Genomic DNA, 107006 nt, shown 5'->3' on the forward strand with positions numbered 1-107006 from the left:
GAGATGTTCCGCAAACTGCTGGACCAAGGTCAAGCGGGCGACAACGTGGGAATTTTGTTGCGCGGCACCAAGCGCGAAGACGTGCAGCGCGGCCAGGTGCTGTGCAAGCCCGGTTCGATCAAGCCGCACACCCACTTCACGGCTGAGATTTATGTGTTGAGCAAAGACGAGGGTGGTCGCCACACGCCTTTCTTCAACAACTACCGCCCCCAGTTTTACTTCCGCACGACGGACGTGACGGGCGCCATCGAGTTGCCAGAGGGCAAAGAGATGGTGATGCCGGGTGACAACGTGTCGATCACGGTGAAGTTGATCCACCCGATTGCGATGGAAGAGGGCTTGCGCTTTGCCATCCGCGAGGGCGGTAAAACCGTCGGCGCCGGCGTTGTTGCCAAGATCATGGCCTAACCCATAAGCTCTTGGCCCTTGTGCACGCGCCGGTGCGGCGCGCCTCGGGCCTGAACTGACCAGGAATAAAAATGTCTGCCAAGCAAAAAATTCGCATCCGCCTCAAGGCGTTTGATTACAAATTGATCGACCAGTCTGCGGCCGAAATTGTTGACACTGCCAAGCGCACCGGCGCGATCGTCAAAGGCCCTGTGCCCTTGCCGACACGCATGAAGCGCTTTGACATCTTGCGTTCACCGCACGTCAACAAATCCAGCCGCGACCAACTCGAGATTCGCACGCACCAGCGATTGATGGACATCGTGGACCCCACTGACAAAACCGTGGATGCCTTGATGAAGCTCGACTTGCCCGCGGGCGTGGATGTCGAAATCAAGTTGCAGTGAGTGAGGGCCCCTTCGCGGGGGCCAATTTAAGCTTTGTGCCCAAGGCTTGTGCTGAACCCAAAGTTCAGATATAATCATGGGCTCACTGGCGCCAGTGAGAATTATCAACCTTCTTTCACGTCAAAACGTGGCTGCCAATTGAAGTGGTCGCGGTGAGAGTTTTGGAGAAAACAATGAGTCATAGCACCCTATTGGGACTGCTGGGCCGCAAGGTGGGCATGATGCGTCTGTTCACCGATGACGGGGATACTGTTCCTGTCACGGTGGTGGATGTGTCTGACAACCGCGTGTCTCAGGTGAAAACCCAAGAAAACGACGGCTATGTGGCCTTGCAGGTCACATTTGGTTCGCGCAAAGCTTCGCGTGTGTCCAAGCCCGCCGCTGGCCATTTGGCCAAGGCTGGCGTCAAAGCTGGCGAAATCACCCAAGAATTCCGCGTCACTGCTGAGACCGCTGCCCAATATGCGGCAGGCTCTGCTGTGCCGGTCAGCGCTGTGTTCAGCGTGGGCCAAAAAGTGGATGTGCAGGGCACCTCCATCGGCAAGGGTTTTGCGGGCACGATCAAGCGCCACAACTTTCATTCCCAGCGCGCATCGCACGGTAACAGCCGTTCGCACAATGTGCCGGGTTCGATCTCTATGGCGCAAGACCCAGGTCGTGTGTTCCCTGGTAAGCGCATGTCGGGTCATATGGGTGACGAAACGGTCACCACGCAAAACCTCGACGTGGTGCGCATCGATGAAGCGCGTCAGTTGTTGCTCATCCGTGGCGCAGTGCCTGGTTCGGCCGGTGGCTTCGTCACCGTGCGCCCTGCCATCAAAGCCAAGTCCAAAGGAGCGAACTGATGCAGCTCGAACTCCTCAATGACCAGGGTCAGGCTTCGTCCAAATACGATGCGCCTGAAACCGTGTTTGGTCGCGAATACAACGAAGACCTGGTGCACCAAATTGTGGTGGCTTACCAGGCCAACGCTCGCCAAGGCACGCGTGCTCAAAAAGACCGCCAAATGGTCAAGCACTCGACCAAAAAGCCGTTCAAACAAAAAGGCACCGGTCGCGCTCGCGCTGGTATGACGTCATCGCCCTTGTGGCGCGGCGGCGGTCGGATTTTCCCGAACAGCCCAGAAGAAAACTTCACCCAAAAAATCAACAAGAAGATGTACCGTGCCGGCATGGCCGCCATCTTCTCCCAGTTGGCGCGTGAAGGTCGTTTGGCTGTGGTGGATTCGCTCAAAATTGAAGCGCCCAAAACCAAATTGCTGGCGGCCAAATTCAAGGCCATGAACCTGCAATCGGTGCTGGTGATTTCGGATGTGGTCGACGACAACCTTTACTTGGCTTCTCGCAACCTGCCCAATGTGCTGGTGGTTGAGCCCCGTTACGCAGATCCTTTGTCGCTGGTGCATTACAAAAAAGTGCTGGTCACCAAGGCGGCCATCGATCAGCTCAAGGAGATGTTCGCATGAGCGCAGTGAAATATGACGAAGGTCGCCTGATGGCGGTTTTGGTGGCTCCCATCGTGTCTGAAAAAGCGACCATGGTGGCTGAGAAAAACAACTCTGTCACCTTCCGCGTGTTGCAAAACGCCACCAAGCCCGAGATCAAGGCAGCCGTTGAACTGATGTTCAAGGTCGAGGTCAAGGGCGTTTCCGTGGTCAATATCAAGGGCAAGAGCAAGCGCTTTGGTCGTTCCATGGGCCGCCGCGACAACATTCGCAAGGCTTATGTGACGCTGAAAGCCGGCCAAGAGCTCAACCTGTCTGGGGAGGCTGCGTAATCATGGCGGTCATCAAAATGAAACCGACCTCACCCGGCCGCCGTGCCGTGGTCAAGGTCACCCGCGACCACCTCTACAAAGGTGATCCTTATGCGCCTTTGTTGGAGCCGCAGTTCCAAAAAGCAGGTCGCAACAACAATGGTCACATCACCACCCGCCACAAAGGCGGTGGTCACAAGCACCATTACCGCGTGGTCGATTTCCGTCGCAACAAGGACGGCATTCCCGCCAAGGTTGAGCGCGTGGAGTACGACCCCAACCGCACAGCCCACATTGCTTTGTTGTGCTACGCCGATGGCGAGCGTCGCTACATCATTGCACCGCGTGGCTTGGAAGTGGGCGCCAGCCTGATGAGTGGTGCAGAAGCGCCCATTCGCGCCGGTAACGCACTGCCCATTCGCAACATTCCGGTGGGCTCGACCATTCATTGCATCGAGTTGCAACCTGGCAAAGGCGCTCAAATCGCGCGCTCTGCGGGCACCTCTGCCACTTTGTTGGCACGTGAAGGCACTTACGCCCAGGTGCGCATGCGCTCCGGTGAGGTTCGCAAGATCCACATCGAATGCCGCGCCACCATCGGCGAAGTCGCCAATGAAGAGCACAGCTTGCGCCAATTGGGCAAGGCCGGTGTCAAGCGCTGGATGGGTATTCGCCCCACCGTGCGTGGCGTCGCCATGAACCCGGTGGATCACCCGCACGGTGGTGGTGAAGGACGCACAGGCGAAGGCCGCGCTCCGGTTGACCCATGGGGCAACCTGACCAAAGGCTACCGCACCCGCAACAACAAGCGCACGCAAGTCATGATCGTCTCGCGTCGCAAGAAATAAGGGGTAGGCACAATGACTCGCTCGCTCAAAAAAGGTCCTTTCGTTGACCATCACTTGTTGGCCAAGGCTGATAAAGCCGTGACCAACAAAGACAAAAAACCGATCAAAACCTGGTCGCGTCGCTCCGTGATCCTGCCAGAGTTCATCGGCTTGACCATTGCTGTTCACAACGGCAAGCAACACGTCCCTGTGTATGTGACTGACCAAATGGTCGGGCACAAGCTGGGTGAATTCGCCCTGACCCGTAATTTCAAGGGTCATCCGGCGGACAAAAAAGTCCAGAAAAAGTAAGGAGCCATGATGGAAACACGTGCAGTCCTCAGAGGCGTTCGCCTGTCGGTCGACAAAGGCCGTTTGGTTGCCGACCTGATTCGGGGCAAAAAAGTGGATCAGGCGCTCAATATCCTGAACTTCACCCAGAAGAAGGCCGCTGGCATTGTCAAAAAAGTGCTGGAGTCAGCCATTGCCAACGCAGAACACAACGATGGTGCTGATATCGATGAGTTGAAGGTGAAAACCATTTACGTCGAACAAGGTGCCACTCTCAAGCGTTTCACCGCACGCGCCAAAGGCCGTGGCAACCGCATCAGCAAGCCCACATGCCACGTGTATGTGACGGTTGGCAACTGAAAGGTCTAGGAAGATATGGGACAAAAAATCCACCCCACCGGTTTCCGCCTGTCGGTGAGCCGCAATTGGGCCAGCCGTTGGTATGCCAGCAACCGCGACTTTGCTGGGATGTTGGCCGAAGACATCAAGGTGCGTGAGTACCTGAAGGTCAAGCTGAAAAATGCAGCGGTTTCGCGTGTGTTGATCGAGCGACCTGCCAAGAATGCCCGCATCACCATTTATTCCGCACGCCCCGGCGTGGTCATCGGTAAAAAAGGTGAGGACATTGAAAACCTCAAGCGCGACCTGGCCCAGCGCCTGGGCGTGCCGGTTGCTGTCAACATCGAAGAAGTGCGCAAGCCCGAAATCGATGCACAACTGATTGCCGACAGCATCACCCAGCAGCTCGAAAAACGCATCATGTTCCGCCGTGCCATGAAGCGCGCCATGCAAAACGCCATGCGTTTGGGCGCCCAAGGCATCAAGATCATGTCGGCTGGCCGCTTGAACGGCATCGAAATTGCTCGCACCGAGTGGTATCGCGAAGGCCGCGTGCCATTGCACACCTTGCGTGCAGACATCGACTACGGCTTTTCAGAGGCCAAGACCACCTATGGTGTGATTGGCGTCAAAGTGTGGGTCTACAAAGGCGACACCCTGGGCCGCAATGATGCCCCAGGCGTTCCCGAGCCCCGCAATGAAGATGATCGTCGCCCTCGCGGCCCGCGCCGTGATGCACGCCCCACGGGTGACCGTCCTGCCCGTGGCGGACGCCGACCTGAAGGAACCCAAGCCGCACCGGTGGATGGCAGCGACAAGCCAGCCGAAGCCACCGATGCACCGAAAACCACCGTTAAGCGCGTTCGTAAAGTGTCCGCGCCCGCATCCACTGGCACGGTTGCGGACGGAAAAGGAGAATAAGCATGCTGCAACCAGCGCGCCGCAAATACCGCAAAGAACAAAAAGGCCGCAACACCGGTATCGCCACCCGTGGCAATACCGTGGCCTTTGGTGACTTTGGCCTCAAATCAACCGACCGTGGTCGCTTGACAGCCCGCCAAATTGAATCTGCTCGCCGTGCGATCTCTCGCCACGTCAAACGGGGTGGACGCATTTGGATTCGGATCTTTCCTGACAAGCCCATCTCCCAAAAACCTGCCGAGGTTCGCATGGGCAACGGCAAGGGCAACCCCGAGTACTACGTGGCTGAAATCCAGCCCGGTAAGGTGTTGTACGAGATCGTTGGCGTGCCCGAGCAATTGGCGCGTGAAGCATTCCGTTTGGCCGCTGCCAAATTGCCTTTGCGGACCACGTTTGTGGCCCGCATGATGGGCCAATGAGCCAGGAGATATGACGATGAAAGCATCCGAATTGCGCCAAAAAGATGTGGCCGCCTTGCAAACCGAAGTCAAAGAGCTGCAAAAAGCCCACTTTGCCATGCGCATGCAAAAAGCCACCCAACAACTTAACAACACTGCCCAAATGCGCGTCACCCGCCGCAGCATTGCGCGGGCCAAAACTATTTTGGTCCAAAAGCAAGCGGCCAAATAAGGATCGAACATGACGGAACCGAAAAAATCCCTCAAGCGCACCTTGATTGGCAAGGTGGTCAGCGACAAACGCGCCAAAACCGTGACCGTGTTGGTAGAGCGCCGCGTCAAGCACGCCCTCTACGGCAAGATCGTGGGCAAATCGAGCAAATACCATGCGCACGACGAGCAAGGCGAGTACCACATGGGTGACGTGATCGAGATCACTGAAAGCCGCCCCATCTCCAAAACCAAAAGCTGGGTTGCCACCCGTTTGGTTGAGAAAGCAGCTGCAGTTTGAGTTGATCACCCTCAGCGCTGTCAGACTTTGAAAAACGACCCACAATAGGGTCGTTTTTCATTGGTACATTCCAATATCTTTATTTCAACCTTGCACAGGAGTTCACCATGATCAAAGTCGGAGACGCCCTCCCCACCGCCACCCTGATGGAATATTCAGAAGTCGAAGGCAATGGCTGCAGCATTGGCCCCAACCCGGTCGATGTGGCCAAAGCCTCGGCAGGTAAAACCATCGCATTGTTCGCCTTGCCAGGCGCTTTCACCCCCACTTGCTCGGCCAAACATGTGCCCGGTTATGTCACGCATTTCGACGACCTGAAAAAGGCTGGCGTGGATGAGATTTGGTGCGTCAGCGTCAATGATGCGTTTGTGATGGGTGCTTGGGCCCGTGAACAGCACACCACTGGCAAAGTGCGCATGCTCGGTGACGGCAGCGCAGACTTCACCAAAGCAACCGGATTGAGCTTGGATTTGACGGCGCGTGGCATGGGTTTGCGCAGCAACCGCTACTCCATGTTGATCAAAGACGGCAAGGTCGCCACTTTGAACGTGGAAGGCCCCGGCAAGTTCGAGGTCAGCGACGCCCAAACCATGTTGGCCCAAGCCAAAGCTTGAGCAAAGCTTGTGCGCCATTTGAGCGCATGATGCAAAAAGCCCCCGCCAGGGGGCTTTTGTTTTGGGCATGCCAAAGTTTGAGCAGTGTGGGCGCTTCAAAGATCGACTTTGAGGTAATGCGCTCCGGCAATGGGGTTGTGATAGTAAGGAGGGATTTCCTCAAAACCCAACTCCAAGTACAGCGAGCGGGCCGCTTCCATATCGTCCAAGGTGTCGAGCAATACATGGCTGTAGCCGGCTTGGCGGGCCAGGTCAAGGGTGCGTGAGGCCAGCTCTCGGCCCAAACCAAAACCGCGGAAGGCGCTTCGCACATATAAGCGCTTCATCTCGCTGGCATTGGCGTAATCGCAGCCGTCCAAGGGGCGCAAGGCACAGCAGCCGGCCACCAAACCATCTACGGTGGCCAATAGCAAGGCGCCGCGTGGGGCAGCGTAGTCGCCAGGCAGCAAGGCGAGCTCTTGCGCAAAGCCTTGAAAGCCCAGATCAATGGATAAAGACTGGGCGTATTCTCTGAAAATGGTGGCCGCCTGCGCCAGCAGGTCTGGTGTGTCGGGGCTGATGATCTGGGTATTGGCCATGCGCAGATGCATTCATGGGCTGCCAGGCATGGGCAGATTGACCAACCAAACAACCAAACCTGCGCAAACCACAAGCGTGAGCAAAGCCCGGAAACGGTGGACAGCGCGGTCTTGTGAGGCTGTGGCCTCAAAAGGGAAAACCTTGTCACCACTGAACATGGCTGTCACCAGGTTCTCGCCAAAACGCCAGCGATGAAACACCATGGCCAGCATGTGCAGGCCAAACCACAACAAGAGCAGCTTTTTGCCGACCGCCTTGTGGTACCAAGTGGCCCAAGTGACCGATTGACCGGAGACCCATTGGCTGAAGGGGCCAGTGAACGAAATTTCGTCATCAGCCACCATGCCCGAGGCGATTTGTAATGCCAACAAGACCAAGATACAACAGACCGACCAAGCACCCAAGGGGTTGTGACCGAGTTGCGGTGTGTGCTCGCCCCGTTGGATGGCGCGCACATAAGTGATGGCTGATTGGGGGTGCAACTGAAACCGCTGAAACCGAGACCAGTAACCTCCCCAAAAGCCCCAAGTCAACCGAAACAGCACCAAGGTCAAAACGGCGAAGCCAAAACGTGCGTGCCATGTCATCATGTCGCCGCCAATGTTGCCAGTCACGACCAGGCCTACCACGCAGACCACCAAAAGCCAATGAAACAAACGCGTGGGCAAATCCCAGACGCGGACAGTTGGGGGCGGGTCAGTGGCTGGGGTTGAATGCATGGGTCACAAGATACATGAAAAAACTTGCGTTATTCACAAAGCTTTAAAGTAAGCACTTTATACTGCAGTACTTCATTCCCGCATCCCCCTTACCCAGGAGAAACCCATGACATTCAAGCGCAACCTGTTGATCATTGCCGCAACCCTGACAGCATTGCCTGCCATGGCCCAATTTGCCAAGCCCGAAGATGCCATCAAGTACCGCAAAAGCAGCTTCTTTGTGATGGGCCAACACTTTGGGCGCATCGGCGCCATGGCCCAGGGACGTGTCCCTTTTGACGCCAAAGCCGCAGCTGATAACGCTGCGGTGGTGGAAGTCATGTCCAAACTGCATTGGGCCGCTTTCACAGAAGGCAGCGACAAGGGCGAGACACGCGCCAAGCCCGAAATTTGGAAAGATGCTGCCAAATTCAAAGAGGCAGGTGACAAACTCCAAGCCGAGGCCACCAAACTCAACGCCGCTGCCAAAACGGGCAACTTGGACAACCTCAAGACGGCATTTGCAGCCACCGGTGGCACCTGCAAGGGCTGCCATGACAACTTCCGCAAAGACTGATGGTTTTCCCAGCCACCCGCCCTTTTGATCAAGGGCTGGGTGGCAAATGGCACCTTGCAAAGAGGGCCATCAAAAAAGGGCCATCAGCATGGCAAGCCCAAGCACTGATGCATTCCAGCCAACAGCCCTGAGGCCAAGCGCACTTCAAATGATGTTTTGGTCGCGCAAGCGGGCCATATCTGCAGCACCATAACCCAGCACTTCGCTGAGCACAGCCTCGGTGTGCTCTCCCAACAGCGGTGGGGGATGGTCTTGGCGCACCGGTGTGCGGCTGAGCTTGAGCGGGCTGGCCACCAAATTCACCGGTCCAGCCAACGGGTGTTCCCAGCTTGACACCATGCCACGGGCTTGGATATGGGGGTCGCTGAAGACCTCGGCCAAATTGTTGATGGCCCCGCAAGGCACTTTGGCCGCTTCCAATGCGCTGAGCCAGTCTGCTTTGCGCCGGGACTTCATGGTCGTGGCCAACAGGGGCACCAACACCCCACGGTGTCGCACCCGGGCTTGGTTGGTGGCGTATTGGGGGTCCAAGGGCAAGTGGCCCAGGCCGGCCACAGCACAAAATTTCACAAACTGGCTGTCGTTGCCCACGGCCAAAATCAAATGGTCTTTTTCACCGGTTTCTGATGGCGCGGTTTCAAACACTTGGTAAGGCACGATGTTTTGGTGTGCGTTACCAGCGCGACCCGGCACCTTGCCGGTTTTTTGTCCAGAGACCAAATAGTTGGCACCTAAATTGGCGAGCATGGCCACTTGGGTGTCGAGCAAAGCCATGTCAATGTGTTGGCCCATGCCGGTGAGTGCAACATGGCGCAATGCGGCCAAGATGCCCACACTGGCGTACATGCCGGTGAACAAATCGGCCACGGCCACGCCCACTTTCTGCGGGCCACCACCCAAATCGTCACGTTCGCCAGTGACGCTCATCAAGCCGCCCATGCCTTGCACGGCGTAGTCATAGCCAGCACGGTCGCTGTATGGGCCGGTTTGGCCAAAACCAGTCACGCTGCAATAAACCAAGCGTGGGTTGATGGCCAACAGGCTGGGTGCGTCCAGACCATAGCGGGCCATATCGCCCACCTTGAAGTTTTCAATGAACACATCGCAATGGGCCACCAACTCGCGCATCAAAGCCTGACCTTCGGGCTTGGCTATGTCGCAGGTGATGGAGCGTTTGTTGCGGTTGGTGCTCAAGTAATAAGCCGCATCGGTGGTGTCCTTGCCCTGTGTGTCGGCCAAGAAGGGCGGGCCCCAGCCGCGGGTGTCGTCACCCAAGCCTGGTTTTTCAACCTTGATGACATCGGCTCCCAGGTCGGCCAAGGTCTGGGTGCACCAAGGCCCGGCCAGCACACGGGAGAGATCAAGAATGCGGATGCCGTCTAAAGAATTCATGACCGAATTGTGAACCAGAAAAGACCTGGGAGCGTGGCTCAGACAAGGCGGTTCAAGCGTCTGGTCTGGGCAGGGATAATCCAGCCCATGTGTAAACCCAGCCCCGTCGCCCGGGCCTTGATCCTTGGCCTGTGCGCCGGTATCGCCAGTTGCAGCCCCGCGCTGAATTGGCGCGAGGTGCGCCATGCATCTGCGCCGGTGCGGGTGCTGATGCCGTGCAAGCCCGATGTGGCTGAACGCAATATCGCCTTGCGCGAGCAAGCCACGGTGCTGCACATGCAGGCTTGTTCTGCCCAGGGGAAGGACTTCAGTTTTGCGGCAATGTCTTTGCCTGCAGGTTGGCAGGCTTCGGACGCCATCCAGGCCTGGCAACAGGCCAGTTTGGTCAGTTGGGGTGCTCGTGCAGACGCCGTACAAGCCCAGACGGTGACTGTGAGAGCCGTTGGTGGCGATGCCAACCCTTCTCAGTGGGCCGTCGATGGCCCCAGCCGACAGGTGCGCAGCTTGTGGTTTGCGCAAGGTGGCTGGGTATACCAAACTGCGGTGTATGCACCCATGCAAGACCGTTCCGTGGAGGCTGCGGCTGACACCTATTTTTCAGGAATCGCACAGCCATGAGCTCAGCCTTGTCCAGATCCATGGCGGTACGGGTGTTCCTGTGCTTTGCCTTCACCTATTACTTGTCGGCTTTGGTGCGTGCCATCACCGCCACGTTGTCTCCCACCTTGATCCCCGAGTTTGGCTTGCAATCGAGCGACTTGGGCCTGCTGGCCGGCGGTTACTTTTTGGGTTTTTCACTCATGCAATTGCCCATGGGCAATTGGCTCGACCGCCATGGCCCGAACAAAGTGATCTTGTCATTTTTGGTGGCGGCGGTATTGGGTTGTGTGGCGTTTGCTTGTGCCGACAGCTTCACGGGTTTATTTTTGGCTCGCATCCTCACCGGTGTGGGCGTGTCTTGCTGCCTGATGGCGCCGTTGACCGCGTATCGGCGCTGGTTTGACGCACCCACCCAAATGCGCGCCAACTCATGGATGTTGATGACCGGCTCCTTGGGCATGTTGTCTTCCACTTTGCCAGTGCAGTGGCTATTGCCTATGGTGGGCTGGCGGATTTTGTTTTGGGCCATGGCTGGCATGGTGTTGTTGTCCATGGTGTTCATCTGGTGGTGGGTGCCCAAGTGGGAGACCGTGCCTGCACCAGCGGCCGCCAAGGAAAAAGATCAGCCCTGGTGGCGTGTATACCTTGAGGTCTGGCGACACCCTTATTTTCGACGCATGTCGCCATTGGGCTTTTTCAGTTACGGGGGCTTGGTCGCGATGCAAACCCTGTGGGCGGGGCCATGGTTGAACAAAGTCTCGGGTTACACCGCATTGGAGGCTGCCACCGGTTTGTTTTGGATCAACGTTAGCATGCTGCTGGCTTTTTGGGGCTGGGGCATGGTCAACCCTTGGCTGACCCGCCATGGCTACACCGCCAACCGGCTGATTGGTTGGGGGGTACCGTTCAATTTGTTGGCCATGTTGGGCGTGGTGTGGGGTGGGGCAGACACCGGCACAGTGACCTGGATTGCCTTTTTCATCACCAACACGGTGGTCTCTTTGGCCCAACCAGCGGTGGGCATGGCGTTCCCATCGCACTTGGCGGGACGCGCCTTGTCGGCTTACAACCTGGTGGTTTTTGCCGGTGTATTTGTCATCCAATGGGGCATGGGTTTGTGGATAGATGCCTTATTGGCCGCCGGATGGAGCATTACCGCCGCTTACCAAGGCGCCCTGGGCTTTTTCATGCTGTGCAGCCTTGGCGGCTACGGCTATTTTTGGTGGGCGCGCGGAGATAATCAACAGCCCTCCGCTTGAGACCGTCCATCGCCCGCCATGAACAACCGCATCTTCATCGTTGCCCACGCCCCATTGGCCCAAGCGCTCAAGGCTTGTGCGATGCATGTGTATCCCGAATGTGCGGCCGAGGTGTTGGCCTTGGATGTGAAAGCCGACGACACACCAGAGCAAAGTTTGCAAGCCGCACAGCAATTGTGGGCTGGAGTTCCCAATGGTGATGTGCTGGTGCTCACCGATGTGCTGGGGGCCACCCCCGCCAACGTCGCACAGCAATGGGCGCGGGACCGCAAAGCCAAGATCATTGCTGGCGTCAATTTGCCCATGCTGCTGCGCAGCGTCTGTTATCGCCACGAACCCATCGAGGGCTTGGTGCAGCGTGCAATGACCGGCGGCGCCTTGGGGGTGGTGGAAATCTCACCCCCGGTCTGATTATTTATAAGCGATTGATACCCATGATTGAAAACACCACCATCGTCAACAAACTGGGCTTGCATGCGCGTGCCTCGGCCAAGCTCACCAAACTCGCAGGCAGTTTTCCATGCGAAGTTTGGCTCTCCAAGGGTGAGCGCCGCGTCAATGCCAAAAGCATCATGGGGGTGATGATGTTGGCCGCTGGGGTGGGCAGCCAAGTGACCCTGGAAACCGTGGGCGATCAAGAGCAAGAAGCCATGCAGGCTTTGTTGGCGCTGATGGCCGACAAGTTTGGCGAAGGCGAGTGATGACCAGGCTGGTTTTGCGTCGCACCCATGACCGTAAGGGCCTGAGATGACCTTTTCCATCCATGGATTGGCCGTCGCGCGGGGCATTGCCATTGGCCGCGCCGTGTTGGTCGCCTCCAGCCGTGTTGATGTGGCCCATTACTTCATCAAACCAGACCAAATTGATGGCGAAATTGATCGCTTGAAGCGCGCCAAAGAGGTGGTGTTCCAAGAGGTACAGCGATTGCAATTGGCCTTGCCCAAAGATGCGCCCGCCGAGTTGGCCGCCTTGCTCGATGTGCATTTGATGCTGCTGCAAGATGAGTTGCTGGCCGAGGGCGTGGCCCATTGGATCAGCGAGCGCCTCTACAACGCCGAATGGGCGTTGACCAGCCAACTCGATGTGGTGGCGCGCCAGTTTGACGAAATGGAAGACCTCTATCTGCGCGAGCGCAAGGCCGACTTGGAGCAAGTGGTCGAGCGCGTGTTGCGTCAACTCAAGGGGGCGCCCACGGGCATGCCGCAACCAGCGGTGCGCCGCCCGGGCAGCCAACGCCAGCAAGACCTGCTGTTGGAAGACACCGAAGACGTGCCCCTGGTGTTGGTGGCGCACGACCTGTCGCCCGCTGACATGCTGCAATTCAAACAAAGTGTGTTTGCAGGTTTTGTCACTGATGTGGGCGGCAAAACTTCGCACACCGCGATCGTGGCGCGCAGCCTAGACATCCCCGCGGTTGTGGGGGCCCGCAATGCCAGCCATTGGGTCAAGCAAGACGACTGGGTCATCATCGACGGCGATGCTGGCGTGATGATCGTTGACCCCTCGCCCATCGTGCTGGCCGAATATGGCTTCAAGCAACGCCAAGCCAGCTTGGAACGTGAGCGCCTTTCACGCCTGCGCTTGACGCCCGCCTTGACCTTGGACGGTCAAAAAATTGAATTGCTGGCCAACATTGAAATGCCCGAAGACGCCACCGCTGCATTGGCCGCTGGTGCGGTGGGGGTGGGCCTGTTTCGCAGTGAATTTTTGTTCATGGGGCGTGCGGGCAATTTGCCGGGTGAAGAAGAGCAATACCAGGCCTACCGTCGTGCCGTTGAGGGCATGCAGGGTTTGCCAGTGACCATTCGCACCGTCGACATTGGTGCCGATAAACCGTTGGACCGCAATGTGCGTGAAACCGCCCACCTCAATCCGGCGTTGGGATTGCGCGCCATCCGTTGGAGCTTGGCCGACCCGGCCATGTTCTTGACCCAGTTGCGGGCGATTTTGCGAGCGGCGGCGCATGGCCAAGTGAATTTGCTCATTCCCATGCTGGCCCACGGCAAAGAAATTCGCCAAACCCTGGCTTTGCTGGCGCGCGCTCGCACGCAACTCGATGCGCAAGGCGTGGCCTATGGTCCGCTCAAGGTCGGCGCGATGATTGAGATCCCAGCCGCCGCTTTGACCGTGCCCATGTTTTTGTCTTATTTTGACTTTCTGTCCATCGGCACCAACGACTTGATCCAATACACCTTGGCCATTGACCGTGCCGATGAGCAAGTGGCCGATTTGTACGATCCACTGCATCCGGCGATCTTGCATTTGGTGGCCAACACCATTGCCCAAGGTCAATCACAGGACAAGACGATCAGCGTGTGTGGCGAAATGGCGGGCGACCCCAGTCTCACCCGTTTGTTGCTGGGCATGGGCTTGCGCAGCTTTTCCATGCACCCGACCCAAATTTTGGCGGTCAAGCAAGTCGTGTTGCGCAGCGATACCTCACGCTTAAAACCTTGGGCACAAAAGGTTTTGGCCAGCGACAACCCAGCGGAGTTGATGGCCTCAGCTTGACCTCAGGCCTGGGGCCCAAGGCAGCTGTACGCGTGCCACTGTGCCTTAAATGGCGCGGCTTTCCGCCGCATGTGCCTGTTGATCGGCGTGGTAACTTGAGCGCACCATCGCTCCCACCGCCGCGTGTTGAAACCCCATCTCGTAGGCCTTGGCTTCAAACATTTTGAAGGTGTCGGGGTGGACGTAGCGGCGCACCGGTAAATGGCTGCTGCTGGGGGCCAGGTATTGGCCAATGGTGATGCGATCAATCAAATGATCGCGCATGTCTTGCATCACCGCCAAAATCTCTTCGTCGGTTTCGCCCAGGCCCACCATCAGCCCGCTTTTGGTGGGCACTTGGGGGAACAGTAACTTGAATTTTTTCAGCAGGTTCAGGCTGAATTGATAGTCGCTGCCGGGGCGGGCTTGGGCATATAAGCGCGGCACCGTTTCCAAGTTGTGGTTCATCACATCGGGGGGCGCGGCTTTGAGGATGTCCAGCGCGCGATCGTCACGGCCACGAAAGTCGGGTACCAGCACTTCAATTTGGGTGTCGGGTGAAAGTGCCCGCGTGTGCTCAATGCAGGCCACAAAATGGGCGGCACCGCCATCGCGCAGGTCATCGCGGTCAACACTGGTGATGACCACATACTTCAGCTTCAAGGCCGCAATCGTGTGGGCCAGGTTGCTGGGCTCTTGCGCGTCCAGCGGGTCTGGGCGGCCATGGCCCACGTCACAAAACGGGCAGCGGCGGGTGCACTTGTCGCCCATGATCATGAAGGTGGCTGTTCCCTTGCCAAAGCACTCACCGATGTTGGGGCAAGAGGCCTCCTCGCACACCGTGACCAAGTTGTTTTTGCGCAAGATGTCTTTGATTTCGTAAAAGCGCGTGCTCGGCGAGCCGGCTTTGACCCGAATCCAATCGGGCTTTTTCAGCACCGGCACGCCTTGCTCAACCTTGACGGGGATGCGCGACAACTTGGCAGCTGCTTTTTGCTTGGCCAGGGGGTTATAGGTATCTGTGTTTTGTGCGTCGCGCACGGCAGGGGTACGGGTTTGGCTCATGGCAGATCGCTCAGGTTCTGGGCGCAAGTTGGAGGGTGAGCTTTTGGCCCAAGACATGGGCCACATCAGTCGGGTCCACATGAACACCCATTGTAGAAAGATCGACGGTTTGCAAGCCGGCATGGCCACAAGGGTTGATGCGCAGGTAGGGGGAAAGGTCCATCGCCACGTTCAAGGCCACGCCGTGATAGCTGCAGTGGCGGCTGACTTTGATGCCCAGCGCAGCCACCTTGCCCATGCCTGCAAAGTCTGGCGCTGAAGCCACGCCATCGGCCAAGGTTTTTTGTGGCCGCTGGGGCAAGCGCGCATGACCGCTGGGGTCATCCAATCGCAAATAGACACCGGCGGCGCCGGCAACCCTGTGCCCGGTCAGGCCAAAGTGCAACAGCGTTTTGATCACCGCCTCTTCGATGCGATAGACCAGCTCTTTGACAAAAAAGCCCGCGCGCTTGAGGTCGATCAGCGTGTAAGCCACCACTTGGCCTGGGCCGTGGTACGTGACTTGTCCGCCCCGGTTGGTGCGCACCACTGGAATGTCGCCAGGCACCAGCAGGTGCTCGTCGCGCCCAGCCAAGCCTTGTGTGAATACGGGGGGATGCTCGCACAACCATATTTGATCGGTGGTGCCCGCATGGCGTTGTGCCGTGAAGTCTTGCATGGCCTGCCACGTGGGCAGGTATGCCACTTGGCCCATTTGGCGCACTTCAACGCCCAGTGGGGTGGTGGTTTGTTGCGCCATGGCCTTCAAGCCTGTGCCAACCCAGCAGTCACAGCACCACTTTGACCAAGGGGTGCTGGGTCAGGCAACGGTAAAGCCCATCCAACTGGGTTTGGTTGAGGGCGCGAACGGTCAAAGTGGCCCCTTGGTAGGTGCCGTTTCGGCTGGCCCGCAGCGTGATGCTGTCGGGATTGAACTGGGGGTCAAATTGCTTCGCCAATTCCACCAACGAAGGCACAAAGCCCGGGTCATGGATGCCCATGACCTTGATCGGGAAATCACATGGAAATTCGATCAAGGTGGTGCGCTCGCCTGTGGCGCTGGAGTGGCTGGGATCTGACATGGCTCAGGCCACTGCTTTTTTGGCGGCTTGATAGGCATGATAAATCTGTTGGTAAACCGGGCCGGGTTTGCCCGCTGTAGCGCCATGGCCCACCGCTTGACCGTCCAGCTTGGTGATGGCCAAGACCTCTTTGGTCGCAGAGCTCAACAACAACTCGTCGGCATCAAACACTTCGGCGCGGGTGATCGGGCGCAGGGCGAAAGAAATGCCTTGTTGGGCGCAAATTTCGTCCATCAAACCATAGCGGATGCCTTCAAGCACCAAATGGTTTTTTGGGGGGCCAAAAACCTGACCGTTTTTCACCACCCACACATTGCTGGCCGCAGCCTCGCTCAAAAAACCATGTCTAAACATGACGGTTTCCAGGGCACCCACATCGGCACTGATTTGGCGCGAAAACACGGCGCCCAGCAAACTGGTGCTTTTGATGTGGGCTTTTTCCCAGCGAAAGTCTTCGGCGCTGATACAGGCAACGCCGTTCTCACGGTCTTTGGCGGCGATGGGCTTCATTTCGTTGACCATCACAAACACTGTGGGGGTGAGCCCAGCCGGCATGGCATGGTCGCGGGGTGCCACACCACGGGTGATCTGGATATAAACAATTTGGTTTAACTCGTTGACCTCCTGCCCCAGGCTTTGGGCATGTTGTTGCAGCAGGTCTTGGATCAGCGCGCGCCAAGCCGGTTCGGTGTGCGGGTTGGGTATGCGCAATTCGTTCAAAGAACGCGCCATGCGCGCCATGTGTTGCTCAAAGCGGAATAATTGGCCGAGGTAAACCGGGGCCACCTCGTAAATGCCGTCACCAAAAATAAACCCCCGGTCGAGCACGCTGACTTTGGCCTCGTTCAGGGGCAGGGTGAGTCCGTTGAGGTGGCAGGGGATGTTGGGAATGGGGTTCACAGTGTTCATGCGTGAATTATCCGCCTCAATTCCTTAGATGGCAAAAGGTCAAAAACTTTTGCCCTAGAATGCGGGGCTTTGCGAAATTCGCTGGGCGTAACCTGGATGTCAACCAACAAGACCAGAATGCAGTCCGGCAAATCAAGCGATGCTGCAACACCTGAAGGCGACGAAGAGAGTTTTCAGCCCCTGACGGCAGAACAGGCCGCGCAGTGGCGCCAAAAAAACCCCGCTTTGTCTGTTTGGCGAGTGGTGTTTTGGCAAGTTGCTGTGGGCGTGGTCTTGGCTGCGCTGGTGGGTGGGTGGTCAGGTCGGGTCAGTTTGGCGGTGTCTGTTTTTTACGGATCCGCGGCGGTTTTTATCCCGGCTGCATTGTTTGCGAGGGGTTTGACCTCTCGCCTGACCACCGCCAGTCCACTGACAGCGGCAGCAGGGCTCTTGGTGTGGGAGGGCGTGAAAGTCGTCCTCACCGTGTTGGCTTTGTTGCTGGCGCCCCAGGTGGTTGAGGATTTGAGTTGGCCTGCCTTGTTGGCGGGCTTGGTGGTGACGATGAAAGTTTATTTGTTGGCGTTGGCTTGGAGGCCGACGCCTTTGACCCAGGATGTAAAGAGCTGAAAAATGTCTGTTGATCACGCCCCCACAGCCGGTGAATACATCGGCCACCATTTGGCCCATCTGCAAAACAAGCCGATGTCGGGGATCATTGATTTTTCTGTTTACAACTTGGATTCGATTTTTTGGTCCATTTTGTTGGGCGTTGTGGGTTGTTTCGTTTTGTGGCGTGCTGCTCGCGTGGCACACGCTGGCGTGCCGGGTCGGTTCCAGGCGGCGGTTGAAATGCTGCTGGAGATGGTGGACAACCAGGCCAAGGGCATCATTCACAACGCCGAAAGTCGCAAGTTGGTGGCGCCCTTGGCCCTGACCGTGTTCGTCTGGATCTTCTTGATGAACGCCATGGATTTATTGCCGGTGGATTTGTTGCCTTGGTTGTGGGCCAAGTATTACGAGATGGGTGGCCATGATCCCCATCATGCTTACCTCCGAGTTGTTCCCTCAGCTGATTTGTCGACCACATTGGGTTTGTCTTGTTCTGTGTTGCTGGTCTGCATTTACTACAACATCAAGATCAAAGGCGCTGGTGGTTGGTTGCACGAGCTTTTCACGGCACCATTTGGCAATCATTTCATTTTGTGGCCCATCAACTTTGTGATGCAAATGATTGAATTTGCCGCTAAAACCGTCAGCCACGGCATGCGACTGTTTGGCAACATGTACGCGGGCGAGTTGGTGTTCATGCTCATTGCCCTGATGGGTGGTGCAGCTGCGGCCTCTTTGTCCGGGGTGTTGCTGCCCGTGGGGCACATCATCGCGGGCTCCATCTGGGCCATCTTCCACATTCTGATCATCACTTTGCAAGCGTTCATTTTCATGATGCTGACACTGGTGTACATCGGGCAGGCGCACGACGCGCACTGATCACTTTTTTTCAACCTTCCATCACTTTTCCTTAGGAGCATCAAATGGAACACGTTCTTGGTTTTGTCGCACTGGCATCTGGCTTGATCATTGGCCTGGGCGCCATTGGTGCTTGTATTGGTATTGGCATCATGGGCAGCAAGTATTTGGAGGCGGCCGCTCGTCAACCTGAGTTGATGAACGAACTGCAAACCAAAATGTTCTTGTTGGCCGGTCTGATCGATGCTGCTTTCTTGATTGGCGTGGGTATCGCCATGATGTTTGCCTTCGCCAACCCCTTTGTCCTGAAGTAATTCCCGCTTTCACCCATAGAAAGGTGTTGTCGTGAGTATCAACGCAACCCTGTTTGTCCAGGCGATCGTGTTTGCGATCCTGGTGTGGTTCACGATGAAATTCGTGTGGCCGCCCATCGCCAACGCCTTGGACGAGCGAGCTGAAAAAATCGCGAGCGGTCTGAAGGCTGCTGAGCACGCCCAGCTTGAGCTGGCCAATGCACACAAGCATGTTGAAGTCGAGCTGGCCAAAAACCGCTCTGAAGCTGCTGCGCGCATGGCCGAAGCTGAGCACCGCGCCTTGGCCATCATTGACGAGGCCAAGTTGCGCGCCACCGAAGAAGCCAACAAAATCATCGCTGCAGCCAGAGCAGAAGCCGAACAGGCTGTCCTGCGCGGGCGTGATCAGTTGCGCGATCAAGTCGCGGTTTTGGCTGTTAAAGGTGCTGAGCAAATTTTGCGCAAAGAGGTGAACGCCGGTGTGCATGCTGATTTGCTCAATCAACTCAAGTCTGAGCTTTGAGGCGGTAACAACATGGCTGAAATCGCTACCTTAGCTCGCCCATACGCTGAAGCCCTGTTTCAGGTGGTCAAGGCCGATGTCACGCAAGCTACCCAGTGGCTGGATGGCTTGGCTGTGGTGGCCGCTGATGAAGGTTTGCAGCAGTATGCACATGACCCCAAGGTGGGCCATGACCAGGTGATGGCTTTGATCACTCAAGTGGGGCCGCAAAATCTACCCGCCGTGGCGGTGAATTTTTTGAGCACCTTGATTGACAACGGACGTTTGTCCGTTTTGCCCGAAATTGCCCGGCAATTTCACACCTTGGTCAATGCGATGCAAGGTGTTCGGCAAGCTGTGGTCTTCAGCCCTTTCCCGATTGAGCCCAAGGCCCTGGGAGAGTTGACCCAGGTCATCGAAAAGCGTTTTGGCGGCAAGCTCCAGGTGCAGGTGGCTCTCGAGCCTGAGCTCATTGGCGGTGTGCGCGTGGTGGTCGGCGACGAGGTGCTTGACACCTCAGTCAAAGCCCGTTTGGAACAAATGAAAGTCGCGCTGACCGCCTGAGCATCCCGCTCACAGGTTGGCCCATACATAGGAAGAAGGAAAGAGTCATGCAACTCAATCCCGCAGAAATCTCTGAACTGATCAAAACCCGCATCGAGGGCTCGACAGGCAATACCAATGTGCGCAACCAAGGCACAGTGATTTCGGTCACCGACGGTATTTGCCGCATCCACGGCTTGTCCGATGTGATGCAAGGCGAGATGCTGGAGTTCCCCAACAACACCTTCGGCTTGGCGCTGAACTTGGAGCGCGACTCTGTCGGCTCGGTGATCTTGGGTGAGTACGAACACATCTCCGAAGGCGATACCGTCAAATGCACGGGTCGTATTTTGGAAGTGCCCGTGGGCCCCGAGCTCATCGGCCGCGTGGTCAATGCCTTGGGTCAGCCCATCGATGGCAAAGGCCCGATCAACGCCAAAATGACCGACGTGATCGAAAAAGTCGCGCCTGGCGTGATTGCCCGCCAATCGGTGGACCAGCCCATGCAAACGGGTCTGAAGTCTATTGACTCCATGGTGCCTGTGGGCCGTGGCCAGCGCGAATTGATCATTGGCGACCGCCAGACCGGTAAAACCGCTGTCGCGATTGACGCCATCATCAACCAAAAGGGTCAGAACATGACCTGTATTTACGTGGCCATCGGACAGAAGGCTTCGTCGATCAAAAACGTGGTGCGTGCTCTCGAGCAAGCTGGCGCCATGGCCTACACCATTGTGGTGGCCGCTTCCGCTTCTGAGTCTGCAGCCATGCAGTATGTGTCGGCCTACTCAGGCTGCACCATGGGCGAGTACTTCCGCGACCGTGGCCAAGACGCCCTCATCGTGTATGACGATTTGTCCAAGCAAGCCGTGGCTTACCGCCAAGTGTCTTTGCTGCTGCGCCGCCCACCAGGTCGCGAAGCCTACCCCGGCGACGTGTTCTATTTGCACAGCCGTTTGCTCGAGCGTGCAGCCCGTGTCAACGCCGACTACGTCGAAGCCTTCACCAAAGGTGAAGTCAAAGGCAAAACCGGCTCACTCACTGCGCTGCCCATCATCGAAACCCAAGCGGGTGACGTGTCGGCTTTCGTGCCCACCAACGTGATCTCCATCACTGACGGTCAAATCTTTTTGGAAACCTCCTTGTTCAATGCGGGTGTTCGCCCAGCCATTAACGCCGGTATTTCCGTGTCGCGTGTGGGTGGTGCTGCTCAAACCAAATTGGTCAAGAGCTTGTCGGGCGGTATCCGTACCGACTTGGCCCAGTACCGCGAGTTGGCGGCTTTTGCGCAGTTTGCTTCTGATTTGGACGAAGCCACCCGCAAGCAGCTCGACCGCGGCGCCCGTGTGACCGAGTTGCTCAAGCAAGCCCAGTACAGCCCGCTGCCCATCAGCTTGATGGCCGCCACTTTGTACGCCGCCAACAAAGGCTTTTTGGACAACATTGAAGTCAACCAGGTGCTGCATTTTGAGAGTGGTTTGCACCACTACCTCAAAGACAAGTGCGCTGACTTGTTGGCCAAGCTTGAAAAAGACAAGGCCATGGACAAGGACGCAGAAGCCGAGTTGGTCAAAGCCATCGAAGCTTTCAAAAAGTCCTTCGTCTGATCGCCATTCAGTGGCAAGGAGCACTTCATGGCAGTAGGCAAGGAAATACGCGGCAAGATCAAATCGGTGGAGAACACCAAGAAGATCACCAAGGCCATGGAAATGGTGGCCGCGTCCAAAATGCGCAAGGCCCAGGACCGCATGCGTGCGGCCCGTCCTTACAGTGAAAAAGTGCGCAATATTGCTTCTCACCTGGGTCAAGCCAACCCCGAGTATGTGCATCCTTTCATGAAGGTTCACGCGGCCAAGTCAACAGGCTTTGTGGTGGTCACCACTGACAAAGGTTTGTGTGGTGGCATGAACACCAATATCTTGCGGGCCCTGACCCAAAAGTTCAAGGACGTACAGGTCCACGGTGGCACGCCGCAAACCATTGCGATTGGCAACAAGGGTTTGGGGTTTCTGAACCGAGTGGGCGCACCGGTGCTCGCCCATGTGACCCAACTGGGCGACACGCCGCATTTGGAAAAGTTGATTGGCCCGGTCAAAGTCATGCTCGATGCATATGCCGAGGGCAAATTGGACGCGGTGTACCTGTGCTACACCAAATTCATCAACACCATGAAGCAAGAGGCAGTGATCGAACAGCTGCTGCCCTTGTCGCAAGACAAGATGCGCGAAGAGACCAAGGCCTCTGGCAGTTACGCTTGGGACTACCTCTATGAGCCTGATGCCCCTGCTGTGATTGATGATCTGTTGGAGCTCTATATCGAGTCCTTGGTCTATCAAGCTGTGGCCGAAAACATGGCTTCAGAGCAATCTGCTCGCATGGTGGCCATGAAGGCCGCCACCGACAACGCCGGCAGTGTGATTGGCGAACTCAAACTCATCTACAACAAAACCCGTCAAGCAGCGATCACGAAGGAATTGTCCGAAATCGTGGCCGGCGCAGCGGCGGTGTAACGCAATTTATTTTTGGAGCGAATCAAAATGGCTCAGGCAATGACCAACGCAGGTATTCAAGGAAAAATCGTCCAATGTATTGGCGCGGTGGTGGACGTGGAGTTTCCGCGCGACCACATGCCACGCATTTACGATGCGCTCAAACTCGAGGGCACGGCCCTGACGCTGGAAGTGCAGCAGCAATTGGGCGACGGCATTGTGCGCACCATTGCGCTGGGCACCTCTGACGGCTTGCGCCGCGGTTTGATGGTCACCAACACCGGTGCAGCCATCACTGTGCCGGTGGGCAAAGCCACTTTGGGTCGCATCATGGACGTGCTGGGCTCGCCCATCGACGAGCGAGGTCCTGTGGACCAAACCCAAACCGCTTCGATTCACCGCAAAGCCCCTGCGTACGACGAACTCAGCCCTTCACAAGAACTGCTGGAAACCGGTATCAAGGTGATTGACTTGGTGTGTCCTTTCGCCAAGGGCGGTAAGGTCGGCTTGTTCGGTGGTGCCGGTGTGGGCAAAACCGTGAACATGATGGAACTCATCAACAACATCGCCAAAGCGCACAGCGGCTTGTCGGTGTTTGCTGGTGTGGGCGAGCGTACGCGCGAAGGCAACGACTTCTATCACGAGATGGCCGACTCAGGTGTCGTGAATTTGAAGAACTTGGAAGAGTCGAAAGTGGCCATGGTTTACGGTCAGATGAACGAGCCCCCTGGCAACCGTTTGCGCGTGGCTTTGACTGGCTTGACCATTGCCGAATCTTTCCGTGATGAAGGCAAAGACGTGCTGTTCTTCGTGGACAACATCTACCGCTACACCTTGGCCGGTACCGAAGTGTCAGCCTTGTTGGGCCGTATGCCTTCTGCCGTGGGTTACCAACCAACGCTGGCCGAAGAAATGGGCCGTTTGCAAGAGCGCATCACCTCCACCAAAGTAGGTTCCATCACGTCCATTCAAGCTGTGTATGTGCCAGCCGATGACTTGACCGACCCATCTCCTGCCACCACCTTTGCCCACTTGGACTCCACCGTGGTGTTGTCGCGTGACATCGCGTCGCTCGGTATCTATCCTGCTGTGGACCCTTTGGACTCCACCAGCCGCCAGCTCGACCCCTTGGTGGTCGGCAACGACCATTACGAAACCGCCCGTGCGGTGCAAGGCACTTTGCAGCGCTACAAAGAGCTGCGCGACATCATCGCGATTTTGGGCATGGACGAACTCGCACCCGAAGACAAGCTGGCCGTGGCCCGCGCTCGCAAAATCCAGCGTTTCCTGAGTCAGCCATTCCACGTGGCCGAGGTGTTCACCGGCTCACCTGGCAAGTACGTCACCTTGGCCGAAACCATTCGCGGTTTCAAAATGATCGTGGCCGGCGAGTGCGATCACATGCCCGAGCAAGCGTTCTACATGGTGGGCACGATCGACGAAGCCATCGAAAAAGCCAAGAAAATTTGATTTGGGCTGCAACCGCACCTGATAAGGAAGCCCAATGAAAACCATGCAAGTCGATGTGGTCAGTGCTGAAGAGCTGATTTACTCTGGCGAAGCCACCTTTGTGGCCTTGCCAGGGGAAGTGGGCGAGTTGGGCATTTATCCGCGTCACACACCATTGATCTCGCGCATCAAAGCCGGCTCGGTTCGCATTCACAAGCCCGATGGCGAACAGGAATTTGTGTTTGTCGCTGGCGGCATCTTAGAGGTGCAACCCGACTCAGTCACCGTGCTGTCAGACACAGCAGTGCGTGGCAAAGACCTGGACGAAGAGCGCGCCAATGCGGCTAAAAAAGCGGCTGAAGAAAGCCTTCGCAACGCCAAAACCGAAGTGGACATGGCTGCGGCCCAATCCGAGCTGATGATATTTGCGGCACAACTCGCTGCCTTGCGAAAGTACCGCGGTAAGAAGTGAAACTCAGCCTTCGCTTGCCCTACAACCCTGGCCGTGTGCCGGGGTTTTTTATGCGCTGGTTCAGCAAGGCACAATCGCACCATGCCCAAAGATAAATTGCGTGCCGCCGCTTTGGGCGGCAGTGCCGACGATGTGGAAATGGCCTTTTATGAGGCCATGCAAAACGGCGACATCGAGCGCTTGATGGCGTGTTGGTCCGACGAAGAGGACATTGTGTGTGTCCACCCTGGCGGTCCACGGGTGATGGGTGCTTTGGCCATTCGGGCCACCTTTGAGAGCATGTTCTCCAATGGCACCATCCAGGCCCACCCGCAACGTTTGCGCAAAGTCGAGTCGCTCACCAGTGCTGTGCACAGTGTGATTGAAACCATTCAAATACTCACGCCCGATGGTCCGCGCGAAGCCTATGTCACCGCCACCAATGTGTATCACCGCACCGCACAAGGGTGGCGCATGGTGGTACACCACGCCAGTCCAGGCACCGAAGGTGAGGCCCCAGAAATCGGAGAGGCGCCGCAGGTGTTGCATTGAAATGGGCCTACCGCGCACCCTTTTGGGCGCACGGGGGGCATGTGCAAACCATCGCCTCGGCGCTGTGGTCACACACTGGACCCCCCATCCCTTGGCAGCGTGAACGCTGGGACTGCCCAGATGGCGACTTCATCGATGTGGACTTTTGGCCCGGGCACACCGGGCAAGCTTGCTGGGTGATGTACCACGGCTTGGAGGGCTCCTCGCGCAGCCATTACATCCGTTCTTGCGCACATGCAGCGCACGCGGCAGGTTGGCATGTGGCGGTGCCGCATTTCAGGGGTTGCAGCGGTGAGCTCAACCGAATGCCACGCGCATACCACTCTGGCGACCATGCTGAAATCGATTGGATATTGCGTCGTTTGCGGCTAAGGCATGAACGACTTCATGTCTCGGGTGTTTCCTTGGGCGGCAACGCTTTGTTGCGTTGGGCGCAGGAAGCAGGACACCAAGCCGGTGAACTGGTGCGCTCACTGGCGGCCATTTGCGCACCCATTGATTTGGCCGCCAGTGGTCATGCGATGGGGCGGGGCGTGAATCGCTGGACCTATACGCCCATGTTCTTGCGCACCATGAAGCATCGAGCGGGGCAAATGTGGCAACGTCACCCGGGTTTGTTCGACTTGGGCAAGATGCAACGCGCGCGAACTTTGTACGACTTTGACAATGTGTTTACCGCGCCATTGCATGGCTTTGCCAACACTGAGGATTATTGGCAGCGGGCATCTGCCAAGCCAGGGATGCGCACCATCACCTGCCCCAGCCTGATCATCCACGCCCGCAATGACCCATTCGTGCCTGCCCACAGCTGGCCGCAGGCCGATCAGGTCAGCCCATCGGTGGTGCTGTGTCAAACTGACACTGGCGGGCATGTGGGTTTTCTGCAGGGATCGCCACCTGGACGCTTGCAAGATTTGCCAGAATATTTGATGCAGTGGTGGAGGCTCAATCCCTGATGGATGACATCGTCAAACAAGCCATGGCCAAATGGCCGAATGTGCCCGCTTGCCATGGTTGGTTGGGTTTGGATGCTCGCGGCCATTGGTATATGCGTGATGAAAGAGCGCAGGCGGGCGGTGCATTTGCCGTAAGCAAGGGCTCACAACTGAAGCACGATAAGCTGATCGACTTCATTGGCCGCAACTACATGGCTAATGGACATGGCTGCTGGTACTTTCAAAATGGACCACAGCAGGTCTTCGTCGAATTGGAGGCCACGCCATGGGTGTGGCGCATCGATCCGGATGGCACGGTGCGCACCCACACGGGCTTGCCAACCGTGGTACAGGAATGCTGGGTGGATGAAAACGGTAAGGTCTATTTGGCATGCCCAGTGGGCTTTGGCTTGTTGCAAAGCCAAGATGTGGCCTGGGCCGCCCAAGCCATCGAGCAAGGGCTTTGGAACGTGCAAGCATGCCAAAGCGCAGAATTACCGGCTCAATTTGGCTATGTCAAAAGCCCGCAAAGCTGGTCATTGAACTCACCAGATTGATGCTTGGGGGATGTTGGTTCAAGAACACTGAACGTAGGCCTTGTGGGCCCAGAAAAAAAGGCCCCAAGGGGGGCCTTTTTCAATGAGCGAACCAGCGAATTATTTGGCCGATTCGGGCTTTTTCGGTTCGGCAAATTTGGCGCCAGCAGAGTTTGCCAAATAAACAACGGCACGCCCGATTTCCAAATCTTCAAAATCGCCACCGCCTTGCGCACCCATCGCACCCTTGCCTTTAAGGGCCGAGTTGAGCAGACTTTCGTAGCCTGTTTTGATGCGCGCACCCCAAGCGCCAGCATCTGCAAATTTGGGTGCACCAGCCGCTCCCACCGCATGGCAGGCCGTGCATTGGGCTTTGTAGACTTCTTCACCGGATTTGAGCTCACGGCTGGCATCTCGAACCTCAACGCTGCCAACCTTTTGCAACCGAGCGGCCACCGCTTCGGGCGAGTTGTTGGCACCCGCTGCAGGCTTGTTTTGGGTGCTGACGTAATAGACCAGACCGATGATGATGAACACAGGTGCAATGAATGAAATGGCCACCGTCACCAGCAATTGAGTGGGTGTTTTAATGGGGCCGGTGTGGTCTTCTTCGTGCTTATCGCTCATGGGGCGTGTCCTGTGCTGAGGCGCTGAAATCAATCCAGAATTATACATTTGCCCTCGACGCGGGCTGACAGCGGGCTTGCATGAGACTTGGTCGGCGTCTGCGTCTGCGGCTTAGTGCACTCGCCATGCGCCGAGCGCACCTACAATGTCTGCTCACGCAATGCGGCTGTAGCTCAGTGGATAGAGTATTGGCCTCCGAAGCCAAGGGTCGTGGGTTCGATCCCCGCCAGCCGCACCAATTGCCCATCTGCCTCACCTTGCAGGCGATGCGAGGCCAAAGGCTCAATCCATCTCCCGATTCGGGTCGTCATTCTGCATTTCCAAGGCCAGGGGATACAGCAGGTTGCGGGCTTGTCCGGTGATGTCAGCGGTCAAGCGCACAGCGGTTTTGACCGGCACTTGGGCCAACAACAAACCCAGCACCCGGCGCGCTTGGGCCATTTCATCGGTGTGTTGTGGCGCATGGTGCACCACCAATGTGAATTCGCCGCGCAAGCGCTGCGGGCTGTGGGCCAACCAACCGGGCAATTGATGGGCTGGCAGGGTGGCGACCTCTTCAAACTGCTTGGTCAGCTCCCGACCCACGGTGACAGGTCGCTCACCCAGGGTGGACAAATCGCTGGCCAAGGTGTTCATGCGGTGGGGTGATTCGAGCAGCACTTGGGCCCGTGGTTCATTCGCCAAGGCTTGCAAAGCGCTGGCCCTTTCAGACCCTTTGGAGGGCAAAAAGCCCCAAAAAACGAAACCGGCGACTTGTGCCTTGGTGCTGCCGCAGGCACTCAGCAAAGTGGTGATGCTGCTGGCACCAGGGATGGGCATCACCCGCAGCCCTTGGGCAGCTACGGCGTGCGCCAAGCGGGCGCCTGGGTCGCTGATGCCGGGGGTGCCGGCATCGCTCACATAGGCCACCCGCTGGCCCTGGCGCAACAAGGCCAGCACTTGATCGCTGGCTTGGGCCTCGTTGTGTTGATGCACTGCCAGCCACTGGTGGGCTGCTTTGTCGATGCCATAGGCGCGCAACAGGCTTTGGCTGTGGCGCGTGTCCTCACAGGCAATCGTGTCGGCCAGTGTCAAAACGTGCAAAGCGCGCAAACTGATATCTGCCAAGTTGCCAATGGGGGTGCCCACCATGTACAAAGTGGCTTGCGGGTGGTCTTGCATGGCAGCGGCGGCATGCGCAGCGGCCAGTGCAGGTTCAAAAGAAGCACTCATGGGGGAGGCACTCAATGGGCAATCTCGATCCAAAGCGGGTCAGCACCAAACAGCAAGGTGATGCCGCGGAAGCGCGGGCATTGGCACACTTGCAAGACCAAGGCTTGCGTTTGATGACGCGCAATTATCGAACCCCAGGGCGCGGTGGCGGTGAAATCGACCTGGTCATGCGCGACCGGGATGGAACCCTGGTGTTTGTCGAAGTGCGCCAGCGCAGCCGCAGCGACCATGGGGGTGCGGCGGCCAGCATCGGTTTTGCCAAGCGGCGGCGAATTGTGTGGGCCGCGCGGCATTACTTGTCGCGTTTGGCCGTTGAGCCACCGTGTCGTTTTGACGTGATCGTGGTCGAGCCAGAGGGCCTGGCGTGGATTCAAGCGGCATTTGATGCGATGTAACAACACGGAGGCCACCAGAAGTTATGATCACCCCATGTTAGAGCAACGCATCGAACAGCATTTCATCGACAGCGCCGACCTCAAGTACCAGGCGGCGCAAATCTTGAGCAAACCCATTGCCGCCGCTGTGCAGGCCATCTTGGCCAGTGTCACCAATGGTGGCAAAGTGCTGGCTTGTGGCAATGGCGGCTCGGCCGGTGACGCACAACACTTTGCGGCAGAGTTTGTGGGGCGTTTTGAGCGCGAACGGCCTGAATTGGCAGCCATCTCGCTGGTGACCGACAGCTCCATCCTGACGGCCATTGCCAACGACTATCACTTCAACCAAATTTTTGCCAAACAAGTGCGGGCGCTGGGCCAGTCGGGGGATGTGCTGTTGGCCATCTCCACCAGTGGCAACTCGGCGAATGTGATTGCCGCCATCGAGTCGGCCCATGAACGCGAAATGACCGTCATTGCTTTGACCGGCAAAGGTGGCGGAAAGATGGGCACCATGTTGCGCGAAACCGATGTGCACATTTGTGTGCCGCACGAGCGCACTGCCCGCATCCAAGAGGTGCATTTGTTGGCCATTCACTGCATGTGTGATGGCGTTGATTCTCAACTTCTCGGTGACCAGGAAACCCCATGACATCATCCCTTCGTTTCCATCTTTCTCGCTTGGCCGGCTTGTCCGTGCTGACACTGCTATTGAGTGGCTGTGTGGCACCCTTGATGGTGGGTGGCTTTGTGGGCGGCACCATGGTGGCCTCAGACCGGCGCACGGCGGGCGCGCAACTCGAAGATCAAGGCATTGAGCTGCGTGCCGGCACACGGATTCGCGAGCAAATTGGCTCTGGCGTTCACATCAATGTCACCAGCTACAACCGCCAAGTGCTGCTCACGGGCGAAGTCTCCAAAGCCCAAGAAAAGCAATTGGCCGAGCAAATCCTCAATCGGGTGGAAAACGTTCGCAGCGTGGTCAACGAATTGGCGGTGGCACCCAATTCCAGTCTGTCAGAGCGCAGCAATGACGCCTTGATTTCTGGCAAGGTCAAGGCCTCGATGATCGACAGCCGAGACGTTTTTGCCAGTGCATTCAAGGTGGTGACCGAGCGTGGCACGGTTTATTTGATGGGGCGCGTCACCCAGCGTGAAGCCACCCGTGCGGTGGAGATCGCACGCGGCGTGAGTGGTGTGCAAAAAATCATTCGGGTGTTTGAGATCATCACCGAAGAAGAGCTGAAAACGCTTCAGCCCGACCCTGCGCCCGCAACACCCGCCGGCAAGTCCTGACCTCAGCGATCAAGGCACGGAGCGTTGTAACCGTTGCATTGAGCACAGGCAAAACCACTCCCAGGGCCATTGCAGGCCCCAGGTGTGATCACTTCAAACGCTTGATCAAGCTGGACGTGTCCCAGCGCGAACCGCCCAGGCCCTGCACATCGCCATAAAACTGGTCGACCAAGGCGGTCACGGGCACGCGGGCACCATTGCGCTTGGCTTCGTCCATCACCAGTCCGAGGTCTTTGCGCATCCAATCCACGGCAAAACCAAAGTCAAATTTGTCGGCCACCATGGTTTTGCCACGGTTGTCCATCTGCCAACTCTGGGCAGCGCCTTTGCCAATCACGTCCAGCACCAGGTTCACATCCAGCCCCGCACGTTGGCCAAAGGCGATGCCCTCCGACAGGCCTTGCACCAAACCGGCAATGCAAATTTGGTTGACCATCTTGGTCAATTGCCCCGCACCGCTGGCGCCCATCCAAGTGAAGGCGCGTGAAAACGCCATGGCCACCGGCTTGGCACGCTCAAAAGCCGCTTCATCGCCGCCGCACATCACGGTGAGCAATCCGTTTTGCGCGCCCCCTTGACCACCCGAGACCGGCGCATCCACAAAAGCCACGCCTTGCTTCTGCGCCAGGGCACACAACTCGCGCGCCACCATGGCCGATGCGGTGGTGTGGTCAATCAGCACCGTGCCGGCCTTCATGCCGGCCAAGGCGCCGTCTGGACCCAAAATGACAGAGCGCAAATCGTCGTCATTGCCGACACAGCAAAACACCAAATCGGCCCCTTGCGCGGCTTCGCGTGGGGTGGGTGCATGCAGGGGCTTTTGGGCAGCAAACTCTTGGCAAAACGCTTGCGACTTGGCCGCGTTGCGGTTGTAAACGGTCACGCGGTGACCAGCCAAGGCCAAATGGCCGGCCATGGGAAAACCCATCACGCCCAAGCCAATGAAGGCCACAGACATGGGGGGAGTGGTGTCGTAGGTTTTGGGGTTCAGGCTGCTCATGGGGGTGTCAAGGTTGTGTTGAAAAAACCGAATGATAGTGCCCCGCTCAAGCGGCGCACGCCATCGCGCCACCCAGAGCCTCAGTCCCCCGTGTTGCGCGTCAGGCCATGTCTTTGAGCTTCGTGTGCATCGATCACACCAGCTGCAGCCAAACGTTGCACATCTTGCGCCATGCATTGCATGCCCCAGCGGGCACCGGTTTGCATGGCGTGGGCGATTTGATTGATTTTTTGGTCGCGAATCATTTGTCCCACAGCGGGTGTGACGCGCAATATCTCAAAGGCCGCTACCCGTCCGGGTTGCTGAGCGCGGCGCAGCAACACCTGGGAGGCAATGCCCAGCAGGCTGGTGCTGAGTTGGCTTTGGACCCAGCCTTTTTCTGCCGGCTCAAACACATCCACCATGCGGGTGATGCTGCTGGCCGCACTGTTGGTGTGCAAGGTCGCCAGCACCAGGTGTCCCGTCTCGGCCGCGGTCAAGGCCAAGCGGATGCTTTCGGTGTCGCGCAACTCCCCCACCAAAATCACATCGGGGTCTTCGCGCAAAGCAGCGCGCAAGCCCACGGCAAAACTGGCCGTGTCGCGCCCCACCTCGCGTTGCGTCACCAAACCCTGGCCAGATCCATGAACAAACTCAATCGGGTCTTCCAGCGTGATGATGTGGCGGGCCTGGTGTTGGTGAATGTGCTGCACTATCGCCGCCAAGGTGCTCGACTTACCCGAGCCAGTTGGGCCCGTCACCAACACCAGCCCATGGGATTGGCTCGCCCAATGGGCCAAAGCGGTTGGGCATTGCAAGCCCTCCAAGGTCGGCACTTTAGTTGGGATGGGTCGGAGCACCACTCCCATCCCTTGGTCATGCCAAAACAGGTTGCAGCGAAAACGCCCTAAGCTCGGCAACACCAGGGCAGCGTCAAAATCCAGCGGGGCTTGCAAAGTGGGCGGCCTGCATGTGGGCGGCAAGGCTTGTAGCCAAGCCAATAAGTCTTCACGGGCCAAGATTTGTGGGGTCAGGGTGTGCAAGTCGCCATCCACGCGCATCATCGGCGGGGCACCTGATCGCAAGTGAATGTCCGAAGCGCGCTGCGCCATGGCTTGGCCAATCCATGTGTCGATGGTCATGCGTCCCCTCCCTGATCGTTATAGTTCCATTATGAACAGCCTCTCCTCCTCGTGGCAACGTGTGCATGACCGCATTGGTGCGGCCTGCCAGGCCAGTGGCCGCAGCCCGGGCAGCGTGCAACTCTTGGCCGTGTCCAAAACCTTCCCCGCCGATGCCGTCGCTGCTGTGGCCGCCTTGGGGCAGCGCGACTTTGGCGAAAACTATGTGCAAGAGGGCGTTGACAAAATCGTCGCGCTCAAAAGCGTGGCCGGTTTGGTGTGGCATTGCATCGGCCCCTTGCAAAGCAACAAAACCCGTTTGGTCGCCGAGCACTTTGACTGGGTGCACAGCGTGGACCGCCTGAAAATCGCCCAGCGCTTGAGCGAGCAACGCCCCGCACACCTGCCGCCATTGCAAGTGTGTTTGCAAGTCAACATCGATGGCGGCCCCACCAAAGCCGGTGTGGCACCTGCTGATGCATTGGCTTTGGCACAAGCGGTGGCGACATTACCTCGTTTGGTGCTGCGCGGCGTGATGACCATCCCCGATGCAGTGGAGGGCTTTGACGCGCAACTGGCGGTGCACACCCAAGCCAAGCACTTGTTCGATGAATTGCAAACCGCCTTGTGCTTGCCGCACTTTGACACCTTGTCCATGGGCATGAGCGCTGACTTGGAGGCCGCGATTCAAGCGGGCAGCACCCTGGTGCGCGTGGGGACTGCGGTGTTTGGGGCGAGGTAAAGGTGCCAGCATCGCCTCACGCAATGTCATAGGTAGCCTACTGATTGTCATTGCGAGCGAAGCGAAGCAATCCCCACAGTCGAAATATGTATTTTTAATACTCACTAATTGAATTAAATTGGTATATTGGTTTTCTTTTTGAAGGAGAAACCATGTCCACCTTTGACAACGCCCAACGCTTTTTTCATGCTTGCGAAACCCCTTTGGGCTGGGAGGGCTGCAAAGCCTATGTCGCCGAAGGCGCGAGCTTTGTGGCCCAAAGCGAGCCTTTGATCGAGGTCAAGACGGTGCAGGCTTACTGCGAGTGGATCAAAGGCTTTGGCACCGTCACCGCAGCCGGTGCCCACTATGAACTGCACGCCCAGGGCTACGACGAGGCCAAGCGCCAAGCGGTGTTTTTTGCGACCTACCATGCCACCCATGTGGGCGAAGGCGGCCCCGTGCCGCCCACCCACAAAACCACGCACTCCCACTATGTCTATATCTTGACCATGGACGCCAACGATCAGGTCGCACACATGGTCAAGGTGTGGAACGCCAGTTGGGCCATGCGTGAGTTGGGTTGGATAAGTTCTTAGAGATGGAATTGTCATTGCGAGGCCTGAATGGCTTAAGCAATCTTTACTGTCACTTTGCTTCGTCGCTACGCTCCTGGCAATGACGGCTCCTCGCAATGACAATACGAGTCATTGCGAGCGCAGCGAAGCAATCTAAAACCTCGGCAAATCCGGGTGGCTGATTTGCCCACCCCTCACCAACATCTTGCCGTACTCGGCGCAGCGTTGCAGGGTGGGAATCACCTTACCAGGGTTGAGCAAGCCTTGCGGGTCGAAGGCGCGTTTGACGCCAAACATTTGCTCGTTTTCAGCGGCTGAAAACTGCACGCACATGGAGTTGAGTTTTTCCACGCCCACGCCGTGCTCGCCGGTCACCGTGCCGCCCATGGCGACGCTGGTCTCCAAAATGTCTGCGCCAAAGAGTTCGCAGCGGTGCAATTGGTCAGGGTCGTTGGCATCAAACAAAATCAGCGGATGCAAGTTGCCATCCCCTGCATGGAACACATTCGCGCAGCGCAAGCCGTACTTTTTTTCCATCTCGGCAATCGCCAACAAAATGTCTGCCAAGCGTTTGCGCGGAATGGTCGAGTCCATGCACATGTAGTCGGGGCTGATGCGGCCGCTGGCGGGAAACGCGTTCTTGCGGCCACTCCAAAACCTCAGGCGCTCGGCCTCGTCGCGGCTCACCGCAATGGCGGTCGCGCCACAGCGTTGCAGCACCGCGCTCATGCGGCCAATTTCTTCTTCCACCTCTTCGGGCGTGCCGTCGCTCTCGCACAGCAATATCGCCTCGGCGCTCAGGTCGTAGCCGGCGTGAACAAAGTCTTCCACCGCAGCGGTCATGGGCTTGTCCATCATCTCCAAGCCTGCAGGGATGATGCCCGCCGCGATGACGGCAGCCACCGCGTCACCGGCTTTGCGCAAATCGTCAAAGCTCGCCATGATGCAGCGTGCCAACTGTGGTTTGGGCGTGAGCTTGACCGTCACCTCGGTGGTGATGGCCAACATGCCCTCCGAGCCCACCACCAACGGCAGCAGGTCCAAGCCTGGCGCGTCCAAAGCGTCGCCACCAAACTCGATGGGCTCGCCATCCATGGTGAAGCCCTTGACCTTCAACACGTTGTGCAGGGTCAGGCCGTATTTCAAGCAATGCACGCCGCCCGAGTTTTCCGCCACATTGCCACCAATGGTGCAAGCGATTTGACTCGATGGATCAGGCGCGTAGTACAGGCCCAAAGGTGCGGCGGCCTCGCTGATGGCCAAGTTGCGCACACCGCACTGCACCACGGCGGTTCGGCTGTGCACATCCATTTTCAAAATCTTGTTGAACTTGGCCAGCGACAAGGTGACGCCTTGCGCATGGGGCATGGCCCCGCCCGACAAACCGGTGCCCGCCCCGCGCGCCACCACCGGCACGCCCAAGCGCTGGCAAGTGCGCAACACGGCTTGCACTTGCGCTTCGGTTTCGGGCAGCACCACGCACATGGGGCGTTGACGGTAAGCGGTCAGCCCATCGCATTCATAAGGCGTGGTGTTTTCGCTGGAGGACAGCACCGCGTGGGCGGGCAGCACGGTACGCAAGGCCGACAACACCTCTGCCGGGGCAACCGCAGTGGCGGCCAGGGGTGTTTCTAAGGGTGGGGTTGCAACAGCGTTCATGATTAGGCTTGGTTTCAACAGGCCCCCAATGTAGGCCCAAATGGGGGTTTGTCGTGTGAAAAAAATGCAAAGCTTTGTGGATCAAATGGATGGCGGCTGGGTTTTGGCCCGTGCCAAACGCTGGATTTCTTGTTCCAGGGCTTCAAAACCAATCGGCTTGGAGACATAGCCATTGGCCCCAGCGGCCAAAAAACGTTCGCGGTCGCCGGTCATGGCATGGGCGGTCACCATGATCACCGGCATGCTCGTCAAAGGACTGTTGAGCCACTGGCGCAAGGCCTTGAGGGTGCTCATCCCGTCAAGCACGGGCATCATCACATCGAGCAAAACCATGTCAAAGGCTTGCTCGGTCAACAACTGCAAGGCCTCTTGGCCATTGGCAGCGGTTTGGTAGGTGTGGCCCATTCGGTCAAGCAACAGACAGGCCAATTTGAGGTTGATGGCATGGTCTTCAACCACCAAGATGTGTTGACGCAAAACGGGCAGGGCTGGGTCGGTCAATCCCGTGGATGCCTCCAGCATGTGGGTATCGCAAGCCGGTGCCAGGGGGGCTTTGATTTCAAAGCTGAAGGTGGCGCCTTGGTTGACTTTGCCGATGGCATGGATGTCACCGCCCATGAGCCGAACCAAGTTGCGGCTGATGGCCAAGCCCAAGCCGGTGCCACCAAATGAACGGGTGATGGAGCCATCGCCTTGGATGAAAGGGTCAAACAATCGGGTGGATTGTTCGGTTGCGAAACCAATGCCTGTGTCGCGCACAGAGAATGCCAAGCTGACAGCGGTATTGAGGCTGTTGGGCAGTGCGCGCATGGTCACTTGAACCTCGCCTTTGGCGGTGAATTTGATGGCGTTGCCAATCAGATTGGTCAACACCTGGCGCAAGCGAACTGGGTCCAGCATCACCGATGGCGGGTCGCTGCCATCACTCTCAATCGACAGCAGCAGGCCTTTCTCTTGGGCCTCACGCTGAAAACTGCGCACGGTTTGCACCGCAACATCCCAAGGGCTGCAAGCAATGGGCTGCAAGCTCAGATGCCCAGCTTCAATTTTTGAAAAATCCAAAATATCGTTGATCACCGCCATCAAATGTTTGGCCGACACATTGGCCAAGCTGATGTACTCGAGCTGTTGTGGGTCCAGCGAAGTCTGCAGGGCCATTTGGGTCATGCCCACCACGCCGTTCATGGGGGTGCGAATTTCGTGGCTCATATTGGCCAAAAACTGGCTTTTCAATTCATTGGCAGAGTCTGCCTTGGCTTTGGCTTCGATCAGGTCTTTTTGGCTGTCGCGCAGGCCTTGCTCCATGGCTTCACGTTGCATGACTTCTGCGCGCAAAGCGATGTTGCTTTCTTGGTACTTGGCCGCCAAACCCTCGGCCGTTTGCAAATGCAAGTCGGCTGAGCGCAACGCGCGCCAAAACAAAAACAAGCCCAGCATGGCCACGAAAGTCAGTATGCCCAAGGTGTAGTTGATCAGCTGATGGGTGTTGGTGCGCGTGGGCAAGATGGGCATTGACACTTCTAATGCGCCACGCACATCGCCCAATTTCCATTGGGTGAAGGGAGACTGGGGGTAAGTGTTGTGACAGCTCACGCAAGCCTCTTGCATGCGGTCGGCCAGGGCCAGGCGCACAAAGGTTTGGCCATTGCGTTGTTCCTCGCGGATGAAGGGGCGATCTGGGTTCTGGCGCAGCGCCACCAGGGCGTCTTTTTGAAAACCATCGAGTTGGCGCTGCAGCGCGCGCCAAGGAAACGGCATGTCGCTGTAGTAGGCCGTGCTGCTGCCTTTCTCTTCTTGGTTGAAAAAATGGCCCAGCTCAATCACCATGGTGGCCGGCAAGGGCAATGTGCCAGGCTTGTCTTTGAAATCATGTGAAACGCGAACCCCGCTGGATTGGGCTGGCGCCATGACTTCAGTGGTGTAGAAATTGCGAAACTTCAAGATGTCTTGCGCTTGGCGCAGCAAAGACCGCTCAAGCGCCTCTTGGGCTTGCTCTTGGGCCAAGTGCTGTGACATCAACACCACAAAGCTGCCCAGCGCCAGCATGATCAAGCCCATCAGCGTTCCCACCAGCGTGGTGCGCCAGCGCGCGCCAATGGGTGGGGTTGGGGGAAAATGATTGGGTGCTGTGGTGGTGGCTGTAGACGGATCAGGCAAGGTCATGGCATGCAGTCAAACACCCCATCAGGGTGCGCAGAGATGTTGTTCAGGCCTGGCGAACAGCAATGCAAAGCCGCATGTGTGGGTGCGGCCACAGCGGGCAAACTCAACGAACCGCTTGCTCCAACCACTGCGCGAATGCAGCACACTCCCACCTGTCCATGGTACCTGTTCGCCAGCACAAATAGTGGGCGTGGGGGCTTGGAATTTGGCTGTCAAACAACCTGACCAAACTGCCATTTTCAAGCCAAGGGGCTGCCAGTTTGAGGCGCACCAAGCCCACACCCAGGCCTTGCGCTGCCGCTTCACACACCAAGCCCACATCGTTCATGCAAGAGCCATCCAAGGGTTCGGGCCAGTCTTGTTCATGGGCTGCAAACCAGGTTCGCCATGGTTCTAATGGGCTGCGCAATAAAGTGACTTCTTTGAGATCTTCGGGTTCATCAAAAGGGCCAAATTCGCGGGCAAAAGCAGGAGAAGCCACAGGGGTGACCTCGTCCTTGAGGATGCACACATGTTCTAAATCTGAGTACCGTCCTGTGCCAAAGCGCACCGTCAAGTCGGCGTCCTCTGCCACCACATCCAGCAACGGTATGGTCACTTGCAAAGTCAGGTCTATCTCGGGATAGGCCTCGGTGAATTGGCGCAAGCGCGGCATCAAGATCGAGCGCGCAAAGGTGGGGGTCACAGCCAAACGCAATTTGCGTTTGCCGGTGTTCAGCCCTCCATCTTGACCGGGAAAGCGCTCCAGACTGGCCAAACCTTGGCGCACATGGGAGAGGTATTCATTGCCCTCAGAGGTCAAGGAGAAATCGGCGCGACCAAACAGCTTGACACCCAACAGCTGCTCGAGCTGCTTGACCCGGTGGCTGACCGCGCTGGGCGTGACAAACAGCTCTTCGGCAGTGAGCGTGACCGAGCGCAACCTGGCCAGCGCCTCAAAGGTGAGCAGGCACTGGATGGGTGGGATGCGTGAACTCATTTAAAGATCACGGTCTTGTGGCCATCGAGCAGCACACGGTGCTCGCTGTGCCACTTGACGGCGCGCGCCAGCACCTGGCTTTCGGTGTCGCGCCCCAAGGCGCTGAGGTCTTCGACGGTTTTGCTGTGGTCGACGCGCGCCACGTCTTGTTCAATGATGGGGCCTTCATCCAAGTCGGCGGTGACGTAATGGGCTGTCGCACCAATCAGCTTGACCCCACGGTGGTGGGCTTGGTGATAGGGTTTGGCGCCTTTGAAGCTGGGCAAAAAACTGTGGTGGATGTTGATGGCTTTGCCCGCCAGTTGCTCGCACATGGCATTGGACAAAATTTGCATGTAGCGCGCCAACACCACCAATTGCGCGCCTTCAGCGTGGATGATTTCAAGCTGGCGTGCTTCAGCCTGCGCCTTATTGGCGGCGTTGACTTCAATGTGGTGAAAGGGGACGTTGTAGCTGGCGGCCAGCTGATAAAAGTCACGGTGGTTGCTGATGATGGCGCGCACATCCACGCCCAGCAAACCGCTCTTGCAGCGAAACAGCAAATCGTTGAGGCAGTGGCCCTCTTTGCTGACCATGATCACGCAGGGCATGGCTTGGCCACTCGCGTGCAAGTCCCAGCGCATGTCAAAGCCGGGTGCCATCGTTGCCAGTTGCGCACGCAGCACCGCCTCGGTGGCTTGGTCACACACAAAGCGCACCCGCATGAAAAACAAGCCGGTCGCCAAGTCGCTGTATTGCGCGGCCTCTTCGATGTTGCCACCGCGCTCGAGTAAAAAACCTGAAACGGCGTGAACGATGCCCGGGCGGTCGGGGCACGACAAAGTGAGGATGTAAGAAGGAGTCATTCAGATATTTTCGCAGGACTTGTGGGCGAATAAAGCGGTTCTGACGTGAATGCACTTTTTCGTGCGCTGGGCTTTGTCTGTGTGTCAAAAAACCGTGCATCGCCATGAGTTCAAAGGTGCGCATTTATGGCGCCTTTTGCGAGTGAAGAAACCAAAAGTAGGAGGCTGTCAAAGGCACATTTTTTGCTGATTCATACCCATACCGACACCGGTGGAGGCGATATGAACAGCACACACATTTTTTCAAAAACACATACTTTCGTTGATGCCGAAAAATGCGGTTTGCGATTGCTCAGAAGAGTACTTTCGCATGTGTGGCGCCACTCGCACGCTGCGGGCTTGAAGTGGATCGCTCTGGGTTTTTTCTCATGCATGTGCGCTGCCAATGCCATGACGGTTCAGCGCGTGGGCAGCGATGTGTTTGTGTCGGGTGTGATTGAGCGCCACGATGACCGCCTGTTGCGTGCCGAGTTTGAGCGTGGCGAAGTCAAGCGCCTGATCTTGGTCAACTCACCCGGGGGCGATTTGCCCGCCGGCATGGCGATGGCGCGCTGGCTGCAAGGGCAAGGTTTGACGACTTTGGTGGTGGGCCAGTGTCTGTCGGCATGTTCTTTGTTGTTCATGGCGGGCCAAGAGCGCCAATACGCCACGGGTGTCGCGCCGCACCTCACTGTGGTGGGTATCCATGGGCCCAGCATGCCATTCACCGGTGCGCTGGTTCCAGAGCGCGCCCGAGAAATGTGGGACTTCTACCAAGAGCGCATGGGCGCTAAATTTGATGCGCAGCTGTTGAACATCGCCCTGTACCAAATGCAAGACGCCAGCGGCTTTGTTTTGATCCGAGAGATGGACCGCAACCGCCCCCGCGACCGCATCACCTTGCATTGCCCCACGGCACGCACGCCGCGTGAGCAGTGCGCCGAGTACGCACACAAAGACGCCCTCACCTTGGGCGTGGTCACCGCCAGCAGCAGCGTGGTGTTGGATTTGCCAGACAACTTGCAAATTAGAATGCCCTGAAGCTGGCGGGCACTTGAAGGCCAAGGCTGGCGCATTCAGGGAGACCCTCATGCAAAACCCACCGTCCCTTGGCAATCATTTGTGGTTGCCCTTCACGCCCAACCGCGACTTTCGCCAGTCGCCTCGGGTTTTGGTGGGTGCCGACGGCATGCACTTCACCACCCAAGAGGGTCAGCGGGTGCTCGACGGCATCTCCAGCCTGTGGTGTGTGGGTGCGGGTCATAACCGCGCGCCCATCAACGAGGCGATCAAAAAACAACTCGACACGCTGGATTACGCCACGGCCTTTCAGTTTGGCAACGACCGCGCTTTTGAAGCGGCCGATATGCTGGCCGCATTGGCGCCGGGCGACTTGAACCGGGTGTTTTTTTGTACCTCGGGGTCAGAGGCGGCCGACACCTCATTGAAGATGGCCTTGGCTTATCACCGCGCCTGCGGCCAAGCTCAGCGCACGGTGTTCATTGGCCGTGAGCGCGGCTACCACGGTGTGGGTTTTGGCGGCATGAGCGTGGGCGGTATCAGCGGCAACCGCAAGGCTTTTGGCGCGGCCATGCTGCCCCGCGTGGACCACATGGCTTTCATCCATGACCCACAACAACATGCCTACATCGAAGGCGAGTTGCCCGAGTTTTCCAACGACCTGCTCAACGAACTCGAGCAGCGCATCTTGCCTTTGCACGACCCCAGCAATGTGGCCGCCATCATCGTCGAGCCGGTGGCCGGCAGCGCGGGTTGGTACATCCCGCCCAAAGGCTATTTGCAACGCTTGCGGCAAATATGTGACAAGCACGGCATTTTGTTGATCTTCGACGAGGTGATCACTGGCTTGGGCCGCATGGGCGTGCCATTTGCGGCGGACTACTTTGGCGTGGTTCCCGACATGCTCAACTTTGCCAAATGCGTGACCAATGGCGTGGTGCCCATGGGTGGGGTGATTTGCCGCGAAGCCATTTACCAGGCCGTGACCGAAAAAGGGGGCCCGGCCCATGCCATCGAGTTTTTGCATGGATATACCTATTCGGGGCACCCGGTGGCTTGCGCGGCGGCGGTCGCCACTTTGACATTGATGGCCCAAGAGCGTTTGTTTGAGCGCGCAGGCCAAATGGGCCCTTTGCTTGGGCGGGCGATGCACCAAAACCTCAAGGGGCTGCCGCATGTGGTGGGCATTCGCTCCTTGGGCTTGGCTGCTGCGGTGGAGCTCAGCCCTTCTGCCCAAGGTGCGGGTCAACGTGGGTATGCTGTGTTTCAAGAATGCCTGCGCCGAGGGGTTTTGGTGCGCAGTGCGGGTGACAACCTGGTGTTTGCGCCACCCTTCATTGTGGAGCGTGAGCACATCGAGCACATGGTGGCCACATTGGCCGATGTCATTGCCGGTTTACCGGCATGAAAAAAGCCCGCAGCAGCGGGCTTTTTTCAAGTGAACTTCAAGTTCCTAACTCAGTGCATCACCACCGGGTTTTGGGCCAATTCGGCGTATTGGGCCAGCGTGTCTTCCACTTCGTCTTGGGTCGGTGTTTTGAGTTGCCACTGGGTGATGTGCTGTTGAAACAGCTCGGCCCAATAGCCATCGAGGTACACCTCTTTGCCGTTGCGTTTGTCGACAATTTCAAACCCCTGGCGCGACAGCATGGGTTGGGCCGTGGCTTGCGGTTTGTCGCCGGGCACATCGGCTGCCATGTGCACAACGGCAAATGACTCGGAGTCGTAAAGCGTATTCATGGTGCTGCCCGTGGTGTCGTTGACGATCATATTAACCTGATATCGGCGCTGCGGCGCCCATTTCAAGGCCAACGATGGCAGCCCAGGCAGAAATCAGCGCGAGGCGGGTGCGGTTTGGTGGGCAGGGCTCCAGTGCGCATCCAATACCGGTGCGCGTCCACCCAGGCCAATGGTGGCCACAAAAATGCCAAATACAAATGAAATCAGGTATCCCATGGCCGCATTCCTGCAAAAACGCAGCTGCACTGGTGCAGCCACCCACCCACCCCGTTCGGGGCAGACCTTGACGCCCCAAGGAGCGGTCAAGTTTGGAATCGACCCCAGCGCGCCAATCTTGAGCTTGCGTGGGGCATCAAAAGGGGTCAAGGGTTGGTGCTGGCGGATTCTTTGCTGCGCAACAACAAGTCCACCTGGTCACCGCTGGTTTGGGTGATGCGGATGCGAACCGGCAGGTGCTCCAAGCTGGGTGCCATCCACAATTCGACGCGCTGGTCATATTGTTTTTGCTCTTGTCGCACCAAACGCAGGGCCTCAAGGTTGCCATAGGGCATTTTGAGTTGCTCCATGCCCGCCACTTGAAACGCCCACGGCTCGCTGTCGCGCGCACCGGTGGTGTTGAAGTTCATCACAGCGCCGGTCCCCCAGCGTTGGGGTTCTGCCAGCAGCAGACCGGAAATTTGAATGAACACACTCAAGCGGTCCTGCGTGCCGGCCAGCAGCGGTGCGTCGGGGGTGTTGGCGCTGTAAGTGATCAGCCCCTTGTCACGTTGGAAATGCGCCGCTTGCTCGCTGCGCACTTTGTCACCAAACCGACGCGGGGCCAGCCCCTCGGCGGTGATCTGACCCTGGCTGGTTTGCACCCGAGAGCCGAGCAAAAAGTGCGACACCTCCAAGCGGGACTCGTATTGGCTGGCGTCGGGTTGCCACAGCAACTCGGCCTTGGCCGAATAACCAAAGCCTTTGGCAATGCCTTGCAGGTCATAGCGCAAACGTGCGCCCACCGGGGGGCGAAAGCCGCCCACAGCCGACGGGGCAGCTGCCGTGGTGCTGGGCGCAGAAGCTGCAGCCATGGCGGGCTTGGCCTGGGCCAGCAGGGTGTCCGTGTGCGGCTGCACTGCGACATCCGCCTCTGCTTCAGGGCTCGGCAGTGCCGGCGTGGGCGCTGTCGTTGGGGTGGTGAGGCTGGCGGGAGCGCGGCTGGCGTGCGACGCTGGGGGCGTGGCGGCAATGGGTTGGGGCAGGGCAGAGGGCTGGTTGGGCGGTGTGGGCAGCGCGGCGGTCGGCATGGGGGCCCAGCGCAGATCGGAAGCGGCTGTATCGGTCAGCACCTGCACTTGCCATCGCGGCGAGGGCGCTGCCTGAGCCTGCCAAGTGGGCCATTGAAACAGCACCCACATGTGCAAAACCGCGCTGATCAGCCAAACCCAAGGGCTGGGCCCGGCCCTGGTGCGCATCTGCGAAGCAATGGTTACAAACCGCATGCCCGAGTTACCCGTCCTGTAAAATTTTCAATCGAAGCATCCACCGGCGCCTTGCGCCCGGCACTTGAACACCTCCCCACATCGGAATCCCCACACCATGAAATTGGCCACTTATAAAGACGGATCGCGCGATGGGCAACTGGTGGTGGTGTCCCGTGACCTGACCACGGCGCATTATGCAACTGGCATTGCCCATCGGATGCAACAGGTGTTGGACGACTGGAACTTCATGTTGCCGCAGTTGCAAGACCTCTCGCACGACCTCAACCACGGCAAAGCCCGGCATGCGTTTGCGTTTGACCCACGCATGTGCATGGCCCCCTTGCCGCGTGCTTATCAGTGGGCCGACGGCTCTGCTTATATGAACCATGTGGAGTTGGTGCGCGCTTCCCGCCACAGCGAAGTGCCCGAAAACTATTACACCGAACCCCTGATGTACCAAGGCGGCAGCGATGATTTTTTGGGTCCGTGTGACGACGTGATCTGCCCCAGCGAGGATTTCGGTATCGACTTCGAAGCCGAGTTGGCCGTCATCACCGGGGATGTGCCCATGCAAGCCAAACCAGAGCAGGCTTTGGACGGTGTGCGCTTGGTGATGTTGGCCAACGATGTGTCATTGCGCCACCTGATCCCCGATGAGCTGGCCAAAGGCTTTGGCTTTTTTCAAGGCAAGCCAGCCACGGCATTCAGCCCGGTGGCGGTGACGCTGGACGAGTTGGGAGACGCATGGCAAGGTGGGCGTGTGCACCTGAGCATGCAGGTGAGCTGGAATGGCCGCAAAGTGGGTATGTGCGAAGCCGGCCCCGAGATGACCTATCACTTTGGTCAGTTGATAGCTCACATGGGCAAAACCCGCAACGTGCGCGCGGGCAGCATTGTGGGCAGCGGCACCGTGAGCAACAAAGCCATTGAGCGCGACGGCAAAAAAGACTGGCCCAAAGGCTACAGCTGCATCGCCGAAAAGCGCGCCATTGAAACCATTTTGGATGGCCAGCCCAGCACCGACTTCATGAAGTTTGGCGACACCGTGCGCATTGAAATGAAGGGCAAAGATGGCCAAAGCGTTTTTGGCGCCATCGACCAGCGCATCGCTCCGCTCAACGCTGGCTAGGGTCGCTGGCCATCTGGTCAAACTTTAAAAAGTACTGACGCCCCATCGCCACCAACTGCGGGTCTGTGGGGTGGTCGCTGGCCACGTTGTCGATGATGGCGTGGGCGCACCCCTTGGCATGCGCATCGCACCACGTCCGAAACTCTGTGCGCGCGGTGCCCGGCCCAGTCAACAACACTTCATGCACCCCCGCCAAGCCGTGGCTGATTTCGGCGAAATACGACTTGGTGTCCGCATGCTTGCCTTGGTGGCTGTGGGTGCTGCGTGACTGGATGCGCTCGGCCTGCACATGCTCGCGGTCAAACATCAGCACATGGGCGTTTTGGTGGTCTAGCCAAACGACGGCGTGAAAAGTAGACATGGGGTTCCTTGGTGGTTCAGTGGGCTGTGGCAGTTTCAAACGTGGTTTGGCACGCCACACAGCGCAGGGCTTGTGGCGCAGCGTGCAACCGCTCGTGCGGGATGGGTGCACCACACGACAGGCACAAACCATAAACACCCTCTTGGATGCGCTTCAACGCGTCTTCGATGGCTTGCAGCTCAACCAACTCGTGCTCGTTGAGCGCAAATTCAAGCTCGCGCTCGCTGCGGATTTGCGCCTGGTCGTCTTGGCTGTTGTCAAAGTGGGTGTGGGCCACCTCGGCCCGGCCCAGCTTGCCCCCACGCTGCTGGGCCACTTGCGCCAACAATTGGATGCGCTGGCGGGTCAGTTGATACAAATAAGGCTGAGCGGCCGTGGTGTCCATGCGAATTCCCGAAGATGTCAATGCTTTCATCATGCGCTCGCCGTGATGCGTTGGCCTTGACCTTGGTCAACAAAAGCGGTGCGCCATCGCGCTGAAGGCACAATAAAGAGCATCTTCATTGACCGCAAAGACCCCCATGAAACCCATCGACTACAGCGTTTACACCACCATGACCATCACCCGCCGAGGCCCCGCCGACAGCGTGCTCGACGTCCAAATGAAGGCGGGCGCAAATGGCAAACTGCCCACAGCCGGCCATGCCGGGCATGAGGAGTTGTCTGAAATTTGGCGCGATGTGGGCAAAGACGACAGCGTGCGCTGTGTGGTGCTGCGCGGCGAAGGCCTGGGCTTTTCGGGTGGCGGCGACCTGGCCTTGGTGCAAGACATGGCGCAAGACTTTGAGGTGCGCTCGCGGGTGTGGCGCGAAGCGCGCGACTTGGTCTACAACATCATCAACTGCGACAAGCCCATCGTGAGCGCCATGCACGGCCCGGCGGTGGGTGCGGGCTTGGTCGCCGGCTTATTAGCCGACATCTCCATCGCGGCCAAAAGCGCCAAGATTGTCGATGGCCACACCCGTTTGGGCGTGGCGGCAGGCGACCACGCGGCCATCATTTGGCCGCTGTTGTGTGGCATGGCCAAATCCAAATACCACTTGATGCTGTGCGAACCCCTCAGCGGCGAAGAGGCCGAGCGCATTGGCTTGGTGTCTTTGTGCGTGGAAGACAAAGACCTGTTGGACAAGGCCTATGAAGTGGCCGACAAGTTGGCCAACGGCAGCCAAAGCGCCATCCGCTGGACCAAATACGCCCTCAACAACTGGTTGCGCCAAGCGGGTCCCACCTTTGACACCTCGCTGGCCCTGGAGTTCATGGGTTTTGCGGGCCCCGATGTGCACGAAGGCGTGGCCTCGCTGCGCCAGCGACGCGCCCCCCACTTTGGGTGAGTTTCGGTTTCATTAGAATCGCGCCACGATGAACACCTGGGCCAAACGACTCAAGCTGTGGAACTGGATCGCCAGTGCCGCGCTGCTGTTCGCCGCCATCGCCCCGGCCTTGTCGCAAGCCGTGGTGTCGCCCAACCCGTCCATGGGCGATATGGCCATGGTCTGTACCAGCACGGGCATGAAGTCGGTGGCCAGCTTGGACGCGGGCAGCGAGGCCCCTGCCAACGCGGCCAACCCTGCTTGTGCTTTTTGTGTGCTGCATGCCCAACTGGCATGTGGCCTGCCCACCCCCCTGGTTCCCGCATGGGCACCTCTGACCTCGGCCCCGCCCGAGTTGCAAGCCGTCAGCCAGTACCTGCCGTCCGTGCAGTGGTCGCCTGGACTGGCCCGCGCCCCGCCCTCTCTGCTTTGACCCTGTGAACTGACAAAGTGCCAGTCCTTGGCGCTTTGCCTGCGTGGTGCATGGCTTGTTGCCCCTGCCCACATCCGTGTTGTCAATGCATTGAGGTGGACCATGAACGCATTTATCTTTTTTTCCAAGGCGTCTCGCGCTTGGCGCGCCCTGCGCGCTGGCTTGGTGATGGGTATTTTTGCGCTGTGCGCGACCGCCCAGGCCCATGGTTATGACGCCGGGGACGTGCGCATCGACCACCCCTATGCCACCCCCAGCCAGCCAGGCGAACTCAGCGCCCAGGTGTATTTCCGTGCCTTAAAAAATCGCGGCCATCGCCCCGACAAATTGCTGTCGGCGCGCACCTCCCTGACCACCGGCATGGCTTGGCAACACATCGACACCACCCAAGGCGCGGTGCGCAAAACCACCGTCGCTGCGATTGACATACCGGCCAACGCCGATGTGCCCATGCGCCACAACAGCCCGCAAGGGCACACCTTGACCCTCACCGGTTTGCCACGCCCCTTGGCCGTGGGCGACCGCTTCTCGCTGTGGCTGCGCTTTGAGCAGGCCGGTGAAGTCGAGGTCAAAGTGGTGGTGCAACAACCCAAAAACACACCCACAGCCACGCCGGCACATGCGCACTGAGCGCGGAAAAAAATTTCAAAATCATGAAACAAAATCAAAATCACATGGCTGAGCCAAGGCACAGTCCTCCGTCTTTCAACCCAACTCAATGGTTGATTGGCTGCGTTCTAATTTTTTTATTTATGGGTGCAGTGCACGCACAGTCCATCAGTGATAAGTCATTGGGCACTGTGGTCGTCACGGGAAAGACGGACTCTTTGACCCAAAACTCAATTGAGAGCGCCAAGGAAAGTGCCAGGGCCATTCCTGGTGGTGCCTCTATTGTTGATTTGAATCAAGTGCGAGAAGGTCGTCAGTCGACTTGGAGCGATAGCCTGGGCCTGGCCCCGGGCGTATTTATCCAAGATCGGTTTGGTTCAGAGGAGGCGAGGATTTCTATTCGTGGCTCAGCACTCAGTCGAACCTTTCACAGCTTTGGCACGAAAGTCATGCAGGACGGAGTACCCGTTAACTACGCGGATGGCTTCTTTGACATGCAAACTGTGGATCCGAATGCATCGAGTTATGTTGAGGTTTTGCGCGGCCCTAACGCAACAACGTATGGTGCGACAACATTGGGCGGTGCGATTAATTTCGCAGCACCAACCGGGTATAGCAATCCTGGTAGTTTGGTGAGGGTTGAAGGAGGAAGCTACGGATACAACAAGTTATTTGGCAGCGCTGCTGCGGTTTCAAAGCCAAACGCGACCAATGGAAACGTCTGGGATTACTACGTGGCGGGATCACAGACCAAGCAAAACGGCTTTCGAGATCACGCCAAAATGGAAAATCAAAAGCTTTTGAGCAACTTTGGCGTGAAAGTCAGCAAAGACATTGAATCGCGTTTTTATGTGGCCGCTGTCAACAGCAAATCTCAGCTTCCCGGATATTTGACAAAGGCGGAGTTGGACAGCAATCCAGCCATGGCGAACAGCTCGGTCAGCTCAGGGATCTATCCATTTCGTGAGGAAGCCAATCGCCGACGTGATGTTGAAGCTCAACGCATCGCCAACAAGACGACAGTGCGAGATGGCAACACCATCTACGAATTTGCCATTTACTCTATGAACTACAGCCTATGGCACCCGATTGATTCCATCATTGAGCAAAATGCGAAATCCATGGGCGGTCACATCAAGGCAACTCGCATTTATGACCAGCATCAAATCAGCGTCGCTTATCTACCCAGCATTGGTTCAACCAAAGGCACTTCAAAGCCCACAAATCATTTAGGCGTTGCCACGGGAGCGGCGACTTCAAATTACGACCAACAGTCTATAAATGACAATCTATACATTGAGGACAAATATAAGTCCTCTGACCGAACGACTTGGACGGCAGCCCTTCAGTACGACAGGGCATCACGAAAGGTTGTGGACGCTATTCTTTTAACCAATAACTACGATTACACATTCACTCAGTGGAGTCCGCGGGTAGGCGTGACCCATGAACTGACGCCATCCAATCAAGTGTTTGCCAGCATCAGTCGCAATTTCGAAGCGCCAATTTTTGGTCTTGCGGGAACAACAACTACGGCGAATATGGCGCAAACCGGCATCACATGGGAGGTCGGCACCCGTGGCGAAGCGCGCATAGATAAGCATCAGTACGATTGGGATATCACATACTACAGGGCTGGTTTGCAAAACGAATTTCTCTCCGTTTGCTCAAACGCGGCTTGTACGACCTCCTCAACGACCAACATTCCCTTGTCTTTGCATCAAGGCATTGAGTTTGGCTTGAGACATATTTATGACAAAAAATTGGATACCCGCTTGGCGCTTTTGTACAGTGACTTCAGATTCGTTAACAACGATACAGCTGGCAACAACGCACTGCCTGGCTTCCCACCTGTCATCGTTCGTGGTGAGGTTCTGTACCGATTTGGTGAGGAAATAGGTGGTAAGCCAGGTATGTATTTAGGGCCTAAGTTTGAGTGGGTGCCCAATCAAGCGCCAATGGATAACGCCAACACCGTTTACAACGACAGCTACACACTGTTAGGGTTCAAGGCAGGTCAAGCGATTGATAAAAAATGGTCGTGGTTTTTGGATGCACGTAATTTGGCAGATGTGAAATATGCTGCCACAACCAACATTGCAGCCAACTACACCACTGTTCCAGGAGATGGGCGCCGTTATTACCCAGGCGATGGCAGGTCTTTCTACGTGGGTCTTGAGGCTAAGTTTGATTAATTGATCGGCTTTCCATTGGCTGGATCTCAGTGCGTCCCCTTGGGGCTGCAGTGCGCGTCTGTCCAATGTCAAGGGCCAGAAAACTGACCATGTTTTTCCATCTAAACAAAGACAAGACACATTTGTGCGCCCAGCGCCGCAGCCTGATGTGGCGCATCCACTTTTGGGCCGCCTTGATCGCCAGCCCTTTTGCTGTGGCGGCGGCCATCACGGGCACTTTATATGTGTTCACCCCGCAAATCGAGTCGGCGCTGTATGTCCATTTGGACCAGGTGGAGGTGCTTGAAAAAGCCCGCCCCTTTGACGAGTTGGTTGACGCTGCGCGCAGCGCTGCACCGGATGGTTGGACACTGCATTCGGTGGTGCCCGCGCAAAGGGTCAACGAAAGTGCGCGCTTTGCCTGGATGGCACCCCGTGAGCATGCGGTCAAGCCCCACCCCGCACCTGCGGCAACCAGCCACAGTGGTCATGGCGAGCATGGCGCTGCCGAGCATGTGGCCAAGCCTGACAAGCCTGCCTTTTTGCGCCCCAGTTTTGGCCTGCCCAACAAATCTTTGGTGGTGTATGTCAACCCCTATAACGCGCAGGTGTTGGGCAGCTTGGAGCAGTCGCAGCGTTTCAGCGTTTGGGCGCGAAAACTCCATTCGAGTTGGTTACAAGGCGATGGATGGCGCTGGATCATTGAGCTGGCGGCCAGTTGGGTGATGGTGATGCTGGTTACGGGCGCTTATTTGTGGTGGCCCCAGCCCCATGCGACACCCGTGCGCGGCGCAGGTCGTGCCGCATGGCGGCGCTGGCATGCCTGGACTGGCGTGGGCTTGAGCGTGGTCACTGCTGCCATTTTGGCCACGGGTCTGACTTGGAGCAAAAACGCCGGCGAGCGGGTGCGTTGGCTGCGCGATGCGGCGGGGCAAGCGTCTCCGCGCATACCCGCCCACTTTCAGTCCAAACCTGTGGAGGGGCACGCTCCGATGAATTGGGAGCAAGCGGTACAAGCGATACGCCAACACGCCCCACAGGTGACTATGCAAATCATGCCGCCCCAAGGGCCCGCTGGCGTGTGGCGTGCCAACCATATTGAGCGGGGTCAGCCCATGGACCGCTTTGACCTGTTGGTGGACGCCTACAGCGGCGAGCGCTTGTTTTACAGCGGTTGGGATGCGCAAACCTTTTTTGGCAAAGCCACGGGGGTGGGCATTCCGTTTCATCGGGCCGAGCTGGGCTATTGGAACCAAGCTGTGCTGCTCATCTTTGGCTTGGGTTTGATCTTTTCGATGGTGTCCGGTTGGGTGATGTATTTCAAACGCCGCGCGATGGGGTCAGTGGGATTACCCGCTTTGTTGCCAGGCGCTTGGCGCAGCCCCTCGTGGGGTATGTGGTTGAGTGCCGCATTCATGTTGTGGGCGATGCCTTTGTTGACCATGACAGCGCCCATGGTCGCTTTGGTTGAAGTATTCAAGTCATGGCGTTCTAAGGCATTGGTCAAAGTAGGATGAATGAATGTGGACACCACATAAAATTCGATTCAACTCCTGCGTCAGCCAATTTGGTGATCTAAATGCTTTGCTCACGCCCGCTGCGAAAGGTAAATCCATTGGTTAAATGTGCGTTAGATCTTGGTGTTCCTGCTGGCGTTGTTGTCACATTCATTTTTTCTATAAGTCAGATTGCTTCGGCACATGAATTGGCACCCATCGAGGTCATCGGGCATTACGACAACGCCATTGGAACCAGCGATGCGGCCACGCAGGGTGTTGTGGGCGCTGAGTTGTTGAAAAATCGCCCCCTTTTGCGTCCAGCTGAGGTGCTTGAATACATTCCCGGCATGGTCGTTACCCAGCACTCTGGCGACGGTAAAGCCAATCAGTATTTTTTGCGTGGTGTGAATTTAGACCACGGGACAGACTTTTCTACAACGCTCAACGGTGTTCCTATCAACATGCCCACCCACGCACACGGGCATGGATACAGTGATTTAAACCTTCTGATTCCCGAGCTGGTCAGTCGCATTGATTACCGAAAAGGACCTTACTTTGCTTCTGAAGGAGATTTTTCATCAGCAGGCTCGGCCAGCATCACTTATCGAACCAAGTTTGATAAACCCTTCGCTTTTTTCACTGTTGGCGATCGAGGTTATTTGCGGGCAGTCGCTGGTGAGTCTCGCCATGTGGGTGAAGGTCTCACATTACTCAGCGCATTAGAACGCATGAATAACAATGGTCCCTGGACAGTTCCAGAAGGCATGCGCAAAACCAATGCGCAATTCATTCTCAGTTCGGGAAGCCCCAGGGAGGGATGGACGACCAGCCTTTCCGCATATTCAGCAAGTTGGAATTCCACTGATCAAATCCCTCAGCGATTGATTGACTCAGGCGTATTCATGGGCCGCCCATTTGGGCTATACGACTCATTGGATTCAACGGATGGTGCCAACACCAGCAGATACAGCTTGTCAGGGACTTGGCATTCGAACTCCGAAAATGAATTGACCAAGGTCGAGTGGTATGCCATTAAATATGATCTGAACCTCTTTTCCAATTTCACTTACAGCCTGGATCGGGCCAGCGATCAATTTGCTCAAACGGACAACAGAACTGTGTTGGGTGGCAAAGCCTACAAAACCTGGGTCAGTGAATTGGGCCCAAAGCGAATTGTTCAAAATACGCTGGGCGTTCAACTCAGGCAAGACAGCATTCGTGTGGGTTTGTTCGACGCCAATGCGGGGCAAATTTCGACCTCAGGCACAGTTCGCGATGATTCTGTCAAGCAAACCCAGGCCGGTCTATATGGATCGAGTGAAATCGGTTGGACTGGTTGGTTGCGTACCGTAGTGGGCGTGCGAGCCGATCAACTCCTTGCCAATGTAATCAGTCACACTTTGTCCGAAAACTCAGGATCGTCGAGTGACTTCAAGATCTCACCTAAATTTTCATTGATCTTGGGGCCTTGGCATAAAACGGAGTTTTTCTTCAACTCAGGCAGAGGCTTCCATAGCAATGACGCCCGAGGTACGACCGCTAAGACAGACCCGAAATCAGGACAGCCTATTGATCCCGTACCTGGCCTGGTGGGTTCGATGGGGCAGGAGATGGGTGTCAAGTCTCAAATCATCCCGGATCTTCAGACCACGCTGGCATATTGGCGTTTGAATTTTGATTCGGAATTGGTCTATGTCGGCGACGCAGGCACCACGCAACTAGGCCGACCCAGCCAGAGAACGGGCGTGGAGTGGAGTAATCATTGGACACCGAACAGCAAATTTCTCATGGATGTCAACCTGGCTTGGACCACGCCCAGGTACTCAGATGCCGATCCGGTTGGCAACTACATTCCTAACGCAGTTGAAGAGGTGGCAAATGTCTCGCTTGCCATGAGAAATATGGGGCCGTGGTCGGCCTCCTTGGGTATCAGGTACATAGGCGCAGCCGCCTTGATTGAAGATGCGTCTGTCAAATCCAAGTCCAGTCTCACATCCAATTTCAGGCTGAGCAGGAAAATGTCAGAAGACATTGATGTCACTTTGGATGTGCTGAACCTGACAGACCGAAAAAACAATGACATCAGCTACTACTATTCATCGCGTTTGCCTGGAGAACCATTGGCTGGTGTATCAGATGTTCATGTTCATCCCTCAGAGCCGCGTACATTGCGACTAACAACCAGGGTTCTATTTTGATGGATGCGGGCGATCTTTTTCAATGACTTTTTCTGCAAATTCACTGATGATGTAATGCCAGCTGTGCACCACCCCACATGGAACTCTTCGCAGCGCACTGCCGTATTGATCGGTGGTGTGGTGGTGCTGCACATGGCAGGTTTGTGGGCATTGCATTCGGGGTTGCTCAAGCGCGCGACCGAGTGGGTGATCCCCGTGGCCCTGGTGAGCGAAGTGCCGCCGCCACCGCCGCCACCTCAGATCAAGCCTCCACCGCCGCCGCCACCTGCGCTCCCGGTACGCCCCAGCCTGGCACCCACACCCTTGGCCTTGGCCCCGGAGCCTGTGCCGCAACCCACTCAGACACCCGCAGCCCCGCCCACCCTGGCGGCCACTGCGCCGGTGAATGCGCCGGTTTCGGCCACAGCCCCTGTGGCCCCTGCGCCCAGCGTGGTCGTGCCCGCCGCGCCTGCGGCGCCCACCAAAGTGGACCTGCCCACCACCGTGGCAGACTACCAAGCCAAATCGCCACCGGTATACCCCGCCATGAGCCGGCGCATGGGCGAGCAAGGGCGGGTGGTGATGCGGGTGCTCATTGGCGCAGACGGCGTGCCCCAGCAAGCTGAGGTGCAGCAATCCAGCGGCCATGGTCGATTGGATCGCGCCGCTGCCGATGCGGTGATGCGCTGGCGCTATGTGCCGGGCAAACGCGGTGGTGTGCCCGAGACCATGTGGTTTCAGGTGCCGATTGAATTTAAATTGGGAAACGAGTGACGCATGAACAATGAATTTGGTTTGGTCAACCTGTGGACCCAAGGCGACATGGTGACCCGCTTGGTGGCCTTGTTGCTGCTGGTCATGTCGATGTCTTCTTGGGTGGTGATTTTTCTCAAGGCCAGCCATTTGTGGCGGCACCAACGCCAAGCCCAGTTGGTGGACGCCTTTTGGCATTGCGATAGCTTGGCCGCAGGCGAGCAAGCCTTGGGCGAGGTTGCAGACAACCCGTTTCGACAACTCGCCCAACAAGCCCGCGAGGCGCTTGACCATGTGCAAAACCACGCTGCTCGCCCGGCTTTGGCGCAGCAACTCGATGTGAGCGACTGGGTCACCCGCTGCTTGCAACGGGCCATCGACGAGGCCACGGCGCACTTGCAGTCGGGCTTGGCGGTGCTGGCCTCGGTGGGGTCGACCGCGCCGTTTGTGGGCTTGTTTGGCACGGTCTGGGGCATTTACCACGCGCTGGTGCAAATTGGCGCGGCCGGTCAAGCCAGCATCGACCAAGTGGCCGGCCCCATTGGTGAGGCCTTGATCATGACCGCTTTGGGCCTGGCTGTGGCCATCCCTGCGGTGCTGGGCTACAACGCATTGGTGCGCGGCAACAAGCAAGTCATTGGGCGGCTCAATCGCTTTGCCCACGACTTGCATGCGCTGCAAATCACCGGCGCCCGCGTCCACGGTCAAGACCGTACCCACACACCCTGAGCCGGAGCGCGAACATGGCCTTTGGCACCCAAGACGACACCGACGAGGTGATGAACGAGATCAACATGACGCCCCTGGTGGACGTGATGTTGGTGCTGCTCATCATCTTCATCATCACCGTGCCGGTGATGAAGCACGCGGTCAATGTGCAATTGCCGCGTGCCACCAACCAAGCGCAAGACACGCCGCCGCAAACCATTCGGCTGAGTGTCGATGCGCAGGGCCGCTACTGGTGGAACGAAACCGCCATTGACGATGCAGCCCTGGTGACCTTGTTGCAATCCGAGGCCGCCAAACAACCCCAACCCAAGTTGCACATCCGTGGCGACCGAGATGTGCGCTACGAGCGCGTGGCCCAGGCCATGGCGGCCGCGCAACGCGCGGGCATTCAGGGCATTGGCTTCATCACCGAGCGCCAGCCCTGAACCTGCCTTGGGCTACCGTCGATTCCATTTTTTTTAAAGGAGTTTTCTCATGAAACGTTTGATATCTGTGGGTTTGATGCTGGGTGCATTTTGGGCACTGCCCACTTGGGCCCAGGTCAAGATCGAAGACCCATGGGCGCGCGCCACCGTGCCGGGACAAAAAGCCACCGGTGTATTCATGCAGCTCACCGCCACCCAAGGCAGCCAATTGGTGGGGGTGAGCAGCCCGGTGGCCGGTGTGGCCGAGGTGCACGAAATGAAGATGGACAACAACGTGATGAAGATGGCCGCTGTACCCGCCATCGACTTGCCTGCGGGCAAGCCCGTGGCATTGCAGCCCGGCGGCTACCACGTGATGTTGATGGACCTCAAAGGCCCCTTGGCCAAAGATACCAGCGTGACCATCACCTTGAAATTCAAGGACAGCAAAGGCGTGGTGTCGCAGCAAGAGGTCAAACTGCCGGTGAAAGAAATGACCCACGGCTTGGGCAAAGAGGGCGGTAAGGGTTCGGCGCACAAACACTGAAGAGCGAGTTCCCATTTGCCCCAGCTGTGCGCGGGGTTGATTCGGATAAGCTCGGGGCATAGGGCGGTCCATGGGGGACGGCCCGCCTGCAAGGATGTGCCGCATGAACCAAACCCCTGGTTTTGATTTCAGCCAATTTGTTCCGGGCTTTGATTTTTTAAAAAATCTGCAATCCCAAGGCGCTGCAGCGGGCATGGGCCCCAGTGCTTGGGTCGCGCCCACCTTGGACCCGCAAGAGTTGGAAAAGCGCATCCAAGAACTCAAGGCTGTGCAGTTTTGGCTGAACCAAAACACCCAAGCCATTGCGGCCACCATCCAGGCGCTGGAGGTGCAGCGCATGACGCTCAAAACCCTGCAAGACATGAACATGAGCATGGGCGACCTGGCCGAATCGCTCAAGGCCAAACCCAGTGCTTGGCCCACAGGGGCTTCTATGTTTGCCGCCAATGCCCCCAAAGCCGCTGAAGAAAAACCTGCGCCGTCACCCAAAAAAGCCACGGCGCCACGCGCCGCTGCCAAGGGCACCTCAGCCAGCAGCAAGCCCGCCGCTGGTGCCGCCATCGACCCTTCTCAATGGTGGGGCGCCTTGACCCAGCAGTTTCAAGACATCGCCCAAAAAACCATGAGCGACATGCAGCAACAGGCCAAAGCGGCGGGCATGGACATGGCGGGCAAAGCCGCGCCTGCCCATGCGGCCAAAGCCGCAGGCACCAAGCCCGCCAGCAAACGCCCAGCTGCCCGCAAACGAGCCACGACCAAACGCCCATGAAGTTGTTTCCCAGTGCCCACGCCACCCACCCGCAGTGGCCGATGGCAGCCGGCTTGGTGTTGGCCCAACTCAAAGCGCAATTGAGTTTGCCCACCCATGCAGCGCAGCCCACCCTGGGCTTGATTTACATCACCGACCACTATGCCGACCAAGCCCAAGACATCTTGGATTGGTTGAGCGCCGAATTGCCCACCGTCACCGATTGGGCGGGCACGGTGGGTGTGGGCATTGCAGGCAACAACGTCGAGTACTTTGACGAGCCCGCCTTGACGGTGATGCTGTGCGAGTTGCCGCACAACCAGTACCGGGTGTTCAGTGGCGTGGCCCCCTTGGGCCAGCACATGGGTTTTGAGCCCCACACCGCCTTGGTGCACGCGGATGGCCAAACCCCCGATGTGGGCGATTTGATTGCCGAGCTGGCCCAACGCACCCACGGCGATTACGTGTTTGGGGGCCTGGCCAGCAGCCGCCATGCTGCGGTGCAGTTTGCCGTCAGCTCGGGCGGCCACGTGCGCGGTCAAGGTGCGGCGGGCGGTGTTTACAGCGGTGGTTTGAGTGGCGTGGCCTTTGGCCCAGAGGTGGCCTTGATGTCGCGGGTCACCCAAGGCTGTGTGCCCGTCTCTGACCAGCACACCATCACCGAATGCGAGGGCCATTTGGTGTTGGCTTTGGATGGTGAGCCGGCGCTGGATGTGTTGATGCGCGATTTGAAAATTTCTTTGGACCAACCCCAGCCCGCGTTGGCCCGAGTCCGCGCCACTTTGGTGGGCTTGTCGTCAGCCAACGACCAGCCCATTCGGCCCCGACAAGAGTTTGGCGCTGAGGTCCTGGTGCGCCACATCGTGGGGTTAGACCCGGCGCGTAAAGCCGTGGCGGTGGCCGAGATGGTCACGCCCGGTATGGGCCTGAGTTTTTGCGAACGAAATGTCAACGCCGCGCGGGCCGACTTGATGCGCATTGGCTCTGAAATCCGCGAAGCCTTGGAAGCGACCGCTTTGATGGACGACGACACCATGCCATGGACAGCAGAGGACAGTGCAACACCCGGGCCCGGTTCCAAGCGCATCGTGGGGGCCATCTATGTCAGCTGTGCTGGCCGAGGTGGGCCGCACTTTGGCGGTCCCAGTGCGGAAATGCACATCGTGCGCCGTGCATTGGGCGATGTGCCCCTGGTCGGGTTTTTTGCCGGTGGCGAAATCGCCCACCGGCACCTGCATGGCTACACCGGTGTGTTGACGGTGTTCACCAGCCCATGAGCGCGCCATTGACCACCAACCAACCCCTGAGTGGTTTGCGGGTGGTTGAATTCACCCACATGGTGATGGGACCCACCTGCGGCATGGTGCTGGCCGATTTGGGGGCAGAGGTGATCAAGGTCGAGCCGATCGATGGCGACCGCACCCGCCATTTGCTGGGTTCAGGCGCGGGATTTTTCCCCATGTTCAATCGCAACAAAAAAAGCATCCGCATCAACCTGCATCAGCCCGAGGGGGCAGCGGTGGCGCGGCGCCTGTGTGAAAGCGCCGATGTGGTGGCCGAAAACTTCAAGCCCGGCACCTTGGCCAAATATGGCTTGGACCATGCCAGCCTGAACCAGGACAACCCGCGCTTGATTTACGCCAGCCTGAAAGGCTTTCTGCCTGGCCCATATGAGCACCGCACCGCGCTCGATGAGGTGGTGCAAATGATGGGCGGCTTGGCCTACATGACTGGGCGACCCGGCGACCCTTTGCGGGCCGGTACCAGTGTCAACGACATCATGGGCGGCATGTTTGGTGCCATTGGTGTGATGGGTGCGTTGATCCAGCGCGGCATCACCGGGCGTGGCCAAGAGGTGCAATCGGCCTTGTTTGAAAACAATGTGTTTTTGGTGGGGCAGCACATGCTGCAGTACGCCATCACCGGTCAAGCGGCGTCGCCCATGCCGGACCGCATTTCCGCTTGGGCGGTGTACGACGTGTTCACCGTCAAAGATGGCGAGCAAATCTTTTTGGCTGCGGTGAGTGATGCGCAGTGGAAGGTGTTTTGCGAGCGCCTGGGCTTTGCCGACTTGTTCGCTCGGCCCGAATACGCCACCAACAACGACCGGGTGCGTTTGCGCGCGCAACTGCTGCCGGAGTTGCGCAGGCGTTTGGCGGTGTGGAGCGCCAAAGATTTGTCCCAGTTGTTTGAAAGCGCTGGCTTGCCCTATGCGCCGATTGCCAAGCCAGAGGATTTGTTTGACGACCCGCATTTACAAGCCACCGGTGGCTTGGCTGATGTTCGCTTGACCGATGGCCCCCGGGCCGGGCAAATGGCGCGCGCCGCTTTGCTGCCTTTGACCCTGGATGGTCAACGCCTGGGTGTGCGCCAACACCCGCCCCAGCCAGGTGAGCACACCGACGAGGTGTTGGCCGCTTTGGGCTTGTCTTCCGCCGAAGTGGCGGCACTCAAAGCCCAAGGCGCGGTGGCCTGATCACTGGGTGGGCTTGATGCCGTTCTTGCCCACTTGCACCCGCACCGCCGTGAAGCCTTGCGCCTCATTGCGGCGCGAGGCTACATAAACGGCCTCGCCCACCACCAAGTCACTTCGCACACCCGGCACGGCCCGTGACATGGGCGTGCCAGGCGGCACCACCACTTTGACCGTGCCGGTTTTGTAGTTCAGCAGCAGTTCGTGTGCGTTGGCGCTGGCCACAGCCGCCTCGAGCACCGCATTGGTCATGGTGGACTGGGGTTGCAAATCGTAAGCCGACAAGCCTTGCGGTGCGGTGGCTGGGATGGGTCGCACATCGATGGCCACCGTGGTGCCATCGGCGCGTTGCAGCGTGGTCACCCCCAGCACCATGCCCGGCTTGACGTCTGCCAGTGTGAAAGCTGCGGTGGCTGAAATTGGCAAACTTTCCGGCACGTCGACCACCACGACAGAGCCGTCGCGCAAACTCACGCCCAAGGCCTTGCCATCAAAAGAGGCAATGGTGCCGCGCCAGTTGATGTTTTGTGCCACAGCAGGGGCGGCAAGGTTGCACAAGATCAGCGCGCAAAAGAGAGTGCGAAGGGAGTTCATGGGGTGCTTCTTTCCAGAGTGAGGCTCAGTGTAGATCGTCACCCTTTTGCGCGGGCCGATTGGCTCAAAAGCCGGTCAAAAGGGAAAGTGCCAGGCAGACTGTGCAGAAGCCCAGACAAATCCATGGCCTTTGAGCCAAATGACCAAATCAGGATTGCCTTGGCCGTGCCCTTGTTCGACATGGATCCACAAAAAGCCATTGGGCTGGCCGCGCAAGTCTTCAATCCGTGCATGGGAGAACTTGCGAATGGTCTCCACCAAATGTCGGTAGCTCAATTTGGCAGAGACATCATTGCCCGCTGTCGCCTCGGGCTTCACCGTGGGTGCGGGAGTGGGTGCCGTGGGGCGCGGCTCGGGTGAGGCAGGGACGCCACCCAGCACCTGCACCAACAAGTCAACCGCTTGGGGGCAAAAAAGCGTTCCGCGATTTTTGCTGATGCTGCGCATGGCCATGGCATGGCTGGCTGGTTTGCCGTCGTAATCGCCCGACATGAGTTCTTCATACACCTCGACCACGGCCAAATACCTGGCGCCCACGGGGATGGCTTCGCCCGACAAGCGATCGGGGTAGCCACTGCCGTCAAAATTTTCATGGTGCGCGCGAATCATGTGCGACACTGCGTCCATGCCCTCTAAGCCTTTGAGGCAGGTGGCGCCCATGGCTGCATGGGATTCGAACAACACAAAATCGCTTTGCGGCAGATTGTCGATGAAGGTGTTCAACACCCGGTCGCTCAGGCCGATCTTGCCCAAGTCGTGCAGCAAACCGGCAATGAAAATATCTTGCGCCATGGCATCGTCAAGGCCCGCCCGCTTGGCCATTTTCATGGCGGTGCTGGCCACGCGCGTGGAGTGCTCGAGCAGTTTTGGGTTGCGCAAACCCAGCAGCCCAGAAAAGGCCTTGATCGACGCCATATACGCTTGGCGCAGAGAAGCGGTGCGCGCCTGAACCTTTTCTTCCAAGGTCTCGACCATTTCTTCCAGGGCTTTGTTTTGGTCTTGCGTGAGTGCAAACAAACGGTCGCGCTCTTTGGCCAGGCTGGCAAATGCCACCGCCCCTTTCACCACGCCCAACAGCTCTTCGTCATTCCAGGGCTTGGCGATGTAGCGGTAAATCTCACCTTCATTGATGGCGGCCACGGCATTGGCCAAGTCGGCCGTGCCGGTCAGCAAAATGCGCATGGTGTGGGGCCATTGCTGACGCACTTGTTGCAGCAACTGCGCCCCATTCATCTCCGGCATTTGCATGTCAGAGATGATCACATCAAAGCGCTCGTCCGCCAGGGCTTGCAGGGCTGCGGCCCCGCTGTCGGCAACGCTGATGGTGCAGCCTTCGAGTGTGAACATGCGCCGCAGGGCCGACAACACATTGGGCTCGTCGTCGACGCACAAAATTTTCACGGCCGAAGGGTCCCAAGGCACTGACACAGCTGCTTCTTCGGTGTGTGGGGGGGTGCTGTCGTTCATGCGCTCACTCCAGAAGGGTTGGTCAATGCTTGCGGCTGGCGCAGGGGCAATTCGATTTTGAAAGTGGTCCCCACCCCAGGGGTGCTGTGGACCAGGATTTGGCCACCATGGCGTTTCACAATCCCCAATGAGACCGATAGGCCCAAGCCGGTGCCGGTGCCCACATCTTTGGTGGTGAAGAACGGGTCAAAAATGCGCGCAATGGTGGCTGCATCCATGCCAACGCCATTGTCTTCAAACTCAAACCAAACCGTGTCTTGTGCCACGCCGCAGCGGATGTTGATTTTGCCTTTGTGGTCCTTGGGCATGGCCTGGGCCGCGTTGACCACCATGTTCAAAAAAACCTGGTTGATTTGCGAGGGCACGCACTCCACATCGGGAAGTGGCGACAGTTGCAAGTCCAATTCGGCACGGGGCTTGACCTCGCCCGCCACGATGTTCAGGGTGGAGCGAAGCCCTTGCTGCAAATCGGCCAAGGTGAAGTTTTGCGCAGCATTCGAGCGCGAAAAATCCTTCAAGTCTTGGATGATGTTTTTAACCCGGGTGATGCCTTCTTGGGTCTCGCGCAGCAGGTCTTGAACATCTTGTCGAATGGCCTGGTGATTGGGTGTTTTGACGGGTGCCTGCTTGGCCGCCGTGGACGTTTGGCCTGCGGCGGGCTGCGCTTGGGTTTGGGCTTGCAACTGGTCGATCGTTTTGTCGTAAATGGCGATGTATTTGTTCAGCGTGTTCAAGTTGGACGAGACATAGCCAATCGGGTTGTTGATCTCATGCGCCACGCCCGCTGCCAGTTGGCCCAGTGAAGCCAGTTTTTCGGATTGGTGCAGCCGGGTCGACACGTCGTCCAATTGGTCGGCAATCACACTTTCACGTTTGACCAAGGAGAAATAAGCGCGCCACAAAAAAAGCCCCAGGATCACTGCGCCCGAAAGCAACGATGCGATGGACAACCAAAGCGTTTGCTGGCGCAAGCTGGTCAGCTCATCTTGGTCCAAGGCCACCAAAGTGGTGAGCTTCACCCAACCCAGGCCGGTGCCGACATCGATCTTGGTCCAGGTGGTGATGTGCACTTCATCCACCGTTTGCACCACAGGTTGGCCCAGAATTTGGGGCGACAAAACCTCGGCGGGCAAGTTGAAAACGAGTTTGGGTTTGCCGTTCTCCCGCTGCAAACCCGAGAGCACCTTGCCCTCCAGGTTGATGAGCGCGGCCTGCACCACCTCTGGGTTGGCCATGGTTTGCAGCATGCGCGACTCAATCGCCGCGTAGTCCTTGAGCACCACCAAATCCGCAATGGCCGCCACCAAGCCATTGGCCAAACTGGCGGCCGATGAAAACTTGGTGTCGCGCACCAGTTGGGTAGATTGCTGGTAGGTGATCCAACCGGTGGCGATTTGCAGCAAGGCCAGCGCCAACGCGATCAGCAGCGCGGGCCTGGCGTCTTTCCAATTTTGGCGATCCAGCATGGGCGCTTCAGGGGATGACCAAAAACTTTTCCAAGCCCAGGTCTTCCAGCACCTTGTAGTGCTTGGCGTAATTCACCTGCACGGGCTTGCTGATGCCCACCGCGTCCAGCATTTTTCGGCCGGAATCGTCAAGCGTCAGGGATTCAAAGGCCTTGAAAAAACGCTCGCGCACGGCGGGCGAAACACTGGGGTGCGTCACCACAGGGTGGGGCTGGTAGCTGGCGGTTTCGTGCAGCACCCGAAGTTGTTGGCGAACCTCGGGCAACTCGCTGTCCAAGGTGTTGTTCACACCACCGCCACCGGCCACCTCGCCTTGGATGACCGTGCGGTAAACGTTGCTGTGCGTTTTGACAAACTGGGTTTGGGTATCGATCTTTTTCTTGGCCAACTCGGCGCGGATCAACAAAGTGGCCGCAAACGCATTCGGTGCCGGAAACGCCAAGGTCTTGCCTTGCAGGTCTTGCAGTTGTCGGGTGGGGCTGTCTTGGCGCACCACCAAAATGCCTTTGAGCATTTCATCGCCATCCGAGAGCAACGGCGCATAGCGTTGCTTTTTGTGCGCCATCACCGCGTGGTATGGATTGACAAACGCAAACGCCGGCTCTCCCTGCAGCAGTTTTTGCTCAAACTCGGGGATGGAGGGCGAGACGCGCAACTCAAAACACAAGCCACTGGCGGCGCCCACCCGCTGCAACAGCGGCGACCAACTGCCGTAAATCCGCGCAGCGGTGAATTGCGGCACCACATCAAAAACATGAACCCGCACGGCCTTGGCGTCGCCCAGGCAAGCGGCGCTGACGCTGGCACTCACCAGGCCCCACAAAACACCCAACACCCAAGCCTTGTACGGCCCGCAGCAAATCCGCATGATCACTCCACAGTAAAGGCCGTGATTATTGGGTGCGCACCGCCAAATCGGTGTGTCAATTTGGTTTTTTTGGGTGTGGATGCCCCGAGCCCGTTGGCTTTTAGAACGTTTGGGTGCTTTCACACATTTCTGGGCGGTGAGGCATGCTGGAAAAGCGCACCGACATGTGCCCTTCTACGCTGCGCATCTACATTGAAACGGTCAGACACCATCGACAGCTTTGCTTTGATTTTGCGGGGTTACGAACGTCTGCATATAGAGCATGAGGGGGCCACTTTGGATAGGAAGCTCGAAGCCAATGGGATGAATATGAGCTATTTAGAGTTAAATTAATACAATTTTGACGCTATAGTGCTTACACCGTATTTGCTTGTGTACTTGATCGAGCAAGCCGGTGGACTTAAAAGCAGGAGTGCGGGTTACATGGGGAATTCCTACATGAAAAGAGCAAATTTAACTGCAAGCCATGGCTCAAGAGGCTTGCGGGAATATCGACAACAGGATGAATCGACCTTGCCTGGCTGTATCAACCGTGTTTTGCGGTCTACATTACGTTAGCCGTCACATGCCCACACTTTCGCAGCGCCTGGAACTTCGCTACCCCGGCTCAGGGCTTCGGAGTGACTATCGCGCGGAGATACAGAGAGTCTGCGCGGCATTCCTGGCCAGCGGTCTGGCTGACTCGAAGTACGAGATCGAACTCACCGGCGAGTCCGACAGAAAGTTCTGGTCGTGCGTCTCTGAAGCGCTCATCTACGATCGTATCAAGGATCTTCCTCGCCCCGCGAGAATGAAGGTCGGTAAAGGCCCAGACTTCCTTCTTGCTGATGGCTCCAGACGAGTGTGGGTTGAGGTAGTCTGCCCTGAACCGATCGGGCTTCCACACGACTGGCTTGAGATCCAAACGAACCACGCCGGCTCGGTGCCGCATGAGGCGATTCTGCTTCGCTGGACAAGCGTAATCAAAGACAAGACCGAACAGCTCATCGGCAGCGCCGACGGCAGAGTGAAGGGCTATCTGCGAAGCGGTCTAGTGACGGAGGATGATGTCTATGTCATCGCCGTGAACGGTTGCAGGTTGCGGCACGGCCCCATCTCGGCACTTCACGGCATCAGCCAGTTTCCGTACGCGGTCGAAGCCGTCTTTCCCGTCGGCCCATTTCAGATCTGCATTGATAGAACCTCTTTCAAGAGCGTGGGCACCGGCTATCAAGAGCGATATCACATCCCGAAGCCGAATGGCGCGTCCGTTCCAACCCATGCGTTCCTTGATCCCCGCTACCAGGGCGTGAGTGCCATCTGGGCTGTCGACTTCAATGGCGGCACAGTATTCGGAAACCATGAGCCTTCCGCGCTTGTACACAACCCCATTGCGGCGCAGCCGCTACCGAAGGGCTTCCTTCCGGCTGACTCGGAGTTCATTGCTTCGCCAACTGGGGAAGGTGAATTCACCCTATCCCGCCTCACGACCGGTTAACTCGAACGTTAGATGGCGTAAACACACCCTAGTTGCCGTGCCAGCAAACATTGACCTTGCAAAGTACACCGCGGTCATCGTCTGGTGCGAGACCTTTGGGCAGTTCATAACGGCTGCCAAGTACAGGTAACCAAGACGTTGATGTTCTCTATTCCAACGCAAAGGCGTTGGGTCTTGAGATTGTCCAAGAGCCGAAGAACTGGTTTTACCGTCAATGCCGCCTCTTCATGGTCGACTCGAATGGCCGCCTGTTGCGTGGTGCGCATCATGTTAGACTGACCGTCATGATCAAGTCCTTCCAGCACAAGGGCCTTCGCAAGCTCTATGAGACGGGAAGTCTAGCGGGGGTGCAGGCAAGTCACGGAAAGCGTCTTCGCATGCAGTTGGCAGCTTTGGACACCGCTCAGACCATTGAGGATATGGACATTCCGGGCTTCCGACTGCACCCACTGAAAGGCGAGCTTCAGGGGCGTTGGTCGATCACCGTGAACGCAAATTGGCGTATGACATTTGAGTTCAAGGACGGAAACGCATACGTTTTAGATTATGAGGACTATCACTGATGGCCATGCACAATCCGCCGCACCCAGGCGAGTTCATCACCGGCGTTTATCTTGAACCGAACGGTATTAGCGGTAGAGAACTCGCCGTTAAATTAGATGTATCGGCGTCAACGCTTAGCAGAGTTCTAAAGGGATCTAGTCGTGTGACGCCAGAAATGGCCCTGCGCCTGTCTAAATCGGTAGGTCGTTCGCCAGAGAGCTGGCTCGCCATGCAAGATGCCTACGATCTTTGGCTAGCGCGCCAGAGCGTTAATTTGAAACGGGTTGGCAAGCTTCAACTGGCGGCGGCCTAACCCCAATAGCGCTGACCAACATTTGCCCAGCGCAAGCACACCACGCCTTGACTTCGATCCTGGCTCGCCTCAAACCCCCCTCGCCCTGTCCCCCTTAAACCTCGCCACAAAACCTGCAAAATCCCCCGCGTCCAGCGCATCGCGCAACTCTTGCATCAGGTTCAGGTAGTAGTGCAGGTTGTGGATGGTGGCCAGCATGGGGCCGAGCATTTCGCCGCAGCGGTCCAAGTGGTGCATATAGGCGCGGCTGAAACCTTCGCGGCCACCGTCGTTCCAGCTCACACCCGAGGTGCCCGCACACGCATGGCAGGTGCAGCTGGGGTCTATGGGTTGCGGGTCGGCTTTGTGGCGGGCGTTGCGCAGTTTCAAGTCGCCATAGCGGGTGAACAGCGTGCCGTTGCGGGCATTGCGGGTGGGCATCACGCAGTCAAACATGTCCACGCCGCAGCGCACGCCTTCGACCAAATCTTCCGGTGTGCCCACGCCCATCAGGTAGCGCGGCTTGTGGGCGGGCAAGCGGTGCGGGGTGTGCGCCATGATGTGCAGCATCTCGTCCTTGGGCTCGCCCACGCTCACACCGCCCACCGCGTAGCCGGGGAAGTCCATGGCCACCAGTTGTTCCAGCGACGCTTCGCGCAAGTTCTCGAACATGCCGCCTTGCACAATGCCAAACAAGGCGTTGGGGTTGTTCAGCTTTGCAAACTCGTCTTGCGAGCGACGGGCCCAGCGCAAGCTCATCTCCATGCTTTTGGCGGCCTCGGCTTCGGTGGTCAATTTGCCGTTGGTTTCGTAAGGCGTGCATTCATCAAGCTGCATGACGATGTCGCTGTTCAAGATGGTTTGGATTTGCATGCTCACCTCGGGTGACATGAACAGCTTGTCGCCGTTCACCGGTGACGCGAAATGCACGCCCTCTTCGGTGATTTTGCGCATCGCGCCCAGGCTCCACACCTGAAAGCCGCCACTGTCGGTGAGGATGGGTTTGTCCCATTTCTCAAACCCATGCAAGCCGCCAAAGCTTTGCATGATGTCCAGCCCCGGGCGCATCCACAGGTGAAAGGTGTTGCCCAAAATGATTTGCGCACCCATCTCTTTAAGGCTGCGCGGCATCACACCTTTGACCGTGCCGTAAGTGCCCACCGGCATGAAGATGGGCGTTTGCACCACGCCGTGGTTGAGGGTGAGGCGGCCACGGCGGGCCAGGCCTTCGGTTTTGAGCAGGTCGAATGTCAGCATGGGGGCAGTTTAAGTGGCGGCACGTTGAAGGAGCATCGCATCCCCATAACTGAAAAACCGGTAAGTCTTGCCAATGGCATGCCGATACAAGGCCTGCATCCGCTCAAAGCCTGCAAACGCCGCCACCAACATCAACAAGCTGGATTTGGGCAGGTGGAAGTTGGTGATCAACACATCCACCACTTTGAAATCAAAGCCCGGCGTGATGAAGATGTCGGTGTCGCCCTCGGCCAAGCCACTGCGAGCCCAGCTCTCCAAGGTGCGAACCGTGGTCGTGCCCACCGCCACCACCCGACCGCCTCGGGCTTGGCAATCGGCGATGGCTTGCAAGGTGGCTGGGGGAATGCTGTACCACTCGCTGTGCATGCGGTGTTCAGCGATGTTTTCGGTTTTCACCGGTGAAAACGTCCCCGCACCCACATGCAAGGTGACGCTGGCGCTCTCAACGCCCATGTCTTGCAAAGCGGCCAGCAGCGGCGCATCAAAGTGCAGCGCCGCCGTTGGTGCGGCCGCTGCCCCTGGGTTTTTGGCGAACACGGTTTGGTAACGCTGGGCGTCCTGCGCGTTCTGGCTGTGCTTGTCCCGCGCTATGTAGGGCGGCAGGGGAATGTGGCCATGGGCTTGCATCAGGGGCAGCGGCTCATCGCTCAAGCTGAACCGAAACAAGGGCCCATCTGCATCCGGCCATCGACTCAACAGCGTGGCTTGAAAAGCAACGCCAGAACCATCGCGGTTGAACATGCGCAGCACCGTGCCCACCGCCGGTTTTTTGCTGACCTTCATGTGCGCCACCACTTGGTGGGGTGGCTCGCCCTCCACAAAAGGCAAGACCCGCTCTACCAAGAGTTCCAGTTGACCGCCGCTGGCCTTTTCACCAAATAAACGCGCAGGCACCACCTGGGTGTCGTTGAACACCAGCAAGTCGCCTTTTTGCAGCAAGGCGGGGAGGTCTTTGAAGATGCGATCCGCCGGCACAGCGCCTCGGCCGTCGAGCAAGCGCGATGCGCTGCGCTCGGGCGCAGGGGTTTGGGCGATCAGTTCGGGGGGGAGGTGAAAGTCAAAGTCGCTCAATACAAATGAGCGTGGCGGCGTGTCGTGCATGGTCTTGAGGGCTGAACAGGCCCGTTCCAAGTAAATGAGGAGACAAATTGTGGCATGGGTCACAATTCAGGCCATGTGGATGGAAATGCTTTCTCTCGTTTTGCAACTGGTCACCGGCTTGGTGGGCGGCGCGTGTTTGATGCGCTTGTACATGCAGTGGCACCGAATTCCCCTGGCGGCCAGGGCGGGCAACCCCTTGGGGCCGTTCATTTTTGCCCTCACCAATTGGTTGGTGCTGCCTTTGCGGCGCGTGATGCCGTCCATCGGGCGGCTCGACACCGCCAGTTTGGTGGCCGCTTATTTGGTGGTGTTGGCCAAGATCGGACTGATGATTTGGCTGGGCATGGGCGGCGGCCTGTGGTGGATGGTGCTGTGGGTGGCCTTTTTGGATTTGTTGGCGCTGTGCCTGTCCGGCCTGTTTGGGCTGGTTTTGGTGCATGTGGTGCTGTCGTGGGTGCGCACCGATTCGGCCATGGCCGATTGGGTGGACCGCATGGTGCTGCCCTTGTTGTGGCCGCTGCGGCGCATCCTGCCCACCTTGGGCGGGATTGATTTATCGCCCCTGGTGTTGCTGTTGTTGATTCAATTGTGCGAAGTGGCCTTGCGTCACCTGCGCTACAGCGGTGGCTTTTGAGGCCAGGGGATGCCCACCGCGCCAACGCCAGCTGCTAAACCCCTGAGCGCCCCTCAAAAGGCCTTGCGCAAAATGGGTCTGGTTCGCGATGTGGACCTGGCCTTGCACCTGCCCTACCGCTACGAAGACGAAACCCGATTGGTCAAACTGGCCGATGCCCGTGATGGCGAGGTGGTGCAGTTTGAAGCCACGGTTCGCTCTTGTGAGGTGACATTCAGGCCGCGTCGACAGCTGGTCGCCGTGGTGGAAGATGGCGAAGAAATTTGCACCCTGCGCTTTTTTAACTTCTACCCCAATATGCAAAAGGCATTGGAAGTGGGGCGCCATGTTCGCTTGCGTGGCGAGGTGCGCGGTGGCTTCATGGGGCGCAGCTGCATGCACCCCGCCGTGCAAGCCGCCGGTGGCGACTTATCGACCGCGTTGACGCCGGTGTACCCGAGCACCGCCACCATGCCCCAGGCGTATTTGCGCAAGGCGGTGCAAGGTGGTTTGGCCCATGCATTGCGGCAGGGCGCTTTCAGCGAGACGATCCCCACAGGACAGGCGCCGGCCCATACCTGGCCATTGGCCCAAGCCTTGCAGTTTTTGCACCACCCCGCGCCCAATGTGTCGCTGACCCAACTGGATGACCGCAGCCACCCAGCCTGGCAAAGGCTCAAAGCCGAAGAGTTGTTGGCCCAGCAGTTGTCGCAATGGCAATCCAAGCGCGAGCGCGCGGCCTTGCGTGCCCCGCGTTTGCCCAAGGCACTGAACCAGGCTGGCGTGTTGACGGCCTTGGAAGCCGCATTGCCGTTTGCTTTGACCCAAGCCCAACACAGGGTGGTGGCTGAAATCTCCCAAGATTTGGAGCGCCCACAACCCATGCACCGTTTGCTGCAAGGCGATGTGGGCTCGGGCAAAACCGTGGTGGCAGCTCTTGCTGCCGCCCAGTGCATTGACGCTGGCTGGCAATGCGCCTTGATGGCACCCACGGAAATTTTGGCCGAGCAGCATTTTCGAAAATTGATTGGCTGGCTAGAACCGGTGCTCACGCCGTTGGGCTTGCAAGTGGCATGGCTGACCGGCAGCCAAAAGAAAAAAGAACGCGACGCGATGCTGGCTTTGGTGGCCAGTGGCCAAGCCGCGCTGGTGGTGGGCACCCATGCCGTGATTCAAGACAAGGTGCAGTTCAAAGCGCTGGCCTTGGCCATCATCGACGAGCAGCACCGTTTTGGCGTGGCCCAGCGCTTGGCCCTGCGGCAAAAGCTGTCGGACGAACAAACCAACCCCAGTGACGTCAGCATCAGCGAACATTCCCATAGCGACCCCACCCGCTCGCTCGCCCCGCGCGAGCCGCATTTGCTGATGATGAGCGCCACGCCCATCCCGCGCACCTTGGCCATGAGCTATTACGCCGACCTGGATGTGTCCACCATCGACGAGTTGCCGCCAGGTCGCACGCCCATCGTCACCAAGCTGGTGGCCGACACCCGCCGCGACGAGGTGATTGAGCGCATCCGTGTGCAGCTCACCGAGGGACGGCAAATTTACTGGGTCTGCCCCCTGATTGAAGAAAGCGAAGCCCTCGATTTGCGCAACGCCACCGACACCCACCAAGCCCTGTGCGAGGCGCTGCCCGGTGTGATGGTCGGTTTGCTGCATTCACGCATGGCGCAAGCCGAAAAGAAAGCGGTGATGTCGCTGTTTGTGCAAGGGCAGATGGGCGTGTTGGTCAGCACCACGGTGATCGAGGTGGGGGTGGACGTGCCCAATGCCTCGCTGATGGTGATTGAACACGCCGAACGCTTTGGCCTGAGCCAGTTGCACCAGCTGCGCGGACGGGTGGGGCGTGGTGCTGCGGCCTCAGCTTGCGTGTTGTTGTACAGCTTGGGCGAGCATGGCCGATTGAGCGACACCGCGCGTGAGCGCCTTCGCGCCATGGCCGAGACCAATGATGGCTTCGAGATTGCGCGGCGCGACCTCGACATCCGTGGGCCGGGTGAGTTTTTGGGTTCGCGCCAGTCGGGTGCGGCCATGCTGCGCTTTGCTGATGTGGCCACCGATGGCGACTTGTTGGATTGGGCCCGTGCCCTGGCGCCCCGCATGTTGGATCAACACCCCGAGATGGCGGCCACCCATGTGGCTCGCTGGTTGGGTGGAAAATCAGACTTTCTGAAAGCCTGAACCATGACCCTCACCGAGCTCAAATACATCGTGGCCGTGGCGCGGGAAAAACACTTTGGCCGCGCCGCCGATGCGTGTTTTGTGTCGCAACCCACTTTGTCGGTGGCGATCAAAAAGCTCGAAGAAGAGCTGGAAGTGAAAATTTTTGAGCGCAACGCCAATGAAGTGAGCGTCACCTCTCTGGGCGAAGAAATCGTGCGCCAGTCCCAAAGCGTGTTGGAGCAGGCAGCACAAATCAAAGAAATTGCCAAGCGCGGCAAAGACCCGTTGTCGGGCGCATTGAAGCTGGGTGTGATCTACACCATCGCCCCTTATTTGCTGCCCGAGTTGGTGCGACACACGATTGAAATGTCGCCGCAAATGCCGCTCATGCTGCAAGAAAACTTCACGGTGAAGTTGCTGGAAATGCTGCGCACCGGAGAGATTGACTGCGCCATCATGGCTGAGCCTTTTCCGGATGCTGGTTTGGCGGTGGCGCCTTTGTATGACGAACCTTTCATGGCCGCCGTGCCCAGCAACCACCCTTTGGCACAACAAACTTCCATCACGGCGCAGGCCTTGAAGTCGGAGACCATGCTGCTGTTGGGCAACGGACATTGTTTCCGTGACCATGTGCTCGAGGTGTGCCCAGAGTTCGCGCGCTTTTCCAGCCAGGCCGAGGGCATTCGCAAAAGCTTTGAGGGCTCGTCCCTGGAGACCATCAAGCACATGGTGGCGGCCGGCATGGGCGTGACCTTGGTGCCTCGATTGAGCGTGCCCAAAGAGGCGCTGCAAGCCAGCGCCAAGCGCAAAAAAAGCGCCGACAGTTATGTGCGCTACCTGCCCGTGGTAGACGGGGACGACGCACCGCCCACCCGGCGTGTGGTGTTGGCCTGGCGGCGCAGCTTCACCCGTTACGAAGCCATTGCAGCGCTGCGCAACGCCATTTACGCCAGCGATTTGCCGGGCGTTCAGCGCCTGACCTGAGGCTGATTGCCCTCGCCATGAACGACGCCACACCGCTTGAACCGCTGCGCCCACCCACGAAACTGGCGCTCTACCTTGACCTGATTCGCTTCAACCGCCCGGCGGGTTGGCTGTTGTTGTTGTGGCCATCGCTGTCGGCCTTGTGGATCGCCGCTGGCGGTTGGCCCGGTTGGCATTTGTTGGTGGTCTTTGTGGCCGGCACCGTGCTCATGCGCAGCGCCGGTTGCTGCGTCAACGATGTGGCCGACCGCGACTTTGACAAACATGTGAAGCGCACCGCCCAACGCCCTGTGACACGGGGTGCTGTCTCGGTGCGCGAGGCCTTGGCCGTGGGCGTTGTGCTGGCTTTGTGTGCGTTTGCCCTGGTGTGCACCACCAATGGGGTGACCATGGCTTGGTCGGTGGTGGCGCTGGGTGTGACCTTGGTCTACCCCTATGCCAAGCGTTTTGTGTCCATGCCCCAGGCGGTGTTGGGGGTGGCTTTTAGCTTTGGCATACCCATGGCATTTGCCGCGGTGCGCGGTGGCGAGCACACGTTGGCCGGTGTGTGGCATGCCGTGCCGCCCATGGCTTGGGGTTTGCTGCTCAGCAATTTGTTTTGGGTGTTGGCGTATGACACCGAATACGCCATGGTCGACCGCGATGATGACTTGCGCATTGGCATGAAAACCTCGGCCATCACCTTGGGCGATCGCGATGTGCCCATGGTGATGGGCTTTTATGCGGTGTACCTGTTGACCTGGGGGGGGTGGCTGGGGTCCTTGGGGCTGCACCCTGTGTGGATGGTGTTTTGGGGCGCGGCGGCGGCCCAAGCGGTTTGGCATTACCGGCTGATTCGAGGGCGCGAGCGCGATGATTGCTTCAAGGCTTTCCGCCTCAACCACTGGATGGCGGCCACGCTGTTTGCGGGCCTGGCCCTGGGTTTGGCGCTGAGCCCCTGAGACGCAGCCCATCACCCTGCTTGGGGACCGCCCAAACAAAAAGCCCCCAGCGGGGGCTTTTTGTTCAAGAAGCAAATCTCATGCGGCTTTGGCTTTTTTGGCCTTTTTCTTTTTCGCTTTTTTGGCTTTCTTTTCAGCCTTGGGGGCAGCACTGGTGTTGTTTGGTGTGGCGGTGGCAGGTGCCACAGCAGGGGCAGGCGCGACGGCTGGGGCAGCAGGCGCTGCGGGAGCCGCTTGCTGGGCCCAGTTCAAACTGGGCAGGGTCAACAAAATGGCGCTGGCCAGTGTCAAGAGGGGTTTTTTCATAGTTGGATCCCTTGGTTAAAAAAGAAGAATGATTCTCGCACGCGTGGCTCAAGCGCCAAATTCATCTCCCAAGGTTTTGGCGCGTGCGCAAGCGGCGTGCATGGCGCGCTCAAAAGCTTGGGCCACTTGGTCTTGCTCCATCGCGCTCAAGGCCGCGTGGGTGGTGCCGCCTTTGGAGGTGACGCGTTCGCGCAAGACGGCGGGTGCGTCTTGGCTGGCGCGGGCCAGCTCGGAGGCGCCGACAAAAGTGCCAATGGCCAGTTGCTGCGACTGTTCAGCACTCAAGCCCATGGACTGCCCAGCGCGCACCATCGCCTCGATGAAATAAAACACATAAGCCGGTCCTGAGCCCGACAGGGCGGTGACCGCATCGAGTTGGGACTCTTGGGCCAGCCACAAAAACGCCCCGGTGGAGCCCAGCACCTGTTGCACCCACTGTCGGTCTGCCTTCGTGACAGCTGCGCGGGGATATAAGCCGGTTTGGCCTAGGCCCACCAAAGCGGGTGTGTTGGGCATGGCGCGCACGATGCGTTCGCTGCCCAGCCACTGGGCGATGCTGTCCGAGCGAATGCCTGCAGCCACGCTCAGGTGCAAAGCACCTTTTAAAAATGGGCCGGCTTGGGCCGCTGCGGTTTTGAAGTGCTGCGGCTTGATCGCCCAAATGACATGGGTGGCTGTGCCCAGCGTGGCGTCGGGCGCGGCCAACACCTGGACGCCCATGCCTTGCTGCAAGGATTCGCGGATTGCGGCGTCAGGGTCGACCACACAAATTTGCTGGGGTGGGTGACCCTCACGCAGCAAACCGCCCAAAATCGCACTGGCCATGTTGCCCCCGCCAATGAAAACCAGCAAATCAGTGGCCAGGGGGGTGGTGCTTGTCATGGGGTGCCTATCTAAGGGGGGCAATTTAAAGCGGTATCTTAATAAGGACAAGGGTCAGAAAGGCTGCTTCCTGTGCGGCGCCCATAAATAATTTGACGCCACGCCAAAAACCATGGCATAATCTGCGGCTTCGCTTGATTTTCAAGCAAAGTATCTACCCCAACTGAGGCGCGGCAAGTGGTTTGCCACGCGGATGACGGGACCAAGACTGATCAAAGCGCTCAAGGCTGGCAACAGCCCCAAGCTTTGATACAAGTTGGGAAATATTGAAATGATCCAGACTGAATCTCGGTTAGAGGTCGCCGACAACACCGGCGCGAAGTCCGTTTTGTGCATCAAGGTGCTCGGCGGATCCAAGCGTCGCTATGCGAGTGTTGGCGACATCATCAAAGTGAGCATCAAAGAAGCCGCACCGCGTGGCCGCGTCAAAAAAGGCGAGGTTTACAGCGCTGTGGTGGTTCGCACTGCCAAGGGCATTCGCCGCAGTGACGGCTCACTTGTCAAGTTCGATGGCAACGCAGCTGTGTTGCTCAATGCTAAGTTGGAGCCCATTGGCACCCGCATCTTTGGCCCGGTCACGCGCGAACTGCGCACCGAGCGGTTCATGAAGATCGTGTCTTTGGCGCCTGAAGTTCTCTAAGGACGGGCCATGAACAAAATTCGCAAAGGCGACGAGGTGATCGTCATCACCGGTCGTGACAAAGGCAAGCGCGGCAAAGTGTCGGTGCGCAAAGATGAAACGCACCTGTTGATCGATGGTATCAATCTGGTCAAAAAGCACACCAAGCCCAACCCCATGGCGGGCACAACGGGTGGCATTGTGGAGAAGTCCATGGCCATTCATCAGTCCAATGTGGCCATTTACAACGCCGCCACCGGCAAGGCCGATCGGGTGGGCATCAAGGTGTTGGCCGACGGCACCAAAGTGCGCGTCTTCAAGTCCAGCGGCGAAGAAATCAAGGCGGCATGACCATGGCACGTTTGCAACAACACTATAGAGAAAAGCTGGTTCCCGAGCTGATCGCTAAATTTGGCTACAAGTCACCCATGCAGGTGCCGCGTTTGACCAAGATCACCTTGAACATGGGTGTCAGCGAGGCGGTGGCCGATAAAAAGGTCATGGAGCACGCGGTTTCCGACTTGACCAAAATTGCTGGCCAAAAGCCTGTGGTCACCAAGGCCAAAAAAGCCATCGCCGGTTTCAAGATCCGCGAAGAGCAAGCCATTGGCTGCATGGTCACCTTGCGTGGCGTGCGCATGTTTGAATTTTTGGACCGCTTTGTCACCGTGGCTCTGCCCCGCGTGCGCGACTTTCGGGGTATCTCCGGTCGCGCATTTGATGGCCGTGGCAACTACAACATTGGCGTCAAAGAACAAATCATCTTCCCTGAAATTGAGTACGACAAGGTAGATGCCTTGCGCGGTCTCAACATCAGCATCACCACGACAGCCAAGACCGACGAAGAGTGCAAGGCGCTCCTCGCAGGTTTCCGCTTCCCGTTCAAGAACTGAGGTACAACGTGGCTAAAGTAGCATTGATCGAACGCGAACTCAAGCGCGACAAACTGGTCGCCAAGTACGCTCAAAAATACGCCGAACTCAAGGCCATTGCGGGCAGCGCCAAGCACACAGAGCAAGAGCGTGCTGACGCGCGCCAGGCTTTGCAAAAACTGCCCCGCAACGCCAACCCCACACGTCAACGCAACCGCTGCGAAATCACCGGTCGCCCGCGTGGCACGTTCCGCCAATTTGGTCTGGGACGCGCCAAGATCCGTGAAATGGCTTTTGCAGGCCAGATTCCCGGCATCACCAAAGCCAGCTGGTAAACGGGCAGGAGATATTCAATATGAGCATGAGTGACCCCATCGCCGACTTGCTGACCCGCATTCGCAATGCGCAAATGGTGGCCAAGCCCACTGTGAGCGTGCCCTCTTCCAAAGTGAAGGTGGCGATTGCCCAGGTTCTCAAGGACGAAGGCTACATCGACGGCTTCCACGTCAAAACCGAAACGGGTAAAACCGAATTGGAAATCGCCCTGAAATATTACGCCGGTCGCCCAGTGATCGAGCGCATCGAGCGTGTCAGCCGCCCTGGCTTGCGCGTGTACAAAGGCAGCGGCGCCATTCCCCAGGTCATGAACGGATTGGGCGTGGCGATTGTCACCACCTCCAAAGGCGTGATGACCGATCGCAAAGCACGCGCCACCGGCATCGGTGGTGAAGTGCTGTGCTACGTGGCCTAAGCCCAAGGAGAAACAGACATGTCTCGAGTAGGAAAAATGCCTGTGGTTGTCCCCGCTGGAGTGGACGTGACCATTGCGCCTGAACAAATCAGTGTCAAGGGCACGGGTGGTCATTTGCACATCGCCAACAATGCCTTGGTCACCATCCAAAAGGATGCGGCCAACATTACTTTTTTGCCCGCCAATGAGTCGCGCGAAGCCAATGCGATGAGCGGCACCATGCGCCAGTTGGTCAACAACATGGTCATAGGTGTCACCAAAGGCTTTGAGAAAAAACTCAACCTGGTGGGTGTGGGTTACAAAGCAGCAGCCCAGGGTAGCAAGCTCAACTTGACGGTGGGTTTTTCTCACCCTGTTGATAAAGAAATGCCCGCTGGCATCAAGGTGGAAACACCGGCCCCCACAGAAATCATCATCAAAGGTGCTGACCGCCAACGCGTGGGTCAAATCGCCGCTGAGATCCGTGCCATTCGTCCGCCCGAGCCCTACAAAGGCAAAGGCATCCGTTATTCGGACGAAAAAATCACGATCAAAGAGACCAAGAAGAAATAAGGAACGGCAGCATGTTGACCAAAAAAGAGCAACGACTCCGCAGGGCCCGTCAAACCCGCATCCGCATTGCCAAGCAAGGCGTGGCGCGTTTGACTGTCAACCGCACCAATTTGCACATCTACGCCAGCGTCATTTCTGGCGACGGTGCCAAAGTGATCGCCACCGCCTCGACCGCAGAAGTCGAAGTGCGCCAGTCCTTGGGTGCATCGGGCAAGGGCGCTACGGCGGCCGCAGCCCAAATCATTGGCAAGCGCATCGCCGAAAAAGCGAAAGCTGCTGGCATTGACAAAGTGGCATTCGACCGCGCTGGCTTTGCTTTTCATGGTCGCGTCAAAGCGTTGGCCGATGCCGCTCGCGAAGCTGGCCTGCAGTTCTAAAGATCGGAATTCAACATGGCAAAAGTTCAAGCAAAAGTGCAAGACAGCGCCCGTGATGACGGCATGCGCGAAAAAATGATCGCGGTCAACCGCGTGACCAAAGTGGTCAAGGGCGGTCGAATTTTGGGTTTCGCCGCACTGACCGTGGTGGGCGATGGCGATGGCCGCGTTGGCATGGGCAAGGGCAAATCCAAAGAAGTGCCTCTGGCTGTGCAAAAGGCCATGGAAGAGGCGCGCCGCAATATGAACAAGGTGTCGTTGAAGAACGGCACCATCCACCACTTTGTGACCGGCCACCACGGTGCTGCCAGCGTCATGATGAACCCAGCCCCCAAGGGCACGGGCATCATTGCCGGCGGTCCCATGCGCGCGGTGTTCGAAGTGATGGGCATCACCGACATCGTGGCCAAGAGCCACGGGTCTTCCAACCCCTACAACATGGTTCGCGCCACGTTGGACGCTCTGCAACGTTGCACCACGGCTTCTGAAGTCGCGGCCAAGCGTGGCAAGTCGGTTGAAGACATCTTCGCTTGATACGGAGTCTCACATGACCGCCACAACCACCGTCAAAATCAAACTCGTGCGCAGCCCGATTGGCACCAAAGAGTCTCACCGCGCCACTGTGCGTGGCCTGGGCTTGCGCAAAATCAACAGCGTGAGCGAACTGCAGGACACCCCTGCAGTGCGTGGCATGATCAACAAGGTCAGCTATCTGATCGAAGTGCTTTAAAGGTTCAAGATGGAACTCAATACGATCAAACCAGCTGATGGCTCGCGCCCCAACCGCCGCCGCGTTGGACGCGGCATTGGCTCTGGCCTGGGTAAAACCGCTGGCCGTGGCCACAAAGGTCAAAAATCACGTTCAGGTGGCTACCACAAAGTGGGTTTTGAAGGCGGTCAAATGCCTTTGCAACGCCGCTTGCCTAAGCGCGGTTTCAAGTCGCGCACCTTGCGTTTCAACGACGAAGTGACTTTGACAGCCTTGGACCATTTGGGTTTGGACGAGGTCAACATGCTCACCCTCAAAACCGCCGGTTTGGTGGGCGAAATGGTGCGTGTGGTCAAGATCATCAAAACCGGCGAGATCAAACGCGCCGTCAAGCTCAATGGCATTGGTGCCACGGCTGGGGCCAAAGCCGCGATTGAAGCCGCTGGCGGCTCGGTGGCCTGACCTTCTTAAACAACGGAACCTGCCTTGGTCACTTCTGCATCGACATCCAAAAACGGCAACTACGGTGACCTGCGTCGCCGTTTGGTGTTTTTGTTGCTCGCGCTGGTCGTTTACCGGGTGGGTGCGCACATTCCTGTGCCTGGCATTGATCCAGGCCAATTGCAGCAGCTGTTCAATGGGCAGCAAGGCGGCATCCTGAGTTTGTTCAACATGTTCTCGGGTGGTGCCTTGTCGCGCTTCACCGTGTTCGCCCTGGGCATCATGCCCTACATCTCTGCTTCCATCATCATGCAATTGATGGCCTACGTGGTGCCCACGCTGGAGCAGTTGAAGAAAGAAGGCGAGTCCGGTCGTCGCAAAATCACCCAGTACACGCGCTATGGCACCTTGGGACTGGCCCTGTTTCAGTCCATGGGCATTGCCTTGGCGCTGGAGTCGTCAGCCGGTTTGGTGTTGGCGCCGGGTTTGGGCTTTCGCATCACCGCCATGGTCACCTTGACCGCTGGAACTATGTTCCTGATGTGGTTGGGTGAGCAAATCACCGAGCGCGGCTTGGGCAATGGCATCTCTATCCTGATCTTTGGCGGCATCGCCGCGGGCTTGCCTGGCGCCATCGGCGGACTGCTCGAGTTGGTGCGCACCGGTGCCATGAGCATTTTGGTGGCCATCTTCATTGTCGTCGTGGTCGGCTTGGTCACTTATTTCGTGGTGTTTGTCGAGCGCGGTCAGCGCAAGATTTTGGTCAATTATGCGCGTCGCCAAGTGGGCAACAAGGTGTATGGCGGTCAAGCCTCGCACCTGCCGCTCAAGCTGAACATGTCGGGTGTCATCCCCCCCATTTTTGCGTCGTCCATCATTTTGCTGCCGGCCACGGTGGTCAGCTGGTTCACCTCTGGCGACAGCATGCGCTGGCTAAAGGACATCGCTGGTGCTTTGTCGCCGGGTCAACCCATCTATGTGATGCTGTATGCCGGTGCGATTGTGTTTTTCTGCTTCTTCTACACCGCCTTGGTGTTCAACAGCCGTGAGACCGCAGACAACTTGAAGAAAAGCGGTGCATTCATTCCTGGCATTCGCCCGGGTGATCAAACCGCCAAGCACATCGACAAAATTTTGATCCGCCTGACTTTGGCTGGCGCGATCTACATCACCTTTGTGTGCTTGTTGCCTGAATTTTTGATATTGAAATACAACGTTCCTTTCTACTTCGGTGGCACGTCTTTGCTGATCATTGTGGTGGTCACCATGGACTTCATGGCCCAGGTGCAAAACTACCTGATGAGCCAGCAATACGAGTCGCTGTTGAAGAAGGCCAATTTCCGCACGAGCTTGGGTGGCTAAAGACGCATGTCCAAAGATGATGTGATCCAAATGCAGGGCGAGGTGGTTGAAAACCTGCCCAACGCCACATTTCGGGTGAAGTTAGAGAATGGCCACGTGGTTTTGGGTCACATTTCTGGAAAGATGCGCATGCACTACATCCGCATCCTGCCAGGAGACAAGGTGACAGTGGAATTGACGCCCTACGATTTGAGCAGGGCCAGGATTGTGTTCCGCGCCAAGTGAGGCGTGGGGCTGAGAAGGTTAAGCAAGTTGACAATGTGCCCGGATCAGAGTCCGGGCTTTTAGGAGAGTGAAATGAGGGTTTCGGCTTCGGTCAAGAAAATTTGCCGCAACTGCAAGATCATCCGGCGCAAGGGTGTGGTTCGTGTGATCTGTACAGATCCGCGCCACAAACAGCGCCAAGGTTGATGGACTGGGATTAAAGAGGACGCACATGGCACGTATCGCTGGTATCAATATTCCTCCGCACAAGCACGCTGAAGTGGGCTTGACGGCTATTTTCGGCATTGGCAGAACCCGCGCCCGCAAAATTTGCGTGGCGTGCGGTATTGACTATGCTAAAAAAATCAAAGATTTGACCGACCCTGAGTTGGAAAAAATCCGCGAGCAAATCAATGCGCTCACCATTGAAGGTGATCTGCGCCGCGAAACCACCATGAACATCAAGCGATTGATGGACATTGGTTGCTACCGTGGTTTCAGACATCGCCGTGGTCTGCCAATGCGCGGCCAGCGCACCCGCACCAATGCACGCACCCGCAAAGGTCCGCGCAAGGCCGCCCAAGCCCTGAAGAAATAATTAAGGCAACACCATGGCAAAAGCACCAGCAAACAACGCATCGCAGCGCGTGCGCAAGAAAGTTCGCAAGAATGTCGCGGACGGCATTGCCCACGTGCACGCATCTTTCAACAACACGATCATCACCATCACCGATCGCCAAGGCAACGCGTTGTCATGGGCGTCTTCGGGTGGCCAAGGCTTCAAGGGTTCGCGCAAGTCAACCCCGTTTGCAGCCCAGGTCGCATCCGAGGTGGCTGGTCGTGCGGCCATCGACCAGGGCATCAAAAACCTGGACGTCGAGATCAAAGGCCCTGGCCCTGGTCGCGAGTCGTCGGTGCGTGCTTTGGCGTCGTTGGGCATTCGCATCAACTCCATCTCTGATGTGACCCCGGTTCCGCACAACGGCTGCCGCCCTCAAAAGCGCCGCCGCATCTGATCCATTAACCCCAAGCCCACCGCCTGTGCTTTTCTGGCACAGGCTCCCCGTCCCCGTGGCGGGCAGTTGACATCAAAGGAAATCAAGTGGCACGTTACTTAGGCCCCAAGGCCAAACTATCCCGCCGAGAAGGCACTGACCTGTTTTTGAAGAGCGCGCGTCGTTCGATCAGTGACAAGGCCAAGTTCGACTCCAAACCCGGCCAACACGGCCGCACCTCTGGCCAGCGCACCTCTGACTTCGGTTTGCAGTTGCGTGAGAAGCAAAAAGTCAAGCGCATGTACGGCGTCTTGGAGCGCCAGTTCCGCCGCTACTTTGCAGAAGCCGACCGCCAAAAGGGCAACACCGGTGCGAACCTGCTGTTCATCTTGGAATCGCGTTTGGACAATGTGGTGTATCGCATGGGCTTTGGCTCCACACGTGCTGAGGCCCGTCAATTGGTTTCGCACAAAGCCATCACCATCAATGGCAAGTCAGTCAATATTCCTTCTTGCATGGTCAAGACCGGCGACGTGATCGCGGTGCGCGAAAAGTCGAAAAAGCAAAACCGTGTCGGCGAAGCGCTGCAGTTGGCACAACAAGTGGGCTTGCCGGCTTGGGTGGACGTCAACGCCGATAAGGCCGAGGGTGTCTTTAAAAAGGTGCCGGATCGCGACGAGTTCGCAGCCGACATCAATGAATCACTCATCGTCGAGTTGTATTCACGTTGATCGTGGTTGTTCATCAACCTTGTCGTTCCCAGGCCGACTGCGCAGCCTGTCTGGGTGAGAAATCCAGCCTTACCGGTGTAACGAACCGGGGGTATTGAGAGGAAGTCCGAATGCAGACGAATTTGTTGAAACCCAAAGCCATCCACGTTGAACCCATTGGGCACAACCGTGCCCGCGTCGTGCTCGAGCCGTTCGAGCGCGGCTATGGCCACACCCTGGGCAATGCCCTGCGCCGTGTGTTGTTGTCGTCGATGGTTGGCTATGCCGTGACCGAAGTGACCATCGCTGGTGTGGTCCATGAGTACTCCACCATTGACGGTGTCCAAGAAGATGTGGTCAACATCCTGTTGAACCTCAAAGGCGTGGTGTTCAAGTTGCACAACCGTGACGAAGTCACCCTGAGCCTGCGCAAAGAAGGCGAAGGCAAAGTCACCGCAGCAGACATCCAGACCCCGCACGATGTGGAAATCATCAACCCCGAGCACCTGATCGCCAATTTGTCGCAAGGCGGCAAGATTGACATCCAACTCAAAGTTGAAAAAGGCCGTGGTTACGTGCCCGGAACCGTGCGCCGCTATGGCGAAGAGCCCTCCAAGTCGATTGGCCGCATTGTGTTGGATGCATCTTTTGCGCCCATCAAGCGCGTGAGCTACAGCGTGGAAAACGCCCGCGTTGAGCAGCGCACTGACCTCGACCGTTTGGTCGTGGACATCGAAACCAATGGCGCCATCACCGCTGAAGACGCCGTGCGCGCATCGGCCAAGATTTTGGTGGAACAGTTGGCTGTTTTCGCCCAACTCGAGGGCAACGAGCTGGCCGCCTTCGACTCGCCCGCACCCCGTGGCGCGCAGCAGTTCGATCCGATTTTGCTGCGCCCCGTGGACGAGCTCGAACTCACCGTTCGCTCTGCCAACTGCCTGAAAGCCGAAAACATTTACTACATTGGCGACTTGATCCAGCGCACCGAAAACGAGCTGCTCAAGACCCCTAATTTGGGCCGCAAGTCCCTCAACGAAATCAAAGAAGTGTTGGCCTCGCGTGGCCTGACCTTGGGCATGAAGCTGGAAAGCTGGCCGCCCGCAGGTTTGGACAGCAAGCGCTGAGCCACACAGACATCCGTCCCCTGGCCGTACCTGATACGGCGGCCGGCAAAACAAGCTAGAAAGGATCCACCATGCGTCACGGACACGGACTTCGCAAACTCAACCGCACCAGCGAGCACCGCCTCGCCATGTTGCGCAACATGATGAACTCGCTGATCGCACATGAGGTCATCAAAACCACCGTGCCCAAAGCCAAAGAGCTGCGCCGTGTGGTTGAGCCCATGATCACCTTGGCCAAAGAGCCGACCCTGGCCAACAAGCGCTTGGCCTTCAACCGCTTGCGCGACCGCGACAGCGTGGTCAAGTTGTTTGCCGATTTGGGCCCGCGCTACAAAGCACGTCCCGGTGGCTACACCCGCATTTTGAAAATGGGTTACCGCGTGGGTGACAACGCACCCATGGCTTTGGTTGAATTGGTCGACCGCCCAGAAATAACTGTCAGCAGTGAACCAAACGCCGCTGAGTAAGATAGAATCACACCCTTGCCGCGCGATGGAGCAGCCTGGTAGCTCGTTGGGCTCATAACCCAAAGGTCGCAAGTTCAAATCTTGCTCGCGCAACCAAATTTTCAGTGGCATACATGCTGAAACCCAAACGCCCACTCTTGAGTGGGCGTTTTCTTTGGTGGAAATGAAACCATGCGCGACCCCGTTTTAAAAGCTTTGCAAACGCGTGCAGAACGCATCGACGTGGTGGTCAATGGTGTGCAGCAAACTTGGCATGTGTGGAACCGGTCGCACACTAAGCCGCTGGTGTTGCTGCACGGGGGCAGTGGCAGTTGGACGCATTGGGTGCGCAACATCGATGCCTTGTCCGAAGACCATGCCGTGTGGGCGATGGACTTGCCGGGCATGGGCGACTCAGCATTGCCGCCCGAGGCCAAAGACGCTGATGACATTGCCCCTTGGGTGGCGCAAGGCATGGCGCAACTATTGGGTGGACAAGCCATCCCCGTGATGGGCTTTTCCTTTGGCGGTTTGACGGCGGGTTTCGTGGCCGCCAGACACCCTGAACGCGTGTCACGCCTGCTGCTGGTGGGTGTGCCGGGATTGGGCCTGTTTGGGGACACATTGCCCCTGCGCGGTTTTTTGCCGAACATGGACCAAAGTCAACGCAACGCCGTTCATCATCACAACCTGATGAGCATCATGCTGGCCCATGAAGCATCGCTGATCGACCAAACCCTGGAGATTCAAGAGCGCAATGTGGTGCGCGATCGACTGCGCCGGCGCCGCATTGCACGCAGCACGGTGATGATGGAATTGCAAACCCAATGGCGCTGTCCCGTGCATGCCTTGTGGGGCGCGCTGGACGCCTTGTATCTGGAAAACTTATCGTCCGCACCCGAACGCTTGAACCAATGCAATCTGCGCGATTTGACCCTGCTGCCCGACACCGGCCATTGGGCCAATTATGAAAACGCCAAGGCATTCAATGACTGGGCGATTGCGCAACTGGCGTCACCCGCATGACGTGAGGCGCTGGCCAGGAGGGGGATGCAGTGTGCAGTGAGGCGTGCGATGAGCGAAGCCCCATCAAGGGGGTCAGGCCACCGGGTCGGGCAACACGGCGGTGACTTCAATCTCCACCAAAGCGCGTTCTTCCACCAAGCCACTCACCGCCACACAGGTCATGGCTGGGAAGTTGCGCCCCATCACCTCGCGGTACACCGGACCCAAGCCCTTGAGGGCCGCCACATACAAGTCGCGGCTGGTCACATACCAAGTCATGCGCACCATGTGCTCAGGGCCCGCGCCAGCGGCTTGCAACACCGCCAAAATGTTGCGCAAAGCTTGGCCAGTTTGCTGCAAAAAATCATCACTCTCAAATTGCTGCTGGGCGTTCCATCCCACCATGCCGCCGACATAAATTTGGGTGCCACGTGCGGCAATGCCGTTGGCATAGCCCTTGGGGCGCTCCCAGCCTTCGGGTTGAATCAATTGGTGCATAGGGTCTTTCAGGTGTGGGCCATCTGGCGCAATTTAAAGCGTTGCAATTTGCCGGTTTCGGTGCGCGGCAACTGCTCAACAAAAGTGATTTCACGCGGGTATTTGTAAGGGGCCAAGGTGGCTTTGACATGGTCTTGCAAGGCTTTGACCAATTCAGCGGAGCCCGTGTGGGGCGGGCGCAAAACGCAATAGGCCTTGATGATCATGCCGCGCTCCACATCGGTCTTGCCGACCACGCCGCACTCAGCCACGGCCGGGTGTTTGAGCAAAGCATCCTCAACTTCAGGGCCGCCCACGTTGTAACCCGCGGTGATGATCATGTCGTCGTCACGGGCTTGGTAATGGAAATAGCCGTCATCGTCTTGCATGAACGCATCGCCGGGATAGTTCCAGCCCGATTGCACATAGCGCTGTTGTCGCGGGTCATCGAGATAACGGCAACCGGTGGGACCGATGACGGCTAGGCGACCCACTTGGTTGCGCGGCAATTCGTGTCCGTGTTCGTCTACCACCTTGGCCTGATAGCCGGGCACAACTTTGCCAATCGCACCACGGCGCACCTCGTCGCCAGCGGAAGAAATGAATATGTGGAACATCTCGGTGGCGCCAATGCCATCGAGCATTTCCAAGCCGCTGGCTTGCTTCCACAACTGTCGCGTGGCGTCAGGCAAACCCTCGCCTGCGCTCACACTCAACCGCAGGCTGGGCACTTTACCGGGTTGGATGTGGGCTGCCATTTGGCGGTAAAACGTGGGCGCGGTATAGCAAATGGTGCATCCCACTTCGGCCATCACATCAACCATGGTGGCCGGTGTGTAGGGCTGGTCGTGGAAATACACCGAACAACCGGCCCACATCGGAAACACCAGCAAACCGCCCAAACCAAAAGTGAACGCCAAAGGCGGTGAGCCCATCACGATGTCGTGCGGCGTGGCGCGCAGCACATGGCGCGGCCAGGCTTCGCAAGCACTCAAGATGTCGCGGTGGCTGTGCGCGGCCGCTTTGGGTGTGCCAGTGGTGCCCGAGGTGAAGGCCAGCATGGCGATGTCGTCGGCGTGGGTGGCGCAAGCGCTGAAGTGGCCGTCATGGGCCGCAGCGCGCACCGCCAACGATCCGGGCGCATCCATCAAATTGAAGGGCACGATGGTGGCGAGCACCGGTTGCTGTTGCTGGGCCAATTCCAACTCATGCAGCAACGTGGCGTCGCACAGGGCCACGCTGGGTTGGGCTTTGGCGATGATCTCGCTCAACTCCTTGGCGCGCAGCAAGGGCATGGTGGCCACAGCCACCAAGCCGGCCTTGACCACACCCATCCAGGCCAAAGCCAAGCCGACCGAGTTGCCACCGCGCAGCAGCACCCGGTTGCCTGGAACCAGCCCCAAGTCGTGCACCAGCACCTGGGCAATGCGGTCGACGCGCTCGCGCGCTTCGCGGTAGCTCAAGGTGATGCGCGGTGAACGCAGCAAAGGGCGATCGCCCCAACCCTTTTCGCCGGCCCGGTCCAACAGCTCTTGCACCAAATTGAGTTGATCGGGAAAGTTCAATTCAGGCAGGTCGCGCAGCATCTGGGGATGCAGCGCTGCAGGGGGCAGGCGTTCGTTGACAAACCGGTCGATGTGTGCACTCATGTGGACACCCCTTTGAGAACAGATTTGCCCATGATGAGCAATTGCACCTCACTGGCCCCTTCGTAGATGCGCAAAGCGCGGATGTCGCGGTACAAGGCCTCCACTTTGACGCCCACTTCGACGCCGCGCCCGCCGTGCATTTGCAGCGCCATGTCAATCACGCGTTGGGCGTTTTCGGTGGCGGTGTACTTCGCCATGGCGGCGGCTTGGGTGTATGCGGCAGCATGTTCGCCGCTGCTGCCTTGGGTGTCGCGCATCCAAGCCGCGCGGTACGTGAGCAAGGCGGCGGCATCGACCAAGGCGGCCATTTCGCCCAAGCGCGCTTGGGTCAATTGAAAATCGGCCAGGGTTTGCCCAAACATGCGCCGGTTCTGGGCATATTGGGTGGCTTCGTGCAGGGCCCGGCGCGCCATGCCCAGGGCAGCGGCGGCCACCGATGCGCGAAAAATATCCAAGGTGCGCATGGCCAATTTGAAGCCGCCATGGGTGTCGCCCAATTGCGCTTGCGCGGGCAGGGCGCACTGGTGAAAGGTCAAGGTCGCCAAGGGGTGTGGCGACATGACGTGCAGGTGCGCCGTGCTGTCCAGGCCGGGGTTGTCGGCATCGACAATGAAGGCGGTGATGCCGCGCGCACCGGCTTGGGGGTCGGTTTTGGCAAACACCACATAAAAGTCGGCGATGCCGCCGTTGCTGATCCAGGTTTTTTGGCCGTTCAGCACATGACCTGCAGCGCTGGCTTGGGCGCTGGTCTGCATGCCCGCCACGTCGGAGCCCGCATCGGGTTCGCTCAATGCAAAGGCAGCGATCTTGTGCCCTTGTGCCACAGCAGGCAGGTATTGGGCTTGTTGTGCGGGCGTGCCCGCCAAGGTGATGGCGCCACTGCCCAGGCCTTGCATGGCAAATGCGAAATCGGCCAAGGGGGAATGCCAGGCCAGGGTCTCGCGCAGGATGACGAGCGCGCGCGAGTCCAGCTGCGGCAAGGCGCCGCCATGTGCCGCTGGCACACAGTAGCGCAACCAACCGCCTTGGCCCAAGCGTTGCACCCATTCGCGACAGGCTTGGCGGTCATCGTGTTCGTCCACCGCTTGGCTTGGGCACCAAGCGTGCAAGCCCTGCGCCAGCGTCTGGTGCTCAGGCCCAAAGAAAGGCAATTGCCATTGGGGTGCGCGCATCTCAGTCCCCTTTGAAAACAGGTTTTTCTTTGGCCGCAAAGGCTTTGTAGGCGCGGGTGAAGTCCTGGGTTTGCATGCAAATCGCTTGGGCTTGGGCCTCTGCCTCGATGGCTTGTTCCAGCGTCATGGCCCACTCTTGGTGCAGCATGGTTTTGGTCATGCCGTGCGCAAAGCTGGGCCCTTGGGCGATTTGCGCAGCCATTTTTTGTGCCGCTGCACCCACATCTTCACTGCTGTGCAGGCTGTTGAAAAAGCCCCAAGCCAAACCTTCCTGGCCGGTCATCGCGCGGCCGGTGTAGAGCAACTCGCTGGCCCGGCCTTGGCCAATCACGCGGGGCAGCAGGGCGCAAGCGCCCATATCGGCTCCTGCCAAACCCACGCGGGTGAACAGGTAGGCCACGCGTGCGGCATCGGTGCCCAGGCGCAGGTCGCTGGCCAGGGCGATCATCGCGCCCGCCCCAGCGCACACGCCATCAATGGCGGCCACGATGGGTTGCGGGCAAGCCCGCATGGCTTTGACCAAGTCGCCCGTCATGCGGGTGAAGTTCATCAACTCGGGCATGCTCATTTGGGTCAGGGGGCCAATGATTTCGTGCACATCACCGCCCGAGCAAAAGTTGCCGCCTGCGCCTTGCACCACCACCGCGCGCACATCGGTGGCATAGCGCAAAGCGTTGAAGCGGTCGCGCAATTCGGCGTAAGAGTCAAAGGTGAGGGGATTTTTGCGCTCGGGCCGGTTCAGCGTGACCGTGGCCACGCCGTCGTGGCAGGCCCAATGGAAGTGGGTGGCGGCTTGGCCCGCTTGCGCGCTGTATTGCGCATGCATGGGTTTGGGGGCGGTCATGTAATGGTTCACGGTGTCTCCGTTTCTGGGGTGGAATGGGCATGTTGCTTGACGCGCCCGAGTAATTTGTAGAGGGTTTGAATTTCTTTTTCATTCAAATTGTTAAAGGCCGACACGATCCAGGCTTCGTGCTGCTGGGCCATGTCGCGAAAGGTGTTTCTGCCCTTGAGGGTGAGGCGGATGCGCCAGGCGCGGCGGTCCTCCAGCACATCGAGCCGCTCAACCAAGCCCTCGCTGGCCAGCTGGTCGGTGATGGCGGTGACGTTGCCACCGGTGACCATCATGCGCCGCGACAACTCGTTCATCTTCATGCCGTCGGGGGAGCGCTCGAGTTGCGCCATCAAGTCAAAGCGGGGCAAGGTGGTGTCAAACTCGGTGCGCAATTGGTGGCGCACTTGCTTTTCAATCAGCTGGGTACAGGTGAGCAAGCGCAGCCACAGCCGCAAAGCTTCGGGGTGCTCGCTGTGGGCCCGGGCTTCCAAATCCATGGTGAACTCAACGCCCTGCGTGCAAGCTGCGGTAGAGCTGATCGCGCCCGCTTTCATAGGCGCGCGGCCACACCACATCGCGGCTGCCCAGCTTGGCCGCTTCGTGCAAAGTCCAGGCGGGGTCGGCCAAGTGGGGCCGTGCCACGGCACACAAATCGGCCCGTCCAGCGGCGATGATGCTGTTGGCATGGTCGGCTTCGCTGATCGCGCCGACGGCCATGGTCAGCACCCCCACCTCGTTGCGGATGCGGTCGGCAAATGGCGTTTGGTACATGCGGCCATAAACCGGTTTGGCTTGGCGCGTGGTTTGCCCCGAAGAGACGTCGATCACATCGCAACCGGCTTGCTTGAACAAGCGGGCCATCACCACTGCGTCGTCGTCGGTGTTGCCGCCCTCGGCCCAATCGTGGGCGGAGATGCGCACCGCCATCGGTTTGTGCGCCGGCCACACGGCGCGCATGGCCGCAAACACTTCCAGCGGGTAGCGACAACGGTTGTCGATGCTGCCGCCGTATTCGTCGCTGCGCAGATTGGTCAGGGGGCATAAAAAGCCCGACAACAAATAGCCGTGCGCGGCGTGCAGCTCCAGCCAATCAAAACCGGCTGCATCGGCGCGCTGGGTGGCGGCCACGAAGGCCGCGGTGGTGGCGTCCATGTCGGCGCGGGTCATGGCGCGTGGGGTGGCGTTTTGAGGGCCATAGGGCACCGCACTGGCGGCCATCAGCGGCCAATTGCCCTGGGGCAAAGGCTCGTCAATGGCCTCCCAGCCCACTTGGGTCGAGCCTTTGGCGCCGCTGTGGCCGAGTTGCAAGCCGATGTGGGTTTTTTGTTGGTGGGCAAAGTCAACGATGCGGGCAAACGCTTGTTGCTGGGTGTCGTTCCACAGGCCGGGGCAGGCCGGTGTGATGCGCCCTTCGGGGGTGGGGCTGGTCATCTCCACCATCACCAGGCCTGCGCCGCCCATCGCCCGTGCACCCAGGTGCACCAAGTGAAAGTCGCCCACCACCCCATCGGTGGCATGGTAGGTCGCCATGGGTGAGACGACGATGCGGTTTTTCAAGGTGACTTCGCGCACCTTCAAGGGTAGCAACATCGGGGCCACTGGCTTGCGGCCCGACAGCCAGGCTTCATAGCCCTCCAGCCACACCGGGTCGCGCAAGCGCAGGTTTTCGTGGCTGATGCGTTGCGAACGGGTGAGCAAAGAGTAGGTGAATTGCTCGACTTCCATGTGGGTGTAGCGGTCCACATGTTCAAACCATTCGGTTGAGTTGCGCGCGGCGTTTTGGATCTTCAGCACCTCGACACTGCGCCGCGCTTGGTAGGCTTTGAGCACCGTGGCCATGTCGTCATCGGGGTGTTGGGCAAAGGTCTGGGCCAAATCAATCGCGTCTTCCAAGGCCAGCTTGGTGCCGCTGCCAATCGAAAAGTGGGCGGTGTGTGCCGCGTCCCCCATCAGCACGATGGGGGTTTGGCGCCCACCAATGGCCTCCCAATGCACCCAGGAGTTGCAAATCACGCGCGGGAACTGAATCCAGATTGCCGAGCCGCGCAGGTGCGAGGCATTGCTCATCAAGGGGTTGCCGTCCAGGTATTTGGCAAACAGCTTTTCGCAAAACGCAATGCCCTCGGCCTGGTCCATTTCATCCAAGCCATGGGCGCGCCACACGTGCTCGGGCGTTTCCACGATGAAGGTCGAGGTCTCGCCATCGTATTTGTAAGCATGGGCCTGGAACCAACCGTGTTCGGTTTGCTCAAACGCAAAGGTGAAGGCGTCAAAGGTTTTGCGCGTGCCCAGCCAGACAAAGCGGCACAAGCGCGTGTCGATGTCGGGTTGGTAGGTTTGGGCATAGCGGGTGCGCACCCGGCTGTTGAGGCCGTCGCAGGCAATCACCAAGTCGGCTTGGTATTCCAAGGCCAGGGCCTGGTCATCGCTCACATCTTGTTCAAACAGCAGCTTCACATCCAGCTCTTCGCAGCGTGCTTGCAAGATGTTGAGCAAGCGTTTTCGCCCTATGCCACAAAAGCCGTGACCGGTGGAGCGAACACTTCGGCCTTTGAAAAACACCTCGATGTCATCCCAGTGGTTGAAGGCGTCGGCAATCAACTGCCCGGTGGGCGCGTCGGCTTGCTGCAAGTTCTCCAGCGTTTTGTCGCTGAACACCACACCCCAGCCAAAGGTGTCGTAGGGCCGGTTGCGTTCCACCACGGTGATGTGGTGTTGGGGATTTTGGGTTTTCATGAGCAGGGCGAAGTACAAACCCGCCGGCCCACCACCGATGCATAAGATATTCATACCCGAATTGTTGAGGCTTAAAGCAATCCTTGTCAAGCTCTGCGGCTATTTCTTTGATCTTGGGCAAAGCCATGGCACCAGCCTGGCGGTGCCGGGCAATTCACGGCGCACAATGCCACCATGATTTACAAATTCAAATCCAAGGCGGCGGGCGACTTGATTTTTCTGCCTGAAAACGCCCGCCAGGTCTTGTCCATCCTGGGTAAAGCGGATGTGGCGCAAGGCATCATCGAGCCAGCCGACATGGCGGCTGCCGTGCTGGCCTTGCAAGCGGCGGTGGCGCAGGCTGAGCAAGCACAAGCGCAGGCTGCCGATGAAGCCCGCGCCCGAGGCGAAAAGCCGCCACCAGCGCCCGCTGTTGGCTTGCGCCAGCGGGTGCAGCCCTTCATTGCCATGCTCGAGCGCTGCGAGCGCGCCCAGCAGCCCATCGTGTGGGGGGTCTGAGGTGGCGGTGCCGTTTTTCCAAGCCTTGTCGCCCGATCGGGTGCTGGATGCTTTGGCGGATTTGGGATTGGCGGTGGATGGCCGTTTGAGCGCCTTGAGCTCTTATGAAAACCGGGTTTATTTGGCCATGCTTGACGACAACAGCGGCGTCGTGGCCAAGTTTTACCGCCCCCTGCGCTGGCCTGAAGCGGCGATCAAGGAGGAGCACGCCTTTGCCAATCAGCTGGCCTTGGAAGACATTCCGGTGGTGGCCCCGCTGGTGTTGCACGGGCAACAACTGCACCATTTGGCGGTGGATGACGCCGAGCACCCGGGCTTTGGGTTCAGCGTCAGCCCGCGCCGGGGCGGGCGACAACCTGAGTTGGATGACCCCGAGGTGCTGGAGTGGATTGGCCGATTTTTGGCCCGCATCCACAACGTGGGCGAGTTGTCGGCCTTTGCCGACCGCCCCAACCTGGATGTGCAAACCTTTGGTGACGAGCCGCGCCAGTGGCTGTTGGATCAGCAAGCGGTGGCAGCCGAAGTCCTTTCAGAATGGTCGTCGCTCAGTGAGCAAGCCCTCACCTTGGTGGGCCAGGCTTGGACACAGGCGGGTGTCGGTCAAGAGGGCGGTGTGCGCGCCCTTCGTTTGCATGGAGATTGCCACCCCGGCAATATTTTGTGGACCCCCACCGAGCGGGCCGATGGCGGGCCGCATTTTGTCGACCTGGATGACGCCCGCATGGGCCCGGCGGTGCAAGACCTGTGGATGCTGCAAAGCGGCGAGCGCCATGAACGCACACGCCAGCTGGGTCAGCTGGTGGATGGGTATGAAACCCTGCGCGCATTGGATCGGCGCGAACTGGCCCTGATCGAGCCGCTGCGCACCTTGCGCTTGATCCACTACAGCGCTTGGTTGGCGCACCGGCGCGATGACCCCTCCTTTGCGGTGCACTTTCCTTGGTTTGATGGCCCCGATTACTGGCGCGGCCAGGTCCATATGTTGCAAGAACAAATCGAGGCCATGCAAGAACCCCCATTGGTGGTTTAAAACCCTGGCCGAAACAGGCCACCAGGGGTGATAGAGTGCACTGACTTGGGGCCTTCGCGATGATCGGCCCCTCACTGAGGAGACCTTATGAAATCATTCATCCAACCACGCCCTTGGCTGGCGGCAGTCATTGGTTTGACCAGTGTGTTGAGTTGCGTCACCGTGAGCGCACAAACTGCGCCCCCATTTCCTGGCAAGGCCATCACCATGGTGGTGCCTTTTCCGCCAGGTGGCGTGGCCGATATCGTGGCCCGCCCCGTGGCCGAAGCCATGGGGCGCGAACTCGGCCAAGCCGTGGTGATCGAGAACAAGCCGGGTGCGGGCGGCGGCATTGGCATGGGTCAAGTTGCCAAGGCCAAACCCGATGGTTACACCGTCTTGATGGCCCTGTCATCGCTGAGCGTGATCCCGGAGGCCGATGCCTTGGTCGGTCGCCCTGCCATGTATGGCCACACCGATCTGCGCCCGATCGCCCGCTACACCGCCGACCCGACGGTGTTGGCCGTGCGCGCCGACGCCCCTTGGAAAACCGCCAAAGACTTTGTCGACGATGCGCGCCGCCGCCCCAAGGCCATCAACTATGGTTCCTCGGGCAATTACGGCACCATGCATGTGCCCATGGAAATCTTGGCCCAAACCAGTGGCATTGCACTCACCCATGTGCCCTTCACCGGCGCGGGCCCAGCGGTGCTGGCCTTGTTGGGCGGGCAAATTGAAGCCGTTTCCACCGGGCCGGCGACCGTGTTGCAGCACGTGAAGGCGGGCAAGATCCGGGTGCTGGGCCATTGGGGTACCGGCAAGCTCGAGTCGATGCCCGATGTACCCAGCTTGAAGGACCAAGGCTTCAATGCCGAATATGCTCAGTGGTCTGGTTTGTTTGTGCCCAGTGGCACACCGGAAGCGGTGGTCCAACGCCTGCGCAGCGCAGCGCGCATGGCCGCACAAGACAGCAAGGCGCGCGAGGTCATCCACAATGCGGGCAGCCCGATCCAATTTCTGGACAGCGCTGATTTTGAAAAATACGTCCAAGCCGACATCAAACGCATGAGCGAAGTGGTGCGGCGCATGGGCAAATTAGAGTGAAAGCACCGATCATGACAAACTTATTCCCCCGTTGTCGCCATCTGCTCGCGTTGGTGGCTGCACTTGCCACTTGCACCTGGGCCGGGGCGCAAAGCTATCCCCAACGCCCCGTGAAAATCGTCGTGCCCTTTGCCACCGGCGGTCCGGCCGATAACTATGCGCGTTTTATGGCGCAGCGCTTGCAAGACGCTTTGGGCCAGTCCTTTGTGGTTGACAACAAGCCCGGGGCGGGCTCGGTCATTGGCACCGATGTGGCGGCCAAAGCCCCGGCCGATGGCTATACCTTGTTGCTGATGTCGAATGCCTCCACGGTGAACGAAACGCTGATCCCCAACAAGCCCTACAGCTTGCTGCGCGACTTTGTGGGCGTGGCCCCGATCAATTACTCGGACTTGGTGTTGGTGGCTTACCCCGGCACCGGCATGCAAAACGCGGCCGATCTGATCAAGCGCGCGCAAGCCCAACCGGGCAAGCTCAACTATGCGTCTTCTGGGCCGGGCACGCCGTATCACATGGCTGGCGAGTTGTTCAAAAGCATGGCCAAAATTGACCTGGTGCACATCCCCTACAAGGGCAGCTCGGGGGCGCGCACCGACGTGCTCGGTGGCCAAGTGGATTTGATGTTCGACGCCGTGACCACCATGACCGAGCAGGTCAAGGCCGGCAAAGTGCGCGCCATCGCCACCACCGGCCGCCAGCGCTCGGAGGTGTTGCCCGATGTGCCCACCTTGTCCGAGGCCGGCGTGCCCGGTTACGAGGCCACCATTTGGGTCGGCTTGATGGCTCCCAAGGGCACGCCCAAAGAAGTGGTCGATCGGCTCAACCAAGCGGTGTCGAAAATCGCTTCGCAAAGCGATATTCGCCAACTGTGGGCCAAACAGGGCGCGGTGCCGATGGTGATGAACCCAGCTGTATTTGACAAATACATCCAAGACGATGTGGCCAAGTGGGCCCAAGTCATCCGCAGCGCCAACATCAAAATGGATTGAGGTCATGGGCACATTGCACATTCTGAGTGGGGGCGCTGCACAAGGTTTGGTGCGCGCTTTGGCCGACGATTTTGAGTCGCAGCACGATCTGCACCTGAGCGGTACCTTTGGTGCGGTCGGCGCCATGAAGCAAAAACTCATCGATGGCGCGCCTTGCGATGTGCTCATCCTCACCCGCCCCATGGTGCAAGACCTGGTGCAACAGGGCTTGGCCGTGGAGGGCACGGCGCAGGATCTGGGCGTGGTCAAAACCGGTGTCGCCGTGTTGGCTGGACAAGCACCCGTGCCGGTGTCCACCCCCGATGCCCTGCGCCAAGCTTTGCGCCAAGCCAGTGCCATTTACTTCCCCGATCCGCAACTGGCCACGGCTGGTATCCACTTCATGAAGGTGTTGCAAAAACTGGGGCTGGCCGATGAACTGGCCGACCGCTTGCGGCCCCACCCGAATGGCGCCACCGCCATGAAGGCCATGGGCCTGAGCAAAGATCCCCAAGCCATTGGTTGCACCCAAGTGACCGAAATTTTGTCCACCCCCGGTGTGCAGTTGGTGGGCGACTTGCCCAAAGCGCATGAACTGGCCACGGTATATACCGCGGTGTTGGCCAAACGTGCGCGACAAGTTGAGATGGCCCAGGCCTTGATTGCCCACATGGCCAGCCCGTCTTTGTCCGATTTGCGCGCCGAACTGGGATTTTTGCCAGCATGATGCCAAGCCCGCACCGGGCCGTTGGCGTGCCCCGTCTACAGATCGTCGATGCCGCATGACCCAGTGATGGGCCATTCACCATGCAAACAAGCTTAATAAGGAGATCCCCCATGAATAACAAACCTTTGCGGATGTGGCGTCGCACGGCCTTGGGCGCACTGGCCGCTTCCCTGTTGTGGGCCACTGGTGTCAGCGCCCAAGACTTTCCCAACCGCCCCGTTCGCTTGGTCGTGCCCCAAGCACCGGGCGGCGGCACCGACATCTTGGCGCGCAACATGGCGCAAAAACTCACCGAGGTGTTGCGCCAAGCCACGGTGGTGGAAAACCGCGCCGGTGCAGGTTCATTGGTGGGCACCGAGTTTGTGGCCAAAGCCCCTGCCGACGGCCACACCTTGTTGATGGGCGGCATCTTCAACATGGTGATGAACAAAGCCTTGATCAAAAACCTTTCGTATGAGCCCGCGCGCGACTTCATCCCCTTGGGCTATATCTCGGCCTATCCGTTTGTCATGCTGGCGCGTCCCGATTTGCCGGTGAACAATTTGGCCGACTTGGTCAAGTACGGCAAAGAGCGCCCTGGCCGGCTCAGCTACGGCTCAGGTGGTGTGGGCACCTTGCAGCATGTGTGGGGCGCGGTGTTGCTCAGCAGCTTGGGCGTCGAGGCCTTGCATGTGCCCTTCAAGGGTGCTGCCCCCGCGCACCAAGAGATGATGGGCGGGCGCTTGGACGTGATGTTTGACAACATGTCAGCCTCTAAACAATATGTGCAGTCGGGCAAGCTCAAGGGCTTGGTGGTTTCATCTGCTGCGCGCAGCCCGATCCTGGCCCAGGTGCCCACCGTCAACGAAACCGGTTTGACCCGCTTTGAGGGCGAGAGCTGGTTTGGCATCTTTGCCCCCACCGGCACCCCGCCAGCCGTGGTGGCCAAACTGCGCGAAGCCATGGCCCAAATCAACCGCGAGCCCGAGTTCATTGCGCGTGTGGAGCGCGACGGCGGGCGGCTGCTAAACATCCCGCCGGCCCAGCAACAGGCATTTTTGCAAGATGAAATCGAACGCTGGGTGGGCTCGGTCCAAAAATACAACATCACTGCCGACTGATTTGCCGCGACCAGCGCCAGCACCGCGCGTGGGCTGGTGCGGGTCCGCTGGTGTTCGTTAGTGCGTGAGCGTGTCGAGGTGCAGTTGTGGTCTGCCTTCAGGCTTGGTTGCGCGCGGCGTGGTTGGCGCGAATTTCCTCGGCAAAGGCCGCTACCCAATCGGCACGGTTTTGCTTGCTCGGGTTGCCCACCATGTGCTGCTCGGTGCGGCGGGTGATCTCAGCGTCGCTCAAGTCCAAGTCCAGCGGCTCCAAATACGGCTGGGCAATGTGCCAAGGCGTATCGGTATAGACCTCAATGCGGTTGGCCTCGGGGTCGCGGAAATACAGCGACCATGAGTTGCCGTGGTCCACGCACTGGATCAAACCGGTGTCGTTGCGTGCGCGCACCCGCTGGTGCATCACCCGCAATCCATCGAGCTGCGGCACCCAAAATGAAATTTGCTGCAAACCGTAGCCCGGCCCATCGCCGGGGTGGCGGCCGCTCTCCATCACCAACTGGTGGTGGGACTGCGCATCGCGGCTCAAAAACACCACCTTCTCCCCGCGCACATCGCCACGGTCGGTGATCAAAAAACCCAGCACATCCGTATAAAACGCGGCCATGGTCTCGATGTCGCGCACAAACATGCCCATGTGGCGCAACTTCAGGTCAGGAATCATGGGGGCATCTCCAAGGGGTTTGAACAAACAGTGTGAGGTTGCCTCAGTGGGGCGGGGCGATTTTGCCTGACCTCTTTACCCGGCTAAGCCAGATGAGCTGGTTGAGCTGTTTGTGCTGGGCCCGCCCCGATGGTGGGCACGCCGCCCTCCGCCAGTCGCTGCACTCGGATGTTGTCGGGCGGCGCACCCACCATCGGTGCTGCGAACAGCTTTTACGCACTCAAACATGAGCATGCCATCTTGGTGTTGGATGGCAAATGCTTTTCTGCGCCAACAATTTGCTAACCAACATCTCTTGGAAACCGGCACGAGTGGGTGTGCGGGCCGACGACGTTGGAGCGCAGCGACCGGAGGAGGCTTGCATACCCCGAGGTGGCGGTTTCAGACGGGGAGTCCATACCCAGCACGCAACAACGCAACTGAAAAACCTACACGAGCGGGTGTGCGGGCCGACAACATCCGAGCGCAGCGACTGGAGGAGGCTTGCATACCTCGAGATGGCGGTTTCAGAGGGGGAGTTCAGGGCAAAGCATTTCCTGAGATGGCGATTTAAAAGGGAAGTTCAAAGCCACTCATCGCCTGAGATGACTGTTTACGAGGAGAAGTTCTTGGGTACTCGAACCACCAAGCAAAGTTGTGGAATTGCCATTTAAGCGCCATAATAAGAGCCAATTAAGGAGTCAAATATGGATGCCATTTATGCCGACCTCATGATCAGCATGTCTGAGTTCAAAAAGAATCCGGCGGCCGTGCTGCGCGAGGCCAAGAGCCGCCCGGTGGCGGTGCTGAACCACAACAAGGCCGCGTTTTACATGGTTGAGCCCGCTTTGTTCGAGGCCATGCTGGAGGAGTTGTCAGACCAAGAGTTGGGCCGCACGGTGTTGGCCCGCTTGGGGGAGCGGGCCAATGCCATCGAGGTCGACATAGATGCCATCTAAGGCTGCGCAAGCCAACGATCCAGCGCGCCCACACAAATACCGCTTGCAGTTTGTCCCCAGCGCATGGGCAGAATGGCAAAAGCTGGATGGCTCGGTCAAAGAGCCATTGCGCAAATTGCTGAAAAAGCGCTTGGACAACCCGCATGTCCCCGGCGCGGCGCTTCGTGGTGCACTGGCCGGGCATTACAAGATCAAGCTCAACAAACAAGGCTATAGGTTGGTCTATGGCGTGCAGGATGATGTTCTCATCGTCATGGTGATGGCGGTGGACAGAAGGGAAGACAGCGTGGTCTACCAATCGGCCGTGCAACGGGTCACAGAAAAGATGGCAGAGCTGGTCAAGGCCGTGCAAAAGCGAGCGAAGTCATGACCCTTGTCAGATTTCAACTTCTTTCGCGTTAACGGTTGCGTCCTTCGCGATGGCGGTTGATGGGGCGCCGGTCCGCTGAGCCCGCCCCGCCGGTGGGCACGTCGCCCTCCGCCAGTCGCTGCGCTCGGATGTTGTCGGGCGGTGCATCCACCATCGGTGCTGCGAACCCAAGCGGCGCAAGCGATGCGGTGGTGTGCGCATGCCAGGTTTAAATGGAAAGCGCGTTTGCGCGCCAACAAGCTGTCAATCAACACCTCATTGAAACCGCCACGAGCGGGTGTGCGGGCTGACGACGTTGGAGCGCAGCGACCGGAGGAGGCTTGCTTACCCCGTGATGGCGGTTTCAGAGGGGGAGTCCATACCCAGCACGCAACAACGCAACTGAAAAACCGACACGAGTGGGTGTGAGGGCGGACGACGTTGGAGCGCAGCGACCGGAGGAGGGCTGCATACCCCGAGATGGCGGTTTACGAGGGGGAGTTCAGGGCAACTCATAACCCGAGATGGCGGTTCACGAGGGGAAGTCCAAGCCAGCACAAAGAGCGACAATGCGCGCCAATCACCACAAGGAAAACCGAATGGACTTGGGACTCAAAGGCGAGCATGTTTTGATCACGGGGGGCAGTCAAGGCATTGGCTTTGCCTGCGCCCAGGCGTTTGTGGCCCAAGGTGCGCGGGTCACCTTGGTGGCGCGCAACAGCGAGACCTTGGCCAAGGCCCGCGACCAACTCATTTCTGAGGGCGCCAGCGCCGATCAGGTGCACACCGTGGCCGCCGATTTGCGCGATGCCAACGCCGCTTTGCAAGCTTTGGACCAAGCCGAGTCTGTGGCCGGGCCAGTCCAGGTGCTGGTCAACAGCGCCGGTGCGGCGCAGCGCGTGCCGGTGGACGACCTCACCCCCCAGGCTTGGCACGACGCCATGCAGGCCAAATTTTTCAGCTATGTGCACATGACCGACCCGTGCATCAAGCGCATGGGCCAGCGCGGCAAAGGCAACATCGTCAACATCATTGGCAATGGCGGCAAAGTGGCCGGCCCCACCCACTTGGCTGGCGGCGCGGCCAATGCGGCTTTGATGTTGGCCACCACCGGTTGGGCCAATGCTTATGCCCGGCGTGGTGTGCGGGTGAATGGCATCAACCCGGGTCAAACTTTGACCGGCCGCTTGCAGGGACGCATACACAACTTGGCGCAGCAAGAAAACATCAGCCTCGCGCAAGCCCGTGAGCGCGCCAGCGCTGAGCTGCCCATGGGGCGGTTTTCCGAGTCGCACGAGATTGCCAGCATGGTGGTCTTTTTGTGCGCCGCTCAGTCCAGTTACGTCACCGGGGCCATGGTCTCGATGGACGGTGCCCTGACCCCTGTCATTTGAATTCGATGGAGTGAATAGATGTCGAAAATTTTGGTCATCAACCCCAACAGCACCCAAGCGGTCACCGACCACATCAGCTTGGCCTTGCAACCCTTTCGCTTTGAAGGTGGCCCCCAACTCGATTGCCAAACCCTGCGCAGCGGCCCACCCGGCATTGAAAGCCAAGCGCATGTGGACAGCATCAGCGACAAGCTGTTGCGCTGGTTGGAAGAAAACCCGGCTTATCGCGAGATTGATGCTTGGGTGTTGGCTTGTTTTTCAGACCCGGGCTTGTTTGCCATGCGCGAGGTTTTGCCGTGCCCCGTGATCGGTTGCGCCGAAGCGTCTTATCACGCAGCCAGTGCCATGGCCGATAAGTTTGGGGTTATCTCCATCCTGGCGCGGGCCGTGCCCCGCCATTTGCGCCAAATCCGCCTGCTGGGCTTGGACCACAAGTTGGCGCGCGACTTGCCCATCGAGGTCAATGTGGTCAATTTGGGCGACGAGTCGCTGACCTTCACCCGCATGCGCGATGTGGGCCAACGGCTGGTGCACGAGCACGGCGCGGGCGTGGTCATCATGGGCTGCGCTGGCATGGCGCGCTACCGCCAGCGTTTGGAAGATTTCTTAAAGGTGCCGGTCATCGACCCCACCCAAGCCGGTGTGGCCTTGGCCATGGGCCGGGTGCTGGCCCAGCAAGCCTTGGGCTGAGGTAGCGGGCGGCAAGGCCTTCAACTCACCACCGATGGTGAGGCTGACTCAGCGCACGGCTGAGCTTTTGTGCTCCAAGCGGCTGAGCAAGCGCACCACCGGCCACAGCAGCACCAGGTACATCAGCGCGGCCAGCACGATCGGGGTGGGGTTGTAGGTCAGGGCCTGGGCTTGGCGTGCGTTGTTGAGCAGTTCGGGCAAGGCCACCACGCTGGCCAAGGCGGTGAGTTTGATCACCTCCAAGGTGTTGCTGATCAACTCAGGCAGCACATTGCGCGTGGCTTGCGGGATGACCACATGCCACAGCGCTTGGGCGCGGTTCAAACCCGTAGAGCGCGCCGCCTCCATTTGGCCGCGGGGCACGCTCTCCAGGCCTGCGCGAAACACCTCGCCGTAGTAGCTCGAGGTGTTGAGCAAAAAGCCCAAGGCCACCGCGGCAAATTTGGGCAGGTCGATGCCCAAAAACGGGACGCCAAAGTAAATCAAGATCAAAAGCACCAGGGGCGGAAAGGCACGAAAGAAGTCCACATACACCACCGTGGTCCAGCGCAACCAGCGCGGGCCTTGGTTGCCGGCCAAGGCCACCGCCAAACCGCCGGCCAAGCCCAGCGGCACCACGGTGAGCGACAGCAGCAGCGTCATCCACAGGCCTTGCAGCAAAAACGGCCACACCTTTTCGATGATGTCGGGGTTGAAGAAAACGTTGATCAGGTTGTCCATGGCTCAACGCTTCCAGGTGAAGCGCGTTTCAACCCAGCGCCCCAACACCACAAAGGGAATGAACAAAATCAAATACGCCACCGCGCCCATCACCAGCGGTGTGGCGTTGCCGGCCTCGCTCGACGCGGATGAGGACACATTCAGCACCTCGTGCAGCGCCACCACCGAGCCCAGGGCCGTGCCCTTGGTGATGGCAATGGTGCGGTTGGTCAACGGCGGCACGGTCATGCGAACGGCTTGCGGCAAGATCACATGGACCAAGGTTCCCCAAGGCCCCAAGCCCGTGGAGCGGGCGGCCTCCCATTGGCCCTTGGGAATGGCCAGCATACCGGCCCAAAAAATTTCTTCGGTGAATGCCGCCAGCACCAAGGACAGCGCCAACCAAGTGGCGGTGAAAGCACTCATCGACAGCTCGATGTAGGGAAAGGCAAAGAACAACAAAATGATCACCACCAGCGGTGGCAGGGCGCGAAAAATATCAGCAAAAGCAATGATGAAGGCATTGACCAGCTTTACATGCTGGATGCGCAGCACCGCCAAGGCCAAGCCCAGCACCAAGCCGGTGGCAATGACGCACAACCCCAGACCAATGGTGAGCAACATGCCATCAAGAATGGGCGCGACATAGCGTGCCGCCACCTCGGCATTGAAAAAGCTCGATATAAAACGGTCCAACGAGGACAGGGGCGCGGTGCTGTTCATGCGCTCTAGCGTTGGCCCAGTGAGGCTAAAAATTCGCGCAAACGCGGGTGCTGGGGGGTGTCAAAAATCGTCTGGGGGCTGCCCTCTTCAACAATGTGGCCTTGGTCCATGAACACCACATGGTCGGCCGCAGCGCGGGCAAAGCCCATTTCATGGCTGACCACCACCATGGTCATGCCCGACTCGCGCAGCTCGCGCATCACCTTCAACACGCTGCCCACCAACTCGGGGTCGAGGGCACTGGTGGGCTCGTCAAACAACAAAATTTTGGGCTTGAGCGCCAACGAGCGGGCAATGCCCACGCGCTGCTGCTGACCGCCCGAGAGCTGGCCGGGAAAGGCATCGGCCTTGTCGGTCAAGCCCACCCGGGCCAAAGCTTCCAGGCCCACGGTTTCGGCCTGGGCTTTGCTCATTTTTTGCACCTTGCGCAAGGCCAGAGTGACATTGCCCAGCGCGGTCATGTGCGGGTACAGGTTGAACGACTGAAACACCATGCCCACTTGCTGGCGCAAATCATTGAGGTTGACGCCAGACAGGGTGATGTCTTTGCCGTCGACCATCACCGCCCCCGACTCCGGAACCTCGAGCAAATTGCAGCAGCGCAGCAAGGTGCTTTTGCCCGAGCCCGAGGGCCCGATGATGAACACCAGCTTGCCCGTGGGCACGCTGAGGTTCACCCCATGCAGCACGGCCAGGGGGCCGTAAGCCTTGCGCAGCTCGCGCAACTCCAGGGCTGGTCTCATGCCCAGCCCTGCTCAAACATCTCCGCGCGCATCAAGAGCATTGCGGCGTGTTTGGGGTGGGGTCGTAGCCGGGCATGCCCACCACGCCGTGTCCTGGAGAGACCTTGACCGCAGCTGAATCGGCGGCGGGCTTGCTGCCAAACCACTTCTCATGCAGGCGTGCGTAAGTGCCGTCCATCTTCATGCACTTGACGGCATTGGAGAGCACGGCGCGGCCAGCCCTGTCGTCCAGGCGCAAAGGAATGGCCCAGACCAAACCGGTTTTGATGGTGTAGGTGGTTTTGACCAGTGGGTTTTGCTTGGCGGCCCAGGCCACGACGGTGTTGCCGGCCAAATTGGCTTGGGCACGGCCCGACAAAACGGCTTGCACCGCATCGGCATTGGTGTCGTAAATGTCGTACTTGAAGCCGAACTTGCCCATGTTCTCTTTGGCCCAGGTTTCATAAGCCGAACCTTTATTCACCGAAATGGTTTTGCCTTTGAGCTCATCGAGGTTGTTGATTTCAGCGTCAGACTTTTTCACCAAAAACTGGAAATCGGTGTCCAGGTATCCCTCGGTGAACAGCATTTGCTCGGCACGCTGGGGGGTCACGGTGGTGGGGGCGGCGATCCAGTCGTATTTTTTGGCGTTCAAGCCGGGGATCAGGCCCGAGAACTGGGTGCCTTCGATGTTGACGGGGCGCTTGAGGCGTTTGCCAATTTCCATCGCCATGTCGACGTTGAAGCCTTCAATGCCGCCGCCCAGTTTGGGCATGGCATGGGGCGCAAAAGTGGCGTCGACGGCGGTTTGGATGGTTTGCGCCATGGCGGCACCGCTGAACGCGGCGGACAAGGCCAGGGCCAGTCCAGTGAGTTTGGTTTTCATGCAGACACTCCTTTTGTGGTTAAAAAAATAAAACGATCAGCCCAGCGGCTTGCCCGCACCCACGCGGTCAACGATGAGTTGGTAGTGCTCGGGGCGGCGGTGCTTGGCAAAGTTGAACACGTGCTGGCGGAAGGTGTCGCCCAAGGCCAGATCGCAGTTGTGGAAAATGAGTTCATCTTCTTCGCTGGCGCTTTGTGCCACCACCTCGCCGGTGGGCGAGACAATGGCCGAGCCCGCAATCATGTGAAAGCCGTCTTCGGCGCCGCACTTGGCCGCAGCACCCACCCACAAGGCGTTTTCGTGCGCATGGGCTTGCAGCAGCAACAGGTGGTGGAACATGCGCAGGTGCGGCGGCTCGTTCCAGTGGATGTTGTGCGAAGGCGTGTTGTAGCCCAGCACCACCACCTCGGCGCTTTGCAAGCCCATGACGCGAAAGGTCTCGGGCCAGCGCCGGTCGTTGCAAATGCACATGCCCATGCGGGTGTCCATGGTGTCCCACACCTTGAAGCCTTCGTTGCCCACTTGGAAATATTTTTTCTCCAGGTGTTGAAACGGCGCGGCCGGTTTGTGGTCGTCGTGGCCGGGCAGGTGCACCTTGCGGTAGCGACCGACGATGTGGCCTTGGCGGTCCACGATGATGGATGTGTTGAAGCGCTCGCGCTCAGGGGTCAGTTCGGCATAGCCCAGGTAAAAGCCAATGCCATATTGGCGTGCCAAATCAAACAGCGGTTGCACATCGGCATTGGGCATTGCCGCTTCAAAGTAGCGGTCGATCTCGGCCTCGTCGGTCATCCAGTAGCGCGGGAAAAACGTGGTCAGCGCCAGCTCGGGAAACACCACAAAGTGGGCGTGGCGGGCGTGGGCTTCTTTGAGCAGCTCGACCAAGCGGGCCACCACGGCGGCTTTGCTGTCGCGCAAATGGATGGGACCGAGTTGGGCAACAGCCAGGGGGAAAGGGCGTTTCATGACAATTTGGGCAGCAAAGATTTGAGAAAACCCGCCGAGCCGGTGCTGGCGGGGGCGTTGACCAAGGGGCCGGGCTTGCCACGGGCAATGAACTCGCCGCTGCCACGGGCCACTTGCAATTCATTGTGCGCGATCACCACCCGCCCACGGTTGATCACCGTGGTCGGCCAGCCGGTGAGGCTTTTGCCTTCGTAAGGGGTGTAGCCCACCCGGTCGTGCAGCATGTGGGTGCTGACCTGGGTTTGGCGCAGCGGGTCCCAGATGGCGATGTCGGCGTCCAAGCCCACCGCGATGCGGCCTTTGCGGTGCGCCAGACCATACATCTGTGCATGGTCGGTGGACGTCAGGGCGACAAACTTCTCCAGGGACATGCGACCGGTGTGCACCCCTTCGGAGTACAGCAGCGGCATGCGCAGCTCGATGCCGGGCACGCCATTGGCCATGTCTTTGAACGTGGTCTTTTCGCCTTTGGGCAGCTTGCCCGATTCGTCGTATCGGTAAGGTGCGTGGTCGGAGCTGAACACCTGAAACGTGCCGTCCAGCAAACCGGCCCACACCGCTTCTTGCGAGGCGGCATCGCGCGGTGGCGGGCTGCAGCAAAACATGGCGCCTTCCAGGCCCGGGCGGTCAATGTCGTCTGCGGTGAGGAACAAATACTGCGGGCAGGTCTCGGCAAAAATGCGCGCCCCCAGGGTTTGGGCATGGCGGATGTGGCGCACCGCTTCGATGCCCGACACATGCACGATCAACACCGGCACATCGAGCAAGCGCGACAGCGCAATCACCCGGTGGGTGGCTTCGCTCTCGGCCAGCGGGTCGTGCGACACCGCATGGAACTTGGGCGCCACATGGCCGTTGTCGAGCAGCCGCTGGGCGATCCATTTGATGATGTCGTTGTTTTCGGCATGCACCATCACCAAAGCGCCTTCGCGCCCGGCGGTGTGCAGCACATCCAGCATTTGCCCGTCATCGAGCTTGAGCTTGTCGTAGGTGGTGTAGACCTTGAACGAGGTGTAGCCCTTGCGGATCAAATCGGGCAGGTCGTGTTGCAAGGCCTGGGGCGTGGGGTCGGAGACGATCAGGTGAAAGCTGTAGTCGATCACCGCTTTGGGGCCGGCACAGGCGTGGTAATCGCTCACCACTTTGGGGAGCGCCATGCCCCGATGTTGTGCGGCAAACGGGATGATGGTGGTGTTGCCCCCAAAAGCGGCCGCCACCGTGGCCGAGTCAAAGTCGTCAGCGGTCATCACCCCGTTGCTGGAGATTTGCTCCACATGGCAATGGCTGTCGATGCCGCCGGGCAACACCCAATGGCCGCTGGCGTCGATGTCTTGGCGGCCCGCGGGCAAGCTGGGTGCCAGGGTGTGGATGAGGCCGTCGCGCACACCGATGTCGGCGCGCATGCGCCCATCGGCATTCACCACGGTGCCATTTCGGATGGTCAAGTCAAATTCTGTCAAAACAAACCTTTGAGATGCAAATGGAAAAAGAAATCATTGTGGGTCCAGCGCCAACGGCACAGCCAAGCGTCGTGTTCCATGCATCCATTGTGTGCGTAAGCATGAATCGGGCCTGCGAGCGTCGCACGGGCTTGGGGCGTTTGACGCCGCTCACAGCGGTGGCAGTTTGGCGCGTGGGTCGTGGCGCGCCAGTCGGGTGAGCAAATACTCCACTTCTTGGCGGGCGGTGGCGCTGAGCATGGCTGCGGGTTTGCGTTGCGCGTCGCTGGTCAGCAAACCGCGCCGCTGCATCACGTATTTGCGCACCGCCAAGCCAGCGCCCTGTTGCTGCTCATAGCGCAGCAAGGGCAGGTGGGCGTCAAACAAGTCATGGGCTTGATCGCGCTGTCCTGCTTGAGACAAGCGCACCACGTCACACAGCATGTCGGGGAAGCAATAGCCGGTGTTGGCGCCATCGGCACCGCGCGACATTTCAAAGTCCAGAAACAAGCCGCCATTGCCGCACAAGATGGCGATGTGGCGCATGCTTTTATCCGCTTCAAAACGGCGCAAGGTGCTGATTTTTTCCAGCCCCGGCCAGTCTTCGTGTTTGAGCATCACGATGGAGGGAATTTCTTGCACCATGGTGCGGATCACACTGGGGCTCATTTGCACCGCAAACGACAGCGGGTAGTCTTGCACCACGATGGGCACATCTGGGCCCAGTGCATCGGCCGCTTGCCGGTAATAGTTGATCACTTGGTCGTCGGTGCGCAAGGTGTTGGGTGGGCCAATCATCACGGCGGCGGCACCGGCCGCCATCACCTCTTGGGTCAGCGCATGCATGGAGGCAAAGCCCGGCGAAGACACGCCCACAATCACCGGCAAGCTGGGCGCACGGCGGATCATTTGGGTGGTGATGGCCACGCTCTCGCTGTGCGACAACTTGGGCGCTTCGCCCATTTGCCCGAGCACCGTCACGCCAGTGGCGCCACAGGCCACATAAAAATCGGTCAACCGGTCCATCGACGCCGTGTCAATGCGGCCATCGGGGTGAAAGGCCGTGGGGGCAATGGGAAAAACGCCTTGAGCGGCAGGGGTCAACAACATGATGGCTCCATCAAACAGGTCTGTAAATCAGTATAGCCACAGCCCCACGCCTGAATTCTGCGGGCGGGTGGGCATATAAGATGCATCCAGGAGAAACCCAAAATGCTCAAAACCCACGGACGCTACGACTATTCGGCCATTTCGCGCCGCCCCGATTACAGCTGGCCTGGCGGCAAACGCCTGGCGGTGCACATTGCCTTGAATGTGGAGCACTTTGCCTTTGGCGAAGGTCTGGGTAATGACTACGCGGTGCCACACCCCCAGCCCAATACCCGCAGCTTTGCCTGGCGCGACTATGGCAACCGGGTTGGGGCTTGGCGTTTGCTGGAATTGGCCGATGCCCTCCAGTTGCCTTTTGGCCTGCTCACCAACACCGAGTTGTACGACTACTGCCCCGAGATGGTCCAGGCCTTCAGCGCGCGCGGCGACGAAATCGTGGGCCATGGCCGCACCAACAGCGAGCGACAAGCCGACATGGCCTACGACCAAGAGCGTGCCTGCATCCAAGAGGCATCGCAAAAAATATTCGACCACGAAGGCGCGCGCCCCAAGGGTTGGTTGGCGCCCTATATTTCGCAATCCGTCGACTCCTTGGACCTGCTCAAAGAGGCCGGGTTTCGCTACATGATGGATTGGTCGCTGGACGACCAAC

General features: G+C 58.5%; 132 protein-coding genes and 2 tRNA genes (1 of these 134 running past the window's edge). 92 read left to right on the top strand and 42 right to left on the bottom strand.

The window, feature by feature from the left end:
- From AC8GFZ_RS15755 to AC8GFZ_RS15815, 13 genes are all read left to right on the top strand, one after another.
- Positions 1-408, top strand: a 408-nt coding sequence (locus AC8GFZ_RS15755; RefSeq protein WP_506645873.1) for an EF-Tu C-terminal domain-related protein, incomplete at its 5' end; no start/stop codon positions are given.
- A gap of 71 nt (positions 409-479) precedes the next feature.
- Positions 480-794: a 30S ribosomal protein S10 gene (gene rpsJ, locus AC8GFZ_RS15760; protein ID WP_506645874.1), complete on the top strand. Its 315-nt coding sequence runs from the start codon at positions 480-482 to the stop codon at positions 792-794.
- Between the two features lie 173 nt (positions 795-967).
- A complete protein-coding gene (gene rplC / locus AC8GFZ_RS15765) occupies positions 968-1639 on the top strand; it encodes a 50S ribosomal protein L3 (RefSeq protein WP_506645875.1) in 672 nt (223 codons plus the stop codon).
- Positions 1639-2259, top strand: a complete 621-nt coding sequence (gene rplD, locus AC8GFZ_RS15770; protein WP_506645876.1) for a 50S ribosomal protein L4 — start codon at positions 1639-1641, stop codon at positions 2257-2259. Before rplC ends, rplD begins: the two co-directional genes overlap by 1 nt.
- Entirely contained in the window at positions 2256-2570 is a 315-nt protein-coding gene (gene rplW / locus AC8GFZ_RS15775; RefSeq protein ID WP_506645877.1) for a 50S ribosomal protein L23, read from the top strand. The genes rplD and rplW overlap by 4 nt, the downstream gene beginning before the upstream one ends.
- 2 nt (positions 2571-2572) lie before the next feature.
- A complete protein-coding gene (gene rplB / locus AC8GFZ_RS15780) occupies positions 2573-3397 on the top strand; it encodes a 50S ribosomal protein L2 (RefSeq protein WP_506645878.1) in 825 nt (274 codons plus the stop codon).
- 12 nt (positions 3398-3409) lie between these two features.
- Positions 3410-3688, top strand: a complete 279-nt coding sequence (gene rpsS / locus AC8GFZ_RS15785; protein WP_506645879.1) for a 30S ribosomal protein S19 — start codon at positions 3410-3412, stop codon at positions 3686-3688.
- Positions 3689-3694: 6 nt separating this feature from the next.
- Entirely contained in the window at positions 3695-4027 is a 333-nt protein-coding gene (gene rplV / locus AC8GFZ_RS15790; protein WP_506645880.1) for a 50S ribosomal protein L22, read from the top strand.
- Between the two features lie 15 nt (positions 4028-4042).
- Positions 4043-4927 (top strand): 30S ribosomal protein S3, encoded by an 885-nt coding sequence (gene rpsC, locus AC8GFZ_RS15795; protein WP_506645881.1) that lies wholly within the window; start codon positions 4043-4045, stop codon positions 4925-4927.
- A 2-nt stretch (positions 4928-4929) separates the two neighbouring features.
- Positions 4930-5346, top strand: a complete 417-nt coding sequence (rplP, locus tag AC8GFZ_RS15800; RefSeq protein ID WP_506645882.1) for a 50S ribosomal protein L16 — start codon at positions 4930-4932, stop codon at positions 5344-5346.
- 16 nt (positions 5347-5362) lie between these two features.
- Entirely contained in the window at positions 5363-5557 is a 195-nt protein-coding gene (rpmC, locus tag AC8GFZ_RS15805) for a 50S ribosomal protein L29 (RefSeq protein WP_506645883.1), read from the top strand.
- Between the two features lie 9 nt (positions 5558-5566).
- On the top strand, positions 5567-5836 hold the full coding sequence (gene rpsQ, locus AC8GFZ_RS15810) for a 30S ribosomal protein S17 (protein ID WP_506645884.1): 270 nt from the start codon (positions 5567-5569) through the stop codon (positions 5834-5836).
- Positions 5837-5943: 107 nt separating this feature from the next.
- On the top strand, positions 5944-6450 hold the full coding sequence (locus AC8GFZ_RS15815) for a peroxiredoxin (RefSeq protein WP_506645885.1): 507 nt from the start codon (positions 5944-5946) through the stop codon (positions 6448-6450).
- 95 nt (positions 6451-6545) lie between these two features.
- Here AC8GFZ_RS15815 and AC8GFZ_RS15820 read toward each other — a convergent pair whose 3' ends face one another.
- On the bottom strand, positions 6546-7028 hold the full coding sequence (locus tag AC8GFZ_RS15820) for a GNAT family N-acetyltransferase (RefSeq protein WP_506645886.1): 483 nt from the start codon (positions 7026-7028) through the stop codon (positions 6546-6548).
- Between the two features lie 12 nt (positions 7029-7040).
- The gene (locus tag AC8GFZ_RS15825) at positions 7041-7748 is read right to left on the bottom strand and encodes a cytochrome b/b6 domain-containing protein (RefSeq protein WP_506645887.1); all 708 of its coding nucleotides are present in this window, start codon (positions 7746-7748) and stop codon (positions 7041-7043) included.
- Between the two features lie 106 nt (positions 7749-7854).
- Here AC8GFZ_RS15825 and AC8GFZ_RS15830 point away from each other — a divergent pair, with 106 nt between their 5' ends.
- Positions 7855-8304, top strand: coding sequence for a c-type cytochrome (locus tag AC8GFZ_RS15830; protein ID WP_506645888.1), 450 nt, complete (start codon positions 7855-7857; stop codon positions 8302-8304).
- Positions 8305-8448: 144 nt separating this feature from the next.
- Here the strand turns inward: AC8GFZ_RS15830 and AC8GFZ_RS15835 are convergent, their stop codons facing one another.
- Positions 8449-9696 (bottom strand): CaiB/BaiF CoA transferase family protein, encoded by a 1248-nt coding sequence (locus AC8GFZ_RS15835; RefSeq protein WP_506645889.1) that lies wholly within the window; start codon positions 9694-9696, stop codon positions 8449-8451.
- A gap of 87 nt (positions 9697-9783) precedes the next feature.
- On the opposite strand from AC8GFZ_RS15835, the gene AC8GFZ_RS15840 reads away from it, so the two are divergent.
- Genes AC8GFZ_RS15840 through ptsP form a run of 5 tightly spaced genes read left to right on the top strand, consistent with a single transcriptional unit; the run spans position 9784 to position 14066 of the window.
- Positions 9784-10314, top strand: coding sequence for a hypothetical protein (locus AC8GFZ_RS15840; RefSeq protein ID WP_506645890.1), 531 nt, complete (start codon positions 9784-9786; stop codon positions 10312-10314).
- Positions 10311-11555: an MFS transporter gene (locus tag AC8GFZ_RS15845; protein ID WP_506645891.1), complete on the top strand. Its 1245-nt coding sequence runs from the start codon at positions 10311-10313 to the stop codon at positions 11553-11555. The genes AC8GFZ_RS15840 and AC8GFZ_RS15845 overlap by 4 nt, the downstream gene beginning before the upstream one ends.
- Before the next feature lie 18 nt (positions 11556-11573).
- Complete coding sequence (locus tag AC8GFZ_RS15850; RefSeq protein WP_506645892.1) at positions 11574-11966, top strand: PTS sugar transporter subunit IIA; 393 nt, start codon at positions 11574-11576, stop codon at positions 11964-11966.
- Positions 11967-11989: 23 nt separating this feature from the next.
- Positions 11990-12256, top strand: a complete 267-nt coding sequence (locus AC8GFZ_RS15855) for an HPr family phosphocarrier protein (protein WP_506645893.1) — start codon at positions 11990-11992, stop codon at positions 12254-12256.
- A 46-nt stretch (positions 12257-12302) separates the two neighbouring features.
- A complete protein-coding gene (gene ptsP, locus AC8GFZ_RS15860) occupies positions 12303-14066 on the top strand; it encodes a phosphoenolpyruvate--protein phosphotransferase (protein WP_506645894.1) in 1764 nt (587 codons plus the stop codon).
- A gap of 45 nt (positions 14067-14111) precedes the next feature.
- Here ptsP and lipA read toward each other — a convergent pair whose 3' ends face one another.
- The 4 genes from lipA to AC8GFZ_RS15880 are packed head-to-tail and all read right to left on the bottom strand — an operon-like array spanning position 14112 to position 17080.
- A complete protein-coding gene (lipA, locus tag AC8GFZ_RS15865; RefSeq protein ID WP_506645895.1) occupies positions 14112-15110 on the bottom strand; it encodes a lipoyl synthase in 999 nt (332 codons plus the stop codon).
- Between the two features lie 10 nt (positions 15111-15120).
- On the bottom strand, positions 15121-15849 hold the full coding sequence (lipB, locus tag AC8GFZ_RS15870) for a lipoyl(octanoyl) transferase LipB (protein ID WP_506645896.1): 729 nt from the start codon (positions 15847-15849) through the stop codon (positions 15121-15123).
- 28 nt (positions 15850-15877) lie between these two features.
- Positions 15878-16171 (bottom strand): YbeD family protein, encoded by a 294-nt coding sequence (locus AC8GFZ_RS15875; RefSeq protein WP_506645897.1) that lies wholly within the window; start codon positions 16169-16171, stop codon positions 15878-15880.
- A 3-nt stretch (positions 16172-16174) separates the two neighbouring features.
- Positions 16175-17080: an aminotransferase class IV gene (locus AC8GFZ_RS15880; protein WP_506645898.1), complete on the bottom strand. Its 906-nt coding sequence runs from the start codon at positions 17078-17080 to the stop codon at positions 16175-16177.
- 117 nt (positions 17081-17197) lie between these two features.
- Here AC8GFZ_RS15880 and AC8GFZ_RS15885 point away from each other — a divergent pair, with 117 nt between their 5' ends.
- From AC8GFZ_RS15885 to AC8GFZ_RS15940, 12 genes are all read left to right on the top strand, one after another.
- Positions 17198-17686: an ATP synthase subunit I gene (locus AC8GFZ_RS15885; protein WP_506645899.1), complete on the top strand. Its 489-nt coding sequence runs from the start codon at positions 17198-17200 to the stop codon at positions 17684-17686.
- A 3-nt stretch (positions 17687-17689) separates the two neighbouring features.
- Positions 17690-18547 (top strand): F0F1 ATP synthase subunit A, encoded by an 858-nt coding sequence (gene atpB, locus AC8GFZ_RS15890; RefSeq protein WP_506645900.1) that lies wholly within the window; start codon positions 17690-17692, stop codon positions 18545-18547.
- Positions 18548-18591: 44 nt separating this feature from the next.
- On the top strand, positions 18592-18840 hold the full coding sequence (gene atpE / locus AC8GFZ_RS15895; protein WP_506645901.1) for a F0F1 ATP synthase subunit C: 249 nt from the start codon (positions 18592-18594) through the stop codon (positions 18838-18840).
- 31 nt (positions 18841-18871) lie between these two features.
- Positions 18872-19342: a F0F1 ATP synthase subunit B gene (locus AC8GFZ_RS15900; protein WP_506645902.1), complete on the top strand. Its 471-nt coding sequence runs from the start codon at positions 18872-18874 to the stop codon at positions 19340-19342.
- Positions 19343-19354: 12 nt separating this feature from the next.
- Positions 19355-19885, top strand: coding sequence for a F0F1 ATP synthase subunit delta (locus AC8GFZ_RS15905; protein ID WP_506645903.1), 531 nt, complete (start codon positions 19355-19357; stop codon positions 19883-19885).
- 47 nt (positions 19886-19932) lie between these two features.
- The gene (gene atpA / locus AC8GFZ_RS15910; RefSeq protein ID WP_506645904.1) at positions 19933-21471 is read left to right on the top strand and encodes a F0F1 ATP synthase subunit alpha; all 1539 of its coding nucleotides are present in this window, start codon (positions 19933-19935) and stop codon (positions 21469-21471) included.
- A 27-nt stretch (positions 21472-21498) separates the two neighbouring features.
- Positions 21499-22374, top strand: a complete 876-nt coding sequence (gene atpG / locus AC8GFZ_RS15915) for a F0F1 ATP synthase subunit gamma (protein WP_506645905.1) — start codon at positions 21499-21501, stop codon at positions 22372-22374.
- A 27-nt stretch (positions 22375-22401) separates the two neighbouring features.
- Positions 22402-23823, top strand: a complete 1422-nt coding sequence (gene atpD / locus AC8GFZ_RS15920; RefSeq protein ID WP_506645906.1) for a F0F1 ATP synthase subunit beta — start codon at positions 22402-22404, stop codon at positions 23821-23823.
- A gap of 34 nt (positions 23824-23857) precedes the next feature.
- Entirely contained in the window at positions 23858-24274 is a 417-nt protein-coding gene (locus tag AC8GFZ_RS15925; RefSeq protein WP_506645907.1) for a F0F1 ATP synthase subunit epsilon, read from the top strand.
- Positions 24275-24355: 81 nt separating this feature from the next.
- The gene (locus AC8GFZ_RS15930) at positions 24356-24805 is read left to right on the top strand and encodes a YybH family protein (protein ID WP_506645908.1); all 450 of its coding nucleotides are present in this window, start codon (positions 24356-24358) and stop codon (positions 24803-24805) included.
- Positions 24802-25761, top strand: a complete 960-nt coding sequence (locus tag AC8GFZ_RS15935; RefSeq protein ID WP_506645909.1) for a YheT family hydrolase — start codon at positions 24802-24804, stop codon at positions 25759-25761. The genes AC8GFZ_RS15930 and AC8GFZ_RS15935 overlap by 4 nt, the downstream gene beginning before the upstream one ends.
- Positions 25761-26297 carry a DUF2946 family protein gene (locus tag AC8GFZ_RS15940; protein WP_506645910.1) on the top strand — a complete coding sequence of 179 codons (537 nt, stop codon included), beginning with the start codon at positions 25761-25763 and terminating at the stop codon, positions 26295-26297. The genes AC8GFZ_RS15935 and AC8GFZ_RS15940 overlap by 1 nt, the downstream gene beginning before the upstream one ends.
- Before the next feature lie 99 nt (positions 26298-26396).
- Here AC8GFZ_RS15940 and AC8GFZ_RS15945 read toward each other — a convergent pair whose 3' ends face one another.
- Complete coding sequence (locus AC8GFZ_RS15945) at positions 26397-26903, bottom strand: c-type cytochrome (RefSeq protein WP_506645911.1); 507 nt, start codon at positions 26901-26903, stop codon at positions 26397-26399.
- 162 nt (positions 26904-27065) lie between these two features.
- Here AC8GFZ_RS15945 and AC8GFZ_RS15950 point away from each other — a divergent pair.
- Positions 27066-27141, top strand: a tRNA-Arg gene (locus AC8GFZ_RS15950).
- Positions 27142-27185: 44 nt separating this feature from the next.
- On the opposite strand, the gene rsmI is transcribed toward AC8GFZ_RS15950, so the two are convergent.
- Complete coding sequence (gene rsmI / locus AC8GFZ_RS15955; RefSeq protein ID WP_506645912.1) at positions 27186-28115, bottom strand: 16S rRNA (cytidine(1402)-2'-O)-methyltransferase; 930 nt, start codon at positions 28113-28115, stop codon at positions 27186-27188.
- A 14-nt stretch (positions 28116-28129) separates the two neighbouring features.
- Between rsmI and AC8GFZ_RS15960 the strand changes: the two genes are divergently transcribed.
- Genes AC8GFZ_RS15960 through AC8GFZ_RS15970 form a run of 3 tightly spaced genes read left to right on the top strand, consistent with a single transcriptional unit; the run spans position 28130 to position 29785 of the window.
- Positions 28130-28510 carry a YraN family protein gene (locus AC8GFZ_RS15960; RefSeq protein WP_506645913.1) on the top strand — a complete coding sequence of 127 codons (381 nt, stop codon included), beginning with the start codon at positions 28130-28132 and terminating at the stop codon, positions 28508-28510.
- Between the two features lie 34 nt (positions 28511-28544).
- Positions 28545-29141, top strand: coding sequence for a phosphoheptose isomerase (locus tag AC8GFZ_RS15965; protein WP_506645914.1), 597 nt, complete (start codon positions 28545-28547; stop codon positions 29139-29141).
- Entirely contained in the window at positions 29138-29785 is a 648-nt protein-coding gene (locus tag AC8GFZ_RS15970; protein ID WP_506645915.1) for a BON domain-containing protein, read from the top strand. The genes AC8GFZ_RS15965 and AC8GFZ_RS15970 overlap by 4 nt, the downstream gene beginning before the upstream one ends.
- A gap of 88 nt (positions 29786-29873) precedes the next feature.
- On the opposite strand, the gene AC8GFZ_RS15975 is transcribed toward AC8GFZ_RS15970, so the two are convergent.
- Together AC8GFZ_RS15975 and AC8GFZ_RS15980 are read right to left on the bottom strand one after the other, a co-directional pair.
- Positions 29874-30785, bottom strand: a complete 912-nt coding sequence (locus AC8GFZ_RS15975) for an NAD(P)-dependent oxidoreductase (protein ID WP_506645916.1) — start codon at positions 30783-30785, stop codon at positions 29874-29876.
- An 80-nt stretch (positions 30786-30865) separates the two neighbouring features.
- Positions 30866-31906, bottom strand: a complete 1041-nt coding sequence (locus AC8GFZ_RS15980) for a type IV pilus twitching motility protein PilT (protein WP_506645917.1) — start codon at positions 31904-31906, stop codon at positions 30866-30868.
- Positions 31907-31937: 31 nt separating this feature from the next.
- Here AC8GFZ_RS15980 and AC8GFZ_RS15985 point away from each other — a divergent pair, with 31 nt between their 5' ends.
- Both AC8GFZ_RS15985 and AC8GFZ_RS15990 read left to right on the top strand, forming a co-directional pair.
- Entirely contained in the window at positions 31938-32627 is a 690-nt protein-coding gene (locus AC8GFZ_RS15985) for a YggS family pyridoxal phosphate-dependent enzyme (protein ID WP_506645918.1), read from the top strand.
- A gap of 152 nt (positions 32628-32779) precedes the next feature.
- Positions 32780-33205 (top strand): hypothetical protein, encoded by a 426-nt coding sequence (locus tag AC8GFZ_RS15990; protein WP_506645919.1) that lies wholly within the window; start codon positions 32780-32782, stop codon positions 33203-33205.
- A 132-nt stretch (positions 33206-33337) separates the two neighbouring features.
- Here the strand turns inward: AC8GFZ_RS15990 and AC8GFZ_RS15995 are convergent, their stop codons facing one another.
- From AC8GFZ_RS15995 to purU, 4 genes are all read right to left on the bottom strand, one after another.
- Positions 33338-34843, bottom strand: coding sequence for an FAD-linked oxidase C-terminal domain-containing protein (locus AC8GFZ_RS15995; RefSeq protein WP_506645920.1), 1506 nt, complete (start codon positions 34841-34843; stop codon positions 33338-33340).
- A gap of 81 nt (positions 34844-34924) precedes the next feature.
- Positions 34925-37006, bottom strand: a complete 2082-nt coding sequence (locus AC8GFZ_RS16000; RefSeq protein WP_506645921.1) for a response regulator — start codon at positions 37004-37006, stop codon at positions 34925-34927.
- 103 nt (positions 37007-37109) lie between these two features.
- Entirely contained in the window at positions 37110-37985 is an 876-nt protein-coding gene (locus AC8GFZ_RS16005) for a LysR substrate-binding domain-containing protein (protein WP_506645922.1), read from the bottom strand.
- The gene (purU, locus tag AC8GFZ_RS16010; protein ID WP_506645923.1) at positions 37982-38830 is read right to left on the bottom strand and encodes a formyltetrahydrofolate deformylase; all 849 of its coding nucleotides are present in this window, start codon (positions 38828-38830) and stop codon (positions 37982-37984) included. The genes AC8GFZ_RS16005 and purU overlap by 4 nt, the downstream gene beginning before the upstream one ends.
- A gap of 222 nt (positions 38831-39052) precedes the next feature.
- Here purU and AC8GFZ_RS16015 point away from each other — a divergent pair, with 222 nt between their 5' ends.
- Both AC8GFZ_RS16015 and aptA read left to right on the top strand, forming a co-directional pair.
- Positions 39053-39850 carry an ATP-dependent Clp protease proteolytic subunit gene (locus tag AC8GFZ_RS16015; protein WP_506645924.1) on the top strand — a complete coding sequence of 266 codons (798 nt, stop codon included), beginning with the start codon at positions 39053-39055 and terminating at the stop codon, positions 39848-39850.
- A 49-nt stretch (positions 39851-39899) separates the two neighbouring features.
- Entirely contained in the window at positions 39900-41237 is a 1338-nt protein-coding gene (gene aptA / locus AC8GFZ_RS16020; protein ID WP_506645925.1) for an omega-aminotransferase AptA, read from the top strand.
- Positions 41238-41287: 50 nt separating this feature from the next.
- Here the strand turns inward: aptA and AC8GFZ_RS16025 are convergent, their stop codons facing one another.
- From AC8GFZ_RS16025 to AC8GFZ_RS16035, 3 genes are all read right to left on the bottom strand, one after another.
- On the bottom strand, positions 41288-41569 hold the full coding sequence (locus AC8GFZ_RS16025; protein WP_506645926.1) for a BTH_I0359 family protein: 282 nt from the start codon (positions 41567-41569) through the stop codon (positions 41288-41290).
- A gap of 93 nt (positions 41570-41662) precedes the next feature.
- Positions 41663-41785, bottom strand: a complete 123-nt coding sequence (locus AC8GFZ_RS16030; protein WP_506645927.1) for a hypothetical protein — start codon at positions 41783-41785, stop codon at positions 41663-41665.
- Between the two features lie 146 nt (positions 41786-41931).
- Positions 41932-42966 carry a DUF3108 domain-containing protein gene (locus tag AC8GFZ_RS16035; RefSeq protein WP_506645928.1) on the bottom strand — a complete coding sequence of 345 codons (1035 nt, stop codon included), beginning with the start codon at positions 42964-42966 and terminating at the stop codon, positions 41932-41934.
- A gap of 181 nt (positions 42967-43147) precedes the next feature.
- Here AC8GFZ_RS16035 and AC8GFZ_RS16040 point away from each other — a divergent pair, with 181 nt between their 5' ends.
- Complete coding sequence (locus AC8GFZ_RS16040) at positions 43148-44161, top strand: fumarylacetoacetate hydrolase family protein (protein ID WP_506645929.1); 1014 nt, start codon at positions 43148-43150, stop codon at positions 44159-44161.
- On the opposite strand, the gene AC8GFZ_RS16045 is transcribed toward AC8GFZ_RS16040, so the two are convergent.
- Together AC8GFZ_RS16045 and AC8GFZ_RS16050 are read right to left on the bottom strand one after the other, a co-directional pair.
- Entirely contained in the window at positions 44148-44522 is a 375-nt protein-coding gene (locus AC8GFZ_RS16045; RefSeq protein WP_506645930.1) for a hypothetical protein, read from the bottom strand. The two genes, AC8GFZ_RS16040 and AC8GFZ_RS16045, sit on opposite strands and share 14 nt — an antisense overlap.
- 16 nt (positions 44523-44538) lie before the next feature.
- Positions 44539-44937 carry a TraR/DksA family transcriptional regulator gene (locus AC8GFZ_RS16050; RefSeq protein ID WP_506645931.1) on the bottom strand — a complete coding sequence of 133 codons (399 nt, stop codon included), beginning with the start codon at positions 44935-44937 and terminating at the stop codon, positions 44539-44541.
- Between the two features lie 106 nt (positions 44938-45043).
- Between AC8GFZ_RS16050 and AC8GFZ_RS16055 the strand changes: the two genes are divergently transcribed.
- From AC8GFZ_RS16055 to AC8GFZ_RS16115, 13 genes are all read left to right on the top strand, one after another.
- On the top strand, positions 45044-45853 hold the full coding sequence (locus AC8GFZ_RS16055) for an enoyl-CoA hydratase/isomerase family protein (RefSeq protein ID WP_506645932.1): 810 nt from the start codon (positions 45044-45046) through the stop codon (positions 45851-45853).
- A 28-nt stretch (positions 45854-45881) separates the two neighbouring features.
- On the top strand, positions 45882-46265 hold the full coding sequence (locus AC8GFZ_RS16060; RefSeq protein WP_506645933.1) for a DUF2946 family protein: 384 nt from the start codon (positions 45882-45884) through the stop codon (positions 46263-46265).
- A gap of 102 nt (positions 46266-46367) precedes the next feature.
- Positions 46368-46895 (top strand): copper chaperone PCu(A)C, encoded by a 528-nt coding sequence (locus AC8GFZ_RS16065; protein ID WP_506645934.1) that lies wholly within the window; start codon positions 46368-46370, stop codon positions 46893-46895.
- 23 nt (positions 46896-46918) lie between these two features.
- A complete protein-coding gene (locus AC8GFZ_RS16070; RefSeq protein ID WP_506645935.1) occupies positions 46919-49069 on the top strand; it encodes a TonB-dependent receptor family protein in 2151 nt (716 codons plus the stop codon).
- 89 nt (positions 49070-49158) lie between these two features.
- Positions 49159-50565, top strand: a complete 1407-nt coding sequence (locus tag AC8GFZ_RS16075; RefSeq protein WP_506645936.1) for a PepSY-associated TM helix domain-containing protein — start codon at positions 49159-49161, stop codon at positions 50563-50565.
- A gap of 62 nt (positions 50566-50627) precedes the next feature.
- Positions 50628-52745, top strand: coding sequence for a TonB-dependent receptor (locus tag AC8GFZ_RS16080; protein ID WP_506645937.1), 2118 nt, complete (start codon positions 50628-50630; stop codon positions 52743-52745).
- A gap of 54 nt (positions 52746-52799) precedes the next feature.
- Complete coding sequence (locus AC8GFZ_RS16085; protein WP_506645938.1) at positions 52800-53498, top strand: energy transducer TonB; 699 nt, start codon at positions 52800-52802, stop codon at positions 53496-53498.
- Positions 53499-53501: 3 nt separating this feature from the next.
- Positions 53502-54206 (top strand): MotA/TolQ/ExbB proton channel family protein, encoded by a 705-nt coding sequence (locus tag AC8GFZ_RS16090; protein WP_506645939.1) that lies wholly within the window; start codon positions 53502-53504, stop codon positions 54204-54206.
- Between the two features lie 14 nt (positions 54207-54220).
- Entirely contained in the window at positions 54221-54631 is a 411-nt protein-coding gene (locus AC8GFZ_RS16095; protein ID WP_506645940.1) for an ExbD/TolR family protein, read from the top strand.
- Between the two features lie 49 nt (positions 54632-54680).
- A complete protein-coding gene (locus tag AC8GFZ_RS16100; protein ID WP_506645941.1) occupies positions 54681-55157 on the top strand; it encodes a copper chaperone PCu(A)C in 477 nt (158 codons plus the stop codon).
- A 103-nt stretch (positions 55158-55260) separates the two neighbouring features.
- Complete coding sequence (locus AC8GFZ_RS16105; protein ID WP_506645942.1) at positions 55261-55926, top strand: PhaM family polyhydroxyalkanoate granule multifunctional regulatory protein; 666 nt, start codon at positions 55261-55263, stop codon at positions 55924-55926.
- The gene (locus AC8GFZ_RS16110) at positions 55923-57182 is read left to right on the top strand and encodes an FIST signal transduction protein (RefSeq protein WP_506645943.1); all 1260 of its coding nucleotides are present in this window, start codon (positions 55923-55925) and stop codon (positions 57180-57182) included. Before AC8GFZ_RS16105 ends, AC8GFZ_RS16110 begins: the two co-directional genes overlap by 4 nt.
- Positions 57179-58381 (top strand): CaiB/BaiF CoA transferase family protein, encoded by a 1203-nt coding sequence (locus AC8GFZ_RS16115; RefSeq protein ID WP_506645944.1) that lies wholly within the window; start codon positions 57179-57181, stop codon positions 58379-58381. Before AC8GFZ_RS16110 ends, AC8GFZ_RS16115 begins: the two co-directional genes overlap by 4 nt.
- Here AC8GFZ_RS16115 and AC8GFZ_RS16120 read toward each other — a convergent pair whose 3' ends face one another.
- From AC8GFZ_RS16120 to AC8GFZ_RS16135, 4 genes are all read right to left on the bottom strand, one after another.
- A complete protein-coding gene (locus tag AC8GFZ_RS16120) occupies positions 58382-58972 on the bottom strand; it encodes a hypothetical protein (protein ID WP_506645945.1) in 591 nt (196 codons plus the stop codon).
- A gap of 75 nt (positions 58973-59047) precedes the next feature.
- Positions 59048-60439: a response regulator c-di-GMP phosphodiesterase, NosR family gene (nosR, locus tag AC8GFZ_RS16125; RefSeq protein ID WP_506645946.1), complete on the bottom strand. Its 1392-nt coding sequence runs from the start codon at positions 60437-60439 to the stop codon at positions 59048-59050.
- The gene (locus AC8GFZ_RS16130; RefSeq protein ID WP_506645947.1) at positions 60436-61905 is read right to left on the bottom strand and encodes a sensor histidine kinase; all 1470 of its coding nucleotides are present in this window, start codon (positions 61903-61905) and stop codon (positions 60436-60438) included. Before AC8GFZ_RS16130 ends, nosR begins: the two co-directional genes overlap by 4 nt.
- A gap of 7 nt (positions 61906-61912) precedes the next feature.
- A complete protein-coding gene (locus AC8GFZ_RS16135; protein WP_506645948.1) occupies positions 61913-62773 on the bottom strand; it encodes a phosphate/phosphite/phosphonate ABC transporter substrate-binding protein in 861 nt (286 codons plus the stop codon).
- Between the two features lie 565 nt (positions 62774-63338).
- Between AC8GFZ_RS16135 and AC8GFZ_RS16140 the strand changes: the two genes are divergently transcribed.
- From AC8GFZ_RS16140 to AC8GFZ_RS16155, 4 genes are all read left to right on the top strand, one after another.
- A complete protein-coding gene (locus AC8GFZ_RS16140) occupies positions 63339-64250 on the top strand; it encodes a hypothetical protein (protein WP_506645949.1) in 912 nt (303 codons plus the stop codon).
- Positions 64251-64287: 37 nt separating this feature from the next.
- On the top strand, positions 64288-64380 hold the full coding sequence (locus tag AC8GFZ_RS16145; protein WP_506645950.1) for a DM13 domain-containing protein: 93 nt from the start codon (positions 64288-64290) through the stop codon (positions 64378-64380).
- A 154-nt stretch (positions 64381-64534) separates the two neighbouring features.
- Positions 64535-64813: a type II toxin-antitoxin system RelE/ParE family toxin gene (locus tag AC8GFZ_RS16150; protein WP_506646043.1), complete on the top strand. Its 279-nt coding sequence runs from the start codon at positions 64535-64537 to the stop codon at positions 64811-64813.
- Entirely contained in the window at positions 64813-65106 is a 294-nt protein-coding gene (locus tag AC8GFZ_RS16155; protein WP_506645951.1) for a HigA family addiction module antitoxin, read from the top strand. The genes AC8GFZ_RS16150 and AC8GFZ_RS16155 overlap by 1 nt, the downstream gene beginning before the upstream one ends.
- A gap of 69 nt (positions 65107-65175) precedes the next feature.
- Here AC8GFZ_RS16155 and tgt read toward each other — a convergent pair whose 3' ends face one another.
- Together tgt and queA are read right to left on the bottom strand one after the other, a co-directional pair.
- Positions 65176-66342 carry a tRNA guanosine(34) transglycosylase Tgt gene (gene tgt, locus AC8GFZ_RS16160; RefSeq protein WP_506645952.1) on the bottom strand — a complete coding sequence of 389 codons (1167 nt, stop codon included), beginning with the start codon at positions 66340-66342 and terminating at the stop codon, positions 65176-65178.
- Positions 66343-66351: 9 nt separating this feature from the next.
- Positions 66352-67443, bottom strand: coding sequence for a tRNA preQ1(34) S-adenosylmethionine ribosyltransferase-isomerase QueA (gene queA, locus AC8GFZ_RS16165; protein ID WP_506645953.1), 1092 nt, complete (start codon positions 67441-67443; stop codon positions 66352-66354).
- A 49-nt stretch (positions 67444-67492) separates the two neighbouring features.
- On the opposite strand from queA, the gene AC8GFZ_RS16170 reads away from it, so the two are divergent.
- Genes AC8GFZ_RS16170 through AC8GFZ_RS16185 form a run of 4 tightly spaced genes read left to right on the top strand, consistent with a single transcriptional unit; the run spans position 67493 to position 72147 of the window.
- Positions 67493-68077 carry a YggT family protein gene (locus tag AC8GFZ_RS16170; RefSeq protein WP_506645954.1) on the top strand — a complete coding sequence of 195 codons (585 nt, stop codon included), beginning with the start codon at positions 67493-67495 and terminating at the stop codon, positions 68075-68077.
- 9 nt (positions 68078-68086) lie between these two features.
- A complete protein-coding gene (recG, locus tag AC8GFZ_RS16175) occupies positions 68087-70240 on the top strand; it encodes an ATP-dependent DNA helicase RecG (RefSeq protein ID WP_506645955.1) in 2154 nt (717 codons plus the stop codon).
- A gap of 3 nt (positions 70241-70243) precedes the next feature.
- Positions 70244-71206, top strand: coding sequence for a hydrogen peroxide-inducible genes activator (locus tag AC8GFZ_RS16180; protein WP_506645956.1), 963 nt, complete (start codon positions 70244-70246; stop codon positions 71204-71206).
- Positions 71207-71223: 17 nt separating this feature from the next.
- Positions 71224-72147, top strand: a complete 924-nt coding sequence (locus AC8GFZ_RS16185; protein WP_506645957.1) for a 4-hydroxybenzoate octaprenyltransferase — start codon at positions 71224-71226, stop codon at positions 72145-72147.
- A 78-nt stretch (positions 72148-72225) separates the two neighbouring features.
- Here the strand turns inward: AC8GFZ_RS16185 and AC8GFZ_RS16190 are convergent, their stop codons facing one another.
- Together AC8GFZ_RS16190 and proC are read right to left on the bottom strand one after the other, a co-directional pair.
- Entirely contained in the window at positions 72226-72453 is a 228-nt protein-coding gene (locus AC8GFZ_RS16190) for a hypothetical protein (RefSeq protein WP_506645958.1), read from the bottom strand.
- Positions 72454-72501: 48 nt separating this feature from the next.
- Positions 72502-73335: a pyrroline-5-carboxylate reductase gene (proC, locus tag AC8GFZ_RS16195; RefSeq protein WP_506645959.1), complete on the bottom strand. Its 834-nt coding sequence runs from the start codon at positions 73333-73335 to the stop codon at positions 72502-72504.
- A 271-nt stretch (positions 73336-73606) separates the two neighbouring features.
- Between proC and rplN the strand changes: the two genes are divergently transcribed.
- From rplN to AC8GFZ_RS16295, 20 genes are all read left to right on the top strand, one after another.
- Positions 73607-73975: a 50S ribosomal protein L14 gene (gene rplN / locus AC8GFZ_RS16200; RefSeq protein ID WP_395668090.1), complete on the top strand. Its 369-nt coding sequence runs from the start codon at positions 73607-73609 to the stop codon at positions 73973-73975.
- A gap of 9 nt (positions 73976-73984) precedes the next feature.
- A complete protein-coding gene (rplX, locus tag AC8GFZ_RS16205; protein WP_506645960.1) occupies positions 73985-74305 on the top strand; it encodes a 50S ribosomal protein L24 in 321 nt (106 codons plus the stop codon).
- A gap of 2 nt (positions 74306-74307) precedes the next feature.
- Entirely contained in the window at positions 74308-74847 is a 540-nt protein-coding gene (rplE, locus tag AC8GFZ_RS16210) for a 50S ribosomal protein L5 (protein WP_506645961.1), read from the top strand.
- 8 nt (positions 74848-74855) lie between these two features.
- Entirely contained in the window at positions 74856-75161 is a 306-nt protein-coding gene (rpsN, locus tag AC8GFZ_RS16215; protein WP_506645962.1) for a 30S ribosomal protein S14, read from the top strand.
- 20 nt (positions 75162-75181) lie between these two features.
- A complete protein-coding gene (rpsH, locus tag AC8GFZ_RS16220; protein ID WP_506645963.1) occupies positions 75182-75577 on the top strand; it encodes a 30S ribosomal protein S8 in 396 nt (131 codons plus the stop codon).
- Positions 75578-75595: 18 nt separating this feature from the next.
- Positions 75596-76129, top strand: coding sequence for a 50S ribosomal protein L6 (gene rplF / locus AC8GFZ_RS16225; protein ID WP_506645964.1), 534 nt, complete (start codon positions 75596-75598; stop codon positions 76127-76129).
- 11 nt (positions 76130-76140) lie between these two features.
- Positions 76141-76506: a 50S ribosomal protein L18 gene (gene rplR / locus AC8GFZ_RS16230; protein WP_506645965.1), complete on the top strand. Its 366-nt coding sequence runs from the start codon at positions 76141-76143 to the stop codon at positions 76504-76506.
- A 15-nt stretch (positions 76507-76521) separates the two neighbouring features.
- Positions 76522-77040, top strand: a complete 519-nt coding sequence (gene rpsE, locus AC8GFZ_RS16235; protein WP_506645966.1) for a 30S ribosomal protein S5 — start codon at positions 76522-76524, stop codon at positions 77038-77040.
- A gap of 13 nt (positions 77041-77053) precedes the next feature.
- Complete coding sequence (gene rpmD / locus AC8GFZ_RS16240; protein WP_506645967.1) at positions 77054-77236, top strand: 50S ribosomal protein L30; 183 nt, start codon at positions 77054-77056, stop codon at positions 77234-77236.
- 9 nt (positions 77237-77245) lie between these two features.
- On the top strand, positions 77246-77677 hold the full coding sequence (rplO, locus tag AC8GFZ_RS16245) for a 50S ribosomal protein L15 (RefSeq protein ID WP_506645968.1): 432 nt from the start codon (positions 77246-77248) through the stop codon (positions 77675-77677).
- A 24-nt stretch (positions 77678-77701) separates the two neighbouring features.
- Positions 77702-79018: a preprotein translocase subunit SecY gene (secY, locus tag AC8GFZ_RS16250; protein ID WP_506645969.1), complete on the top strand. Its 1317-nt coding sequence runs from the start codon at positions 77702-77704 to the stop codon at positions 79016-79018.
- A gap of 6 nt (positions 79019-79024) precedes the next feature.
- Positions 79025-79243 carry a translation initiation factor IF-1 gene (infA, locus tag AC8GFZ_RS16255; RefSeq protein WP_007869286.1) on the top strand — a complete coding sequence of 73 codons (219 nt, stop codon included), beginning with the start codon at positions 79025-79027 and terminating at the stop codon, positions 79241-79243.
- A gap of 72 nt (positions 79244-79315) precedes the next feature.
- Complete coding sequence (gene rpmJ / locus AC8GFZ_RS16260) at positions 79316-79429, top strand: 50S ribosomal protein L36 (RefSeq protein WP_011481465.1); 114 nt, start codon at positions 79316-79318, stop codon at positions 79427-79429.
- A gap of 25 nt (positions 79430-79454) precedes the next feature.
- Positions 79455-79820: a 30S ribosomal protein S13 gene (gene rpsM, locus AC8GFZ_RS16265; protein WP_506645970.1), complete on the top strand. Its 366-nt coding sequence runs from the start codon at positions 79455-79457 to the stop codon at positions 79818-79820.
- A 13-nt stretch (positions 79821-79833) separates the two neighbouring features.
- Positions 79834-80238, top strand: coding sequence for a 30S ribosomal protein S11 (rpsK, locus tag AC8GFZ_RS16270; protein WP_506645971.1), 405 nt, complete (start codon positions 79834-79836; stop codon positions 80236-80238).
- 86 nt (positions 80239-80324) lie between these two features.
- Positions 80325-80948 (top strand): 30S ribosomal protein S4, encoded by a 624-nt coding sequence (gene rpsD, locus AC8GFZ_RS16275; protein ID WP_506645972.1) that lies wholly within the window; start codon positions 80325-80327, stop codon positions 80946-80948.
- A gap of 110 nt (positions 80949-81058) precedes the next feature.
- A complete protein-coding gene (locus AC8GFZ_RS16280; protein ID WP_506645973.1) occupies positions 81059-82051 on the top strand; it encodes a DNA-directed RNA polymerase subunit alpha in 993 nt (330 codons plus the stop codon).
- Between the two features lie 71 nt (positions 82052-82122).
- Positions 82123-82518: a 50S ribosomal protein L17 gene (rplQ, locus tag AC8GFZ_RS16285; protein ID WP_506645974.1), complete on the top strand. Its 396-nt coding sequence runs from the start codon at positions 82123-82125 to the stop codon at positions 82516-82518.
- Positions 82519-82537: 19 nt separating this feature from the next.
- Positions 82538-82614, top strand: a tRNA-Met gene (locus AC8GFZ_RS16290).
- Positions 82615-82689: 75 nt separating this feature from the next.
- Entirely contained in the window at positions 82690-83523 is an 834-nt protein-coding gene (locus tag AC8GFZ_RS16295) for an alpha/beta fold hydrolase (RefSeq protein WP_506645975.1), read from the top strand.
- A 72-nt stretch (positions 83524-83595) separates the two neighbouring features.
- Here AC8GFZ_RS16295 and AC8GFZ_RS16300 read toward each other — a convergent pair whose 3' ends face one another.
- Genes AC8GFZ_RS16300 through AC8GFZ_RS16325 form a run of 6 tightly spaced genes read right to left on the bottom strand, consistent with a single transcriptional unit; the run spans position 83596 to position 90425 of the window.
- Positions 83596-84000: a RidA family protein gene (locus AC8GFZ_RS16300; RefSeq protein ID WP_506645976.1), complete on the bottom strand. Its 405-nt coding sequence runs from the start codon at positions 83998-84000 to the stop codon at positions 83596-83598.
- Positions 84001-84008: 8 nt separating this feature from the next.
- Positions 84009-85628 (bottom strand): AMP-binding protein, encoded by a 1620-nt coding sequence (locus tag AC8GFZ_RS16305; RefSeq protein ID WP_506645977.1) that lies wholly within the window; start codon positions 85626-85628, stop codon positions 84009-84011.
- Positions 85625-86800: an acyl-CoA dehydrogenase family protein gene (locus AC8GFZ_RS16310; protein WP_506645978.1), complete on the bottom strand. Its 1176-nt coding sequence runs from the start codon at positions 86798-86800 to the stop codon at positions 85625-85627. The genes AC8GFZ_RS16305 and AC8GFZ_RS16310 overlap by 4 nt, the downstream gene beginning before the upstream one ends.
- Before the next feature lies 1 nt (position 86801).
- A complete protein-coding gene (locus tag AC8GFZ_RS16315) occupies positions 86802-87656 on the bottom strand; it encodes an enoyl-CoA hydratase family protein (protein ID WP_506645979.1) in 855 nt (284 codons plus the stop codon).
- Entirely contained in the window at positions 87653-88132 is a 480-nt protein-coding gene (locus AC8GFZ_RS16320; RefSeq protein WP_506645980.1) for a MarR family winged helix-turn-helix transcriptional regulator, read from the bottom strand. The genes AC8GFZ_RS16315 and AC8GFZ_RS16320 overlap by 4 nt, the downstream gene beginning before the upstream one ends.
- Positions 88133-88139: 7 nt before the next feature.
- Positions 88140-90425 (bottom strand): bifunctional salicylyl-CoA 5-hydroxylase/oxidoreductase, encoded by a 2286-nt coding sequence (locus AC8GFZ_RS16325; RefSeq protein WP_506645981.1) that lies wholly within the window; start codon positions 90423-90425, stop codon positions 88140-88142.
- Positions 90426-90545: 120 nt separating this feature from the next.
- On the opposite strand from AC8GFZ_RS16325, the gene AC8GFZ_RS16330 reads away from it, so the two are divergent.
- The 6 genes from AC8GFZ_RS16330 (at position 90546) to AC8GFZ_RS16355 (ending at position 95777) form a co-directional block, all read left to right on the top strand.
- The gene (locus tag AC8GFZ_RS16330) at positions 90546-90869 is read left to right on the top strand and encodes a DUF1840 family protein (protein ID WP_506645982.1); all 324 of its coding nucleotides are present in this window, start codon (positions 90546-90548) and stop codon (positions 90867-90869) included.
- A 1-nt stretch (position 90870) separates the two neighbouring features.
- The gene (locus tag AC8GFZ_RS16335) at positions 90871-91899 is read left to right on the top strand and encodes a serine/threonine protein kinase (RefSeq protein WP_506645983.1); all 1029 of its coding nucleotides are present in this window, start codon (positions 90871-90873) and stop codon (positions 91897-91899) included.
- Positions 91900-91986: 87 nt separating this feature from the next.
- Entirely contained in the window at positions 91987-92982 is a 996-nt protein-coding gene (locus AC8GFZ_RS16340; RefSeq protein ID WP_506645984.1) for a tripartite tricarboxylate transporter substrate binding protein, read from the top strand.
- 11 nt (positions 92983-92993) lie between these two features.
- Positions 92994-93971, top strand: a complete 978-nt coding sequence (locus AC8GFZ_RS16345) for a tripartite tricarboxylate transporter substrate binding protein (protein WP_506645985.1) — start codon at positions 92994-92996, stop codon at positions 93969-93971.
- A gap of 4 nt (positions 93972-93975) precedes the next feature.
- Positions 93976-94677 carry a molybdate ABC transporter substrate-binding protein gene (locus AC8GFZ_RS16350; RefSeq protein ID WP_506645986.1) on the top strand — a complete coding sequence of 234 codons (702 nt, stop codon included), beginning with the start codon at positions 93976-93978 and terminating at the stop codon, positions 94675-94677.
- A gap of 110 nt (positions 94678-94787) precedes the next feature.
- Entirely contained in the window at positions 94788-95777 is a 990-nt protein-coding gene (locus AC8GFZ_RS16355; RefSeq protein ID WP_506645988.1) for a Bug family tripartite tricarboxylate transporter substrate binding protein, read from the top strand.
- Between the two features lie 97 nt (positions 95778-95874).
- Here AC8GFZ_RS16355 and AC8GFZ_RS16360 read toward each other — a convergent pair whose 3' ends face one another.
- Positions 95875-96438, bottom strand: coding sequence for a VOC family protein (locus AC8GFZ_RS16360; RefSeq protein WP_506645989.1), 564 nt, complete (start codon positions 96436-96438; stop codon positions 95875-95877).
- A gap of 686 nt (positions 96439-97124) precedes the next feature.
- Between AC8GFZ_RS16360 and AC8GFZ_RS16365 the strand changes: the two genes are divergently transcribed.
- The 4 genes from AC8GFZ_RS16365 (at position 97125) to AC8GFZ_RS16380 (ending at position 99809) form a co-directional block, all read left to right on the top strand.
- A complete protein-coding gene (locus tag AC8GFZ_RS16365; RefSeq protein ID WP_506645990.1) occupies positions 97125-97376 on the top strand; it encodes a type II toxin-antitoxin system Phd/YefM family antitoxin in 252 nt (83 codons plus the stop codon).
- Positions 97366-97746 (top strand): type II toxin-antitoxin system RelE family toxin, encoded by a 381-nt coding sequence (locus AC8GFZ_RS16370; RefSeq protein WP_506645991.1) that lies wholly within the window; start codon positions 97366-97368, stop codon positions 97744-97746. Before AC8GFZ_RS16365 ends, AC8GFZ_RS16370 begins: the two co-directional genes overlap by 11 nt.
- Before the next feature lie 578 nt (positions 97747-98324).
- The gene (locus AC8GFZ_RS16375; protein ID WP_506645992.1) at positions 98325-99119 is read left to right on the top strand and encodes an SDR family NAD(P)-dependent oxidoreductase; all 795 of its coding nucleotides are present in this window, start codon (positions 98325-98327) and stop codon (positions 99117-99119) included.
- A gap of 18 nt (positions 99120-99137) precedes the next feature.
- Positions 99138-99809 (top strand): aspartate/glutamate racemase family protein, encoded by a 672-nt coding sequence (locus AC8GFZ_RS16380; RefSeq protein ID WP_506645993.1) that lies wholly within the window; start codon positions 99138-99140, stop codon positions 99807-99809.
- Positions 99810-99857: 48 nt separating this feature from the next.
- Here the strand turns inward: AC8GFZ_RS16380 and AC8GFZ_RS16385 are convergent, their stop codons facing one another.
- The 7 genes from AC8GFZ_RS16385 to AC8GFZ_RS16415 all read right to left on the bottom strand — a co-directional run bounded on the left by AC8GFZ_RS16385 (position 99858) and on the right by AC8GFZ_RS16415 (position 106354).
- Positions 99858-100529 (bottom strand): amino acid ABC transporter permease, encoded by a 672-nt coding sequence (locus AC8GFZ_RS16385; RefSeq protein ID WP_506645994.1) that lies wholly within the window; start codon positions 100527-100529, stop codon positions 99858-99860.
- A 3-nt stretch (positions 100530-100532) separates the two neighbouring features.
- Entirely contained in the window at positions 100533-101231 is a 699-nt protein-coding gene (locus AC8GFZ_RS16390; RefSeq protein ID WP_506645995.1) for an amino acid ABC transporter permease, read from the bottom strand.
- A 5-nt stretch (positions 101232-101236) separates the two neighbouring features.
- A complete protein-coding gene (locus AC8GFZ_RS16395) occupies positions 101237-101974 on the bottom strand; it encodes an amino acid ABC transporter ATP-binding protein (protein ID WP_506645996.1) in 738 nt (245 codons plus the stop codon).
- Between the two features lie 31 nt (positions 101975-102005).
- Positions 102006-102839: a transporter substrate-binding domain-containing protein gene (locus AC8GFZ_RS16400; RefSeq protein WP_506645997.1), complete on the bottom strand. Its 834-nt coding sequence runs from the start codon at positions 102837-102839 to the stop codon at positions 102006-102008.
- 36 nt (positions 102840-102875) lie between these two features.
- A complete protein-coding gene (locus tag AC8GFZ_RS16405) occupies positions 102876-103805 on the bottom strand; it encodes an N-carbamoyl-D-amino-acid hydrolase (protein WP_506645998.1) in 930 nt (309 codons plus the stop codon).
- Positions 103802-105250, bottom strand: a complete 1449-nt coding sequence (gene hydA / locus AC8GFZ_RS16410; RefSeq protein WP_506645999.1) for a dihydropyrimidinase — start codon at positions 105248-105250, stop codon at positions 103802-103804. The genes AC8GFZ_RS16405 and hydA overlap by 4 nt, the downstream gene beginning before the upstream one ends.
- A gap of 165 nt (positions 105251-105415) precedes the next feature.
- Positions 105416-106354 carry a dihydrodipicolinate synthase family protein gene (locus AC8GFZ_RS16415; RefSeq protein ID WP_506646000.1) on the bottom strand — a complete coding sequence of 313 codons (939 nt, stop codon included), beginning with the start codon at positions 106352-106354 and terminating at the stop codon, positions 105416-105418.
- Positions 106355-106456: 102 nt separating this feature from the next.
- Here AC8GFZ_RS16415 and AC8GFZ_RS16420 point away from each other — a divergent pair, with 102 nt between their 5' ends.
- Positions 106457-107006 carry the 5' portion of a polysaccharide deacetylase family protein gene (locus AC8GFZ_RS16420; RefSeq protein ID WP_506646001.1) on the top strand. Its footprint extends 344 nt past the window's final position, so the window shows 550 of its 894 coding nt (coding positions 1-550); it begins with the start codon at positions 106457-106459; its stop codon lies beyond the right edge, outside the window.

Origin of the sequence: Limnohabitans rimovensis (SeqCode), from assembly GCF_965234775.1 — a bacterium.
Classification (GTDB): domain Bacteria; phylum Pseudomonadota; class Gammaproteobacteria; order Burkholderiales; family Burkholderiaceae_C; genus Limnohabitans; species Limnohabitans rimovensis.

Bases quoted from the DNA above. Each gene is read 5' to 3' on its own strand.
- rpsJ (WP_506645874.1), top strand. From the start codon at position 480: ATGTCTGCCAAGCAAAAAATTCGCATCCGCCTCAAGGCGTTTGATTAC.
- rplC (WP_506645875.1), top strand. From the start codon at position 968: ATGAGTCATAGCACCCTATTGGGACTGCTGGGCCGCAAGGTGGGCATG.
- rplD (WP_506645876.1), top strand. From the start codon at position 1,639: ATGCAGCTCGAACTCCTCAATGACCAGGGTCAGGCTTCGTCCAAATAC.
- rplW (WP_506645877.1), top strand. From the start codon at position 2,256: ATGAGCGCAGTGAAATATGACGAAGGTCGCCTGATGGCGGTTTTGGTG.
- rplB (WP_506645878.1), top strand. From the start codon at position 2,573: ATGGCGGTCATCAAAATGAAACCGACCTCACCCGGCCGCCGTGCCGTG.
- rpsS (WP_506645879.1), top strand. From the start codon at position 3,410: ATGACTCGCTCGCTCAAAAAAGGTCCTTTCGTTGACCATCACTTGTTG.
- rplV (WP_506645880.1), top strand. From the start codon at position 3,695: ATGATGGAAACACGTGCAGTCCTCAGAGGCGTTCGCCTGTCGGTCGAC.
- rpsC (WP_506645881.1), top strand. From the start codon at position 4,043: ATGGGACAAAAAATCCACCCCACCGGTTTCCGCCTGTCGGTGAGCCGC.
- rplP (WP_506645882.1), top strand. From the start codon at position 4,930: ATGCTGCAACCAGCGCGCCGCAAATACCGCAAAGAACAAAAAGGCCGC.
- rpmC (WP_506645883.1), top strand. From the start codon at position 5,363: ATGAAAGCATCCGAATTGCGCCAAAAAGATGTGGCCGCCTTGCAAACC.
- rpsQ (WP_506645884.1), top strand. From the start codon at position 5,567: ATGACGGAACCGAAAAAATCCCTCAAGCGCACCTTGATTGGCAAGGTG.
- AC8GFZ_RS15815 (WP_506645885.1), top strand. From the start codon at position 5,944: ATGATCAAAGTCGGAGACGCCCTCCCCACCGCCACCCTGATGGAATAT.
- AC8GFZ_RS15820 (WP_506645886.1), bottom strand. From the start codon at position 7,028: ATGGCCAATACCCAGATCATCAGCCCCGACACACCAGACCTGCTGGCG.
- AC8GFZ_RS15825 (WP_506645887.1), bottom strand. From the start codon at position 7,748: ATGCATTCAACCCCAGCCACTGACCCGCCCCCAACTGTCCGCGTCTGG.
- AC8GFZ_RS15830 (WP_506645888.1), top strand. From the start codon at position 7,855: ATGACATTCAAGCGCAACCTGTTGATCATTGCCGCAACCCTGACAGCA.
- AC8GFZ_RS15835 (WP_506645889.1), bottom strand. From the start codon at position 9,696: ATGAATTCTTTAGACGGCATCCGCATTCTTGATCTCTCCCGTGTGCTG.
- AC8GFZ_RS15840 (WP_506645890.1), top strand. From the start codon at position 9,784: ATGTGTAAACCCAGCCCCGTCGCCCGGGCCTTGATCCTTGGCCTGTGC.
- AC8GFZ_RS15845 (WP_506645891.1), top strand. From the start codon at position 10,311: ATGAGCTCAGCCTTGTCCAGATCCATGGCGGTACGGGTGTTCCTGTGC.
- AC8GFZ_RS15850 (WP_506645892.1), top strand. From the start codon at position 11,574: ATGAACAACCGCATCTTCATCGTTGCCCACGCCCCATTGGCCCAAGCG.
- AC8GFZ_RS15855 (WP_506645893.1), top strand. From the start codon at position 11,990: ATGATTGAAAACACCACCATCGTCAACAAACTGGGCTTGCATGCGCGT.
- ptsP (WP_506645894.1), top strand. From the start codon at position 12,303: ATGACCTTTTCCATCCATGGATTGGCCGTCGCGCGGGGCATTGCCATT.
- lipA (WP_506645895.1), bottom strand. From the start codon at position 15,110: ATGAGCCAAACCCGTACCCCTGCCGTGCGCGACGCACAAAACACAGAT.
- lipB (WP_506645896.1), bottom strand. From the start codon at position 15,849: ATGGCGCAACAAACCACCACCCCACTGGGCGTTGAAGTGCGCCAAATG.
- AC8GFZ_RS15875 (WP_506645897.1), bottom strand. From the start codon at position 16,171: ATGTCAGATCCCAGCCACTCCAGCGCCACAGGCGAGCGCACCACCTTG.
- AC8GFZ_RS15880 (WP_506645898.1), bottom strand. From the start codon at position 17,080: ATGAACACTGTGAACCCCATTCCCAACATCCCCTGCCACCTCAACGGA.
- AC8GFZ_RS15885 (WP_506645899.1), top strand. From the start codon at position 17,198: ATGCAGTCCGGCAAATCAAGCGATGCTGCAACACCTGAAGGCGACGAA.
- atpB (WP_506645900.1), top strand. From the start codon at position 17,690: ATGTCTGTTGATCACGCCCCCACAGCCGGTGAATACATCGGCCACCAT.
- atpE (WP_506645901.1), top strand. From the start codon at position 18,592: ATGGAACACGTTCTTGGTTTTGTCGCACTGGCATCTGGCTTGATCATT.
- AC8GFZ_RS15905 (WP_506645903.1), top strand. From the start codon at position 19,355: ATGGCTGAAATCGCTACCTTAGCTCGCCCATACGCTGAAGCCCTGTTT.
- atpA (WP_506645904.1), top strand. From the start codon at position 19,933: ATGCAACTCAATCCCGCAGAAATCTCTGAACTGATCAAAACCCGCATC.
- atpG (WP_506645905.1), top strand. From the start codon at position 21,499: ATGGCAGTAGGCAAGGAAATACGCGGCAAGATCAAATCGGTGGAGAAC.
- atpD (WP_506645906.1), top strand. From the start codon at position 22,402: ATGGCTCAGGCAATGACCAACGCAGGTATTCAAGGAAAAATCGTCCAA.
- AC8GFZ_RS15925 (WP_506645907.1), top strand. From the start codon at position 23,858: ATGAAAACCATGCAAGTCGATGTGGTCAGTGCTGAAGAGCTGATTTAC.
- AC8GFZ_RS15930 (WP_506645908.1), top strand. From the start codon at position 24,356: ATGCCCAAAGATAAATTGCGTGCCGCCGCTTTGGGCGGCAGTGCCGAC.
- AC8GFZ_RS15940 (WP_506645910.1), top strand. From the start codon at position 25,761: ATGGATGACATCGTCAAACAAGCCATGGCCAAATGGCCGAATGTGCCC.
- AC8GFZ_RS15945 (WP_506645911.1), bottom strand. From the start codon at position 26,903: ATGAGCGATAAGCACGAAGAAGACCACACCGGCCCCATTAAAACACCC.
- rsmI (WP_506645912.1), bottom strand. From the start codon at position 28,115: ATGAGTGCTTCTTTTGAACCTGCACTGGCCGCTGCGCATGCCGCCGCT.
- AC8GFZ_RS15960 (WP_506645913.1), top strand. From the start codon at position 28,130: ATGGGCAATCTCGATCCAAAGCGGGTCAGCACCAAACAGCAAGGTGAT.
- AC8GFZ_RS15965 (WP_506645914.1), top strand. From the start codon at position 28,545: ATGTTAGAGCAACGCATCGAACAGCATTTCATCGACAGCGCCGACCTC.
- AC8GFZ_RS15970 (WP_506645915.1), top strand. From the start codon at position 29,138: ATGACATCATCCCTTCGTTTCCATCTTTCTCGCTTGGCCGGCTTGTCC.
- AC8GFZ_RS15975 (WP_506645916.1), bottom strand. From the start codon at position 30,785: ATGAGCAGCCTGAACCCCAAAACCTACGACACCACTCCCCCCATGTCT.
- AC8GFZ_RS15980 (WP_506645917.1), bottom strand. From the start codon at position 31,906: ATGACCATCGACACATGGATTGGCCAAGCCATGGCGCAGCGCGCTTCG.
- AC8GFZ_RS15985 (WP_506645918.1), top strand. From the start codon at position 31,938: ATGAACAGCCTCTCCTCCTCGTGGCAACGTGTGCATGACCGCATTGGT.
- AC8GFZ_RS15990 (WP_506645919.1), top strand. From the start codon at position 32,780: ATGTCCACCTTTGACAACGCCCAACGCTTTTTTCATGCTTGCGAAACC.
- AC8GFZ_RS15995 (WP_506645920.1), bottom strand. From the start codon at position 34,843: ATGAACGCTGTTGCAACCCCACCCTTAGAAACACCCCTGGCCGCCACT.
- AC8GFZ_RS16000 (WP_506645921.1), bottom strand. From the start codon at position 37,006: ATGACCTTGCCTGATCCGTCTACAGCCACCACCACAGCACCCAATCAT.
- AC8GFZ_RS16005 (WP_506645922.1), bottom strand. From the start codon at position 37,985: ATGAGTTCACGCATCCCACCCATCCAGTGCCTGCTCACCTTTGAGGCG.
- purU (WP_506645923.1), bottom strand. From the start codon at position 38,830: ATGACTCCTTCTTACATCCTCACTTTGTCGTGCCCCGACCGCCCGGGC.
- AC8GFZ_RS16015 (WP_506645924.1), top strand. From the start codon at position 39,053: ATGAACAGCACACACATTTTTTCAAAAACACATACTTTCGTTGATGCC.
- aptA (WP_506645925.1), top strand. From the start codon at position 39,900: ATGCAAAACCCACCGTCCCTTGGCAATCATTTGTGGTTGCCCTTCACG.
- AC8GFZ_RS16025 (WP_506645926.1), bottom strand. From the start codon at position 41,569: ATGAATACGCTTTACGACTCCGAGTCATTTGCCGTTGTGCACATGGCA.
- AC8GFZ_RS16030 (WP_506645927.1), bottom strand. From the start codon at position 41,785: ATGGGATACCTGATTTCATTTGTATTTGGCATTTTTGTGGCCACCATT.
- AC8GFZ_RS16035 (WP_506645928.1), bottom strand. From the start codon at position 42,966: ATGTGGGTGCTGTTTCAATGGCCCACTTGGCAGGCTCAGGCAGCGCCC.
- AC8GFZ_RS16040 (WP_506645929.1), top strand. From the start codon at position 43,148: ATGAAATTGGCCACTTATAAAGACGGATCGCGCGATGGGCAACTGGTG.
- AC8GFZ_RS16045 (WP_506645930.1), bottom strand. From the start codon at position 44,522: ATGTCTACTTTTCACGCCGTCGTTTGGCTAGACCACCAAAACGCCCAT.
- AC8GFZ_RS16050 (WP_506645931.1), bottom strand. From the start codon at position 44,937: ATGAAAGCATTGACATCTTCGGGAATTCGCATGGACACCACGGCCGCT.
- AC8GFZ_RS16055 (WP_506645932.1), top strand. From the start codon at position 45,044: ATGAAACCCATCGACTACAGCGTTTACACCACCATGACCATCACCCGC.
- AC8GFZ_RS16060 (WP_506645933.1), top strand. From the start codon at position 45,882: ATGAACACCTGGGCCAAACGACTCAAGCTGTGGAACTGGATCGCCAGT.
- AC8GFZ_RS16065 (WP_506645934.1), top strand. From the start codon at position 46,368: ATGAACGCATTTATCTTTTTTTCCAAGGCGTCTCGCGCTTGGCGCGCC.
- AC8GFZ_RS16070 (WP_506645935.1), top strand. From the start codon at position 46,919: ATGAAACAAAATCAAAATCACATGGCTGAGCCAAGGCACAGTCCTCCG.
- AC8GFZ_RS16075 (WP_506645936.1), top strand. From the start codon at position 49,159: ATGTTTTTCCATCTAAACAAAGACAAGACACATTTGTGCGCCCAGCGC.
- AC8GFZ_RS16080 (WP_506645937.1), top strand. From the start codon at position 50,628: ATGCTTTGCTCACGCCCGCTGCGAAAGGTAAATCCATTGGTTAAATGT.
- AC8GFZ_RS16085 (WP_506645938.1), top strand. From the start codon at position 52,800: ATGCCAGCTGTGCACCACCCCACATGGAACTCTTCGCAGCGCACTGCC.
- AC8GFZ_RS16090 (WP_506645939.1), top strand. From the start codon at position 53,502: ATGAACAATGAATTTGGTTTGGTCAACCTGTGGACCCAAGGCGACATG.
- AC8GFZ_RS16095 (WP_506645940.1), top strand. From the start codon at position 54,221: ATGGCCTTTGGCACCCAAGACGACACCGACGAGGTGATGAACGAGATC.
- AC8GFZ_RS16100 (WP_506645941.1), top strand. From the start codon at position 54,681: ATGAAACGTTTGATATCTGTGGGTTTGATGCTGGGTGCATTTTGGGCA.
- AC8GFZ_RS16105 (WP_506645942.1), top strand. From the start codon at position 55,261: ATGAACCAAACCCCTGGTTTTGATTTCAGCCAATTTGTTCCGGGCTTT.
- AC8GFZ_RS16110 (WP_506645943.1), top strand. From the start codon at position 55,923: ATGAAGTTGTTTCCCAGTGCCCACGCCACCCACCCGCAGTGGCCGATG.
- AC8GFZ_RS16115 (WP_506645944.1), top strand. From the start codon at position 57,179: ATGAGCGCGCCATTGACCACCAACCAACCCCTGAGTGGTTTGCGGGTG.
- AC8GFZ_RS16120 (WP_506645945.1), bottom strand. From the start codon at position 58,972: ATGAACTCCCTTCGCACTCTCTTTTGCGCGCTGATCTTGTGCAACCTT.
- nosR (WP_506645946.1), bottom strand. From the start codon at position 60,439: ATGAACGACAGCACCCCCCCACACACCGAAGAAGCAGCTGTGTCAGTG.
- AC8GFZ_RS16130 (WP_506645947.1), bottom strand. From the start codon at position 61,905: ATGCTGGATCGCCAAAATTGGAAAGACGCCAGGCCCGCGCTGCTGATC.
- AC8GFZ_RS16135 (WP_506645948.1), bottom strand. From the start codon at position 62,773: ATGCGGATTTGCTGCGGGCCGTACAAGGCTTGGGTGTTGGGTGTTTTG.
- AC8GFZ_RS16140 (WP_506645949.1), top strand. From the start codon at position 63,339: ATGCCCACACTTTCGCAGCGCCTGGAACTTCGCTACCCCGGCTCAGGG.
- AC8GFZ_RS16150 (WP_506646043.1), top strand. From the start codon at position 64,535: ATGATCAAGTCCTTCCAGCACAAGGGCCTTCGCAAGCTCTATGAGACG.
- AC8GFZ_RS16155 (WP_506645951.1), top strand. From the start codon at position 64,813: ATGGCCATGCACAATCCGCCGCACCCAGGCGAGTTCATCACCGGCGTT.
- tgt (WP_506645952.1), bottom strand. From the start codon at position 66,342: ATGCTGACATTCGACCTGCTCAAAACCGAAGGCCTGGCCCGCCGTGGC.
- queA (WP_506645953.1), bottom strand. From the start codon at position 67,443: ATGCACGACACGCCGCCACGCTCATTTGTATTGAGCGACTTTGACTTT.
- recG (WP_506645955.1), top strand. From the start codon at position 68,087: ATGCCCACCGCGCCAACGCCAGCTGCTAAACCCCTGAGCGCCCCTCAA.
- AC8GFZ_RS16180 (WP_506645956.1), top strand. From the start codon at position 70,244: ATGACCCTCACCGAGCTCAAATACATCGTGGCCGTGGCGCGGGAAAAA.
- AC8GFZ_RS16185 (WP_506645957.1), top strand. From the start codon at position 71,224: ATGAACGACGCCACACCGCTTGAACCGCTGCGCCCACCCACGAAACTG.
- AC8GFZ_RS16190 (WP_506645958.1), bottom strand. From the start codon at position 72,453: ATGAAAAAACCCCTCTTGACACTGGCCAGCGCCATTTTGTTGACCCTG.
- proC (WP_506645959.1), bottom strand. From the start codon at position 73,335: ATGACAAGCACCACCCCCCTGGCCACTGATTTGCTGGTTTTCATTGGC.
- rplN (WP_395668090.1), top strand. From the start codon at position 73,607: ATGATCCAGACTGAATCTCGGTTAGAGGTCGCCGACAACACCGGCGCG.
- rplX (WP_506645960.1), top strand. From the start codon at position 73,985: ATGAACAAAATTCGCAAAGGCGACGAGGTGATCGTCATCACCGGTCGT.
- rplE (WP_506645961.1), top strand. From the start codon at position 74,308: ATGGCACGTTTGCAACAACACTATAGAGAAAAGCTGGTTCCCGAGCTG.
- rpsH (WP_506645963.1), top strand. From the start codon at position 75,182: ATGAGCATGAGTGACCCCATCGCCGACTTGCTGACCCGCATTCGCAAT.
- rplF (WP_506645964.1), top strand. From the start codon at position 75,596: ATGTCTCGAGTAGGAAAAATGCCTGTGGTTGTCCCCGCTGGAGTGGAC.
- rplR (WP_506645965.1), top strand. From the start codon at position 76,141: ATGTTGACCAAAAAAGAGCAACGACTCCGCAGGGCCCGTCAAACCCGC.
- rpsE (WP_506645966.1), top strand. From the start codon at position 76,522: ATGGCAAAAGTTCAAGCAAAAGTGCAAGACAGCGCCCGTGATGACGGC.
- rpmD (WP_506645967.1), top strand. From the start codon at position 77,054: ATGACCGCCACAACCACCGTCAAAATCAAACTCGTGCGCAGCCCGATT.
- rplO (WP_506645968.1), top strand. From the start codon at position 77,246: ATGGAACTCAATACGATCAAACCAGCTGATGGCTCGCGCCCCAACCGC.
- infA (WP_007869286.1), top strand. From the start codon at position 79,025: ATGTCCAAAGATGATGTGATCCAAATGCAGGGCGAGGTGGTTGAAAAC.
- rpmJ (WP_011481465.1), top strand. From the start codon at position 79,316: ATGAGGGTTTCGGCTTCGGTCAAGAAAATTTGCCGCAACTGCAAGATC.
- rpsM (WP_506645970.1), top strand. From the start codon at position 79,455: ATGGCACGTATCGCTGGTATCAATATTCCTCCGCACAAGCACGCTGAA.
- rpsK (WP_506645971.1), top strand. From the start codon at position 79,834: ATGGCAAAAGCACCAGCAAACAACGCATCGCAGCGCGTGCGCAAGAAA.
- AC8GFZ_RS16280 (WP_506645973.1), top strand. From the start codon at position 81,059: ATGCAGACGAATTTGTTGAAACCCAAAGCCATCCACGTTGAACCCATT.
- rplQ (WP_506645974.1), top strand. From the start codon at position 82,123: ATGCGTCACGGACACGGACTTCGCAAACTCAACCGCACCAGCGAGCAC.
- AC8GFZ_RS16295 (WP_506645975.1), top strand. From the start codon at position 82,690: ATGCGCGACCCCGTTTTAAAAGCTTTGCAAACGCGTGCAGAACGCATC.
- AC8GFZ_RS16300 (WP_506645976.1), bottom strand. From the start codon at position 84,000: ATGCACCAATTGATTCAACCCGAAGGCTGGGAGCGCCCCAAGGGCTAT.
- AC8GFZ_RS16305 (WP_506645977.1), bottom strand. From the start codon at position 85,628: ATGAGTGCACACATCGACCGGTTTGTCAACGAACGCCTGCCCCCTGCA.
- AC8GFZ_RS16310 (WP_506645978.1), bottom strand. From the start codon at position 86,800: ATGCGCGCACCCCAATGGCAATTGCCTTTCTTTGGGCCTGAGCACCAG.
- AC8GFZ_RS16320 (WP_506645980.1), bottom strand. From the start codon at position 88,132: ATGGATTTGGAAGCCCGGGCCCACAGCGAGCACCCCGAAGCTTTGCGG.
- AC8GFZ_RS16325 (WP_506645981.1), bottom strand. From the start codon at position 90,425: ATGAATATCTTATGCATCGGTGGTGGGCCGGCGGGTTTGTACTTCGCC.
- AC8GFZ_RS16330 (WP_506645982.1), top strand. From the start codon at position 90,546: ATGATTTACAAATTCAAATCCAAGGCGGCGGGCGACTTGATTTTTCTG.
- AC8GFZ_RS16340 (WP_506645984.1), top strand. From the start codon at position 91,987: ATGAAATCATTCATCCAACCACGCCCTTGGCTGGCGGCAGTCATTGGT.
- AC8GFZ_RS16345 (WP_506645985.1), top strand. From the start codon at position 92,994: ATGACAAACTTATTCCCCCGTTGTCGCCATCTGCTCGCGTTGGTGGCT.
- AC8GFZ_RS16350 (WP_506645986.1), top strand. From the start codon at position 93,976: ATGGGCACATTGCACATTCTGAGTGGGGGCGCTGCACAAGGTTTGGTG.
- AC8GFZ_RS16355 (WP_506645988.1), top strand. From the start codon at position 94,788: ATGAATAACAAACCTTTGCGGATGTGGCGTCGCACGGCCTTGGGCGCA.
- AC8GFZ_RS16360 (WP_506645989.1), bottom strand. From the start codon at position 96,438: ATGATTCCTGACCTGAAGTTGCGCCACATGGGCATGTTTGTGCGCGAC.
- AC8GFZ_RS16365 (WP_506645990.1), top strand. From the start codon at position 97,125: ATGGATGCCATTTATGCCGACCTCATGATCAGCATGTCTGAGTTCAAA.
- AC8GFZ_RS16370 (WP_506645991.1), top strand. From the start codon at position 97,366: ATGCCATCTAAGGCTGCGCAAGCCAACGATCCAGCGCGCCCACACAAA.
- AC8GFZ_RS16375 (WP_506645992.1), top strand. From the start codon at position 98,325: ATGGACTTGGGACTCAAAGGCGAGCATGTTTTGATCACGGGGGGCAGT.
- AC8GFZ_RS16380 (WP_506645993.1), top strand. From the start codon at position 99,138: ATGTCGAAAATTTTGGTCATCAACCCCAACAGCACCCAAGCGGTCACC.
- AC8GFZ_RS16385 (WP_506645994.1), bottom strand. From the start codon at position 100,529: ATGGACAACCTGATCAACGTTTTCTTCAACCCCGACATCATCGAAAAG.
- AC8GFZ_RS16390 (WP_506645995.1), bottom strand. From the start codon at position 101,231: ATGAACAGCACCGCGCCCCTGTCCTCGTTGGACCGTTTTATATCGAGC.
- AC8GFZ_RS16395 (WP_506645996.1), bottom strand. From the start codon at position 101,974: ATGAGACCAGCCCTGGAGTTGCGCGAGCTGCGCAAGGCTTACGGCCCC.
- AC8GFZ_RS16400 (WP_506645997.1), bottom strand. From the start codon at position 102,839: ATGAAAACCAAACTCACTGGACTGGCCCTGGCCTTGTCCGCCGCGTTC.
- AC8GFZ_RS16405 (WP_506645998.1), bottom strand. From the start codon at position 103,805: ATGAAACGCCCTTTCCCCCTGGCTGTTGCCCAACTCGGTCCCATCCAT.
- AC8GFZ_RS16415 (WP_506646000.1), bottom strand. From the start codon at position 106,354: ATGTTGTTGACCCCTGCCGCTCAAGGCGTTTTTCCCATTGCCCCCACG.